The following is a 115343-nucleotide window of genomic DNA, read 5'->3' on the forward strand; positions in this document are numbered from 1 at the left end:
CGCTCAATCCCGCTATATGCTGCCACGCCCAGTGAGGTGTCGCAGGCGGCACGGCGGCCATGCGTAAACGCCGCGGGCAGCAGCGGGGCGATTGATGCATTCAGGTACACCTGACGTCCGCTGGCCTGCACTTCATCGCGCATAATCTTCATGCCGATACGGTAGTTCTGCATGCCGTTAATCGCGGGATCGTGATGGTGGCCTTCGTACAGCCCCATATCCAGAAAATCGAGTTTCAGGTAGTCATAACCCCAGGCGAGGTCGTTTTTGATATTGCGCCGCACAATGTATTGGGCCGCCGGGTGCGACATATCCAGGGCGTAGGTGCCCAGATAGGTTTTCACCAGTTGGCCGTTTTCATCATGTAAGCAGGCATCGCGATGTGTATATCCCGTATTGTCTACGGGCAAGTCGAGCCAGTTTTCATAGATGGTAAACGGCGTAAGGTAGCCGCCTGCTTTCAGCCCGCGCTGATGCACATAGTCCGCGAAATCCTTCATGCCTTGCGGATAACTCTCGGGCTGGAAGCCGCCGTCCATATTGACGTACTGATAGCCTAGCGGTTTGAGATGCGCGGCGATGTAATCGGTGATGTCTTCCATGTCCCGGGCTTTGCCATAGCTGTCATGCGAGTAGAACGCATTAAAGCCTACCGGCACGGCTCCGTTCCAGTTGAGTCGTGGTTCTCCCTGATTGTAGATTTTTCCGTAGGTTTCGAGCCCATCCCGATAATCGGTGAAATAGCCGAGGAAAAAGAGATCGGATCTGACCGTGGTACCGCGTTGTGAGCCGCCCCAGTTATACAGGGCGAAAGCGGTGAGCGGGCCGTTAGCCAGTCGGGCTTCACCCAACTTCTGGCTGCTTTTCCATTTCTGCACGGATGCCGCGCCCGCGATCAGCCCATGACGGCTCTGATTATCGAAAAGCGCGGTCACCCAATGACTGACGCCATTAAATTTTACCATCGGTTCGACGGGGTTGGCGAAACGGTCGGTGCCATTCTGGCTCAGACCGAAATCATTCACCGGCGCGACGCCAAAATCGAAATTGTTGGAATAGGGGGTGGTGTAGATTCGCTTATCGTTTGCAGGGCCGATATCGGCGAAACCGGAGACGATGGGCGCGAGCCTCGAGATCGCCATCTCACTGGCAGCCGTCACCGTCAGGTCGCTTAAAAACCAGCGTGTATCATTGAAAAACCAAAGATGTAAGGCCAGCGTAGCGCCGTCGGCAAAACGGCTAGTGAGGGTCAGCTTTTCCCCAGGCCCGCGCTGTGGATCGATGATTTTTTCCCAGTTTGCGTCTCGGGATGCCGCCTGCTCGCTGTTCAGCGCCGCCATCTCTCCTTTTCTCAGGGCTTCACTGTGGAACGCCTTCAGCACTGGCGTTTGGTGCCAGGTTAGCGTGCCGGTTCCCTTATCCAGAGCATACTGCATCGTCCAGTCACCATGATGAACCGTGACTTGCGCACCCCGCCGGGAAAATTCTGCGGCGTGGCCGAGGGTTGTTAGCATGATGAGCAGCAGACCGGAAAACACATTTATTTTCATGATGTTCTCATTCCTTCAGACCGCATTAGAAAATCGTGAACGGAGCAATGACGTTGAATTTAATGTCAATTTCGTCCTGGAACATATTGTTGTAGCCGCCGCTGTAGTTCGGGTTGCTACCATGATTGTCGTAATTGATATAGTGCAGGTTGAACAGGGTGCCTTTCATGCGCCCGGTCTGTACGGTGTGGGCGATATTGAAGGTCCAGGCGGATTCATCAATACGCTGGCTTTGGTCTGCCAGCACACCGTCCACGGTACAGGTGGTGCAGGGTTTCCCACCCCAGCCGTAAACGTATCCGGCACCGACGGCCCAGCCTGGCAAGTCGTAATTTTTCAGGTCATGTGTCACGCCTGCGAACACTGAGGTTTCGCCGTTAGCGTCAAAGTCGGATGCCGCGTCCCACCAGATGTCGAGGCGTCCGTTGGAGCTGGCATAGGCCGGAGTGATACGTTGCAGGAAAAAGCCCTGATTACCTTCGGCCTTGACGGTTTGCGCTTCGAGGCGGAAATCGAAGGTGTCGACGGTGTAGCCGAGCGTGATGCCCTGCAGCCAGGCCAGCCCATCATATTCATCATTAACCGAGCCGTAGGCGGCAATGCTGTTATCGCCGACTTTATCTTTGGCGCCGTAAAACTGGTAGCTCATGCGCAGATCGTTCCCGGCGACGGGAATGCTGTACGAAAGTTTGCCGAAATATTGATCCATAAAATCGGCGGCCTGAGCCATCGACGCTTCCAGCACCAGTTTGTTTTTGAAGTCGTAACGCAGGCCCAGGGCGTGAACATAGTCGATTTTGGTGGTGTTATCGGCGGCGCGGAATTCGTACATCTCCGTATACCACGGGGCTTTATATTGATCTGACCACAGGTAAGACGCCGAAAGCGCCCCATGTTCACCGAAGTCCCAACTTCCTCCGGCTTCTGCCCCCTGATACGCGCCCGGGACAAAGCCCCAGTGCACCGCCAGCAGCGTTTGCCCGGAAGGCTGGATGTAGCCCGCGCGCATCCAGTAATCGTCATACTTGAGCTTCAACGCCGCTTTATACAGGTTGAAGCCGCCTTTATCCCCGGACCAGTCCTCATCCCAGCGCTGGTTTGCCGAACTGAGGCTGATCTCGTTTGGGTGTGCGGCGTCGCCCGTCGCGAGGTTGGCAGAGGCAAAACCGGCCACGTCGAGACCGATAAAATCGCCGGCGAATCCGGAGGTGAAATCGAGGTTGGCATTAAATGTCGCGTGGTGTAAGTCTTCCGCGTAATGCCCGTAATCCGGGCTGCCCGGTGTCATATCGCGCTTATCACGATAGCGCTGGGAGTAATAAATACCGCCGGTCATATGGGAGTCGTCAATAAACCCTTCAGCGTGTACTGGTGAGGAAAAAAACAGGGCTGGCCCACATATCAGCGGAGCCGCAATCAGTGTGCAAGTGCGTAATTTGGACATAGAGGTATTCCTCTTCCATGTGAAGAAAAATCATAAAAACAACAAAATAAGAAGGGGGCGGCCGCCCCCAAATTTCAGGGAAGGCGTGTCAGATGCCAGGTTCGACTGATGTAGTCGCGACTCAGCGGGGGATCGATAAATATTCCGCGGAACATCAACTCGTCGCCGCCGATGGATTGCGGGCCGTCGTCAAGTTGATAACGCGCGGCAGGATCAAGCCCGGCGAGGCGAACTATTCGCAGTGGCGCGGACGCAATGCTGACCAGCGAAAAGGCCATCATCAGCGCATGCTGTTGATCCTCAGAAACAAACATCCATGCGGCGAAATCGGTGTTTTCCCACGGGCTAACCAGCCGCCAGAACGTGCCAAACTGAATGAGCTGGCGATGCTGTTTATAAAAGGCAATTTGCTGGCGTACCGCGTCATCACGTTCACTGTCGCTCCGCATAAGATCCAGCATTAATCCATAGTTGCCGCTCATCGCCACCGCGCCGCGCATGACCATGCTGGTGGAACGGCCCATCTGATGATTCGGCACTTCCGAGACGTGTGCGCACTGCGTCACGGGCGGGTACATCATGCTGGTGGAATACTGAATATGCACACGCGAGGCGGCATCGGTATTATCGCTGACCCACGCCTGCGGCATGTAAAAAAGCATCCCGGGGTCAAAACGCCCGCCGCCGCCCGCGCAGCATTCGAAAAGAATATGCGGGAAGCGTTTGGTTAACGCCTCAAGCAGGGCATACAAGCCGAGAATGTAGCGGTGCGCGGTCTCCTGCTGCTGCCCGGCCGGCGCAGTAGCAGAGCCCACTTCGGTCATGTTCCGGTTCATATCCCATTTGATGTAATCAATGGGATGCTCATCAAGGAAGTGACTCATTTGCTGCAAAATATTGTCGCGTACTTCCGGGCGACCGAGGTCGAGAATGTATTGATTCCGTCCTTCGGAAAGCGGTTGCTGCCCGGCATGGAGCACCCAGTCCGGGTGTCTGGCAAATAATTCGCTGCGCCGCGAAATCATTTCTGGCTCAAACCACAGCCCGAACTGCATCCCTTGCTGGTGGACTTTATCGATTAACGGGCGCAGGCCATTCGGGAATTTCTGCCGATTCACAAACCAGTCACCCAGCGATGAGGTGTCATCGTTGCGCTCGCCAAACCAGCCGTCGTCCAGCATCAGTAATTCTGCGCCCAGCACTTTTGCGTTGTCAGCAAAACGGAGCAGTTTCTCCTCGTTGAAATCGAAGTAGGTTGATTCCCAGTTATTGGCGAGGACGGGACGGACTTTATGCCGATGCTCCCCGCGAACCAGATTATCCCGATACAGCGTGTGCAGAGCGTGAGACAGCCCGTTCAGGCCGTTGTCAGACCAGGCGAGAACCGCTTCCGGCGTCTGGAAACTGGCGTCAGGTTGTAATGCCCAGCCAAACCCGTGTGGATTAATGCCCAGTAACACCCGCGTTTGCTGGAAAGCATCGACTTCCGTACGGGCGGTAAAATTGCCGCTGTAGACCAGATGCAAGCCCCAGGCTTCGCCTTGCATTTCGGTGGTTTCCGGGCGCACCAGGCCGATAAACGGTTGCTGATGCGTACTGCTAGCCCCGCGCTTGCTGTCGAGCACGGTGATGCCTGGATTCAGGATCTGACGGTGCAGCTGGCGCTCGCGGGCCCATGCGCCGGGGAACTGGATTTGCTCAAAGTCGCTGTCCGGGAAATCCACCGAGCAGCTCAACGCGCGCAGCAAACGCAGCGGCGTTTTTCCGCCGTTGGTGATGCGGGCGCTTCGCGTAATGACGGGGAGGTCGCGGAAAACGGTATAGCTCAGTTCTACCTGTAAATGTGTAAGGGGGTCTTCCAGTGTGACCCGCAGGGTTTCGGCGGCGTGTGGTGTCTCGACCCAGGTAGCGGGCAAACCGTCCAGTGGTGGTTTGCCGGCCACGATGTGATGCGAAATGTAATGCAGGTTGCTCACCTGGCTACCGTCTTCGTAACGGACTTCAAATGCCGGTTCGCGGTAATCCCCGGCACCGTGACCCGGATACTCCTGCAACACGGTGTCCAGAGAAAAGGTACGATCAGGCCAGCCTGCAGGCGTCGGGGAAAACGACGAGCGATCCAATTTTGGGTAATCATCCGCCTGGCTGAAGGTGGAAATGTGTTTTCCCCAATAGCTATGAATCAAATAGCGGCCATGTGCGAGGCTTAGCACATAACTCACCTGCTGATTGTGCAAATGGAAAAACTGTTTTTCTGCGTTCCAGGTAATCATGCTTTCACCTCGGCGGACTGGGTGGCTTTACGTTGATGAATATCGCTCAGGATTTCATAGAATCGTTTCTCGGTAATTTCATAGCGAGCCAGCGGGATCAGGCTTATCAGGGTTAACACGCCAGGGACCATCGTAAATAACAGGCCAATCCACATCGCGGTTTCGGTGGCCTGGACCTGATGCGGGATATAACCCGCCCATGACAACATAAAGCCGCCAATTGCGCCGCCCAGCGCCCCGGATAATTTGGTTTTGAAGATATTCAGGGAGAAAACCATGCCTTCAGAACGGTTACCACTGCGCCATTCCCCATATTCCACACAGTCTGCTACCATTGAATACAGTGATATTTGACCAATACCGCCGCAGAAGGGGGCTAAGGCGCCGACAATAAATATCATGGTGATATTGGACTGAAAGAAAAATAGCAGCATACAGGCGAAGGCCATCACCGCACTGCTATAAAGCGCAGTATTCTTTTTGCCTATTTTTGCCGAGATAAACGGCGATGCCACGGCACCCAGGACTTGTGCGATCATCGAAACCGTTAAGAAAACACCTAACATCATTTCGACATTTAAATTATAAATAAAGAAGTAAAGCTGAAATGTTCCGCGAATAACGCCGATCATTTCTAACAGGAACATGCCAACCAGCAGCAGTCTTAACGGACGATGCTGTTTTAATAAGGTCCAGAACCCTTTAAAGCTCTGGCGCTCTTTTCGTGGCACAGTATGTTTTTCTTTGACGCCGAAAAAGGTGATGAGCATACAAATAAGAAATACAACGCTATAAATTAACGCCACACCCCACCAGCTTCCGACATATTTCACCAGCCACAATGTCGATGCACTTACAGAAAGAAAACCGAAGGTCGCAATCGTGCGTGGAATAGTAATGACTTTGGTGCGCTCGGTCGGGTTTTGCGTTATAGCGGCGGACAGTGACCAATAGGGAATGTCGATAATTGCAAAGCAAACACTCCATAAAATATATGTCGAGTAGGCATAAACCAGCTTGCCCGCCTCAGAGAAATCGGGGCTCAAAAAACAGGCGACGGTAGTCAGTGACACCAAAATACTGCCGGTGAGGATCCATGGCCTGAATTTGCCCATTTTTGTGTGGGTATTATCGACCAGGATCCCTAGCGCCACATCTGTTGCGCCGTCGACAAGACGCGCGATTAAAAACAGTAATCCCACCGCTGCGGCTTTGATACCGAAGCTGTCGGTATAGTAAAGCATCAGGTAAATAGCAATAAAGGCGTACATCACATTGGCACCAAAACTCCCGATGCCATAGGAAATAGCCGTCGTCCAGGAGACTCTGTCTTGTGCATATTTTTCAATTTCTGATGGCGTTTCTTCACGTATTTGAGCTAGTTCCATTCTGGACACTCCGGAGGTAAGGAACGTTAAACTGCCCGTAAGGGTTAATTAAATTTGATTCAAACGATTGGGGAATTGAACGCTGGGGATTGTAGGGGGTAAAACACAAAGGGACCTTGCGCGAGATTTTATAATTCAGTAAACAGAGATTACTAATCGGCTCATTGAAATCTCATGGGCTCATAATAAATGAGCCCATCATTCTCCCACATAATAATTCGGGAATAGCGCCCTGAATCGCATCACCCTTCCTTTTCAAGTGCGGCTTCGGCATATAAATACCCGATACCCATCACCTGTTGGGCACGGGTCAATTGACCAAAATTAATTTGCGTGGCGTTACGCTTGAGGCCATCGCTATGATCAAAAGGATTAAAACCGCTGCGAACTTTGATGGCATCCAGCCAGCTTTCACCGAATCCGCAGCTACGGCCATAAAACCAAATCTGATTGATATTGAGGATATTGAGAAAGTTATACAGGCTCAGCCCGATGGCGTTGGCGGATTCCTCGACCCAATGGACAACTCGTTCATCGCCGCTGTGCCAGGCGCCGATCAGCTGCGCCGAACTCAGCGTGTCCGGGTCCTGCGGCTGGGCAGAGGGCGTTGATTTTAGCCAGATTCGCGCCTGTTTTTTAAGCGCTGAAAGCGAGGCTGCGGTTTCAAGACAGCCATAACGTCCGCAGTCGCAAAGCGGACCGTCAGGGTTGACGATAGTATGGCCAATTTGTCCGCTGCCGTATAAATTCCCGCGATAGATTTGCCGGTTTATCACGAACGATGAGCCGATGCCGTAATCGACGTTAATCACGCAAAAATCTTCCCGGTTAGCCAGGTTTTGCCATTTTTCCGCCAATGCCAGCATCACGCAGTCATTGTCCAGCCGGACCGTTATCCCGAGCTTTTCCTCCAGCAAATATTTGATTTCGAGGTTTTCACGCCACGGTGCCTGCGGCATGGTCTGCGAAACGCCGGTTACCGGGTCGACCTGCCCGTGAATGCCGAGCGCAAGATTGATAGTTTTGCCCGGGCAGTTCCTGCTTTGGCTTTGCCAGACGGCTTCGATAGCCGCCAGTAGCGCCTGCGGGGTCGGGACGCTGATTGCCCGTCGTTCAAATTCGCCGAGCGCCGAAAGCTGCGCGTTACAGAGTTGGCTTTCGATACTGGTTGGGGTGATGTTCATGCACAAAATGTACTCGCCGTCGGGCGGAATTTGATAGCTGCCGCCGTTGAGCCCACGGCAGCTCAGGTTTTCGCTGGAATGGTTCAACCTGCCGTCGGCGACCAGTTCGTCGAGGATTTTACTGACGGCCGGAATTGACAGCCCGGTATGCTGGGCAAACTGCGATTTACTCAGCCGCTTGTGTTGCCACACCAGTTTCAGCAGGGTCTGCCGGTTAAGCTGGCGGACGCGCTGATTATTCAGACCTGATTCCTGCATTTCACTAAACCTCGTTAACTGTATTGCGTGAGCATCAAGCGATTAAATCATAATCACCTACTTCAAACTGTTGCCATTCCCTCATTCACTATCATTTATTTACTGGAGAATGGTTATGTACGGAGTCGTCAACGTCTGGCAGGAAACGCTCAGCCTTCCCACCTGGACTCTCGGCGCGGAAGATCCCAATCCGATGTTTCTCGAAAACAGGGTTTATCAGGGGTCGTCTGGTGCGGTTTATCCCTATGGCGTCATCGACACGCTGACCGGGCGCAAGGAAATGCGTGACTATCAGGCCATCTGGATGGAAAACGACTTCATCCGCATCCTGCTGTTGCCTGAACTGGGGGGGCGTATTCATCGCGCGTACGATAAAGTCAAAGGACGCGATTTTGTCTACTATAACGAAGTGATCAAACCGGCGCTGGTGGGCTTGTTGGGGCCATGGATTTCGGGTGGGATCGAGTTCAACTGGCCGCAGCATCATCGTCCAACTACCTTCATGCCGGTTGACGTGTCTGTTCAGCAAGGCGAACACGGCGAGCAAACCGTGTGGCTCGGAGAAGTGGAGCCGATGCGCGGCCTGCAGGTGATGGCTGGTTTCAGGCTTTACCCGGACCGTGCGCTGGTGGAAATCACTGGCAAAGTCTTTAACGGTAACGCCACGCCGCGCCATTTTCTGTGGTGGGCGAACCCGGCGGTAAAAGGCGGCGACGAGCATCAGAGTATTTTCCCGCCGGATGTGACTGCGGTATTTGACCATGGCAAACGCGCCGTTTCTGCATTTCCTATCGCAACCGGCACCTACTACAAAGTGGACTACTCGGCGGGCGTGGATATTTCGCGCTATAAAAACGTCCCGGTGCCGACCTCGTATATGGCGGAAAAATCGGAATTTGATTTTGTCGGTGCTTATCACCATGGCGAGCAGGGCGGTCTGCTGCATGTCGCTGATCATCACATCTCACCGGGTAAAAAACAGTGGAGCTGGGGCTACGGCGATTTCGGTCAGGCCTGGGATCGTAATCTGACGGATCAAAACGGCCCATACATTGAGCTGATGACGGGCGTGTTCACCGACAACCAGCCAGATTTCACCTGGCTTGCCCCCTATGAAGAAAAAGTATTCGTGCAGCACTTCCTGCCTTATAGCGGGTTAGGTCGCGTGCATAACGCCAGTGCGACGCTCGCCATTAAACTGGAACGTGAAAATTCACAGCTACAGCTTGGCGTCTACGCGGTGGCTCCGCTGAACCAGGTGAACGTGGTGTTGAGCGCTGACGGGGCGCCGCTGTGGGAAACGCTAATTTGCCTTGAGCCGGGTCAAAACTGGCAGCAAATGCTGCCTGATTTTGGGCCGCAGCGTCTGACGCTAACGGTCAGCGATGCGGCAGGTCACACCTTGCTGGCTTACGACGAGCATATTGCCGGGGAAACGCCGCTGCCGGAGGCCGCCACGGCGCCGCTGATGCCGGAAAAATTGACCAGCCCGGACGCACTTTACTTTATCGGTCAGCATCTGGAACAGTACAACCACGCCAGCCGGCATGCGGCGGATTACTATCGCCGGGCGCTGGAGATTGACCCGCAGGATTATCGGAATAACGTCGCGCTGGGAACCTTGCTGCTCAACGCCGCAGACTGGCAGGGCGCACAATGCTGTGCGCAAGCCGCGCTGGCGCGAGCGCATCAGCTAAACAAAAACCCGCGTGACGGTGAAGCCAGCATGCTGCTTGCGAGCGCACTTGAGCGCCAGGGAGAGGACTCGCAGGCCTGGGATCACTACTACAAAGCCAGTTGGAGCGGCAACTGTCGCGATGGCGCGTTCTGGGGGCTGGCGCGTCTGGCGATGAAAAAGGGCGATAGCGCCGATGCGTTAGCCAAGGTCGAGCAGAGCCTGCTGTTTAACGGCTGCAATAATCTGGCGATGGGCCTGAAAGCGCTGGCGCTGGCTAAGTGTGGTCGCAACGACGAGGCGCTGTCGTGGATAGACACTCAGCTGGTTTCGCATCCATTGAGCTATCCGCTGCACTACGCGCGCTGGGCGATTCGTCAGGATGACGACTCCCGCGACAGGCTGCGTCAGGTTACCGGGCTGCGCGGCATCAATGCCAGTTACCTCGCGGGCTGGTTGCTGTCGCTGGGGCAAAAAGATGACGCCCGCAAACTGCTGGAGGTTCTCGACAGCCAGGAAACCCTGCCGATGCTGTGGCGCGCCGCGCTGAATGCAGACCGTCAGTCCTTCCTGCAACAGGCACGCGACTGCTTTGCCCGTCGGGTGCGTTTCCCGAATACTCTCGATGAAATTCAGCTGCTTCAACAGCTAACCGACGACGCCTTTGCCAGCTATCTACTGGGCTGCTTCTGGTACAGCAAACGTCGATATGACGAGGCCATCGCCTGCTGGCAGCAAACCGTGCGTCAGGAGCCCGAGTTTGCCCCAGCCCATCGTCTGCTCGGGATTTATCACTGGAACAAATGTCAGGATGCGGCAACGGCGCAGCGCTATCTGGGGCGCGCGGTAGAGCTGGAGCCGGATAACGCCCGTTTTCTGTTTGAACTCGATTGCCTGGCCAAACTCAATGCGGCGTCGGTGGAGGCAAGACTGGCACGGCTTGAATCTGGTCAGCATGTGGTGTTCAAACGAGACGATCTGACTGCCGAACTGCTGAGCGTGTGGCATGCAAGTGGACGCTGGTCAAAGGCGGCGGACGTTCTACGCGAGCGGGTGTTCCATCCCTGGGAGGGCGGCGAGGGCAAAATCACCGGCCAGTATCTGCTCAACCAGATGCACCGGGCTTTGGCGGCACTGCAAAACGCTGAACCTGCGAAAGCCGTGGCGTTGCTGCAACAGGCGCTCCGTTATCCGCACAACCTTGGGGAAGGGCGTCTGCCCAGTCAGACCGATAACGACATCTGGTATCTGCTGGGCGTGTGTGCCGCGATGCAGGACGACAGCGTGGAGGCACAGCGCTGCTTCAGCCAGTCTACGTTGGGTGAATCACAATTGGATGCCGGTCGATACTACAACGATCAGCCGGTGGATTATCTGTTCTGGCAAGGGATGGCGTGGCGTGCGCTTGGGAATGAATCGCGAGCGTTAGCACTTTTCCAGCGTTTCCACGATGGGCTCGCCGCGCAGCGTACCGTTATCCCTGAAGCCGATTTCTTCGCCGTTTCACTTCCTGATTTACTGGCCCTGGACGATAACCCGCAGAAGCGCCACCAACAGCACTGTCTGTTTATTGATGCCCTCGGCCATCTCGGCAAAGGCCAGACGGAGCAAGGCAATCAGGCACTGGATGCCTTGCTGAAGCTCAATCCGGCGCATGACAAAGCGCACCTGATTCGCCATGCCCTCACCGCAGGCATTCTGAAGTAACCCTTTTGCCCGGTGCGAAAACTGCCGGGCATCTCTCACCCTCTGTGCTCTGAACGAGGACATCAACATGCAAAACTCAGCAGTAAAAATGGGTTACGTCTGGACTATTTGTCTGGTGGCGGCCTGCGGTGGTCTGCTGTTTGGCTACGACTGGGTTGTGATTGGCGGCGCAAAGCCCTTCTATGAAGCGTATTTCAATATCACCGATCCGGCGCAGTCGGGCTGGGCGATGAGCTCTGCGCTGGTCGGCTGTATTGTCGGTGCGCTGGTGTCCGGCTGGTGTGCGGATAAATTCGGCCGCCGCCTACCGCTGATTGCCTCCGCCATTCTGTTCAGCGCCTCGGCCTGGGGCACGGCGATGGCGGGCAGTTTCGATATGTTTGTGGTGTATCGCATTGTCGGTGGGGTCGGGATTGGCCTGGCCTCAGCGTTGAGTCCTTTATATATCGCGGAAGTCAGCCCGGCGGAAAAACGTGGACGGTTTGTGGCCATCAACCAGCTGACTATCGTGATTGGCGTGCTGGCGGCACAGCTGATCAATCTGCTGATTGCTGAACCGGTGTTGGCGGGGGCGAGCCAGCAAGCACTGCTCGATAGCTGGAACGGGCAAACGGGCTGGCGCTGGATGTTCGGTGCAGAGCTGGTTCCGGCGCTGGCGTTCCTGCTGCTGCTGTTCGTGGTGCCGGAATCGCCGCGCTGGCTGATGAAGGCGGGAAAAGAGGCCCGCGCCCGTCTGACGCTGGAGCGTATCGGCTCCCCGGCGTACGCCACGCAAACCCTGAATGACATCGCGCATACGCTGGCGAAAGACACGCAGCGAGTGTCGTTTGCCATGCTGTTACAGCCCAACATCCGTCCGGTGGTGATCATGGGAATGGTGCTGGCGGTATTCCAGCAGTGGTGCGGGATCAATGTCATCTTTAACTATGCGCAGGAGATTTTTGCCTCAGCCGGGTTTGATATCAACGGAACCCTGAAATCAATTGTGGCGACAGGGATAATCAACCTGATTTTCACGCTTGCCGCGCTACCGCTGGTCGACAAAATCGGCCGTCGCAAGTTGATGCAATTGGGGGCCTGTGGACTGACGGTTATCTACATGCTGATCGCCGGAGCCTACGCGCTGGGCATCATGGGTTGGCCGGTGTTGCTGCTGGTGCTGGCGGCGATTGCCATTTATGCCCTGACGCTGGCCCCGGTGACCTGGGTACTGTTATCAGAGATTTTCCCCAACCGCGTGCGTGGGCTGGCGATGTCGCTCGGTACGCTGGCGCTGTGGATTGCCTGTTTCCTGCTGACCTACACTTTCCCGCTGCTCAATGCCAGCCTGGGAGCGTCCGGCAGTTTCTTGCTGTATGGCATTATCTGCGCCATAGGTTGGATCTACATTCAACGCACCGTGCCTGAAACCAAAGGGGTCACGCTTGAAGCGTTGGAAGAGCAGCTTACCGGGCGACCTGACCCGACGTCAGCGGCAAAAGTGGGGAGGGCAAACGGATGACGGAAAAGCTGTGGCTGGAAAACGCGCATTTGCGGATGAGTGTCTCTCCTCAGGGCGGGTGCGTGTTGAGCCTGGATTCGCTGGACCATCAGCAGCCAGTGCTGCGCGCCGGGAAGGGGACATCGCCTGGAGACTGTGGATTGTTTCCGATGCTGCCGCTGGCGAACAGGGTCGAGGGAAACCGCTTTACGCTCCATGGACATGGCATTCAACTGCCCGAAAGCCTGGCGGATGCGCAGTTTTTCCTCCATGGTGACGGCTGGCTGGCGCCCTGGCAGATAGCTGAACAGAGTCGTGAGCACTGTATTTTACACCTGCGTCAGCGTCATGCCTGCGGTTTTGATTATCAGGCCGAACTGGTTTATCGGTTGCAGGGCAACGCGTTAGAGATTGAACTCACGCTGACGCACTTGGGTGAACATCCCATGCTCTATGGTGGCGGCGTACATCCGTTTTTCCACTTCACGCCGCAGAGCCGGATCCAGTTTGCCGCCAGCGGCTACTGGCCTGAAGGGCCCTCGCATTTGCCTCTCTCATGGACCGACGACCTGCCCGCCGCTGCGGATTTCAGCGAAGCGCAATACGGAGCACCGGACTGGCTGAACGTCTGCTATTCCGGCTGGAATGGCAGGGCGACGATATTGCATGAGCAGATGACCGTCACGCTTCGTGCCCCGACAAACTGGCTGATGCTGTTCAGGATGCCTGATGAACCGTTTGTGTGTCTGGAGCCACAGTCGCATCCGGTCAATGCGCATCGAATGCCGGGGCAGCCCGGTGTCGTGCTGTTAATGCCCAAAGAAACATGGCGATTTTCTACGAGCATCCTCGTAAATGAGTCCGATGGATGTTAGGAAACTGTTAACCCTACTTGCCAGCCGTTGCGTTTGCCGCCAGACTAGCGCCACCATTTGGGAGGGAATCATGGTCTTGCATTCCACGCGCTGGCTGGCGCTCAGTTATTTTACCTACTTCTTTAGCTACGGCATTTTCTTACCATTCTGGAGCGTGTGGCTGGCTGGCACGGGCCTGACGCCGGAAACCATCGGCGTGCTGCTCGGTGCGGGTCTGGTGGCGCGTTTCCTCGGCAGCCTGCTGATTGCGCCTCGCGTCAGCGATCCGTCACGGTTAATCCGCGCGTTACGCATCCTGGCGTTGCTGTCGCTGCTGTTTGTGCTCGCCTTCTGGGCAGGCACCAAAGTGGCGTGGTTGCTGGCGATGATGGTGGGCTTCAATCTGTTCTTCTCGCCGCTGGTTCCGCTTACGGATGCGCTGGCAAACACCTGGCAAAAGCAGATAACCATGGACTACGGTCGCGTGCGTCTGTGGGGCTCAATTGCCTTCGTAATTGGTTCTGCACTGACCGGCAAACTGGTGAGCCTGTTCGACTATCACGCGATCCTGGCGCTGCTCAGTATCGGCATTGCTTCCATGCTGGTCGGGATGATGATTACCCCGTCTATTCAGCCGCAGGGTGTAGCCCACCAGCATGAGGAAAGCGCAGGCTGGCCCGCATGGCTCTCTCTGGTGACGCAAAGCTGGCGCTTTCTGGCCTGCGTGTGTCTGTTACAGGGCGCGCATGCGGCGTACTACGGCTTCAGCGCAATTTACTGGCAGGGCGCCGGGTATTCCGCATCGGCAGTGGGCTATTTGTGGTCATTGGGTGTCGTGGCGGAAGTGGTGCTTTTTGCGGTCAGTAAGAAGGTATTCCGCCGTTTCGGCGCTCGAGATTTGCTGCTGCTTTCGGCATTCTGCGGCCTGATCCGCTGGGGTATCATGGGCTGGACGACGGAATTGCCGTGGCTTATCGTCGCGCAAATCCTGCATTGCGGTACCTTCACCGTCTGTCATCTGGCGGCGATGCGCTACATTTCCGCCCGTCAGGGTAGTGATGTGATTCGTCTGCAGGCGGTCTATTCCGCCGTCGCGATGGGCGGCAGTATCGCTATCATGACCGTCTTCGCCGGATTCCTCTATCAGCACCTGCACGAGGGCGTGTTCTGGGTGATGGCGCTGCTGGCTATTCCCGCGATGTTTATCCGACCGAAAGTGACCGCTCAGCCTGGGGCTTCCAGCATCTGACAAATATGCTGTCGCTGCCGCTCGCTGAGTGGCTCCCCGGCGTGGATAAGCGGCGGGGAAAACAGCGGCAGTGCAAGCGTGTAGGGCGTGACGATCAGCGCCACGCCTTTCGGTGCGCCTTCTTTCTCGAAAGCGTGCAGCGTCTGGTATTTGATGTTCAGCGGCAGTAGCGTCAGTTCGCGCAGCTGCTGTTCGATTTCCTGCTCAAGCTGCGGATTGTCTCCGGTCAGCAACACCACCTGTTTCTCCTGCAGGTCACTTTCCTGCATCAGCCATGCGCCAAAAATCACCGCAATCAGGCCCATCTCTTCATCAGAAATACGCAGCGCATACTGGTCCTCAAATTCGGTCAGTGCCTGTTGGGTGGTGCGCATCAGGCGTGGATAGAGACGCTGCACTTCTTCCGGCAGGCTGTTATCTATCCCGACACCGTACAGGCAACGGTTAATCGCCTGCGCCAGATGCACATACAGCTGGTCGCGCAGCCCGCGACGGTCGCTGAATTGCCACCCGGAAAGCTGTTGGAAACGGTCAATCAGCTGGTTAATACTGCGATAGAGTCGCACTTCCTGGGTGTGATGGTCACGTTTCGGGTCCGGCACTTTCAACATCATAAACAGCATGGCGAGGAACAGATGTTCGTCAGGATGGGCGTTTTTCAGGGTTCGGCGCTGCCAGTGACGGGCAATTTCTGCTGCCACCTGATACTCAGCGCTGGCCTGCGCCCATTTGCGTTGCCCGTCGTTAAATACCGGTGATTGCTGCGGCTGCTGTTGCAGCAGGCAATATTGCAGGTACAGGCTGAGAAAGGCGGCATCGCGGCTGTCGAACTGGCGCTGAAGATTTTGCCCGCAGCGATTGACCAACGCGCGAAGGTTGGTATCGTCATACAGGATCCGCGAGATACCCGATTGTTTAAGCTGCGTTTTGAGCAATGGGGTAAACTGCCCGTGGATAAACCCCGGACACAGCCGCAGGGCACGGCGCAGCCAGTGGATCAGGCATAAGCGCTGGTCAAGTGTGGTGCCTTCAATCCGGTAGCTGCCGTCTGCAAGCGTCACGATGTTGAGTCGGTGATAGCGCTGGATGACGTGACGTATTTCGGCAATATCCTGGCGTGCGACAGCGTCATCAACGTTGTTCACCCGGCCTATCGCCTCTGGCGTCACGGACTGCCCTGGCAGATACAGCATCAGCAGGATCTGGCAGCGGCGCTGTGGACTGGAAAGCACAGATGGCAGTTCTTGCACGGTCATCATCTGTCAGGTTCCAGAAAGGTTTTTGATAAGAATAGCTAAAGGATGACGGCGTGAAAGCCAGACGGGACGCCTTTGCGCAAGGATTGCTGGGGTCGGTCACAGAATTTTTCACTGAGGATGCAATGACGAGAGTGAAACCGGGCATGGTTCTGGCTTTTGGCGCGCTTTTATCGTGGCAGGCGTCAGCGCACCCGCACAGTTTTATCAGTATGCAAAGCCAGCTGGTGGCAAGCGGCGGGCAGTTGACCGCCATTAATATGCGCTGGACGATGGATGAAATCACTTCCGCAGATTTGCTCTATGACGCGGGTAATGCCAAACCGGGGGATGAGGTCTGGAAACGTCTGGCGGCAGAAGTGATGGCCAACGTGCTTGGGCAGCACTATTTCACCGAGTTCTGGCACGGTAAGCAGAAGGTGAAATTTGAAAATCGTCCGACCTCCTACGGGCTTTCCCGCGAAGGGCATAAAGCGGTGCTGACGTTTACTCTGCCACTGGCCACGCCTCAACCTCTCGCCGGGCAGACGTACCAGTTTTCCACCTTTGATCCGACCTATTTTGTCGATATGCATTATGACAAAGAGACTTACGTCACGCTGCCCGCCGATGCGCCAACAGGCTGTAAGCTCAGCGTGCATACCCCGAAGCCCAATGAAGATTTGACGAATTACGCTCTGTCGCTCGACAAGGCCGATGCGCCGCCCGAGGATATGGATTTAGGTAAACAGTTTGCTCAACAGGTGACGCTGACATGTCCGTAATCTTTCCGGTAGCTAAGCGTCCACGCCGCTGGCTGCAACTTTGGCCGCTGCTGTTGTTTCTGATTGTGTCGCTGACGGGCGGGGCCTGGCTGTGGCACGCCTGGCCACAGGTGTTGCTGAAAAGCATTATCTGGCAGCGGGAGCTTAATCAGCAGATGAGCGGTCTGTTACAGGCGGTGGCGGAAAACCCGACGAAAGCGGGCGGTTCGCTGCTGGCGTTCAGTTTCATCTATGGCGTACTGCACGCGCTCGGGCCGGGCCATGGGAAAGTCGTCATCACCACCTGGCTTGCAACGCATCCGTCGAAACTAAAATCGAGCATTGGCCTGACGCTGATGGCGTCTTTATTACAAGGGCTGGTGGCGATTGGTCTGGTCGTTGTAGTGCTGACGCTATTGGCGTTACCTGCGCGCCAGCTGCATCTCAGCAGTTTCTGGCTGGAAAAGGGCAGCTATGCGCTGGTCGGCGTTCTGGGATTATTGTTGTGCTGGCGGGCACTGAAGAAGCTGCGCCAGATTTTACGCAAGCCGACTTTCGCCGCGTTTACTCCGCACCATGAACATCATGCCAACTGTGGCTGCGGGCATCAGCATATGCCTGACCCGAAACAAATGGAAAACGGCAACGACTGGCGTGCGCGGCTGGTGATTGTGCTGTCAATGGGGATGCGGCCCTGTTCCGGGGCAATAATGGTGTTGCTGTTCAGTAAGGTGATTGGGGTGTTTAGCTGGGGGGTAGCGTCTGCGCTGGCGATGGCGGCGGGCACATCGATAACCATTTCATCGTTGGCATTGCTGGTACACAGTTTCCGTCAGCTGGCGGTGCGTTTGAGCGGCAATCGTGCGCCGGTAATGTGGCGGCAAATTGGCTGGACGACGCTGGCATTTGCTGGGGGAGCGGGGCTGGTGGTTGTGGCGGTGGTGATGTGGCTCAGTGCGGTGCCGGAGGGCAGGGGATTGAGGCCATTTTGAGATTGCCGGATGGCGCTGCGCTGATCCGGCCTACTGGTCGCGTAGGCCCGGTAAGCGTGAGCGCCACCGGGCTTAACAAACAGAATTAACGCTTCAGCGCTTCGCTCAGTTCGTCACGCATGCTCGCCAGCATCGCTTTCACGACGCGTGGGTTACCTGCCACGATGTTACCGGTAGACATGAAGTTATGACCGCCAGTGAAATCACATACCAGCGCACCGGCTTCACGTGCAATCAGCTCGCCTGCTGCGAAATCCCATGGCTTCAGGCCCAGTTCGAAGTAACCGTCAACGCGGCCAGCAGCCACATAGGCCAGGTCCAGCGCAGCGGAACCGGAACGACGGAAGTCAGCGCACTCGGTGAACAGTTTACCCAGAATATTCATATAAGCCGGAGCGTGCTGTTTAGCTTTGAACGGGAAGCCGGTCGCCAGAATGGTGCCGTCCAGATCGCGGGCATTGGTGCCGCGCAGACGATAACCGTTCAGCTGTGCGCCCTGACCGCGGGTCGCAGTGAACAGTTCGTTACGCATTGGATCGTAAACCACAGCCACTTCAGTACGGCCTTTAATGCGTACGGCGATGGATACAGAGAAATGAGGAAGACGTTTTACGAAGTTGGTGGTGCCATCCAGTGGATCGATAACCCATTGAACATCCTGATCTTCGCCTGCTACTTCGCCAGACTCTTCGGCGATAATAGTGTGCTGCGGGTAAGATTTACGGATAGTTTCGATAATAATCGCTTCTGCGGCTTTATCGACATTCGTCACGAAGTCATTGCTGCCTTTCTGGCTGGTTTCTACGGAATCTGGGGTCTCGTAGTGCTTGGCAATAACATTACCCGCCTTGCGCGCTGCGCGCACGGCGATGGTCAACATAGGATGTTGCATCGGTCACTCTCACTGGATGTTAAAGAACGGGAAAAACGGCGCACATCATAGCAGCGAATTCGGTTTCTGTCTTCGCTTTATGATAATATGGATGAATAATCTTTAGCCGAAGAATGACAATGCTGCAAAATATTCGAATCGTACTGGTAGAAACGTCCCACACTGGCAACATGGGCTCCGTGGCCCGCGCCATGAAAACCATGGGGTTAACTAACCTTTGGCTGGTTAATCCGCTGGTGAAGCCTGACTCTCAGGCTATCGCGCTGGCGGCCGGTGCCAGCGATGTGATTGGCAACGCGCAAATCGTCGATACCCTCGATGACGCGCTGGCAGGCTGTAGCCTGGTTGTCGGCACCAGCGCGCGTTCTCGTACGCTGCCGTGGCCGATGCTCGACCCGCGTGAATGTGGGCTAAAAAGCGTAGGCGAAGCCGCTCAGGCGCCGGTCGCACTGGTATTTGGCCGCGAACGCGTGGGCCTGACCAACGACGAACTGCAAAAATGCCATTATCACGTGGCGATTGCCGCGAATCCGGAATACAGCTCGCTGAACCTGGCGATGGCGGTACAGGTGATTGCCTACGAAGTGCGTATGGCATGGCTGGCTTCTCAGGAAAAAGAAGAAAGCAGCGAAGCGGAAGCCGAAGAAGTGGCGTACCCGCTGGTGGACGATCTGGAGCGTTTCTACGGTCACCTCGAGCAAACGCTGCTGTCGACCGGCTTCATTCGCGCCACCCATCCGGGGCAGGTGATGAACAAACTGCGTCGTCTGTTTACCCGTGCGCGCCCGGAAAGCCAGGAGCTGAATATCCTGCGCGGGATGCTGGCGTCGATTGAACAGAAGAATAAAGAACAGTAATGCCGTTGCCCGGTGGCGCTGTGCTGACCGGGCCTACGGCTCGAATTCGTAGGCCTGCGCAAGCGAATCGCCGCCAGGCAAAATACGCCTGAAACCGAGAGCGCACGGAAGGTTAAATACTTGACTAAAACAGTCAGGTAAATAGTTGACTGTTTTAGTCGGGAATGTCAGACTTGCCCCCTGCTATGCAATACATACATTTTAATAACAACCCCGGGCAGGGGCGAGTTTGAGGTTAAGTAAGACATGAGACTGACATCTAAAGGGCGTTATGCCGTGACCGCGATGCTGGACGTTGCGCTCAACTCCGAATCGGGCCCGGTTCCGTTGGCCGATATTTCTGAACGTCAGGGAATTTCCCTTTCCTACCTGGAACAGCTGTTCTCCCGCCTGCGTAAAAATGGACTGGTGTCCAGCGTACGTGGCCCGGGCGGCGGTTATCTGCTGGGTAAAGAAGCCGGTAGTATCGCCGTTGGCGAAGTGATCAGCGCAGTCGATGAATCCGTAGACGCCACCCGTTGTCAGGGTAAAGGCGGCTGCCAGGGCGGCGATAAATGCCTGACCCATGCACTGTGGCGCGATCTGAGCGATCGTCTGACCGGTTTCCTGAATAACATCACCCTCGGTGAGCTGGTGAATAACCAGGAAGTGCTGGACGTCTCTGACCGTCAGCACACGCAAGAGTCCCATCGCAGTACCCGCGGACAAGACGCTATCGACGTCAAATTGCGCGCATAATTTACCCGTCATCTTTCGGGCTGCAACTGCGTTGGCCGCACTTGCTCGCCCCAGTCACTTACTTGATGTAAGCTCCTGGGGACTCTCAAGTTTGCCGCCTTGCTGCAACACGAACGATTTGGGTAAATATAATAATAGAATTTCAGAATCAGGCCGGGGTGCTCCCGCACCCCGTCAACACGGTCGTACATCCAGCCGGTTGCCTGGTTCATTGCATTGAGTGATGTACGGAGTTTAAGAGCAATGAAATTACCGATTTATCTCGACTACTCCGCAACCACGCCGGTGGACCCGCGTGTTGCCGAGAAAATGATGCAGTGCCTTACCCTGGACGGAAACTTTGGTAACCCGGCTTCCCGTTCACACCGTTTTGGCTGGCATGCTGAAGAGGCGGTAGATATCGCCCGTAATCAGATTGCTGAGCTGGTGGGTGCTGACCCACGCGAAATCGTCTTTACCTCTGGTGCGACCGAATCTGATAACCTGGCAATTAAAGGTGCGGCCAACTTCTACCAGAAAAAAGGCAAGCACGTCATCACCAGCAAAACCGAGCACAAAGCGGTTCTCGACACCTGTCGTCAGCTGGAGCGTGAAGGGTTTGAAGTGACTTACCTCGCCCCGCAGCGCAACGGTATTATTGACCTGAAAGAACTCGAAGCGGCGATGCGTGATGACACCGTCCTCGTTTCCATCATGCACGTGAATAACGAAATCGGCGTGGTGCAGGATATCGCGACTATCGGTGAACTGTGCCGTTCACGCGGTATTATCTACCACGTTGATGCAACCCAGAGCGTGGGCAAACTGCCTATCGATCTGAGCCAGTTGAAAGTTGACCTGATGTCTTTCTCTGGTCACAAAATCTACGGCCCGAAAGGTATCGGCGCGCTGTACGTGCGTCGTAAACCCCGTATCCGTATCGAAGCGCAGATCCACGGCGGCGGTCACGAGCGCGGTATGCGTTCCGGTACGCTGCCTGTGCACCAGATTGTGGGCATGGGTGAAGCGTATCGCATTGCCAAAGAAGAGATGGAAACCGAGATGGCGCGTCTGCGCACTCTGCGTAACCGTCTGTGGGAAGGCGTAAAAGACATGGAAGAGGTGTACCTGAACGGTGACCTCGAGCAGGGCGCGCCAAACATCCTCAACGTCAGCTTTAACTACGTTGAAGGCGAGTCACTGATCATGGCCCTGAAAGATCTGGCCGTGTCTTCCGGTTCCGCCTGTACGTCTGCGAGCCTTGAGCCGTCTTACGTACTGCGTGCGCTGGGCATGACTGACGAGCTGGCACACAGCTCCATCCGTTTCTCTTTAGGTCGTTTTACTACCGAAGAAGAGATCGACTACACCATCGCGCTGGTACAGAAATCCATCGGTCGTCTGCGTGAACTCTCTCCACTGTGGGACATGTTCAAGCAGGGCGTGGATATCAACAGCATCGAATGGTCGCATCATTAATCGGTAGACAGGAGAATTCAAAATGGCTTACAGCGAAAAAGTTATCGATCATTACGAGAATCCACGCAACGTCGGCTCGTTTGACAACAGCGACGACAGCGTCGGCAGCGGCATGGTCGGCGCACCGGCCTGCGGCGACGTGATGAAGTTGCAGATTAAAGTCAACAATGAAGGTATCATTGAGGACGCGCGCTTCAAGACCTACGGCTGCGGTTCTGCTATCGCGTCCAGCTCCCTCGTGACCGAGTGGGTGAAGGGTAAATCCCTGGACGAAGCACAGGCTATCAAGAACACCGATATTGCCGAAGAACTCGAACTGCCACCGGTGAAAATTCACTGTTCTATCCTAGCAGAAGACGCGATCAAAGCCGCCATTGCGGACTATAAAAGCAAACGTGAAGCTAAATAAGATCTGAGGTTTTTTATGTCGATAACCCTAAGCGACAGCGCTGCTGCACGAGTCAGTTCCTTCCTGTCCAACCGTGGCAAAGGCTTCGGTCTGCGTCTGGGCGTGCGGACTTCCGGTTGCTCTGGTATGGCCTACGTGCTGGAATTTGTCGATCAACCTGACGCCGAAGACACGGTGTTTGAAGACAAAGGCGTGAAGGTTGTGGTCGATGGCAAAAGCCTGCAGTTCCTCAACGGCACTGAACTGGACTTCGTAAAAGAAGGCCTCAACGAAGGGTTTAAATTTACCAACCCGAACGTTAAAGACGAGTGCGGTTGCGGCGAAAGCTTCCACGTTTAATCACGCGTAAGATAACCCCACGGTGGCCAGGCTGCTTGTGGGGTTTGCTTTTTCAGAGATAGCTATGGACTACTTCACTCTCTTTGGCCTGCCGGCCTCTTATCACCTCGATAGCCAGCAGCTCGCCACGCGCTTTCAGGATTTACAGCGCCAGTTCCATCCGGACAAATTCGCCAGCCACTCTTCCGCCGACCAGCTTGCATCGGTGCAGCAATCCGCGACCATTAATCAGGCGTGGCAAACCCTTCGCCACCCGTTGACGCGCGCGGAATACCTGCTGTCACTGCACGGCTTTGATTTGGCGAGCGAGCAGCACACGGTGCGCGACACGGCGTTTCTGATGGAACAACTGGAGCTGCGTGAAGAGCTCGATGAGATTGATCGCGCCAAAGACAGCGAGCGTCTGGACGCGTTTATGCGTCGCGTGAAAGGCATGTTTGACACGCGCCATCAGCAGATGGTCGCGGAACTCGATAATGAAGCGTGGGATAGCGCGGCGGATACCGTGCGTAAACTGCGTTTTCTCGATAAACTGCGCAGTTCAGCAGAACAACTCGAAGAAAAGCTCTTCTTACTCTAAATCATTCGGGTTGCAACAAGGCGGCAACGCAGCGACTCCGCAGGAGCTTACAAAAATAAGTGACTGGGAGGAGCGAGGAAGTCAACACAGTTGCGGCATGAATGATGACGAGTAATTGATTTTGGAAGCTTAATTACTATGGCCTTATTACAAATCAGTGAGCCTGGCCTGAGTGCCGCGCCGCACCAGCGTCGTCTGGCGGCGGGCATCGACTTAGGCACCACCAATTCACTGGTCGCTACCGTGCGTAGCGGTCAGGCTGAAACATTGGCCGATAGCCAGGGGCGCCATCTGCTGCCCTCGGTCGTGCATTACCAGGCGCAGGGACATGACGTGGGCTATGACGCTCGCGCCAATGCCGCGCTGGATCCGGTCAACACCATCAGCTCTGTAAAACGCCTGATGGGCCGCTCGCTTGCCGATGTGCAGGCGCGCTATCCGCATCTGCCTTATCAGCTCCAGGCAAGCGTTAATGGCCTGCCAATGCTGTCGACCAACGCCGGTTTGCTGAACCCGATTCGTATCTCTGCGGATATCCTCAAAGCCCTGTCTGCCCGAGCGACCGAAACGCTGGAAGGCGAGCTCGATGGCGTGGTGATAACCGTTCCGGCTTATTTCGACGATGCACAGCGTCAGGGCACCAAGGACGCCGCGCGTCTGGCGGGCCTGCACGTGCTGCGTTTGCTGAATGAGCCGACGGCGGCGGCCATCGCCTACGGTCTGGATTCCGGCCAGGAAGGCGTCATTGCCGTCTACGATCTCGGCGGCGGCACGTTTGATATTTCTATTCTGCGCCTCAGCCGTGGCGTGTTCGAAGTGCTGGCGACCGGCGGTGATTCAGCCCTCGGCGGCGACGACTTCGACCACCTGCTGGCGGATTTCATTCGTGAACAGGCGGGGATTGCCGACCGTTCCGATAACCGCGTGCAGCGCGAACTGTTAGACGCCGCCATCGCCGCCAAAATTGCTCTCAGCGATGCCGACAGCGTTCACGTTGACGTGGCTGGCTGGGAGGGCGACATCACCCGCGTGCAGTTCAACGAGCTGATTGCTGCGCTGGTGAAACGCACGCTGCTGGCCTGTCGTCGCGCGCTGAAAGATGCGGGCGTCGAAAACGAAGACGTTAAAGACGTGGTCATGGTGGGCGGTTCTACCCGCGTGCCGTTAGTGCGTGAACGCGTGGGCGAATTCTTTGGCCGCACGCCGCTGACGTCTATCGACCCGGATAAAGTGGTCGCCATTGGCGCGGCGATTCAGGCCGATATTCTGGTCGGCAATAAGCCGGACAGTGAAATGTTGCTGCTGGACGTCATCCCGCTGTCGTTGGGTCTTGAGACCATGGGCGGCCTGGTGGAGAAAGTCATCCCGCGTAACACCACCATTCCGGTGGCGCGTGCGCAGGAGTTCACCACCTTTAAAGACGGCCAGACCGCAATGTCTATCCACGTGATGCAGGGTGAGCGCGAGCTGGTGCAGGATTGCCGCTCTCTGGCGCGTTTCGCGCTGCGCGGTATTCCGGCGATGCCTGCGGGCGGGGCACATATTCGCGTCACCTTCCAGGTGGATGCCGACGGCCTGCTGAGCGTCACGGCGATGGAAAAATCCACCGGCGTGGAAGCCTCTATTCAGGTGAAACCGTCTTATGGTCTGAGCGACAATGAAATCGCTACCATGATCAAAGACTCAATGAGTTTCGCCGAACATGACGTCCAGGCGCGCATGCTTGCTGAGCAAAAAGTGGAAGCGGCTCGCGTACTGGAAAGTCTGAACAGCGCACTGGCAGCCGATGCCGGGCTGCTCAGCGTTGAAGAACGCCAGGCAATTGACGACGGTGTTTCTGTTCTGCAGAAAGCCGCCGTTGGCGATGATGCCGATGCCATAAAAGAAGCCATTAAAAATATCGACACACAAACCCAGGAATTTGCCGCACGCCGTATGGACCAGTCGGTCCGTAAAGCGCTGAAAGGCCAGTCCGTGGACGAGGTTTAATATGCCAAAGATTGTTTTTCTGCCACATCAGGATCTCTGTCCGGATGGCGCAGTTCTGGAAGCTCAATGCGGTGAAACCATTCTGGACGTTGCCCTGCGCAACGGGATCGAGATTGAACACGCCTGTGAAAAATCCTGTGCCTGCACGACCTGCCACTGCGTCGTTCGTGAAGGCTTCGATTCGCTGCCGGAAAGTACCGAAGACGAAGATGACATGCTCGACAAAGCCTGGGGTCTGGAGCCGGAAAGCCGCTTAAGCTGTCAGGCGCGCGTCACCGATGAAGATCTGGTGGTCGAGATGCCACGTTACACCATCAACCACGCACGCGAGCACTGATTATGGCGCTGAAATGGACCGACAGCCGTGAAATCGGCGAAGCATTGTACGATGCGTATCCGGATACCGATCCGAAAACCGTTCGCTTCACAGATATGCATCAGTGGATTTGCGCTCTGGAAGATTTTGAGGATGATCCCAACGCATCCAATGAAAAAATTCTCGAGGCGATTCTGTTAGTCTGGTTAGACGAAGCAGAATAGTTCATCTTACGGGCTGCCTCTGGCGGCCCGTTTGCTCAATAAGGATAAGACAATGACCGAAGCGATGAAGATTACGCTGTCGACTCAGCCTGCCGATGCGCGCTGGGGCGAAAAAGCCACCTACAGCATTAACAACGACGGCATCACCCTGCACCTGAACGGCAAAGACGATGCCGGTTTGATTCAGCGCGCGGCGCGTAAAATTGACGGCATGGGCATTAAGCATGTTGCGCTGGCGGGCGAAGGCTGGGATACCGAGCGCAGCTGGGCTTTCTGGGCCGGTTACAAAGGGCCGAAAGGCAGCCGTAACGTCGACTGGGCGGCACTGGATGACGCACAGAAAAGCGAGCTCGATAACCGTCTGGCGATCGTTGACTGGGTACGTGACACCATCAACGCGTCTGCCGAAGACCTCGGCCCTGAGCAGTTAGCCGCACGCGCGGTTGACCTGCTGTGCCGCTTTGGCTGCGACAACGTCCATTACCGCATCACCAAAGGTGAAGATCTGCGCGAGCAGGGCTACATGGGGATCCACACCGTGGGTCGCGGTTCTGACCGTCCACCGGTTCTGCTGGCGCTGGATTACAACCCAACCGGCGACGCGAATGCACCGGTTTACGCCTGCCTCGTGGGCAAAGGCATTACCTTTGATACCGGCGGTTACAGCCTTAAGCAAAGCGCGTTTATGGACTCCATGAAGTCCGACATGGGCGGCGCGGCGCTGGTGACCGGCGCACTGGCATTCGCCATTACCCGTGGCCTGAACAAACGCGTGAAGCTGTATCTGTGCTGTGCAGACAACATGGTCAGCGGCAACGCGTTCAAACTGGGTGACATCATTAGCTATCGCAACGGCAAAAAAGTCGAAGTGATGAACACCGACGCCGAAGGCCGTCTGGTACTGGCCGATGGCCTGATCGACGCCTGTGCGCAGAAGCCAGAGCTGATTATCGATGCGGCGACCCTGACCGGTGCAGCGAAAACGGCGTTGGGTAATGATTACCACGCGCTGTTCAGCTTCGATGACAAACTGGCTGCACGCCTGATGGCCAGCGCCGCGGCGGAAAACGAACCATTCTGGCGTCTGCCGCTGGCGGAATTCCACCGCAATCAGCTGCCGTCAAACTTTGCTGAGCTGAACAATACCTCCAGCGCGGCATTCCCGGCGGGTGCCAGCACCGCGGCAGGTTTCCTGTCTCATTTTGTGGAGAACTATCACGAAGGCTGGCTGCACATTGACTGCTCCGCGACCTACCGTAAATCTGCCGTTGAGCAGTGGGCGGCAGGCGCAACCGGTCTGGGTGTGCGCACCCTCGCGAATCTGTTGACCGCAGAGTAATCGTCATGCCCGGCGGCGCTGCGCTTGCACGGGCCTACGAATTTCGTTGTCCGGGTGGCGCTGCGCTTGTGCGGGCATACGGATTTTGTAGGCCGGGTAAGCGCAGCGCCACCCGGCGTTTTTTAAAGTAGTGAGCTTATGTCCGAACAAAAAAACGAATTAGAAACTTTACTGGAACAGGCGGCGACCGAGCCTGCGCACCGTCCGGCTTTCTTCCGCGCACTGCTTGAGGCCACTGTCTGGGTACCAGGCACGGCGGCGGAAGGCGAGCAGGTGGTGGAAGACAGCGCGCTGGACATCCAGCACTGGGAAAAAGACGACGGTACGTCGGTGGTCCCATTCTTCAGCTCGCTTGAAGCACTGCAGCAGGCGGTGACTGACGAACAGGCCTTTGTGGTTATGCCGGTACGCACGCTGTTCGAAATGACGCTCGGCGAGACGCTGTTCCTCAATGCCAAACTGTCAACCGGTAAAGAGTTCACCCCGCGTGAAATCAGTCATTTGATGGGCGAAGAAGGCAACCCTCTGAGCACTCAAACGGTACTGGAAGGCGGAGCATCACTGCTGCTGTCCGAAGTAACCGAGCCGCCTGCTCAAATGGTGGATTCTCTGACCACGCTCTTTAAGTCGCTCAAAACCGTGAAGCGTGCGTTTCTGTGTTCCATTAAAGAACACGCTGACGAGCAGCCAAACCTGCTGATTGGGATTGAAGTCGAAGGCGATGATATCGACGTGGTGATTCAGGCGACGGGCAGTGTAGCAACCGACACCTTGCCGGGCGACGAGCCTATTGATATTTGTCAGGTGGTCGAAGGCGAGAAGGGCATCAGTCACTTCATGCTGGCGCACATCACGCCATTCTACGAAAAGCGCTGGGGCAGCTTCCTGCGCGATTTTAAACAGAACCGGATTATCTGATGCACTCGGGGTGAGCCTTCACCCCGTTGCTTCCAGCAACAGCAAATCCATCAGTAACACCAGATTCGACTCAAACGACGTCACGCCTGCGGCTTCGGCAGCGTAATGCACCGCCTCGTCATACAGCGCGAAATGCAGGTCAGCCATGCCCGCCAGCGTATTGGCCGATGCGCGGGTAAAAGCGACCACCGTCATGCCAATCGTTTGGGCGATCCTCGCTTTATCCAGCACTTGTTCCGTTTCACCACTGCGGGAAACCGCGATAAACACCTGATAACGCGCGGCGTTACTCAGAAAAATATTCCGGCTATCGCCTGGCCCAGAAATAAACGCCGTCTTGCCCAACACCTGCAATTTTTTGGTCAGGTATTCGGCAAACAGATAAGAGAACCCGGCCCCGTACAGAAAAAAGCTCTCTTTTTGGCGCAATAAGGCTGAAAACTGCTGTCGTTTATCTTCCGTTACCCACTGAAAAGTCTGCTGATAGTTGGCGATAAATTGATTAAAGAGGGCCGGTAGCTGCGGCAAACTTTCGGCCTGAGGCGCAATGTGCGGTGTGTCTGAAAGCAGTTGCTTACAGTGCCAGATAAATTCGCTAAAACCGCTGAACCCCAGTTTTTGGCACAGGCGCATGATGGTTGCGGTGGAGACAAACGTCGCCTGCGCTAGCTCGCGCACCGTAATGTTTCCCACCAGCAACGGGTGCTCCGTGAGATGTGCCAACACGCGGTATTCCGCGCGGGTCATTGATGCCCCGCGCGTTAAGAGCGTCGCCAGACGGTTATCCATTATTGGGCAGGTTCAACCGGCAGATCGTCCCGGGCGCCCCATTCACTCCAGGCACCGTCATACAGGGTGACGTCAGTGATGCCCAGTGTGGCAAGGGCCAGTATCACCACGCACGCCGTCACGCCGGAACCACAGCTGGCGATAATCGGTTGGTGTAAATCCACGCCCTGACGTTCGAAAATAGCGCGCAGTTCGTCGGTGGTTTTCAGCTCACCTTCAAAAACCAGATCGCCCCACGGCACGTTGCGGGAACCAGGAATATGGCCGCGTTTCAGGCCGGGTCGCGGTTCGTCAGCCTGAGCGTTAAAGCGTGGCGCAGGTCGGGCATCGACAATTTGTGCGGTGTTTTCATGGCTGACTACCAGCACATCGGTCAGGCGTTTCACCGCGCTGGCATCAAACGTGGCCTCAAATTCACCTTCCGGCAGTGAGACATCGCCCTGTTGCAATGGCAACTCATCACGCTGCCAGCCCGCAAGACCCCCAGCCAGAATCGAGACCTGCTCGACGCCGAAATTCTTCAGCATCCACCAGGCGCGCGGGGCGGAGAAGAGGTTGCCCTCATCGTAGATAACCAGATGCTTATCACGGTTCACGCCAAGCTCACGCATCGCCACCGCAAACGCTTCTGGACGCGGCATCATGTGCGGCAGGGGAGAGGTATGATCGGAGAGGGCTTCAATATCGAAAAATACCGCTCCCGGCAGATGCCCGGCGCGGTATTCAGCGGCCATATCGCGTAAATGCTCCTGTCCTGCCGGCGCCATACGCGCATCAAGGATCAGAACGTTCGGATCGTCGCTATGTTCAATCAGCCAGTCGGTTGACACAAAATATGAGGTGGACATGTTTGCCTCCATCTTTACCCGTCATACTTCAAGTTGCATGAGCGTTGGCTACGCCTGCTCACCCCAGTCACTTACCTGAGTAAGCTCCTGGGGATTAATGAGAGACATCCTGTCTCTCACCAGAGGCTAGCCTTTGGCTGGTCAAATTCGTTCCCGACGAATTTGTCACAGACTTGCCGCCTTCCTGCAACTCGAATTATTTAGGGTATTTATCCAGAAAAGCGGATTGTCGGTGTTTTTTCTGACACCGACAAGCAAACCCCGTTCAACTCGCGAGCGACGCCCTATTTTTTTATCGCTTCGCCATCCTGCCAGGCTTTTTGCAATGCGGGCCAGTAATCACGGTTGGCTTCAATCATCTCATCAAGAATCGCTTTTGCGTGTTCCATGGTCGGCACGGTGCGATTGAGCGTAAAGGCCTGCAGGGCTTTTTCGTAGTTCCCTTCAATGGTGGCTTCAACCAGCAGTTGCTCGGAGGCGAGTTGCTGTTGCAGCAGCGTCTGATGGAACAGCGGCACCTGGCCGACCCGCACCGGTTCTGGCCCTTCCGAGGTGATATAGGCCGGAACTTCCACCACCGCGTCGTAAGGCAGGTTGACGATTGCCCCACGGTTTTCAACCATCACCAGATGGCGTTGTCGCAGGTTGAAGGCGAGTGAGCGGGCCACATCAACAATAAACTCGCCGTGTACGCCGACGTGGAATGCGTCGGACAAGATACCGGTGCGTTTATACTCTTCCGCTGCGGCGAACAGCTTTTTCTCGCGCCCGTTCATCACTTCATTGGCGCGGGTGTAGTCCGGGTTCTGATGCTCAACAATCTGGTTCGGCATCAGGTAATACTGCAGATACGGATTCGGCAGATACTCCGGGAAGTTATCCATGATCGGTTTGATGTTGCGCCAGGTTTTCACCCACGACGGATCGGAATGCTGCGGATCGGTTTTGGCCGCGTCTTCCGTCAGCAACCCGTATTTCGCAATATGGCGACGCAGTTCAGGCAGTTTGTCCTCGCCGTCGACCAGGACCCGGGTAAACCAGCCAAAATGATTCAACCCGAAATAGTCCACTTCCAGTTTGTGACGATCGACACCCAGGATTGCGCCCATATTGCGCATGGCGGCGACCGGCATATCGCAAATGTTCAGCACCCGAGCGTTCGGGCGCAGACGACGTACGCCTTCAGCGACAATCGCGGCCGGGTTGGAATAGTTGACGATCCACGCTTTTTCGTGGGCATAACGATCAACCAGATCGATTAGCTCCACCATGGGCAGGATCGTGCGCAGCCCATACGCCAGCCCGCCTGGACCACAGGTTTCTTGCCCGACCACGCCGTGGCGCAGAGGGATCTTCTCGTCCAGCTCGCGCATTTTGTACTGACCGACGCGCATTTGAGCGAAAACAAAATGCGCGCCGCTAAAGGCGACTTCCGGATCGCTCGTCACCGTGAATTTGATGTCCTGGCTGTGATCGCGAATCACTTTCTCGACCACCGGTGCGATGGTGTCCTGCCGCGCGGCATCAATGTCGTACAGACGAATTTCCGCGAGGGGAAAATCCTGCAAACGCACCATCAGGCTTTTGACAATGCCGGGTGTGTAGGTGCTGCCGCCACCGGCAATGGAGAGAATAAAAGGGGGTTTAAACATCATTAGCTCCTTCAGAGAAACGTCTCAACGGCTTCTCGCATTTTTTTGACATGCAGCCCGTAGACCACCTGAACGTTGTTACCTTGTTTGATAATCCCTTTTGCGCCCGTCGCGCTGAGTCGCGGTTCATCAATGATGTCGATATCCTTAACCGTGACGCGCAGGCGGGTATAGCAGTTATCCACCACCTCAATATTTTCACGTCCCCCGAGGCCCGCCACGATGGATTCACCAAGCCCGTCATTGTTGCCCTTCGCCTGATACTCCTGCTTGCTGTAGAGACGAGTCTCCTCTTCGGCCTCCTCGCGACCTGGCGTCTTCATATTGAAATGCAGGATCAGGAAGCGGAACACGACAAAGTAGAGCGCGAACATGATCAATCCGACCAGGATGTACATCGGCCAGTTGGATTTTTCCGTGCCCAGCGGCAGGTTGTAGAGAATGAAATCGATAATGCCGTTAGCGCCAATGGCGTGAACGCCAAGCAGGGAAAACAGCATCATGCCGATGCCGGTGAGTACCGCGTGGACCACAAACAGCAGCGGCGCGACGAACAGGAAAGAAAATTCGATGGGCTCGGTGACGCCGACCAGTAAGGAAGTGAGCGCTGCCGGGATCAGAATGGCTTTTGCTGCGGCCTTGCGCTCGGGTTTGGCGGTCACGTACATCGCCAGCGCCGCCGCTGGCAGACCAAACATTTTGCTGATACCCCGGGCATCCCATACCACGGTGCTGCTCAGCTGTTTAACCTCCGCACAGGCCATCTCAGCGAAATAGATATTCCGCGCGCCCTGATACAGCGTGCCGCAGACCTCCTGAGTGCCACCCAGCTCGGTATACAGAAATGGGGTGTAGACAAGATGATGCAGCCCGGTAGGCACCAGAATGCGCTCGAGGAAACCGTAAATCATGACGCCAAACGCACCGGAGCCTTTAATCGCCAGCGCCATGGCGCTAATACCGTGCTGCGCATAGGGCCAAAGCTCGCTCATTACCACCCCGAGGAGCATCGACACTGGCAACACGATGATGGCGACAAAACAGTGGCCGGAATAGATAGCCATCGCCCCGTTAAATTGTACGCCGGAGTATTTGTTGTACAGATAACCGGAGAGCGCTCCGGTCAGGATCCCGGCGAACACGCCCATTTCCAGCACCTGTACGCCTAACACCATGCTTTGTCCGGCGGCTTTCATCTGGTCCGCCGGAGCGAGTTCGCCCTGAAGCTGAAGGGTGACGTTCATGGCATTGATAAACACCACAAAGGTCAACAGACCAATCAGCGCCGCGTAGCCTTTATCGCGTGCTGCCAGCCCGACAGGGATCCCGACGGCGAACACCAGCGCCAGATTCACCAGTACCGAAACGGCAGATTTCGCGATCAGCTGACCGAGGTTTTGAATCAGCGGATGACCGAGAAAGGGCAGATATTCGGCAAGACTGCCGTTGCCCAGCACGTTTCCAAAAGCAATAAAAAGACCGACTATCGGTAAGATAAGCACCGGTCCGTATAATGATTTTCCGAAGTTTTGTAGGGCATTCACGGCTCGTTTCATGATGTTCTCTCTTATTGAACCGCGCACTCAGAGTGCGTTTCAGGCTTAAAGCTAGCAGGCATCCGGTCACTGAATCCATATATCTTATTGTTTTAAAAACAAATGACGCTGAAGGTAACATGTAACCTTTGGCGTTGTGATCGGGATATCAGCAGGGAATCGCGGGGGACGTGACGGCAGGTGGGCTATCGGAAATGCAGCCCCTTTCAGAATTTATAGGCTGTTGGTAAAACCCACGATTAAGCATAATACTGTGTTGACGAAAATTTGAGGCTTTCTGGGCCAGGGGTTAAAGGATGAAACCGTATCGTTTGGCAGCGCTATCGCTCGCGCTGGTTACCGCATTTTCGCTAAGTGGCTGTGATAACAACGACAAAACACAGACCGTGAAGCCCGCGGCTTCAGCCGCTGAGACGCCATCGAAACCGACGCCCGTTGCTCCGAGCGCGGCAACGCTGGATAAGCTGGCTGCGCAGAACAAAGGCAAAGCGCTGACCCTGATTGACGCGTCCGAAGTTCAGCTCGATGGCGCGGCGACGCTGGTCCTCACGTTTTCTATTCCGCTTAATCCTGCTCAGGATTTTTCCAGCCGCGTACACCTTGTTGATAAGAAAAGCGGCAAAGTGGATGGGGCCTGGGAACTGGCACCTAATCTGAAAGAATTGCGCATGCGCCATCTGGAGCCCAAGCGCAATCTGGTATTAACCGTCGATCCGGACGTGGAGGCGGTGAATAAAACCACCTTCGATAAAACCTACGAACAGAACATCGCCACCCGTGATATCGCGCCAAGCGTTGGCTTTGCCAGCCGCGGTTCGCTGCTGCCGGGTAAAGTCGTGGCCGGGCTGCCGGTGATGGCGCTGAACGTGAATAACGTCGACGTGAATTTCTTCCGCATAAAACCGGAATCGCTGGCGTCCTTTATCAGCCAGTGGGAATACCGCAGTTCGCTCAGCAACTGGGAATCTGATGAGTTGCTGAAAATGGCCGATCTGGTCTACACCGGGCGCTTTGATCTTAATCCTGAGCGTAATACCCGCGAAAAACTGCTGCTGCCGTTAAGTGATATCAAACCGCTCCAGCAGGCGGGCGTATACATCGCGGTGATGAATCAGGCCGGTCACTACAACTACAGCAATGCCGCGACGCTATTCACCCTGAGCGATATTGGGGTGTCTGCGCACCGTTATCATAATCGTCTGGATGTATTTACCCAGAGCCTGGAAAATGGCGCGGCGCAAAGTGGCATCGACGTTCAGTTGCTCAATGATAAAGGCCAGACTTTGGCCCAGGCCAACAGCGACTCGATAGGCCATGTTTCTTTGCAAACGGACAAAGAAGCAGCCCTGTTGCTGGCGCGTAAAGATGGCCAGACTACGCTGCTTGATCTCAAGCTTCCGGCGCTGGACCTGTCAGAATTCGATATTGCAGGTACACCGGGTTACAGCAAACAATTCTTTATGTTCGGCCCGCGCGACCTTTATCGTCCGGGTGAAACGGTGATTGTGAATGGCCTGCTGCGCGATAGCGACGGCAAGCCGCTGCCCGATCAGCCGGTAAAACTTGAAGTCGTTCAGCCTGATGGTCAGGTAGTACGCACTGTCATGAGCAAGGCCGTTAACGGTCTGTACCAGTTTAATTGGGCGCTGGACGCTGGGGCGGCCACCGGAATGTGGCACGTTCGCGCCAGCGCGGGTGACAACCAGAATCGCGAATGGGATTTCCACGTCGAAGACTTCATGCCAGAACGCATGGCCCTCAACCTGACGCCAGAAAAAGCCCCGCTCACGCCCGAAGAAGACGTCAGTTTTGCGGTGACCGGCTATTACCTGTACGGCGCGCCGGCTAACGGCAACGCGTTGCAGGGCAAGATGTTCCTGCGTCCATTGCGAGACGCCGTAGCCGCGCTGCCGGGCTTTGAGTTCGGTGATATCGCCGAAGAGAATCTCTCGCGCACGCTGGACGAAGTGCTGCTCAAACTCGACGCCCAAGGGCACGGTGTGGTGAAAGTCGATAGCCAGTGGCAGGAAACCCATTCTCCGCTGCAGGTGATCCTTCAGGCGAGTCTGCTCGAATCCGGCGGTCGTCCGGTTACGCGTCGCGCCGAACAGGCTATCTGGCCTGCGGAAATGCTGCCGGGGATCCGCCCAGAATTTGCCAGCAAAGCGGTCTACGACTATCGTACCGATACCACAGCCAATCAGCCGATGGTGGATGAAAACAGCACTGCCGGGTTCGATATCGTATATGCCAATGCGCAGGGCGAGAAAAAAGCGGTCTCGGGGCTGAAGGTCCGTCTGATCCGCGAGCGTCGGGACTACTACTGGAACTGGTCTGACAGCGATGGCTGGCAGTCACAGTTTGATCAAAAGGATCTGGTTGAAGGCGAACAAACGCTGGATCTTAACGCCAATGAAACCGGCAAAGTCAGCTTCCCGGTGGAGTGGGGGTCATACCGTCTGGACGTCAAAGCGCCGGATGACACCGTGAGCAGCGTGCGTTTCTGGGCCGGTTACAGCTGGCAGGATAACAGCGATGGAACCGGTGCCGCGCGCCCGGACCGCGTCACCATGAAACTTGACAAACCGGCCTATAAACCTGGCGACACCATCAAGCTGCACATCTCCGCTCCGGCGGCGGGTAAAGGCTACGCGATGGTGGAGTCCAGCGAAGGCCCGCTGTGGTGGCAGGAAATTGATGTGCCCGCGCAAGGGATGGACCTGTCGATTCCGGTTGATAAAGCCTGGAACCGCCACGATTTGTATCTCAGCACCCTGGTGATTCGCCCTGGCGATAAATCAAAATCAGCAACGCCAAAACGGGCTGTGGGCCTACTGCATTTACCGCTCGGGGATGAAAACCGCCGTCTGAACATTGCGCTGGATACCCCGCAGAAAATGCGTCCGAACCAGCCGCTGACGGTGAAAATCAAAGCCAGCACCAAAGAGGGGGCGCTACCGAAGCAGGTCAATGTTTTGGTCTCCGCCGTCGATAGCGGCGTGCTGAATATTACCGATTACACCACGCCGGATCCGTGGAATGCTTTCTTTGGGCAGAAACGCTACGGCGCGGATATCTACGACATCTATGGCCAGGTCATTGAAGGCCAGGGTCGTCTTGCCAGCCTGCGTTTTGGTGGTGACGGCGACGAACTCAAACGCGGCGGTAAGCCGCCGGTGAATCACGTCACTATTGTCGCCCAACAGGCACAACCGGTGACGCTGGACGATAAAGGCGAAGGCACCGTGACGCTGCCCATTGGCGATTTCAACGGTGAACTGCGCGTGATGGCGCAGGCCTGGACGGCAGATGATTTCGGCAGCAGCGATAGCAAAGTCGTGGTGGCCGCACCAATCATTGCCGAGCTGAATACGCCACGCTTCCTGGCGGGCGGCGACAGCAGTCGTCTTACGCTCGATCTCACCAACCTGACCGACCAACCGCAAACGCTGAATGTGCAACTTACTGCAACGGGTTTGCTGCAACTCGAAGGTACACAGCCAGAGCCCAGCAAACTTCCGCCGGGCGCGCGGGTAACGCTGTTCATTCCGGTGAGCGCGCAGGATGGTTTTGGTGAGGGATCTGTGCAAGCGACAGTCAGCGGCTTGACGCTGCCGGGTGAAACCTTCACTCCGCTGCAAAAAGAGTGGAAAATCGGCGTGCGTCCGGCCTTCCCGGCGCAAACCGTCAACGCGGGCGTGGCCCTGCAGCCTGGTGAAAGCTGGACGGTTCCGGCTTCACAGCTTGAGGGGTTTGTCCCGGAAACGCTGCAAAGCCAGCTGTTGTTCAGCGGCAAACCGCCGCTTAACCTGGCGCGTTACATTCGTGAGCTGAAAGCGTATCCCTACGGCTGTCTGGAACAAACCGCCAGCGGCCTGTTCCCGCAGCTCTACACCAATGCGGCACAGCTAAAATCATTGGGCATTCCAGGTGACACTGATGAGAAGCGCCGTGCGGCGGTGGATTTGGGGATCGCGCGTCTGCTGCAAATGCAGCGCGACGACGGTGGTTTCTCCTTGTGGGACAAAGAAGGCTCAGAAGAATACTGGCTGACGGCCTACGTGATGGACTTCCTGACTCGCGCCAGTGAGCAGGGCTACAGCGTGCCGGCGGATGCGATTACCCGCGGGAATAATCGCCTGCTGCGCTATTTGCAGGAGCCTGGGCTGATGACTATTCGCTACACCAATGACAGCCAGGCGAGCCGTTTTGCAGTGCAGTCATACGCCGCGCTGGTGTTGGCTCGCCAGCAGAAAGCCCCGCTGGGGGCACTGCGTGAAATCTGGGAGCGTCATGCACAGGCGAAATCGGGCTTGCCGTTGATGCAACTGGGTCTGGCGCTGAAAGCGATGGGCGATGCGCCGCGCGGTGACGAGGCAATTGCGCTGGCGCAGAACACACCGCGTCAGGAGAGTAACGGCTGGATGGCGGACTACGGCAGCCAGCTGCGCGACAATGCGCTGATGCTGAGCCTGCTGGAAGAGAATAAGCTGCTGCCGGATGTGCAAAACACATTGCTGAACACCCTTTCACAGCAGGCATTCGGTGAGCGCTGGTTGTCGACCCAGGAGATGAACGCCCTGTTCCTGGCCGCGAAAGGATTGCAGGATTTACCTGGCACCTGGCAGGCGCAGACCTCGCTTCAGGCGGAACCGTTGAGCGCGGATAAATCCCTGTCCCGAAATCTGACCACCGATCAGCTGGCTTCACTGAAGGTGAAAAACATCGGAACACAGCCCCTGTGGCTGCGTCTGGACAGTAGCGGTTACCCGGAATACGCCCCTAAGCCTGCCAGCAATGTGTTGCACATTGAGCGCCAGTTCCTGGGTGCAGATGGGCAGCTGAAATCGCTCTCTTCGCTGCGCAGCGGTGATTTAGTGCTGGTGCACTTAGAAGTCGAAGCGAGCCAGAATGTGCCGGATGCGCTGGTGGTGGACCTGCTCCCGGCTGGGCTTGAGCTGGAAAACCAGAACCTGGCCAACAGTAGCGCCAGCCTTCAGGACAACGGATCCGAGGTGCAAAATCTGCTTAATCAAATGCAGCAGGCGGATATTCAGCACATCGAATTCCGCGACGATCGCTTTGTTGCGGCGGTCGCGGTGAGTCAGGGTCAACCCGTTACGCTGGTATATCTGGCACGCGCCGTGACGCCGGGCACCTACGATGTTCCCGTGCCGCAGGTGGAATCGATGTACGTTCCACAATGGCGCGCCACCGGAGAGACCGACGGACCGCTGATCGTCACGCCATAAGATGACATTCTCTCGACTCAAAAAATCCCGCTGGCTTTGGCTGGCGGGTTTTTTCCTTTTTAGCGGACTGGCGGCCTGTGTGGCCGACCATCTCTGGCCACTCCCACTCAATGAGGTCACTCCCGCACGCGTCGTTGTGGCGGAGGATGGCACGCCGCTGTGGCGCTTTGCCGATGCCGAGGGGATCTGGCGCTATCCGGTCACCATTGAAGAGGTTTCTCCGCGCTATTTGCAGGCTCTGATCCAGTACGAAGATCGCTGGTTCTGGGATCACCCGGGGGTAAATCCGCTGTCGGTGCTGCGTGCGGCGTGGCAGGATCTGCGCGCCGGACGGGTGATTTCCGGCGGCAGCACGCTCACGATGCAGGTGGCTCGTCTGCTCGATCCGCATCCTCGTACCTTCGGGGGAAAAATTCGTCAGCTGTGGCGCGCTTTCCAGCTGGAGTGGCATCTCGATAAACGTCAGATCCTGACGCTGTATCTCAACCGCGCGCCGTTTGGCGGCACGTTGCAGGGGATTGGCGCGGCGAGCTGGGCTTATCTGGGTAAACCGCCACAACAGCTCAGCTACTCCGAAGCCGCACTGCTGGCGGTGCTGCCGCAGGCGCCCAGCCGTTTGCGGCCCGATCGCTGGCCGGAACGGGCTCAGGCTGCACGCGATAAGGTACTCGAACGCATGCTGACGCAGGGGGTATGGTCGCCACAGGTGGTCAAAGAAGCTCGACAAGAACCCGTCTGGTTGTTCCCACGGCAGATGCCTCAGCTGGCGCCGCTGTTTTCCCGCCGGATGCTGGCAAAAAGCCACAGTGAAAAAGTCGTCACTACGCTGGACGTTTCTCTCCAGCGTCAGTTGGAAGAGCTAGCGCTGAACTGGAAGTCGCGTCTGCCGCCGCGCAGTTCGCTGGCGATGATCGTGGTCGATCACACCAACATGAAAGTGCGCGGCTGGGTCGGATCGGTGGACATCAGCGATGACAGCCGTTTTGGTCATGTGGATATGGTCAGTGCGGTGCGATCGCCGGGATCGGTGCTGAAACCGTTCATCTATGGCCTGGCAATGGACAACGGGCTTATTCATCCAGCTTCTTTGTTACAGGACGTTCCACGGCGTTTCAGTGATTATCGACCGGGAAATTTTGACAGCGGTTTCCACGGCCCGGTTAGCATGAGCGATGCGCTGGTGCGTTCACTGAATCTCCCGGCGGTGCAGGTGCTGGAAGCCTACGGGCCGAAACAGTTCGCCGCACGTCTGCGCAATGCCGGATTACCGCTCATTTTGCCCGGCGGCGCAGAGCCGAATTTATCGATGATCCTCGGTGGGGCCGGGGCGCGGCTGGCGGACATCACTGCCGCTTACAGCGCGTTTGCTCGCCACGGGCAAGCCGGACGATTGCGCATGCTGCCCGGTGATCCACTGATCGAGCGCTCGCTGTTGTCTCCGGGTTCGGCGTGGATTATTCGTCGCATTCTGGCGGGTGAGGATCAGCCGTTGCCGAACGGCTCACTGCCTGCGGTGGTCCCGCTGGCGTGGAAAACGGGCACCAGCTACGGCTACCGCGATGCCTGGGCTATCGGGATTAACGCGAGGTATGTGATTGGCATCTGGACCGGGCGTCCGGACGGCACGCCGGTGGTCGGTCAGTTTGGTTTTATCAGCGCTATTCCGCTGTTGAATCAGGTCAGTAATATGCTTTTAGCCCGCACCTCGTCGGCCAAAAAGGGTCTGCCTGTTGACCCGCGCCCAGACTCCGTTAGCGCGGGCAACATCTGCTGGCCAGGCGGGCAGGCGCTGGTGGCGGGTGACAGCAACTGCCGCCGTCGGCTGTCGACCTGGCTGCTGGATAACAGCCAGCCGCCGACGCTGCTGCTCCCAGGCCAGGACGGCCTGCGCGGGATTCGCTTCCCGGTGTGGCTGAATGCCCAGGGGCAGCGCGTGGCACCAGATTGTCCTGACGCAAAACAGACGACGCTCGACGTCTGGCCGTTACCGCTGGAGCCATGGTTGCCGGCGAGCGAACGGCGAGCGGCACGTTTGCCCGCCGCATCGAAAAGCTGTCCGCCGCTGCATCAGCAGGATTTGATTCCGTTGACGTTATCGGGCGTGCGCGACGGGGCTATCATCAAACGTCTGCCGGGTGAAACGCAGGCGGCAGTCGCGTTGCAGACCAACGGCGGGGAAGGGCGGCGCTGGTGGTTTATCAACGGAGAGCCCACGGATAACACGGGATCGAATATTACGCTGTCTCTGGATAAAACCGGTGAATACCAGCTGGTGGTCATGGATGAGGCTGGACAGGTTGCGGCCGCAACCTTTACCCTGCAATAAATGCACTTTCAGTGGGTTACGGGTGCGTGTTGCTAACATTCGTCTTATTTTAACAAAATGTTACCTTCAGCCATATGCAGGGGCATTTTTGCTCACTATAATGCGCGCCAGGTATTCGCCCGAATGCACAACAACAGAACAGAAAACAGAGGTTATCATGGCTATTGAACGTACTTTTTCCATCATCAAGCCTAACGCGGTGGCAAAAAACGTTATTGGCAACATCTTTGCGCGCTTTGAAGCAGCAGGGTTCAAAATTGTCGGTACCAAAATGCTGCACCTGACCGTTGAGCAGGCTCGTGGCTTCTACGCAGAACACGATGGCAAACCTTTCTTTGACGGCCTGGTTGAGTTCATGACCTCCGGTCCAATCGTGGTTTCCGTACTGGAAAGCGAAAACGCCGTACAGCGTCACCGTGACCTGATGGGCGCAACCAACCCGGCAAACGCACTGGCCGGCACCCTGCGCGCAGACTACGCTGACAGCTTCACCGAAAACGGCACCCACGGTTCTGACTCCGTTGAGTCCGCACAGCGTGAAATCGCGTACTTCTTCGCAGAAGGCGAAGTCTGTTCCCGTACGCGTTAATAATTTCGTAAATGCCGCGTGCAAACGTGGCATCCGTGCGCCAAAATTTGTACAATGCAACGCCCCCGGAAGAGCAGATTGCTCGCCGGGGCGTTTCTTTTTCAACCCTCCAGGGGCCATAACGTGTAATAACGAGGCCGGAATACACTATGTCTGAACAAATTGTCACACCTGAAAACGTCTCACTGACGGTTCCCAATCAAGATGCCAAAATCAACCTGCTGGATTTAAACCGTCAGCAGATGCGTGAGTTTTTCAATAATTTAGGTGAAAAACCTTTCCGCGCCGATCAGGTGATGAAGTGGTTGTATCACTATTGCTGCGATGACTTTGATGAGATGACCGACATCAATAAAGTCCTGCGTAATAAGCTGAAAGACGTCGCTGAAATTCGCGCCCCGGAAGTGGTGGAAGAGCAGCGTTCCTCAGACGGTACGATCAAATGGGCTATCGCCGTGGGCGATCAGCGCGTTGAAACGGTGTATATCCCGGAAGATGACCGCGCCACGCTGTGCGTTTCTTCTCAGGTTGGGTGTGCGCTGGAATGTAAATTCTGTTCTACCGCGCAGCAGGGCTTTAACCGTAACCTGCGCGTGTCCGAAATTATTGGTCAGGTCTGGCGTGCTGCGAAAATTATCGGCGCGCAGAAAAAGACCGGCGTGCGTCCAATTACCAACGTGGTGATGATGGGCATGGGTGAGCCACTGCTCAATCTGAATAACGTCGTTCCGGCGATGGAAATCATGCTCGATGACTTCGGTTTCGGCCTGTCCAAACGCCGCGTTACGCTCTCCACGTCTGGCGTGGTGCCTGCGCTTGAGAAGCTTGGCGACATGATTGACGTTGCGTTGGCTATCTCCCTGCACGCACCAAACGATGAAATTCGTGACGAAATTGTACCGATTAACAAAAAGTACAATATCGAAACGTTCCTTGGTGCCGTGCGCCGCTATCTGGAAAAATCCAACGCGAACCAGGGCCGTGTGACCATTGAGTATGTGATGCTCGACCACGTCAACGACGAAACGGATCACGCGCATCAGCTGGCGGAACTGCTGAAAGATACCCCATGTAAGATTAACCTGATTCCATGGAACCCGTTCCCGGGGGCGCCGTATGGCCGCAGCTCTAATAGCCGAATTGATCGTTTCTCAAAAGTTCTGATGGGCTACGGTTTCACGACCATCGTGCGTAAAACTCGCGGAGATGACATTGATGCCGCCTGCGGACAGCTGGCCGGTGATGTTATCGACCGTACCAAACGTACCATGCGCAAACGCATGCAGGGTGAACCGATTGCGGTGAAAGCAGTCTGATAGACTGTACTCCGCGCACATTTTTCTGCGCGGAGTCTAAAATGTTTAAGGAATAAACGAAACGCACTGATCCGGTTAATAATTACGGTGCGTTTCTGCCTGGTTTGAGGCAGTATGTAGCGGGGCAACAACAGGTTAGCCTTACGTTTAAAAGGTTAGCCTAACGTGTTAATACTGTCTGTCGGATGACGGGCATGAGATGTTTCGCGGTGCGGTGTTTTCCGCCACCAGAACCTTAAATTTACGTAGCAGCAGCTGTAGCGAATGAATACTGAAGCCACTCAAGACCCACAAGCAGCACAAAGCACGGGGACGCGCCTGCGTAACGCCCGTGAACAACTCGGACTCAGCCAGCAAGCCGTCGCTGAACGCTTATGCCTGAAGGTTTCCACGGTTCGCGATATTGAAGACGACAAGGCGCCAGCCTCACTCGCTTCAACATTCCTGCGTGGCTACATCCGTTCCTATGCCCGTCTTGTTCACATTCCTGAAGAAGAGCTTTTGCCCATTCTGGCAAAAGAGGTGCCTGTTCGCGTCGCGAAAATGGCCCCAATGCAGAACATGTCTTTAGGCAAACGTCGTAAGAAACGCGACGGTTGGCTGATGAGCTTCACCTGGCTGGTTCTGTTTGTTGTTATCGGCCTGACCGGTGCCTGGTGGTGGCAAAACCACAAAGCGCAGCAGGAAGAGATTTCGACGATGGCGGATCAGTCCAGCGCTGAACTGAACGCTAACGACAGCAGCAACAGTCAGAATGTCCCGCTGGATACCAGCGGTGCACAGAGTCAGGCCCCTGACGCAACGGCAAACAATTCGCAACCCGCTCCTGCCGCTGATGCCAATGCGCCAGCCGCAACGGCACAGACCACGCCAGCGCAAACAGCGCCTGACGCACAGAACAACGCCGTGGTTTCGCCATCTCAGGCAAACGTGGATAACACCGCGACGGCCGCCAACCCTGCAACGCCGGCTGCACCACTGCCAACCGATCAGGCTGCGGTTACGCCAACGGCGAGCCCGAATGCGCTGGTGATGAACTTCAACGCCGACTGCTGGCTGGAAGTGACCGACTCTACCGGTAAAAAACTGTTCAGCGGATTACAGCGCAAAGACGGTACGCTCAATTTAGAAGGCCAGGCACCGTATAAGCTTAAAATCGGCGCTCCGGCGGCAGTACAAATTCAGTTCCAGGGTAAACCTGTCGATCTGAGCCGCTTTATCAGAACAAACCAGGTTGCACGTCTGACCCTGAATGCCGAACAATCACCGGCTCAGGCTCAGTAACAGACGCGCCACGCGGGAGATTTTTCATGCATAACCAGGCTCCAATTCAACGTAGAAAATCAACACGTATTTACGTTGGGAACGTGCCTGTTGGCGATGGTGCTCCCATCGCCGTACAGTCCATGACCAACACGCGCACCACCGATGTGGAAGCCACGGTCAACCAGATTAAAGCCCTTGAGCGCGTCGGCGCGGACATCGTCCGCGTGTCGGTGCCGACCATGGATGCGGCCGAAGCATTCAAGCTTATCAAGCAGCAGGTCAATGTGCCGCTGGTGGCCGATATTCACTTTGATTACCGAATCGCGCTAAAAGTAGCCGAATACGGTGTCGACTGTCTGCGTATCAATCCCGGCAATATCGGCAGCGAAGAGCGTATTCGCATGGTTGTTGACTGCGCACGCGATAAAAACATTCCTATCCGCATCGGCGTCAACGCCGGATCGCTGGAAAAAGATCTGCAGGAAAAATACGGCGAGCCGACGCCGCAGGCGCTGCTTGAATCCGCCATGCGTCACGTCGATCACCTCGATCGTCTGAACTTCGATCAGTTCAAAGTCAGCGTAAAAGCCTCCGATGTGTTCCTCGCCGTAGAGTCTTATCGTCTGCTGGCGAAGCAAATCGATCAGCCTCTGCACCTCGGGATCACCGAAGCAGGCGGCGCACGTGCCGGTGCGGTTAAATCGGCCGTTGGCCTTGGGTTGCTGCTCTCTGAAGGGATCGGCGACACGCTGCGTATTTCGTTGGCGGCGGATCCGCTTGAAGAGATCAAAGTCGGTTTCGATATTCTTAAATCGCTGCGCATCCGCGCTCGCGGGATCAACTTCATTGCCTGCCCGACCTGTTCGCGTCAGGAATTTGATGTGATCGGCACCGTGAATGCGCTGGAACAGCGCCTGGAAGACATCATTACCCCGATGGACGTTTCGATCATCGGCTGCGTGGTGAACGGTCCGGGTGAAGCGCTGGTGTCTACCCTCGGTGTCACCGGCGGGAATAAGAAAAGCGGCCTGTACGAAGACGGCGTGCGTAAAGACCGTCTCGACAACGACGATATGATTAGCCAGCTCGAAGCGCGTATTCGCGCCAAGGCCAGCATTCTCGACGAAGCGCGTCGTATCGACGTGCAGCAAGTCGAAGCAAAATAACGTATTGGGAAGCAGCACGCTTCCCGTGTATGATTGAACCCGCAGGCGCTCCGGGCGTCAGGGTTCATTTTTGTATCTATAAAGAGAAAAAACGTGGCAAAAAACATTCAAGCCATTCGCGGCATGAACGATTACCTGCCGGGCGAAACCGCTCTCTGGCAGCGCATTGAAGGCACTCTGAAACAGGTGCTCGGCAGCTACGGTTACAGCGAAATCCGTTTGCCGATTGTAGAGCAGACCCCGTTATTCAAACGCGCGATCGGCGAAGTGACCGACGTCGTTGAAAAAGAAATGTATACCTTTGAGGACCGCAACGGCGATAGCCTGACGCTGCGTCCGGAAGGGACTGCGGGCTGCGTACGCGCCGGCATCGAGCATGGTCTTCTGTACAATCAGGAACAGCGTCTGTGGTACATCGGCCCGATGTTCCGCCATGAGCGTCCGCAGAAAGGGCGCTATCGTCAGTTCCATCAGCTGGGTTGCGAAGTCTTTGGCCTGCAGGGCCCGGACATTGACGCCGAGCTGATTCTCCTTACCGCGCGCTGGTGGCGTGCGCTGGGCATTTCTGAACACGTTCGTCTTGAGCTGAACTCTATCGGCTCGTTGGAAGCGCGCGCGAATTACCGCGAAGCGCTGGTCGCCTATCTGGAGCAATTCAAAGATAAGCTCGACGAAGACTGCAAACGTCGCATGTACACTAACCCACTGCGCGTGCTGGATTCCAAGAATCCTGACGTTCAGGCGCTGCTCGATAACGCGCCTGCACTGGGTGATTATCTCGACGAAGAATCTCGCGAACACTTTGCCGGTCTTTGTGCGCTTCTGGACGATGCGGGCATTGCCTACACCGTAAACCAGCGCCTGGTTCGCGGTCTCGACTACTACAACCGCACCGTTTTCGAATGGGTTACCAGCAGCCTGGGCTCTCAGGGCACCGTCTGCGCGGGTGGTCGTTACGACGGTTTAGTCGAGCAGCTCGGTGGTCGCGCTACGCCGTCCGTTGGCTTCGCGATGGGTCTCGAGCGTTTAGTTTTACTGGTTCAGGCAGTCAATCCGGAATTTAAAGCCGATCCCGTTGTCGATATATACCTGGTAGCCTCTGGCGCCGGTACTCAGACCGCCGCATTGCGTCTGGCTGAAGCGCTGCGTGATGAACTGCCGGCCATTAAACTGATGACCAACCACGGTGGCGGTAACTTCAAGAAGCAGTTTGCTCGTGCCGATAAGTGGGGCGCTCGCGTCGCACTGGTATTGGGGGAATCTGAAGTCACTGAACGCAATGTGGTGGTAAAAGATTTGCGCTCAGGTGAGCAGACGACTGTAACGCAGGACAGCGTTGCCGCGCATTTGCGCACACTGCTGGGCTAATTGCCCAGGACTATTATTCAGGAGAAGAACTGCGTGGAAGTCTACAGTAACGATAACGAACAGGTCGACGCACTTAAAACTTTCTTTGCTGAGAACGGCAAAGCGCTGGCAGTGGGTGTTGTACTGGGGATTGGAGCGCTGGTTGGCTGGCGTTATTGGTCTTCGCATCAGGAAAACAATTCCCGCGAGACCTCACAGGCCTATGCAAGCGCCGTGAGCACCCTGAAAGCGGGCAAACCTGACACCTACGCCGCGGTGGAAAATATCGCAGCGAATCAAAAAAATGCTTACGGTGCGTTTGCCGCACTGGAACTGGCGCAGCAATTTGTTGATGCGAACCAGCTGGATAAAGCAGAAAAACAACTGCAACTGGGACTGGCAGCCGCGCCTGACGATAACCTGAAATCGGTTATCAATATGCGTCTGGCACGCGTCCAGCTGCAAATGAAACAGCCTGATGCAGCACTGAAAGCCCTTGAAGGTATTAAAGGGGAAGGCTGGACAGCAATCGTCGCGGATTTACGCGGTGAAATCCTGTTAAGCAAAGGCGATAAGCAGGGGGCTCGTGCCGCCTGGGAAGCTGGCGTAAAAAGTGATGCTTCACCGGCGCTCAGCGAAATGATGCGCATGAAAATGAATAATTTGTCCATCTGAGAGGGACCCGATGCAATTGCGTAAATTACTTTTGCCAGGACTGCTGTCTGTTACGTTATTGAGCGGTTGTTCACTGTTTAACAGCGAAGAAGACGTTGTGAAAATGTCCCCGCTGCCAACGGTTGAAAATCAGTTTACCCCGACGACCTCCTGGAGCGAGTCCGTAGGTAGCGGTATTGGCGATTTCTACTCTAACCTGCACCCGGCGTATGCCGACAGCGTAGTGTACGCGGCAGACCGTAAAGGCACCGTGAAAGCACTGCACGCGGAAAGCGGGAAAGAAGTATGGTCTGTGAACCTGGCGGAGAAAGACGGCTGGTTCTCTCACTTACCGGCGCTGCTGTCTGGCGGCCTGACGGTAAATGGCGGCCACGTGTATGTCGGCTCCGAGAAAGCACAGGTTTATGCTCTGAATACCAGCGATGGTACCGTGGCATGGCAAACCGGCGTTGCCGGTGAAGCGCTGTCCCGTCCGGTTGTGAGTGACGGCGTTGTGCTTATCCACACCAGCAACGGTCAGTTGCAGGCATTGAACGAGACCGACGGCGCAATCAAATGGACCGTTAACCTCGACATGCCAGCGCTTTCTCTGCGTGGCGAATCCGCTCCGGCGACTGCGTTTGGGGCAGCGATTGTGGGTGGCGATAACGGCCGCGTCAACGCCGTGTTGATGCAGCAGGGCCAGTTGATTTGGCAGCAGCGTATTTCTCAGGCCACTGGCCCGACCGAAATCGATCGTCTGAGTGACGTGGATACGACGCCAGTCATCGTGGATGGTGTTGTTTACGCGCTCGCGTACAATGGCAACCTGACCGCGCTGGATCTGCGCAGTGGCCAGATCATGTGGAAACGTGAACTGGGCTCGGTGAATGATTTTGTTGTCGACGGCAACCGTATTTATCTGGTCGATCAGGACGACCGTCTGCTGGCGCTCAGCACCGATGGTGGTGTGACGCTGTGGACGCAGAGCGATCTATTACACCGTCTGCTGACGTCTCCAGTGCTGTATAATGGCAGCCTGGTCGTCGCAGACAGTGAAGGTTACATGCACTGGATTAACCCGCAGGATGGCCGCTTCGTTGCTCAGCAAGAAGTGGACAGCTCAGGATTCCTGACCGATCCTGTGGTAGCCGATGGGCAACTGCTGATCCAGGCGAAAGACGGAACGCTGTACTCCATTACACGTTAAGTCTGTTCGTAGTCAGCATTGCAAACGGCCCCTGTTTTAGCAGGGGCCGTTTTACTGTTTTTAGAATTTAAGAGGCATTTATCATGGTACCTGTGGTCGCGCTTGTCGGGCGCCCTAACGTTGGAAAATCCACGCTGTTTAACCGTCTGACGCGCACGCGAGATGCGCTGGTCGCGGATTTCCCGGGTCTGACTCGTGACCGTAAGTACGGTCGTGCTGAAGTGGAAGGCCGCGAGTTTATCTGTATCGATACCGGTGGTATCGATGGCACGGAAGAAGGCGTGGAAACGCGCATGGCGGAACAGTCGCTGCTGGCAATTGAAGAGGCTGATGTCGTGTTGTTTATGGTTGATGCACGTGCCGGGCTGATGCCTGCGGACGAAGGTATCGCCAAACACCTGCGTTCACGCGAAAAGGCGACGTTCCTCGTTGCTAACAAAACTGACGGTATCGACCCGGATCAGGCGGTCGCGGATTTCTGGTCTCTCGGCCTCGGTGAAATTCACGCGATTGCTGCGTCCCACGGCCGTGGCGTTACCAGTCTGATTGAACACGCGCTGCTGCCATTTATGGACGAAGTCGCGCCGGTTGAAGAAGTCGACGAAGACGCCCTGTACTGGGCTCAGTTCGAAGCAGAACAGAATGGCGAACCGATTGAAGAGCCGGAAGATGACTTCGACCCGCGCAGCCTGCCAATCAAACTTGCTATCGTTGGTCGTCCGAACGTCGGTAAGTCAACGCTAACTAACCGTATTCTCGGTGAAGACCGCGTTGTGGTTTACGACATGCCTGGCACCACGCGTGACAGCATTTACATCCCGATGGAACGTGATGAGCGTGAATATATCCTCATCGACACCGCCGGGGTGCGTAAGCGCGGAAAAATTACGGATACCGTAGAAAAATTCTCGGTTATCAAAACCCTACAGGCGATTGAAGACGCCAACGTGGTTATGCTGGTTATTGATGCCCGTGAAGGCATTTCTGACCAGGACCTCTCGCTGCTCGGCTTCATCCTCAATAGTGGGCGCTCACTGGTTATCGTGGTCAACAAATGGGATGGCCTGAGTAACGAAGTGAGAGAGCAGGTCAAAGAGACCCTCGACTTCCGCCTGGGCTTCATCGATTTCGCCCGCGTGCACTTCATTTCAGCTCTGCACGGTAGCGGCGTAGGCAACCTGTTCGAATCCGTGCGCGAAGCTTACGACAGCTCAACGCATCGTCAGAGCACCGCAATGCTGACCCGCATCATGAACATGGCTGCGGAAGATCACCAGCCGCCTCTGGTTCGCGGTCGCCGCGTGAAGCTGAAATATGCGCACGCTGGGGGTTATAACCCGCCGATTGTGGTTATCCACGGTAATCAGGTGAAAGACCTGCCGGATTCCTACAAGCGCTACCTGATGAACTACTTCCGTAAATCACTGGAAGTAATGGGTACGCCAATCCGTATTCAGTTCAAGGAAGGGGAAAACCCGTTCGCGAACAAGCGTAATACCCTGACGCCGAATCAGATGCGTAAGCGTAAGCGTCTGATTAAACACATTAAAAAAGGTAAGTAAGCGCCAACGTTTTTCTGGCGCGGTACCGATACTAACCCGCCTGATGGCGGGTTTTTTTGTTTCTGAGGTTTATGATGAAAATGGGTTTCATTGGTCTTGGCGCGGTTATCGACACTGCGTATCTACCCGCGCTTAAGCGCCTCAACGTACCGCTGACGGACTGTTACGGTTTTGATATTGATGAGTCCAGAGCGCCTGCGGGCATCACCCGCTGCGATTCACTCGATGCGCTGCTGGCGACACAACCCGAGATGGTGTTCATCACCACCGGGTCGCTGTGGCATTTGCCGGTGCTGGAACAGGTACTGAAATCTGCGGTGCCGCGCATCGTGGTGGAGAAGCCGGTTGCCGCCACGCTGGAACATCTCGCCCGGCTTCAGACACTGTTAGCGATGCCGGAAAACGTGAGCCGCGTACTCGCACTGGACCATTGGATGGCACGTGACGGCGTGACGCAGTTGCTTTGCGGTAAGCCGGAAAGCGACTGGATGCCGGAAGCGGATTATCCGACGGTGCCGGCCCCCATTTCAGCCCTTGCGGATATCGTTAAAATCGAAGGGTATCTGCTCGAGCCGAGCGGGTTTAATGATAAAGGTGAGCCGGTTGCGCTGAATTTCGCCACTGGCGAACCTGACACTCGCACGCTTCGTCATCCTGATGGCGTGATTGTGGATATCGGCACGCACGTGCTGGCGATGATGCACGAAACGCTGGCAGCTATTGGTACCAACGACCGCCTGAGTCTGACGCTGTGCGAAGCCAAAGATCGTTTGGGCAACGCCATTGCGATGGGCGATACCACCACCGCAGAAGGTAGCGCGCATTTGCAGGGTGAGCTGTGTGGCATTCCGCTGGAGATGTGGCTGAACAAATATGCGGGGCCAGCCGGTGGGCAAAAAGGCGTTCGCCTGCATTTGAGAAACGGAACCATTCTGAGCCAGGACCGACGCGGTTCCGGTGAAGTGCTGGAAGTGTGGCAGGGCGAAAATGTGCAGCGCTGGAAAATGGAAGGCCCGGTGTACGATCGCTGCCTGGCGCGACATATCCTCGGGGCTAAAAGCGTATTCGCGCGCGCACCTGAACAGGTCAGCCAACTGACCCAACGCCGCATTGCAGAAGTGACGGCGCTGCTGCAGTTACAGCAGCAACTGCGCGGTTCGCATTGAGGCCTGTGGTAAAATGGCCTGAAGATTTCCGTATGACGAAGGAGCCAACGATGGAACTGAAGTGTCCGGTTTGTGAAGAGCCGCTGGAGCAGCAGGGCGGCAGCGCGCATTGTTCGCAGTGTGAGCAAGATTTCGCCTTACAGGCGCTGTGCCCGGAATGCCATAAGCCGCTGGACGTGCTGAAAGCCTGCGGTGCGGTGGATTATTTTTGCCAGAACGGCCATGGTTTGATTTCGAAAAAGCGCGTGGAGTTTGTGGTCATCGCGCCATAAGAAACCGTGAAATGCCCGGTGGCGCTTCGCTTATCGGGCTTACTCAGTCGGTTTCGCTTTGCGCGTCCGCGTTTTCTTCACTGGCGTGATTTTAGTGACTTCACTTTCTACCACTCCATCTTCCAGACGCGTTGTCAGTGTGTCTCCGGCATTCAGCTGTTTGGTCTTTTTGACCAGCTTGCCGTTGGCTGCGGTCGTCACGCTATAACCGCGTGCTAACGTCGACAACGGGCTAACGGCCTCAAGATGCGTCACCGCATTGCCAAAGCGTTCACGCGTTGTGCTGAGTTGCGCACGAAGCGTCTGCGCCAGACGATATTCCAGTTGCTGAATACGCGTTTGCGCGCGATAAATTCGCGGTTGTGGATTTTGCTGATTCAGCCGCTGAATCACTCGCTGCTGACGCTGAGTGGTTTTTTTCAGCTGATTATCTAATGCAAAGCTCATGCGCTGGCGCAGTCTGTCGAGCACCGTTTGCTGACGCGCGAGGCGCAGCTGCGGATGCTGCTGTTGCAGACGATGCTGAAGCTGGCTGAAGCGGCGGTTGCGGTTAGCGATGAAATAATCCATCGCCATTTCCAGCCGCTGTTGGGCCGACTGTACCTGGCGCAGCAGTTCTTGCTGATTGCGGCTGACCATTTCGGCGGCAGCAGACGGCGTCGGTGCGCGTAAATCCGCCACGAAATCGGCGATAGTGACATCGGTTTCATGCCCGACGGCGCTGACCACCGGAATGCGGCTGGCAAAAATCGCCCGCGCCACGCGTTCGTCGTTGAAACTCCACAAATCTTCCAGCGAACCGCCGCCGCGCCCGACAATCAGCACGTCACACTCTTCACGCTGGTTCGCCAGTTCAATGGCGCGGACAATCTGACCCGGCGCATCGTCACCCTGAACCGATGTGGGATAAATCACCACCGGCAGCGACGGATCGCGACGTTTGAGGACGTGAAGGATGTCGTGCAATGCGGCACCGCTTTTCGAGGTAATCACCCCGACGCAGTGTGCAGGCGTTGGCAAAGGCTGCTTGAATTGCTGATCGAACAGGCCTTCCGCGGACAGCAGTGCTTTAAGCTGCTCGTATTTTTGCTGCAAAAGCCCTTCGCCCGCAGGCTGCATGCTTTCGACGATAATCTGGTAGTCACCGCGTGGTTCGTACAGTGTGATGTTCGCGCGAACTAAAACCTGCTGGCCGTGCTGCGGACGAAACGTGACCCGGCGATTGCTGTTGCGGAACATCGCACAGCGCACCTGGGCGTTGTCGTCTTTGAGGGTAAAATACCAGTGCCCGGAAGAGGGCTGAGAAAAGTTGGAGATTTCACCGCTGATCCACACTTGGCCCATTTCTCGTTCCAGCAGCAGACGAACCGACTGATTCAGGCGGCTAACGGTAAAAATTGCGGGGGATTGAGAAGGCAACATGTGAGCGAGATCAAATTCTAAATCAGCAGGTTATTCAGTCGATAGTAACTTGCTCAGGTGCGATCGCAAGCATTTTTTGCAAAAAAGTGTAGATGCAACCGATTACGCTCTGTATAATGCCACGGCAATATTTATTAACCTTCAGGTAGAGATATTGCCCATGCTACGTATCGCCAAAGAAGCACTGACGTTTGACGACGTCCTCCTCGTTCCCGCTCATTCCACCGTTCTGCCGAATACTGCTGATCTCAGCACGCATTTAACGAAATCCATTCGCCTGAACATTCCTATGCTCTCCGCAGCAATGGACACCGTGACGGAAGCGCGCCTGGCAATTGCCCTGGCTCAGGAAGGTGGCATCGGGTTTATTCACAAAAACATGTCTATCGAGCGTCAGGCGGAAGAAGTTCGCCTCGTGAAGAAATACGAGTCCGGCGTGGTTTCTGACCCACAATCCGTTTTGCCAACCACCACGCTGGCCGAAGTAAAAGAGCTGACCGCGCGTAACGGTTTTGCCGGTTACCCGGTCGTGACTGAAACCAACGAACTGGTCGGTATCATCACTGGCCGTGACGTGCGTTTCGTGACCGACCTCAGCCAGCCGGTCAGTGTGTACATGACGCCGAAAGAGCGTCTGGTCACCGTACGTGAAGGCGAAGCTCGTGACGTCGTGTTCGGTAAAATGCATGAAAAACGTGTGGAAAAAGCGCTGGTTGTTGATGCGAATTTCCACCTGATTGGCATGATCACCGTAAAAGATTTCCAGAAAGCCGAACGTAAACCGAATGCGTGTAAAGACGAGCATGGTCGTCTGCGTGTGGGTGCGGCCGTTGGCGCTGGTGCCGGTAACGAAGAGCGCGTTGATGCACTGGTTGCCGCGGGCGTTGACGTTCTGCTGATTGACTCCTCTCACGGCCATTCCGAAGGCGTTCTGCAACGCATTCGTGAAACTCGCGCGAAATACCCAGACCTGCAAATCATCGGCGGTAACGTGGCTACGGGTGCAGGCGCCCGAGCCCTGGCTGACGCGGGCGTGAGCGCGGTGAAAGTGGGTATCGGTCCTGGCTCTATCTGTACTACCCGTATCGTGACCGGCGTAGGTGTCCCGCAAATCACTGCCGTTTCTGACGCGGTTGAAGCGCTGGAAGGCCTGGGCATTCCGGTTATCGCCGATGGCGGCATCCGTTTCTCCGGTGACATCGCCAAAGCCATCGCTGCGGGTGCAAGCGCAGTCATGGTCGGTTCTATGCTGGCGGGTACCGAAGAATCTCCGGGTGAAATCGAACTTTACCAGGGCCGTTCTTACAAATCTTACCGTGGTATGGGCTCTCTGGGCGCGATGTCAAAAGGCTCCTCAGACCGTTACTTCCAGAGCGATAACGCTGCCGACAAACTGGTGCCGGAAGGTATCGAAGGTCGCGTGGCGTACAAAGGTCGCCTGAAAGAGATCATTCACCAGCAGATGGGCGGCCTGCGCTCCTGTATGGGCCTGACCGGCTGTGGTACCATCGACGCGCTGCGTACCAAGGCTGAATTCGTACGCATCAGCGGGGCGGGCATTCAGGAAAGTCACGTACATGACGTGACCATCACCAAGGAATCCCCGAACTACCGCATGGGTTCTTGATTATTTCCCGCGCCCGGCTTATGCCGGGCGCTTTGATTTTGTTTCACTTGCCCTGGAATTACCGTCAATGACCGACAATATTCATAAACATCGCATTCTTATCCTCGATTTCGGTTCTCAGTACACTCAACTGGTTGCACGCCGCGTGCGCGAGCTGGGCGTATATTGTGAACTGTGGGCCTGGGACGTTACCGAAGCACAAATTCGTGAGTTCAATCCGAGCGGTATCATCCTGTCCGGCGGCCCGGAAAGCACCACTGAAGACAACAGCCCGCGCGCGCCAGAGTACGTCTTCGAAGCAGGCGTCCCGGTTCTCGGCGTGTGCTACGGCATGCAGACCATGGCGATGCAGCTCGGCGGCCACGTTGAAGGCTCTAACGAACGTGAGTTTGGCTACGCGCAGGTAGAAGTCAGAACTGATAGCGCGCTGGTTCGTGGCATCGAAGACGCCCTGACCGCAGAAGGCAAGCCACTCCTCGATGTATGGATGAGCCACGGCGACAAAGTGACCGCCATCCCGTCTGATTTCGTGACCGTTGCCAGCACCGAAACCTGCCCGTTTGCCATTATGGCTAACGAAGAAAAACGCTTCTACGGCGTGCAGTTCCACCCGGAAGTGACGCACACCCGTCAGGGCCTGCGTATGCTGGAGCGTTTCGTGCTCGATATTTGCCAGTGTGAAGCTCTGTGGACATCAGCAAAAATCATCGAAGATGCGGTTGAGCGTATTCGACAGCAGGTTGGCGACGACAAAGTGATCCTCGGCCTGTCCGGCGGCGTCGATTCTTCCGTAACCGCGATGCTACTGCACCGCGCTATCGGTAAAAATCTGACCTGTGTGTTCGTCGACAACGGTTTGCTACGCCTGAATGAATCTCAGCAGGTGCTGGATATGTTCGGCGATCATTTCGGTCTGAACATCGTGCACGTGGAAGGCGAAGAGCGCTTCCTGAGCGCGCTGGCGGGCGAAAACGATCCGGAAGCGAAACGTAAAATTATCGGCCGCGTGTTTGTCGAAGTATTCGATGAAGAAGCGTTGAAGCTCGAAGACGTGAAATGGCTGGCGCAGGGGACTATCTACCCTGACGTGATTGAATCCGCCGCCTCCGCGACCGGTAAAGCACACGTCATCAAATCTCACCACAACGTGGGCGGCCTGCCGAAAGAGATGAAGATGGGCCTGGTTGAACCGCTGCGTGAACTGTTCAAAGATGAAGTGCGCAAAATCGGTCTGGAACTGGGTCTGCCGTACGACATGCTGTACCGCCACCCGTTCCCGGGGCCAGGCCTCGGCGTGCGCGTGCTGGGCGAAGTGAAGAAAGAGTACTGCGACCTGCTGCGTCGTGCGGACGCTATCTTCATCGAAGAGCTGCACAAAGCTGACCTGTACAACAAAGTCAGCCAGGCATTCACCGTGTTCCTGCCGGTCCGTTCCGTCGGCGTGATGGGCGATGGCCGTAAATACGACTGGGTAGTCTCCCTGCGTGCGGTCGAAACCATCGACTTTATGACTGCGCACTGGGCGCACCTGCCGTACGATTTCCTCGGTCGCGTCTCCAATCGCATCATCAACGAAGTGAACGGTATTTCCCGCGTGGTGTATGACATCAGCGGTAAGCCGCCAGCAACGATTGAGTGGGAATGATGTATAGCTAGTTCATAGCACATCATATCTATTCAGTTTCATCATTAACCCTCTGTATTCGCAGAGGGTTTTTGTTTATATCTACTCATGTCTATTCACTCTATCTCATATTTTTCGTCGGTATGCGTGACGGTATTACCCTAAAGGTATACTCTCATACCGTCAAAAACATGGATGCCGAACGGGTGAATTTTGCTTACCGATACCAAACTCAAAAACCTGAAGCCTCAGGACAAACTCTACAAAGTATCTGACCGTGACGGCCTGTACGTCGCCGTGCTCACGTCAGGCTCTGTCTCGTTCCGGTACGACTATCGCATCAATGGCCGCCGGGAAACGCTGGTGATTGGTCAGTACGGGCGTGACGGTATCACCCTGGCGGAAGCGCGCGACGAACTGATATCCGCCAAAAAGCTGCTCAAGGCAGGCCAGTCGCCAGCTGCGGCAAAGCGTGACGGTATTAAAAAGATCCGCGGGGCTGAGACATTCGCGGTACATACCGACAGTTACATGAAGTACATCATCCTGGCTGACAGTACGCGAGCCATGAAGCAGGCCGTTCTCGACCGAGACATACTTCCAGTATTGGCGAATAAGTTGATGGCTGAGATAAACACTGCCACGGTTCGCGACCTGTGCGATCGAATCGTTGAGCGTGGCGGGAGGGCGACGGCTGTACAGGCCCGGGAGATAATCAGCAGCGTATACCGTCATGCAAATGACCGTGGACACGGACTGTTCAACCCGGCTGCTGACATCAAGCCATCATCGATCGCTTTGTTCAAGCCGCGTGAGCGCGCCCTGCAACCTGAAGAGATCGGTGTATTCTTCAGAGCGATGGATAAAGTCGGGGCGATGGCCACGATGAAACTGGCGTTGAAGTTGGTGCTGCTGACAATGGTTCGCAAAAACGAATTTATCAATGCCGTGTGGTCTGAGGTCGATTTTAAAAAATGGGCATGGACGATACCGGCAGACCGGATGAAAGGCAGCAGGCCCCACGTGATTTATCTACCACGACAGGCGCAGGATTTAATGATCGGGTTGCAGATGTGTGCTGGTGGAAGTGAATTCCTGCTGCCGGGCCGGTATTCAGTAAGCAAGCCGTTATCAAATGGCGCACTGAACAGGCTGATCAACGCTACTGTTGACGCTGCGCAGGAGTCCGGGCAAAACCTTGAACCGTTTTCCGTGCATGACCTGCGCCGCACAGCCAGCACGTTGCTTCATGAGGCCGGGTATCCGTCTGACTGGATTGAAAAGGCGCTGGCGCATGAGCAGAAGGGGGTTCGCTCGGTGTACAACAAAGCAGAATATTCGCGACAGCGCGCATACATGTTGCAGCAGTGGGCCGATATGGTTGATTCCTGGATTAACGGGGATCACACCGATCTGGTGCCGTTCTCCCCGTCAAAGTTTGAGAAGTGGATGGAAGGAAAGGATTAAGCGGCCTCCCTGCGCGCCAGCAGTTTGTTTCCGAACGCCATCAATTCATCTCGATCAACTGTCGAAAATGCACAGTGCGTACGCGGATATGGACGCCAGATCAGAAGCATAGACCCTTTATTATTTCCGCTGACCGGTTTCCCAGTTAGCGGATTGATAAATGCCAGCCGACCAGCGGTGATAAGGCGAACTTCGCTGGCAGTCTCGATAGCTTCACGGAACCAACCGACGGAGGTGTCTGCCGGGATTAACATTACAGTGCCGATCTGATTCAGGCTCTCTGCTGCTGCCTTTTTCACGAATGGAGTTATATCGCTATATGGTGGATTTAGCCATACGTAACCTGGCACGGTCATGTGCTCATACCATGGCGTGATCAACGTGTTTTGCTCGGCGGTGATGAACCGCCTGCACAACGCGTTATGTTTGGCAGCAGCCGCATCAAGTTGAAAACAAAACTCGGCGTTGAGAGCGGAAAACAATGCCGGTGGCGTTCGCCATAAATCGCGCTGTTCAGCAGGTGTGTTGCTTCCAGTGTAATCACTCATAAACCACCCCGCCGCAGCCGGTTGCTATACCGGAATATTCACCACGACGCAGGCCATTACCCCGCGCTATACACTGATTGCGCCGTACCGCGATACGTGCGCGCTCAACTTCACCTTTTGCGGCATCCATACATTCCAGCCACAGACGGGCGGCAATGCGGTATTGCCCGCGACCTTCACGCTCCACGGCACGGGTTTCAATCTCCAGCGCTGCCGCAGTCTCCGCCACGACCTTCTCGGATCTGCGTAGCGGAACATAGTTCTGGCGGTACCGTTCCGCTCTTGAAAGACCTTTCATCGTATCCAGCCCTCTGTTGCAATGAGCGCCAGCAGGAACAGCCAGGCGCCGATAGCGGCCAGGCAACTGTACCAGCCTGACCATTTACCGATATGCCGCGTCAGCGACATCACGCGGCGTTACTCACCGGGCGGTAAGACCGCATTTCGACCGGCGGCTTTTTTCCGGTGTACGCCGTTGTGCTTTTTGCCTGGCGCTGATCAAGCCAGCGCTCAACCTCTTCGGAGTTCCACGCGCAACGGCGGTCCGTAATCCAGAAACGCTGAGGGAATTCTCCGCTACGCTCCATGCGGTCAATCGTGCTCCAGGACAGTGGCACCACCGCCAGGAGTTCCTTTTTGCCAAATGCACCTTTCATATTTACCTCTCAAGTTGCAGTTGCGGCGCGCCCGGCGCCGCGGTGGTTTTAAACTGGGATTTCGTTCAATTCATCTCGACGGATGTTATAAACGTCGGTGGCTCTTTCCAGTCGGTCATCATCATTGGCGAGTTTTTTGGCAACGTATTTGTATGCGTTATCCAGAGCGTCAACGGTGTTGTAGCCCATCGCCGCGTCAGTGAATGCAGACAGGATTTCTTCTGGCTCGCGCTCATCTGATTTTTTGCCGCGCTCTTCCTGCTGCTGTTCAGGCTTCGAGTTAATCATCTTGTTCATTCCGGCACCGGTACTTGCTGGTGGCGTAATGTCACGCTCAACGCGCGGCGATGTCTCTTGCAATTCATCAGGGGTGTATACGCCAAGCAGTACATCCGGTGCGTGCAGTCTGGCCCAGCGTTTAACGCACAGGTAAGCCAGCTGCTGGCGCGGATCCTGCTCCCAAAGCGGAGAGTTGCGCACCCCAGCCTGTTGCATGCTGATGGTCAGCGTGCGAGGTTCTGCCTCGCCTTTCAGCGTTGCCCAAACCGTGACGGTAAGAACCGGTGACTTATCCGTCTTTCCGCTAACTTTCGACCAGTCGCCATCCCAGCGATAATTCAGGCGGGTCGCCAGAAGATTGGATGAGGACACCACTGCGTTAACCAGTTGCGCCTCGTAGCCCAGCGTGCCATTTACCACGTGAGTTTTTTGGGCAACGGCGAACGGGTTCATGCCCCACTGTGCCGCCTGCATGGTGACGGCCAGACAGTCGGAAGGTTTTCCGGCCAGGTGCGCCGGGACTGTGGCTTTGCTCTGCGCCATCAGTTCCGCGAAGCGCACCAGTTGATTCATGCCTTCAGGGCTGAAGATTGCTGCCGCGGTGCCGACGGTTGCGCCTGGCTGCTGGGTTACTGCGATATCGTTGCTCATACGTACATGTCCTGTTTGCGTGCCCACTCAGGGCGCTTAATCATTTCCACTCCGCCCCAGTCATCACTGACCCGGCACTGGTGATAGGTATTCAGATCCCGGCGGAACAGTGCGTGCCCCGCGTCTACATCGGCGGCATCCAGTTCGAACACGCGAACCGGGTATCGACCGCAGTCGATGGTTTCGCTCACTGCGATGAAAAAGAATCCGTGTGGATGCCCGGTAACGCGCAGCGCACCTTCGCGGTACATAGCGTCCTGGACGTGATAGCGGAATTCTTCGATGTGACGCGAGAAGCGATCCATGTCGGCAACCTTCTTCACGTCAACAAGGGCGTTGTGATCGCGCAGCCATTTGTCTGGGCGGAAACGGCATAACTCGCCAGTTTCCTCATCTTCCCAGTAAGCCGACGCTTCACACTGCCCTGGCGCTTCCAGCATCCAGCGTGCCGCCGGGTGCGCCATGGCGCTGTCGCGCATCAGTTGAAGCTTCCGGCCTTGCTCGGCATCCATCACAGTCATTCCCATGTCTTCAACGTCGCGAAGGAACGAAGCTTCATCCTCTTTACCGGCGGTAGTGCGACGGTTGAATTGCGGTGCCACGATGAAACGTTTATCGAATTCTTCTGGCTCCAGCAGCAAGCAGTGCAGGGCGGTGCCCATATCCAATGCCTTCAACTTTTCGGTATCAACCGGGGCCGACTTCTGCCACTTCAGAAGAGCAGGGCTCTTGGCCACCATGTCCAGTTGGGACTTACTCACGCCGTCCCCGGCGTGGTATTCCTCATTGGTGATGTCGTAGTAGATGCCAGGTTTCATGCCGCATTCCTTTTGCTGTCGATTTGGTCGGCCAGGTCAAGGCGGGCAATAATTCCAGTCAGCTCGCGCTTAAATGTCGCCATAACTTCGTCGAATTCGCAGCTTTCACGCGCTGCTTCAAGAATTTCAGGACGAACGCCGGCACGCAGCAGGGAGCGCTCAAACGAGACGTCCATGATGGGTACGGATTCGGGGAGCCTTTCAAAACATGGGGACCGATCCATGCATTCGTCAGAGAGATGGTGAAAGTCGCGCTAAGCAGGCCGTCCTACACGGTCGAGATGTTATGTGACCTTGTGTCAAGGCTAAATGCAATTGCGTCAGAGGACCAAGTGCGCGTATGGGAGATAATCGACGAGTGGCGCAACGCGGGTGCTCTTGACGAGGAGGTTGCGAAGATACGCGAGAAAATTCGTGTGACTGTCCTCTCTCGTCGGGGGCGTAAAAAGGTCAATGAGGAAGGGCAAGCGAGCCTGACGGAAAAAGCCAAGGCGGTCTATGCCGAGTTGCAGCCCAAGGACACTGTGAACAAGTATGAGTGGCTGTTTCGTCAGGGATGGGTTGAAGAGTCAGGGGACGAACTCGCAGGTGACGAGATGGACTTCCGAGCTCGTGAGCAACGTATAGATAAGCTCCGCGTTCAAGCCCTGACAGATATTGTGCAAGAACGAGGTATTACAGGCATTCTCGCGCTCTCTGAAAAAGGAAGTTCCCAACGCCAAATCGGCGCTCACCTAGTGTCAGGCATACTTACCGACGAGCAGATTGAAGATTTGCTCTTGCAATGCCTACGTCCGCCAGAAAAAGATTCGATTCGTGACGGCATCGTCGCCGGGGTGCTCTGGACGTTGGACGAGGGTAGAGGAAAGGCGATATATGCGAGCCTGCGGGGCAAAGTTGCCGAAGAGGAAGCGCTCCGTCTCTTGCTCCTTTCTCCTTACCGGGCATCTACCTGGGAGCTTGTCGATCAACTTTCGGCTGAAGCTCGCAATCGGTACTGGGGTGAAGTGGTTCCGCAATATGTGTTTGACTCGCCAGAGGAAAACAACGAGAGCGTTCGCCGCCTTCTTAAAGTCGAACGTCCTAGGGCAGCCTTTGCATCGATCCATTTCAAGCTTGAAGAAATACACCCGCCTCTCCTTGTGCAGATGCTATCTGCCATGGCGAAAAATAGTAAGGATAACGCTGGAGAGTACCAGCTGCACGACTACGATGTGCAGCGTGCCTTCCAGCTTCTCAATCGCAACTCGGACCTCACTCTAGAGGAAAAGGCTGGGCTGGAGTTCGCATATTTAGAGGTTCTGGCTCGCTCTTTCCGAGGGGAAGACCAGCAGCAGATTCCAAACCTTGAGCGCTACATTGAGGAACATCCTGAACTGTTCGTGCAGGCTGCAGTGTGGGCCTATAAGCGCAAGGACCGTGGCGAAGACCCCCCCGAGTTTCGCGTTACCGAAGGTCGCGAGCATTTGGCACAGCGGGGGTATCGCCTCCTTGATGCCATTGAGCGTATCCCTGGTCAAGACAAGGTAACTAAAGAGGAACAGCATGAGAAGCTCGCAGAATGGGTTGCAACGATAAGGAGGTCTTGTGCTGAACTCGACCGCGCGGAGATTGCGGATGTGTGCCTTGGAAAGCTATTTTCTAATGCACCGGCTGGCGAGGATGGCGTGTGGCCAAACGAGGCCGTTCGCGATGTGATGGAGGACTTGCGGTCTGAGGATATCAGCAGGGGGGCACATACGGGGTTGTACAATGCGCGCGGCACCCATTGGCGTGGGGAAGGTGGTGGTCAAGAGCGAGAGCTTGCAGACAAGTATCGCGCTTGGGCCGACGCCTTACAATTCACACATCCCTTTGTGTCGTCATCGTTGATGATGTCGATGGTCAAAACGTATGAGCAGGAAGCTGAACAACAGGATACTGAAGCCGGTATCCGACGTCGGCTAAGGCATTAAAGGAGATAATATCGCCAAGATTTGCACTTCATGGCATTGTTCATGGTATCAATGTGTTGTTTTTACTCAACTGATTGATATGTATTAGAAATATGGTTATGGTGATAATCGAGTGGGAATAAATCCCCGGTCAGCTCTCGCTTCTCAGCCCGCGTAACTGCGGGCTTTTTTGTTTTTGTGTCGGGTATTTTAGCCGCTAAAATTTGAGGCGCATTTACGGTTTACTCAACTGAGGGCAGGTCGGGTTTGTGAAATAATGGGTTCTATCGTCTGTTCAGTGCTGTGAGTTCAACGGGTCAGGTCAACCCTGTAGCAGTTGGCTTAGAAAGCATGCAAAAAATGGTCGTCCGTTTTTCGGTTGTGAGAGTTTCGTCGGATGTTCTAGATTTATCTTCATTCTAAAAGGAGATAATCATGAATTTCATTGAGCTTCATAATCAAAACAAACCGTTACTCATCGCGAATGTCTGGGATGCTGGAAGTGCTATTGCGGCGCAGCAGGCGGGCTATCAGGCCCTTGGTACTTCAAGTGCAGCGATTGCCGCTACACTTTTTGTTTCTGCACCTTTCAGAAGGGCAGGAATTGGCAGAAAGCTGATGGGTTTTATAGCAAGCCGTGCTCAAGAGCGGGGGTGCTTTTAACTCGATTGGTTATCGGTGGCAGCAGATCCATTGGCACAGAAGTTTTATGAGTCTCTCGGTGCTCAGGTTATCAAAAGCGTTAATTACCATCGGGTTTTTGGTCAAACATTAGATGAGCTTTCCCGTGGTGACGACTGAAGTATTCAAGCAAAGCAGACCGTCAGACTCTCCCCTAAACGCCGGATAAAGACTTATTTGCCTCAACCTCTCGCAGTATTGTCGCCCGGCATCTGCAAAATCAGGTGGCTGGATTAGCCTCCTTGTAAGCATCCCGCTTAACCGGCCCATTCCCCCGACTGTGATTTTCTGACCGTTCCCTTTAGTGCCGCTAGTGCCGCGCCAGATTTTACCGATCTATAAAAGTATTCGTCGCGATAGACGATGATGACATCATCCATTCTTAATGGTGAGACTCAGTAGCTTACTTACAGCATCGCTATCTTCGCTAATTATGTGTGACCATTTCCCTGTTGGTAGGCCAGTGCGACAACGAGAGACTGCAACAGACACAGCGTGGCGGACTGAGAACGGAAGGCATCGACCTGTGCTTCTTTCACTACAAAGCATAAATCGCTGAAGGTCGCCAGTGGGCTGAGCTGGCTGTCGGTGATGACAATTTGTTTTGCCCCAGCTTTGGCCGCGGTTTCGCTGACCATGACCGTTTCTTCGGCGTACGGGGAGAAGCTAATTGAGATAACGATATCACGGCCTTTAATGCGGCTGATTTGCTCACGCAACATGCCGCCCATCCCGTCCAGCAGGATTGGCCGACAGTCGAGGTGGCTGAGCGCATAGGTCAGGTAGGTGGCGACGCTGAAGGAGCGACGCAGGCCCGCGATATAAATGGTGTCGGCTTCCGCCAGTAAGTGTACCGCACGTTGTAGCATGTCGGGATCGGTACGCGACGCCAGCTGCTGCAAGGCCTGGGCATTTGAACGGGCAAATTCTCGCAGGATCTCTATCGGGGCTTCCGGTACCGATTCGCTTTCCATCTCCCGGAACAACCTTGCACGGTCACTGTAGCTGGCGGTCTCTTCCACCAGGTTCATACGAAATAGTTGTTTCATTTCGTTGAAACCGGTGAAGTCGAACGCGTTGGCAAAGCGGATGAGCGTGGACGGCGGTACATCGGCCTGTTCAGCAATGACGGCGACAGTGTCGAACGCCACGCTGTTAGTATTATCCAGCACATAGCGGGACACCTGCTGCAGTCGTTTACTCAGACTATCGTAACGCTCGCGAATTTGCTGCTGCAGCTCGCTCAGGCTGGATGCTGTCGTCATGTTATCCCCTATACTTAGTTTTCTGATTCTAAACGCAAAATCGTTATTTTTAAATCATAACGACACATCCGCACTGCCAATGTCGACTGTTAACATAAAAATCCATTCCTGATCACAATAATCAATATTTATTTTATTTCAACTTAAAATGGAATGTTTGTTTCATATACAGTGTTCGGGTAATAGTCACGATTTAACAGCGAGAGGTTCAGGATGGAGACGGTAGCGAATTTTATTCACGGCGAGTGTGTCACAGGTTCAGGCCAGCGCGTTCAGGCGATCTTCAACCCCGCCACGGGCGAGCAAATTCGTCAGGTGGTGATGAGCACGGCGCAGGAAACAGAGCGTGCCATCGCCGCCGCGCAGCTGGCTTTTAACGGATGGTCACGGCAGGCCCCGCTGAAACGCGCCCGCGTATTGTTCCGCTTTAAAGCGCTGCTTGAGCAAAACATGGACTCGCTTGCGCGGATTATCAGCGAAGAGCACGGCAAAGTGTACTCTGATGCGGTGGGGGAGCTGACACGCGGTCTGGAAGTGGTGGAATTTGCCTGCGGCATTCCGCATCTGCAAAAAGGTGAGCACTCGGCAAATGTGGGCACTGGCGTCGATAGCCATTCGCTGATGCAGCCGCTGGGCGTGTGCGTCGGCATTACCCCGTTCAACTTCCCTGCGATGGTGCCGATGTGGATGTTCCCAATCTCGCTGGCGACGGGCAATACGTTTGTGCTCAAACCGTCGGAAAAAGATCCTTCTCTGCCGCTCGCGCTGGCAAAACTGCTGAAAGAAGCGGGTCTGCCGGACGGCGTCTTCAACGTGGTGCAGGGTGATAAAGAAGCGGTCGATGTGCTGCTGACCGACCCGCGCGTTCAGGCGGTCAGTTTTGTTGGCTCGACGCCGATTGCGGAATACATTTATCAGACCGCGTCAGCGCACGGCAAACGTTGTCAGGCTCTGGGCGGGGCGAAAAATCACTGCATCCTGATGCCGGACGCCGATATGGCGATGGCGACGAATGCCATCATGGGCGCGGCGTATGGTGCGGCGGGTGAGCGTTGCATGGCGCTGTCGGTGGTCGTGGCGGTGGGTGATGACACAGCGGAAGCGTTGTGTGCGCAACTGGAAAAACAGATAGCGGTATTACGCGTGGGGCCGGGGCTTGAGCAAACGCCGGAAAATGAGATGGGGCCACTGATCTCCGCGGCGCACCGCAGCAAAGTGCTGGGCTATATCGACAGCGGCGAAGCTCAGGGCGCCACGCTGCGCGTGGATGGCCGGGGTTTCAGCGTGAAGCATCATGAGCAGGGCTTTTTTGTCGGGCCGACATTATTCGATAATGTCACGCCTGAGATGACCATCTACAAAGAAGAAATTTTTGGCCCGGTACTTAGCGTGGTGCGGGTGAAGGATTACGCCAGCGCGGTGGCGCTGATTAACCACCATGAATACGGTAACGGGACCGCTATTTTTACCCGTGACGGCGGTTGCGCGCGACGCTTCTGCGAAGAGGTACAGGCCGGGATGGTCGGCGTTAACGTACCGATTCCCGTGCCAATGGCGTTCCATAGCTTCGGCGGCTGGAAACGGTCTATCTTTGGTCCGCTGAACGTACATGGTAATGACGGCGTGCGTTTTTATACCCGCATGAAAACCGTGACTGCTCGCTGGCCGGAAATGCAGCAGGATAACGGTGCCGCGTTCTCCATGCCAACCCTGGGCTGACGGAGGGATTGATGAAAACTGAACGTATGACCATGGCCCAGGCGCTGGTCAAATTTCTCAACCAACAGTATGTCGACGTTGACGGGCAGGAAACGCCGTTCATCGAAGGCGTGGCGACTATCTTCGGTCACGGTAATGTGCTCGGTATCGGTCAGGCGCTGGAGCAGGACCCCGGGCACTTGCGGGTGCATCAAGGCTGCAACGAACAGGGCATCGCGCACATGGCGACAGGTTTTGCCAAACAGCACCTCCGTCGGCGCATTTATGCGGTGACCTCGTCGGTTGGCCCTGGGGCTGCCAACATGGTGACCGCGGCGGCGACAGCCACGGCTAACCGTATTCCGCTGCTGCTGCTGCCGGGGGATATCTACGCCAGCCGTCAGCCGGATCCGGTATTACAGCAGATAGAGCAATATCACGGCCTGAGTATCAGCACCAACGACTGTTTTCGTCCGGTCTCGCGTTACTGGGACCGTATCAACCGTCCGGAACAGCTGATGAGCGCCATGCTGAATGCGATGCGAACCCTGACCGATCCGGCAGATACGGGCGCAGTGACGATTTGTTTGCCGCAGGATGTTCAGGGCGAAGCCTGGGATTACCCACAGAGTTTCTTTGCCCGGCGTGTTCATCATATTGAACGACGCCCACCAGATCCGCATCGGCTGGAACAGGCGCGAGCGCTGATTGCCCGTAAACGTCGTCCGCTGGTGGTTTGTGGCGGTGGCGTGCGTTACGCCGGGGCGCACGACGCGTTTCGTCAGTTTGTCGAAACCTTGCAGTTGCCATTTGCCGAAACGCAGGCCGGAAAAGGGGCGCTGGTAAGTGACCACCCACTCAATCTGGGCGGTATTGGCGTCACCGGTGGACTGGCCGCGAACCGGCTTGCGCCACAGGCGGATCTGGTGATTGGTGTCGGCACGCGTTTGACCGATTTTACCACCGGTTCAAAAGCACTGTTTGCCCACCCGGACGTCGAGTTCCTGCTGTTGAATGTGGCGGAGTTCGATGCCCTGAAGCTGGATGCCACGGCACTGGTGGCCGATGCCCACGCCGGTCTGTCAGCACTGACGGAAGGGCTTGTGGAGTATCGCAGCGACTGGGGAAGCGAGGTGGCGCAGGCGAAATTGGCCTGGCACGAGGAGTGCCGTCGGTTGTGGTCTCGCCAGTGGCAGCCCGATGACGCACCAGAAGTTGCTGGCCACCTCGATACTCAATTGCAGGAATACAGCGAAGCGCTGAAAACGCGGCTGACGCAAACACGCGTGCTGGGGCTGATTAATCAGCACATTGAGGATGATGCGATTGTGGTTGGGGCCGCAGGTTCGCTCCCCGGCGATTTACAGCGGCTATGGCAGGTGAAGACCCCCGACAGCTATCACCTGGAGTATGGCTACTCCTGCATGGGCTATGAAATCGCGGCGGCGATTGGGGCGAAGCTCGCGAAACCACAGCAGCCTGTGTATGCGATGGTTGGCGACGGCTCGTACATGATGCTGCATTCTGAGCTGCAAACGGCCGTTCAGGAAGGGATAAAAATGGCCGTGCTGCTGTTTGATAACGCCGGGTTCGGTTGTATTAACAACCTGCAAATGGGGCACGGGATGGGCAGTTTTGGCACTGAAAACCGCGCCCGCAATCCGCAGAGTGGACGCCTTGATGGCCCGTTGGTACAGGTCGATTTTGCTCAAAATGCCGAAAGTTATGGTTGTCGGGCGTGGCGGGTGAATGACGAACAGAGTCTGTTGGCGGCCCTGGAGGCGGCGCGTGCCCATCCTGGGCCGACGTTGCTGGACATTAAAGTGTTGCCCAAAACCATGACCCACGATTACGCAGCCTGGTGGCGCACGGGGGATGCCCAGGTTTCTGCGTCAGACAGCGTGCAACAAGCAGCGGAACAGACCCGGCTGCAACTGCAAAACGCCCGTCAGTATTAACCTTTCAGCGCGTCTCCGGCACGGTGTCGGCGGCGCGTTTATCTCTTCTTATTTCACCGTAACGAAATTTTCATTTCATCTTTCCCTCGCGAAAGTCAGAGTGCACGCTGTGACACTGATAACAAAATGTATCGCAACTATTGCCATAATGTTAACTGGCGCGCAAAAATAGAATTTTCACTATTTATAAAAATGAAATAAATGTTTTATTTATGGTGTCGTTAGTTCATCGCATTCATCCATACCAGGAGCCGTTATGTTTAACATTGCTTTACTGGGCGCTGGCCGAATTGGCCAGGTACATGCCGCTAACATCGCAACCCACAAGGAAACAACGCTCTGGTCCGTTGTTGATCCGAATGAGGCCTTTGCCTCCCGCCTGGCCACGCAGTATCAGGCGCGCCAGCAAAGTCTTGATGAGGCGATGACCGATCCCAATGTTCATGCGGTGCTGATTGCCTCAGCCACCGATACCCATGCCGATTTAATCGAACTGGCTGCCCGTCACGGCAAAGCCATTTTCTGTGAAAAACCTGTCCATCTTGATCTGGCCCGTGTGCGCGACTGTCTGAAAGTGGTCAAAGAGTACAACGTGCCACTGTTTATCGGTTTCAACCGCCGCTTTGATCCGCAGTTCCGCCGCGTCAAAACCGAAACCCTGAGTGGGCGCATTGGTAAGCCGGAATCATTACTGATTATCTCCCGTGACCCGTCACCGCCGCCTGCGGAATATGTGCGCGTCTCGGGCGGGATGTTCCGCGATATGACCATTCATGATTTTGATATGGCCCGCTTCATCATGGGCGAAGAGCCGGTTTCGGTGTATGCGCAGGGGAGCAACCTGGTCGATCCAGCCATTGGTGAAGCCGGGGACATCGACACCGCCTTCATCGTACTGAAGTACGCCTCCGGCGCGCTGGCGACCATCGTTAACAGCCGCCGTTCATCATATGGCTATGACCAGCGTCTGGAACTGCACGGCTCCGAAGGCCTGTTGACCGCGGGCAATATCCTCGAAAACCAGGTGCAGCATTTTGGCCAAAATGGCTGCACCAGCGCGCTGCCTGAGCATTTCTTCCTGCAGCGTTATAAATCTGCCTATGCCGCCGAATGGGAACACTTTGTTGCCATTTTACGCGGAGAGGCGGTGCCGGAGTGCAGCGGTGATGACGGTGAACGCGCGCTGTATCTGGCTGATAAAGCGCTGGAATCTTTACAAACCCGGCGTGAAGTTCTCCTCTGATATTCCATAACTACACACCCTACACAGAGAGACATAACAATGAAAAAGCTGATCTTAGCCGCCCTCATCGCCATGACTGCTGGGGCGGCCATGGCCGAGAACGAACAAATTGTCTTCAGTACGCCAAACCTGGCGATGCCGTTTGAAGTTCACATGCAACGTACGGCGGTGAAAGCCGCCAAAGAGATGGGCGTTAACCTGCAGGTCCTCGACGGGCAGGGCAGTTCGCCGAAACAGGTTGCCGACCTGGAAAACGCCATTACTCGCGGCGCGCAAGGTTTTATCGTCTCCCCGAATGATGTCACCGCGGTGTCGAGTGCGGTAGAAGAAATTCAGGATGCGAAGCTGCCAATTGTCACTCTTGACCGCTCTGTTGATAGCCAGAAGAAAGTGCCGCACTTTGGGGCGAACAACTACAAAGGCGGCCAGACCATTGGCGACTTTGTCAAAAACAAGTTTCCTGACGGCGCGGACATTATCCTGCTGACCGGCCAGCCGGGTTCGTCTTCCAATATCGAACGCACCAAAGGGATCCGCGACAGCCTGAAAGCGGGTGGCGAGAAATACCACATTGTGGCCGATCAGACTGGCAACTGGATGCGTTCGGAAGGGATGCGCATTGTCGAAAGCGTACTGCCATCGCTGAAAAAACGTCCGCAAGTGATCCTTTCCGCTAACGACGATATGGCGCTCGGTGCGATTGAAGCGTTGCAGGGGCAGGGTGTGAAGCCGGGTGAAATTCTGGTGACAGGATTCGACGCGGTACCGGAAGCGCTGGCGCGGGTGCGCGACGGCTGGATGGCGGCGACGGCGGATCAGCGTCCGGGATTTGCGGTACAGACGGCGATGAGTCAGCTGGTCGCCAACGTACGTGAGAAAAAAGCGATCACCGGTGCGGATTACCCGCCGACGCTTATCACCAAAGAGAACCTGCAACAGGCCGAGCGTATCGGCGAAGCCGGTAACTGATTTATCCGCAGCCGCCACCGTTGTGGCGGCTCGCATGACAGGAGGCGCTGAGCGATGGTGCAACCCTTACTGAAAGTTACCGATCTGGCAAAGAGCTTTTCCGGCATCTGGGCGTTAAGCAACGTTCAGTTGACCGTCGGGAAAGGCGAAATTCATGCACTGCTCGGTGAGAACGGCGCGGGGAAATCGACGCTGCTCAAGGCGCTGGCAGGCGCACAGCCGCAGACGCGCGGCGATATCTGGTTCAATGGCGAAACGCTGCCGCTGGAGGATTCACCGGTCGAGCGACAGAACAACGGCATCATCACGATTTATCAGGAATTCAATCTGCTCCCGAATATGACTGTCGCGGAAAATATGTTTCTCGGGCGTGAGCCGCGGAAGCGTAATTTGATCGTCAATGCGAAAGCCGTCAATCAGGAGGCGCAGGTCATTCTGGACTATCTGCACCTCAACGTGGCCCCGACGACGCCGGTCGCCCGCCTGAGTGTGGCGCAGCAGCAAATGGTGGAAATTGCCCGGGCGCTGACCCTGAACGCAAAACTCATCATTATGGATGAACCTTCCGCCGCGCTGAGCGACAGCGAAGTCGAAAGCCTGCACCGCGTGGTGCGGGAACTGAAAAGCCGTGGGGTAAGCATTATTTATGTCACCCATCGCCTGCATGAAGTTTTCCAGCTCTGCGACCGTTTTACCGTGTTTCAGGATGGCCGTTTTACCGGCACTGGCGCGGTTGCGGAAACCAATGTGGAGCAGCTGATTCGTCTGATGGTGGGACGCGACGTGGCCTTTAATCGTCGTCCGGCCAGCGAAACCCATCATCAGGATAAACCGGTTCGCCTTGCGGTGAAGGGGTTGTGTCGCGAAAAACCACCGCTGGATCCACACGGTATCGCCCTGCATGACATCAGCTTCCAGGTGCATGTTGGTGAAGTGCTGGGAATAGCAGGCCTGGTGGGGGCCGGACGAACGGAAGTGGCGCGCTGTCTGTTCGGTGCGGATGGTTTTACTTCCGGTGAGTTTGTGCTCGACGGCGCGGCATATCATCCGCGTGATCCCATGTACGCGCTGGATCAGGGCGTGGCGCTGGTGCCGGAAGATCGCAAAAAAGAGGGGGCAGTGCTTGGGCTTTCTATTCGCGACAACCTGTCGCTCTCCAGCCTCTCGTCGCTGCTGCGCTGGCGCTTCTTCATCAATACCCGCAAAGAGGACGACCTGATCGAGTCCTACCGTCAGGCGCTGCAAATCAAGATGGTCAACAGCGAGCAGGAGGTGCGCAAGCTCTCCGGCGGCAATCAGCAAAAAGTGATCCTCGCGCGCTGTATGGCGCTTAATCCACGGGTGTTGATCGTCGATGAACCGACGCGCGGCATTGATGTGGGCACTAAATCGGAAGTCCATCAGGTGCTGTTTGATATGGCGAAACAGGGCGTGGCGGTGATTGTTATCTCGTCCGATTTGCCCGAAGTGATGGCGGTGTCTGACCGGATAATCACCTTAAGCGAAGGCCGGGTAACCGGTGAAATCCACGGCGATGAGGCCAGCGAAGAGCGGCTCATGATGATGATGGCCATCAACCACAACGCACTGAACGCGGCATAACGGAGTTTCACATGACGCAGATAATCACCAAAACCCCCGCGCCTGCTAAACGTAGCGGACGTATCGACCCAATCGCTTTTTTTGAGCGCTTCGGGGTGCTGATTTTCATGATCCTGCTGCTGATTTTTTTCCAGACGCAGAACAGTAACTTCCTGTCAGAACGCAATGTTTTCAACATTCTTACCGAGGTTTCGATCTACGGGATCATGGCCGTGGGGATGACGTTTGTCATTCTGACCGCCGGCATTGATCTCTCTGTCGGCTCTATCCTCGCGGTCTGTGCCATGACCGCAGCGTATGTCATTAAAGGCGATAACTTCACCACGGTGGATCCAAACGCCTGGGGCGGCATGAGCTGGCTGGTGGGGCTGGGCATCTGCCTGGCGATGGGGACCGCAATCGGCTTCCTGCATGGCCTGGGTGTGACCCGGCTGCGTCTGCCGCCGTTTATCGTCACGCTTGGCGGGATGACCATCTGGCGCGGCCTGACGCTGGTAATTAATGATGGTGCGCCGATTGCCGGTTTTGACCCAGGATACCGCTGGTGGGGACGCGGCGAAATGCTCGGTATCTCAATACCTATCTGGATTTTTGCCCTGGTGGCGCTGCTGGGATATCTGGCGCTGCACAAAACGCGATGGGGCCGCTTTGTCTATGCCATTGGCGGTAACCCGGAAGCCGCACGCCTGGCCGGGGTGAATGTGAAGCGGGTGCTGGTCAGTGTGTATGTGCTGATTGGCTGTCTTGCCGGGCTGGCAGGCTTTGTATTGAGCGCCCGTCTGGGCAGTGCGGAGGCCGTTGCCGGGATTTCATTTGAGCTGCGCGTGATCGCCTCGGTGGTTATCGGTGGCACCTCGCTGATGGGCGGCTACGGTCGTATTGGCGGCACGGTTATCGGCTCGATAATTATGGGGGTTTTGATAAACGGACTGGTGCTGATGAACGTCTCCGCGTACTACCAACAGATTATTACCGGGTTGATTATCGTGCTGGCGGTGGCGTTTGATACCTATGCGAAGAGCCGTCGTGGCGCGCTGTGAGGGATAAACAATGAAACAAGTGCGAATCGGACTAATCGGCACCGGGTACATCGGCAAGGCACACGCCATTGCCTACGCCCAGGCGCCGACGGTGTTCAGCCTGCAAGGCGAACTGGTGCGAGAAATGGTGGCGGAAGTCACGCCAGAGCTGGCAGCAGAACGGGCGCAGGCCTTTGGTTTTCGTCGTTCGACCGGCGACTGGCGTGAGCTGGTGGCGGATCCGAATATTGATGTCGTGGATATCTGTTCACCCAATCATTTGCACAAAGAGATGGCGCTAGCCGCCATTCATCACGGTAAGCACGTCTATTCGGAAAAGCCGCTGGCGCTGAACGCCCATGACGCCCGCGAAATGGTCGAAGCCGCGCAGCAGGCCGGGGTGAAAACGCTGGTGGGCTTCAATTACATGAAGAACCCAACGGCGGCGCTGGCGAAAGAGATTATTGCGCGTGGTGAAATCGGCGACGTTATCCATTTCTACGGCACCCACAATGAAGATTATATGGCCGATCCTCAGTCACCGATTCACTGGCACTGCTTCAAAGAGACCGCCGGATTAGGGGCGCTGGGAGATTTGGCGGCGCATATCGTCAATATGGCCCACTACCTGGTCGGTGAAATTGATGAAGTCTGCGGCGACCTGAAAATTGTGGTGCCACAGCGTCCGGCAAGCGTTGGCTCGACGCAGATGATAACCGTCGAAAATGAAGACCAGGCGCATGCGATGGTGCGATTTGCTAACGGCGCGCAGGGTGTTATCGAAACCTCCCGCGTGGCCTGCGGACGCAAGATGGGGCTGTCATACGTCATTACCGGCACCAAAGGCGCCATCAGTTTTACCCAGGAGCGGATGGCGGAACTGAAACTCTATCTGCATGACGACCCGGTCAACCGCCAGGGATTCCGCACGTTGCTGGTGGGGCCTGCACACCCGGACTATGCCGCATTCTGTATGGGCGCAGGGCACGGCATCGGTTTTAACGATCAAAAAACGGTAGAAATTCGCGACCTGGTCAACGGCGTCGCGGCGGATACTCCGATGTGGCCAGATTTTACAGAGGGCTGGAAAGTTTCGCGCGTGCTGGACGCGATTGCGCTCTCGCATCAGCAAGGCCGCTGGTTGAATGTGAACGATTTTGTCTGACGAGGTATCAACGTGGAAAAGCAGTTTGATGTGATATGCATGGGCCGCGTGGCGGTTGATCTCTACAGCCAGCAGATTGGTGCGCGGCTGGAGGATGTGTCGAGTTTTGCCAAATATCTCGGCGGCTCGTCAGGGAACGTGGCTTACGGCACCGCGCGCCAGGGATTACGTTCGTCAATGCTGGCGCGGGTTGGCGATGAGCATATGGGGCGCTTTGTGCGCGAAGAGCTTAACCACGTGGGCTGTGATACCCGCCATCTGATAACCGATAAAGATCGCCTGACAGCGCTGGTGCTGCTCGGCATTAAAGACCGGGATACCTTTCCGCTGATTTTTTATCGTGATAACTGTGCGGATATGGCGATTACCGCCAGCGATGTGGATGAACATTATATTGCGTCATCCCGTTGTCTGGCGATCACCGGAACCCACCTTTCTCATCCTCACACACGAGAGGCGGTGCTGACGGCGCTGAACTACGCACGCCGTCACGGCGTCCGCACGGTGCTGGATATCGACTACCGGCCGGTGTTGTGGGGGCTCACGTCACTGGGCGACGGCGAAACGCGTTTTATTGCCGCAGAGCAGGTGACCCGCCAGTTACAAGCAGTATTGCATCTGTTTGATGTCATCGTGGGCACCGAAGAAGAATTTCATATCGCAGGCGGCACCACCGATACCTTGCAGGCGCTGGCGCAGGTGCGTGAAGTCAGTGCGGCGACGCTGGTGTGCAAGCGAGGCGCGCTGGGCTGTTCAGTCTATCCAGAAAACATACCGGCAACGCTGGACGACGGGCTGACGGTATCTGGTGTGCGGGTTGAGGTGCTCAATGTCCTGGGGGCGGGCGATGCGTTTATGTCGGGCCTGTTGCGCGGGTATCTCAATGATGAGGGGTGGGAGCAGGCCTGTCGTTACGCCAACGCCTGTGGCGCATTGGTGGTCTCGCGCCATGGTTGCGCGCCCGCCATGCCGAGTAAAGTCGAGCTTGATGATTACCTTGCTCGTGAACATCTGGTGCCGCGTCCGGATCTCGACCCACGGCTTAATCATTTGCACCGTGTTACCACCCGTCGGCGTGAATGGCCGGAACTGTGTGTGATGGCTTTTGATCACCGTAGCCAGCTTGAAGAGATGGCGCTCCAGTGCGGGGCGAGCCTTAAGCGCATTCCGACCCTGAAAACGCTTATTCTGCAAGCCAGTCGAGATGCGGCGCAGCAGGCCGGGCTTGAGGGGAAAGCGGGTCTGCTGTGTGATGGCACCTTTGGTCAGGATGCGTTGTGTGCCATTACCGGCGAAGGGTGGTGGATTGGCCGGCCGATAGAACTGCCAGGCTCACGCCCTCTGGCGATGGAGCACGGCAATATAGGTACTCAGCTTATCAGTTGGCCGCAGGAGCATATCGTCAAGTGCCTGGTCTTTTTCCATCCGGAAGATGCGCATGATTTACGACTGGAGCAGGAGCAGAAAATTGCCGAGGTGTATCACGCCTGCTGTCAGTCGGGGCATGAGCTGCTGCTGGAGGTGATTTTACCTGCCGATATGCCGCGCAGCGATGAACTTTATCTGCGGGCCATTTCCCGCTTCTACAACCTCGGAATTTATCCCGACTGGTGGAAGCTGCCGCCGCTGTCATCTGATGGCTGGACGGCGCTGAGCTCGATTATTGAACACCGTGATCCACATTGCCGTGGTGTCGTTATCCTCGGCCTCGATGCTCCAGCCGAACAGCTGCGCGCAGACTTTAAAGCCGCTGCCGGTCATGAGCTGGTGAAAGGCTTTGCGGTGGGGCGCACGCTGTTTGGCGAGGCGTCGCGCGCGTGGCTCAAACATGATATCGACGATACGCAACTGGTGACGCGCATTCGGGACAACTATCTGCAGCTGATCGCCTGGTGGCGTGAGCGCGAGCAGGCATAACTCTGGAGACTATTATGGCTGTGCAATTAGGCATTAATCCGCTGACATGGACCAACGATGACTTACCTTCACTCGGGGCGGAAACGCCGCTGGAAACCTGCCTGAGCGAAGGCAAAGAGGCCGGTTTCGCCGGTTTTGAACTGGGTAATAAATTTCCGCGCGAGGCCCACGTACTGGGGCCGATACTTCAGCGTCACGACCTGCAACTGGTATCTGGCTGGTACTCGGGGCGCCTGCTGGAACGTAGCGTAGAAGAGGAAATTGTGGCGGCACAAGCGCACCTGACCTTGCTGCGTGAACTCGGGGCCAACGTGATGGTTTTTGCCGAAGTGAGCGGTTGCATACACGGCGAGCAGCAGACGCCGGTTCATCTGCGTCCGCGCTTCCCGCAGGCGCGCTGGGCAGAGTATGGCGAGAAACTCACGGAGTTTGCCCGCTACACCCAGCAACAGGGCGTGCAGATTGCCTATCATCACCACATGGGGACGATTATTGAGTCCGCCGAGGATGTGGACAATCTGATGAAACATACTGGCGATGAAGTGGGCTTGTTACTCGATACCGGGCATTTAACCTTTGCAGGCGAAAACCCGCTGGCGGTGGCGCAACGCTGGATCCAGCGTATCAATCATGTGCACTGTAAAGATGTGCGTGCCGGGGTGCTGGCTGATGTGAAAAACCGTAAAACCAGCTTCCTGGATGCGGTACTGAGCGGTGTCTTTACGGTGCCAGGCGACGGTTGTGTCGATTATGCGCCGATAATGCAATTGCTGAAAAAACACGATTATCAGGGCTGGCTGGTGGTTGAAGCGGAACAGGACCCGACTATCGCTCATCCGCTGACTTATGCCCGCCTGGGGTATGACAATCTGAGCCGTCTGGCACGAGATGCCGGGCTTATCTGAGGAGGCGCTATGTCACGTTTACTGTCACGCTGGCAACAGCCTGATGCGCAGGGGCGCACCCAATCAGTGACCCCGGAGCGTGCGGGCTGGGGTCATGTCGGTTTTGACGCCTACGAGCTTGAAGAGGGGCAGACACTGACTCTTCCGGCGGTCGTTGAAGAGCGTTGTCTGGTGCTGGTGGCCGGGCGGGCCTCGGTGACCACCCCGACTGAGCAGTTTTCAGATATTGGCGAACGCATGAGCCCTTTTGAGCGCATAAAACCGTGGGCGGTCTACGTCACGCCGGGGGAAACGGTACAGATTCAGGCCGTGACGACGCTGGAACTGGCTGTCTGTAGCGCGCCGGGTAAGGGAAACTGGCCAACGCGTCTGATTGCGCCGCAGGATATCAACGGTGAGGCGAGAGGCAAGGGGCATAATCAGCGCTATGTGCACAATATTCTGCCGGAAGACCAACCTGCAGATAGTCTGCTGGTGGTAGAGGTGTGGACCAACGAAGGGTGCACCAGTTCGTATCCGAGCCACAAGCACGATACCGATAATCCGCCGCAGGAGACCTATCTTGAGGAGACCTATTACCATCGTCTGAACCCGGAGCAAGGCTTTTGCATGCAGCGGGTCTACACCGATGACCGGTCGCTCGATGAGTGCATGGCTGTCTACAATCGTGATGTGGTGATGGTGCCGAAAGGCTACCACCCGGTGGCGACCATGGCCGGGTACGACAGTTACTATCTGAATGTCATGGCCGGCCCGGTACGGAAATGGATGTTTACGTGGGAGGATGATCACGCGTGGATTAACAGCACTTATGCGGCGGATGAAAAACCGGCTCGCTGAGTGTGCCCGGCGGGCGGATAAGCGTCAGCGCCATCGGGCAAAAAAATCATGAATTTCAGGGCGACGCAGGTCGCCCTGATTGCGTTATGGTCTGGTATTTGTTTCTTCCACCGTGTCAGTATCCTCAGGCGTGGCCTCTTCTGCCGGTGTATCGACCATCGCCTCCTGAATGACGTCTTCATCCATTGACGGGTTCAGCGCCACCGCCAGCGGCGAAGACATCAGGCTGTCGGGCATCACCACGTGTGGCAATGGCGCATCGACAATGATCTCCGGCTGACGTTTTCTGATCCAGCTGATGGCCCCGATAGTCGCGCCGCACAGCGTGAAGCAGAAATAAAGCACGTTACCACCGAAAGGTTGCATGATTGCACCGGTTATCAGCGGCCCGATACAGGCCCCGATGCCGAAAGCCATCAGCAGACAGGCCGTCAGCGATACGCGGCGTTCTGGCTCCACGCGATCGTTGGCAATCGCCACGCCGAGCGGGTAAAGCGAGAACATCGCCATGCTGGAAATAAAAGCCATACCCAACAGCCAGTAAAAGCCAAGGTGAGGCAGAACGGACAGCGGCAGAGAGGCCAGTGCAAACAGCACCGCGGTATAAAACAGAAGATGCTGACGGTCATAGCGGTCGGAGAGCCAGCTCAGCGGGAACTGCGACACCATCCCGGCGAAAATGGTCACGCCCATGAACAGGCCAGTTTGCCGGGTGGTTAAGCCTTGCGAGATGGCATACACCGGTGCCAGACCGTAAAACGCCCCGGCGGCCATGCCCATCACCAGCGTTGCCGCCAGCAGTTTGGGGATAGCTTTAAAGAAGTAGCCGGGCTCCATCGGCGCGGGCGACATTGGTTGCGCAGTGGTGCGGGTGGTGAGCGCGATCGGCACCAGGCACAGGGCGAAGCAGAGAGCGACAATAAGCAGCATCGACGGCCCGGTTCCGGCTGCCGCCATCAGGATAATCTGCCCACCACACAGGCCGAGATAGGTCGCGACCATATACAGCCCAAAGATGGCGCCGCGCTGCGAGGATTCCGCCCGGTCATTAAGCCAGCTTTCCAGCACCATGTACTGGCACATCATGCACAGGCCGATAACCATGCGCAGGAAAATCCACAGGGGGATAAAGTCGCTGAGTCCGTGGCCGACGACCGAGGCGGTGATGATCCCCGCACAGGAGACGTACGCGCGAATATGCCCGACGCGGGCAATCAGGTTGTGGCCCACTTTGCCGCCAATCACCAGACCGAGATAGTTCGCTGCGGTTATTGCACCAATAACCGTACCGCTGACTTCTTCGTGCGCAAGGCGCAATGAAATATAGGTCGTCAACAGCCCGGAACCGAGTAGCATCAGCAGGGTGGTGGTGTACAGCGGCAGAAAGGTATTCAGGATGTTTTTCATACGTTCCCTGTATTGGCTGTTCGTTACGGGTTCACCAGCATCGTGCTTGGTTTTACCGTAGGATGCAAATGCAGGGACTTTTGCCGGGAATTGTCCTGGCCTGAGAGGAACTAATTTTGCTCGGTGCGCACCTGAGGTTCAGTGACCTGACTGGACTGCTGCGCGGCTTTCTTGTCCTGATGATGCTGCCAGGCGCCGATTGAGGAATAGACGAAGCGGCCAAAGAAGAAGAGGAAGCTGATAAGTAAAATGATCCGGGTCATGCGACTGTTAAACTGGTGTCGTTTTCGCATAGGGGTTGCCTGGCTCACTGAGGGGTCCTTTAATAATACCCATGATGGGCGATGGGGCCTATTAAGGCACAGCAACGCAGCAGGGTCAATTAACGATTGCATAAAAATTGCGCAAAAAAGAGCGGGAGAACAAAACCAGCAATCGCATGAACGGAATTACGCATTAATCATAACCGCGCTGTTATTTGTTGATTTAAGTCAAATCGCTCAGTCTGGTGCTACTTATAATCTCTTGCCCCATTCCGCTCTGACAAAGTGCCAGTTTGCGGACGTCGATAATCAGGTTGGATGCCTGTCTGAAACTGCCCATCAGGAATTGGGTCTCTTTTGAGTCACTATGCATCTTACTGAGTTCTATAAAAACAATCGTGATAAATGGTGGGGATTACCGCTCATCCTGCCATTGCTGCTTTTACCTGTTGCCCGCACTGCCAATACCTTTACCCACATAGATGGCGGTATCGTCTCGCTCTATTATTTGCCGTTGGCATTGCTGCTGTCCCTGATGCTCTTTTTTGGCTGGAAAGCGTTGCCCGGCATAGTGTCAGGGATTTGGCTAGTGGTGGCGCAAGGCATGACTGTCCCTGAAACTATTGGCATCATCTTCCATTTTTTAATCCCTATTATCCTCAGTTGGGGCGGGTATCGGGTATTCGTACCGAGGCGGCATTTCATTTCCTATGGCAGCACACGTTTGATGCCGCAACGTCTGTTCTGGCAGATGTTTTTCCCTGCGACTCTTTTTCAACTGTTGCTGCTGGCCTGCGTCTTTTTTAACATCCTTCCCGCGCGTATTTCGCTGGCCGGAACCGGGCCACTGACGCTGCACAGCCTGATTAACTATCAGTCGGTGTTAGTGGGCTGTTTAACCGGGGTTCCGCTCAGTTATCTGGTTATTCGGATCATCCGAAATCCGATGTATTTGCGCGCGTTCATCTCCCAGATGCGTCAACAAATTGACGCCAAAGTGAGTACGGGCGAGATGATCGCCTGGTCACTTATCTTATTGATTATCATGGGCCTGCTTTTTATTCCTGCCGCAAATGCAGCCTCTATTTTCACCACCAATTATACCCTCTCACTGCTGCTGCCGGTGATGCTGTGGGGCTCGATGCGTTTCGGCTATCGGCTGATGTCTATCGTCTGGACGGTGGTGCTGATAGTTAGTATTCACTTCTACTACCGTTACATGCCGTCTTATCCGAGCTACAGCAACCAGCTGGCGATTACCTCATCCAGCTATCTTGTGTTCTCGTTTATCGTGGTGTACATGGCGATGCTGTCGACCCAACAGCGCTACATCCACGCCCGCGTGAAACGGATGGCGTTTATCGACCCCGTGGTTCAGATGCCGAATTTGTGGGCGCTGAGCCGCAAGCTCTCGAGCACACCGTGGTCAGTGCTGTGCTTCTTACGCATTCCTGAACTCGAAGTGCTGGGGCGTCATTACGGAATGATGGTGCGTATCCAGTACAAGCAAGCGCTGGGGAAATGGCTTGAGCCGGAACTGCAAGATGGCGAGTGTACTTACCAGCTTTCCGGCCACGACCTGGTTATTCGACTGAATACGGAAGCTTATGAAGAGCGGATTGCCGCCATTGATGTGCGGATTAAAAAATTCCGTTTTATTTGGGATGGTATGCCGCTGCAGCCGAACGTAGGGGTGAGTTACTGCCATGTGCGTTCTCCGGTGATGCAGCTGCCGATGCTGTTAGGTGAGCTGAGTACGATCGCTAACACCTCGCTGGTGACCGGTTCACCTGAAAACCTTCAGCATCGCAACGCCTCACATTTACAGCAGGGCCTGAAAGATAAAATCACCATGATGAACCGGCTACAGCTGGCGCTGGAGCACGGTAATTTCAGCCTGATGGCGCAGCCGATTGTCGGCATGCGCGGCGACAGCTATCACGAAGTATTGCTGCGTCTGAATGGCGATAACGCCCAGCTGATTTCCCCGGAAGTGTTTCTGCCGGTGGCCCACGAGTTTGGGCTTTCATCGCGGATCGACCTGTGGGTGCTGGAAAATACGCTGAAATTTATGGATAGCCGTCGTGAAACGCTGCCTGGTCTGCGATTGTCGGTGAATATCTCGCCCTCATCGGCCTGCGGATCACAGTTTCCGAAGACGGTATCCGACCTGCTAAAGCGCTATAACATTCAGGGCTGGCAGCTCATTTTTGAAATTACTGAAAATCACTCGCTGAGTCACCCGGACCAGGCCATGCTCAACATGGCGCAGCTTCAAGCTCTGGGATGCCGCATTGCCATTGATGATTTCGGCACGGGCTATGCCAGCTACGCGCGACTGAAAAACGTCAGTGCCGATATCCTGAAAATCGACGGCAGCTTTATCCAGAATCTGCTGTCGAGCACTCTGGATTACCAAATTGTTTCGTCAATTTGCCAGCTGGCACGAATGAAGAACATGCAGGTGGTGGCTGAGTACGTTGAAACGGATGAAATCCGTGAGGCGGCGCTGAGCCTGGGAATTGATTATCTGCAGGGCTTTTATCTCGGCAAGCCAGAACCTTTAGAAGGTCTGGCTGCCGGGAATATCGAGCCTGTTACATCAGGCGGCGATATCTGGTGATTCTTCTTCGGTAATTTTCAGCATCCAGCCGGTCACGCCTTGCCAGTACTGCTGCTCTTTTTCCAGATCGAGCAGTACCAGCGCGTTTTGACTAAACCAGTTGTGAGGGAAGCACAGTGTCCAGTGATTCGCTTCGGTGGTCAGTGTTAACGTCGGTGGCGTAGTCGTGGCCTGACGCTGGTTATTCAGCAATACGCCGAGGCGTAGCAGCTGGATCATCGGCAGGAATTGCTTCTTCTTAAACAGCGTAAAGCGCGGTAAATCGTCCAGCTTCACCCCTTTGCGGTGGTAACGCACCAGGGTTGCCATCAGCATCTGCTGCTCCTGGTTGAAGCCTGGTAAATCACTGTTTTGCAAAATGTACGCCGAATGGCGATGCATCCCGCTGTGATTGATATTCAGTCCCACCTCATGCAGCATCGCGGCCCATTTCAGCAGGGCAGCCAGCTGTGGGTGCGCCTGTTTCGCGTTCTGTTGCACCCACTGCTCATACATCTGATGGGTGGTTTCCAGCACGCGACGCGCCTGTTCGCGGTCGATATGATACTGACTGGCCAGACTTTCCGCGGTTCGGCTGCGGATATCGTCATGGCGGAAGCGGCCTTCCATCTCATACAGCACGCCTTCGCGCAGCGCGCCGTCAGACAGGCGCAGCTCTTTGATAGCGAGTGAATCAAACACGCCGCACAGAATCGCCAGGCCCGGCATAAAGACTGCCTGACGGTCTTCTGAAAGCCCAGGCAGACTGAGGGCGCTGAAGTTTTTGAACTTCAGCGTTTCTTCAACCAGCATCTCCAGGCGTTCCGGCGTGATGATGCCATCTTTCTCGCCCATTTCGACCAGCACTTCATGCACTGCTTTAATGGTGCCGGACGCGCCCATGGCCACGTTCCAGCCCTGAATACGGTATTGCCAGGAGAGCGTTTCCAGTTTCTGCACCGCCGCAAGGCGCGCACGCTGGAAGTTCTCTTTGCTGATAAGACCACCAGGGAAGAACATTTGGGCAAAGCTCACGCAGCCCATACGACGGCTTTCAACCAGCTGCGGTGTAAAGTCTTCGCCGATGACCAGCTCCGTCGAACCGCCGCCGATGTCGATAACCAGCTTGCGGCCTTTTTCCGGCTGCGTATGCTCCACGCCCATAAAAATCAGACGCGCTTCTTCATTTCCGGAAATGATTTCAATCGGGTAAGGGATCACTTTTTCCGCACGCTTCAAAAACTCCGGCGCGTTCAGCGCCTGGCGAAGCGTATGCGTGCCGACAATGCAGACGCTGGACGGAGGAAACCCTTGCAGGCGTTCCGCAAACAGTGACAGACAGGTCAGGCCGCGCTCCATCGCTTCTTCACTGAGCATATTGTCTTCATTCAGGCCATCGGCCAGATGGACGCGCTGTTTCAGGCGGCCAATGATTTGCAGCGCACCGTCAACGACGCGCGCGATAACCATATGAAAACTGTTCGATCCCAGGTCAACCGCAGCAATCTCCTGCGGTCGTGACGTTTTGGTTTTTATGGGCATAAATTAATCGGGCTGCTCAAGTGATTTAATGTAGTCGTAGATCGCCAGCTGTGACCGGACTTTGCGGCGGTTGCCGCGGGGCACGTAACGATTACTCAGTTCTTTGTCGATAAAACGGGCTTTCACAGTATCGCTAAATTGCAGATCGACGATATCCAGCACCTGTTGTTTCAGGCGTGGATCGAGGATCGGCGTAGCGACTTCAATTCGGTAATCGATATTGCGTGTCATCCAGTCAGCGGAAGAGAGCCACACTTTTTTCGTGCCGCCATCTTCAAAAATATACAGCCTGTCGTGCTCAAGATAACGGTCAACGATACTGATGACGTTAATATTTTCGCTAATGCCTTCGAGTTGAGGAATAAGCGAACACATGCCGCGCACCAGCAGATTCACCGGCACGCCGGAACTTGATGCCGCATACAGACGATCGACCAGGCCTTTGTCGACCAGGTTGTTCAGCTTCAGGGTGATCCCCGATGGGCGACCGTTCTGAGCGTGGGCAATTTCGTTGTCGATCATGTCATACAACAGGCGACGTGAGTTTTGCGGCGAGACCATCAGATAATCGAAATTCACCGGACGGTACGGGTTCTCAATGAAGTTAAATACCCGGCGGACTTCGTTGGTGATCCGCGCATCGGCGGTCAGCAGTGAATAGTCGGTATAAATTCGGGCGGTTTTTTCGTTGAAGTTACCGGTGCCGATATGCGCATAGCGCACCACATCGTCACCTTCCTTACGAGAGATAAGGAACAGTTTGGCGTGAATTTTCAGGCCTGGCGCAGAGAAGATAACGTGTACACCGGCTTCCGTCAGGCGCTTCGCCCAATGGATGTTGGCTTCTTCGTCAAAGCGCGCTTGCAGCTCAACGACGACCGTCACTTTTTTACCGTTGTGCGCTGCGTGGATCATCGAATCAATAATGCGCGAATCTTTTGCCACGCGGTAAATATTGATTTTGATGGCCAGCACGCTCGGGTCAAACGAGGCCTGACGCAGCAGTTCCAGCACGTGCTCAAAGGTGTGATACGGGTAATAAAGCAGCACATCGCGCTGACGAATGGCGTCGAAACCGTTGCGGAATTTATCGAACCAGATATGGCGCAGGCGCGGCAGCGGTTTGTTAACCAGGTTGGCTTTACCGACGTTCGGGAAGCTAATGAAATCTTTAAAGTTATGGTAGCGACCGCCCGGCACGATGGAGTCATAACGGGTGATGGCGAATTTCTTACGCAGCATCTCGACCATCGCATCAGGCATATCGCGCTGATACACAAAGCGTACCGGCTCAGCCGTCAGGCGCTGTTTCAGGCTCGAGGACATCAACTCCATCAGGCTCGATTCCATCTCGTGCACCAGGTCGTACTCGGCATCACGGGTCATTTTCATCGAGTAGGCATTCAGGGCGTCGTAATCGAAGAAGCCCTGGAAGATATCGTCCAGGCAGTAGCGCAGAATGTTGTCGAGCAGGATCATCGGTTTGCGGCGGCGCGGGGTTTCCGGCGGCAAATTGACGAAACGCGGCACTTTATCCGACGGGATTTCCAGCAGGGCGTAGCTAATTTCTTCGCCGCGAATAATTTCTACTGCCAGATAGGTGTAATCATCTTTCAAGAACTGGACTAAATCCGTTTCGCGATTAATCAGAATCGGCGTGATGTGCTGGCGCAGGTAATGTTTGAAGTAGTGGCGTAACCAGCTTTGCTGATTGACCGATAACTGACGCTCGTTAATCAGGAAAATTTGATTGCGCGCCATTTCGAGCAACAGCTCGTTATAAAGACTGTCAAATTCCTGGTCGGCTTTCAGCACGCGGGCCTGAATTTTTCCCAGAAGATGGCGGGAATGGGCGGTGAGGCCTTGTTCTTCACTGATGATAATGCGGCGTTTGAGTTCGGCAAAACGCACTTTATAGAACTCATCAAGGTTATTGGAGTAGATCCCCAAAAAACGCATGCGTTCTATCAACGGGTTGCTTTTATCCGCTGCTTCCTGGAGAACGCGCTCGTTAAAGGATAACCAGCTCAGTTCTTTTTCGATATAAAGCTTATCCTGACCCATTACTACTCACACTCCGGTTGATTGACGCGGACAGCCCTCACATTATGGCGAGCTTTGACCAGTGATGTCCAACTGTGCCAGGTAAGTATGACAATAATCTGTTTGTCGTGAACCTGCGATAACGTTTTTTTATTATTCAGCGGTATGGGAGAGGGGAAAAGCGCCTGTCGCGATGGACAGGCGGCCTGCAACTACGCCTCGGAGGCGTAGCCTTGCGCGGGGAGCTGAACACCGTCCAGCCATGCGCTGTTGTCTTTCATTGCCAGACGTCCGTCGACAAACCAGCTCACCACCAGCGGGTAAATGGCGTGCTCCTGGTGCTGAACGCGAGCGGTAATGTCATCTTCCGTGTCACCGGCGAACACCGGCACGTTGGCCTGTAAAATAACCGGGCCGCCGTCGAGTTCGTCCGTCACGAAGTGCACGGAGGTGCCGTGCTCTTCGTCGCCGTTTTCCAGCACCTGACGATGGGTATTCAGGCCGGGGTATTTCGGCAGCAGGGAAGGGTGGATATTCAGCAGACGCCCATGATAATGCGCCACGAACGCCGGACTCAGAATGCGCATGTAGCCTGCCAGCACCACAACATCAGGGGCGTAGGCGTCAATTTCCTGAATCAGCTCGCGGTCAAATGCTTCGCGGTTGGGAAACTGACTGGCGCTCAGCGCATGCGCCGGGATCGTTGCTTCACGGGCGCGCTCAAGGCCGAACGCGTCGGCCTTATTGCTGAAAACAGCCCGCAGGGTGCCATTGATTTTCTTCTGCTTGCAGGCGTCGATAATCGCCTGCAAATTGCTTCCGTTACCAGAAATCAGCACCACAATATTTTTCATTACTCGATGACCACACGCTGTTCAGAATCGGATGCTTTGATATAGCCGATTTTCCACGCGTTTTCACCTTTCTCATTCATCAGCGCGATAGCGTTATCGGCTTCTGCGGCTGGCAGCGCAATCAACATGCCCACGCCACAGTTGAAGGTGCGATACATCTCATGTTGGCTAACGTTACCGGCGGTTTGCAGCCAGTTAAATACGGACGGCCATTGCCACGAGGATTCGTCGATCACGGCCTGAGTGTTGTCCGGCAGCACGCGCGGAATGTTCTCCCAGAAGCCGCCGCCGGTGAGGTGCGCGATGGCGTGCACGTCGACGCTGGCAATCAGTTCCAGAATATTTTTCACGTAGATACGGGTGGGTGCCAGCAGGTGATCGGCCAGGGGTTTGCCGTCGAGTTCCGTGGTTTCTGGATTGGTGTCGCTGACTTCAAGGATTTTACGCACCAGCGAATAGCCGTTGGAGTGCGGACCGCTGGAGCCGAGAGCCACCAGCACGTCGCCATCGGCCACTTTGCTGCCGTCGATGATTTCGGATTTCTCAACCACGCCCACGCAGAAACCGGCCACGTCGTAATCTTCGCCATGATACATACCCGGCATTTCAGCAGTTTCCCCGCCCACCAGCGCACAGCCGGACTGCAGGCAGCCTTCGGCGATGCCGGTGATAACGCTGGATGCAACGTCCACGTCCAGCTTGCCGGTCGCGTAGTAATCAAGGAAGAACAGCGGCTCAGCGCCCTGTACCACCAGGTCGTTCACGCACATTGCCACCAGATCGATGCCGATGGTGTCGTGACGCTTAAGATCCATTGCCAGGCGCAGCTTAGTGCCAACGCCATCCGTACCGGAAACCAGCACCGGCTCACGATATTTTTGCGGCAGTGCGCACAGTGCGCCAAATCCACCCAGGCCACCCATTACTTCCGGGCGGCGGGTTTTCTTCACCACACCTTTGATTCGGTCAACCAGAGCATTACCCGCGTCAATATCAACACCGGCATCTTTATAGCTGAGAGAGGTTTTGTCGGTCACTGCAAGTCTCCACGAATGGCGTTAGCAAATAAAATCGGCGCCATTCTAACAGCCTAAGCAAACGTTTGCGAGCCTGGGCGCGGGATATCTTTTGTTGACGTTTTTTTACACACTTTCAGCATTCGTTCAGTCAAATTTGAACCCGTTCACGAAAATGAAACCGGGTACATTTTAATGCTTGCAGGTTATTGCTACAGCACACAATATTCCACTGAAACCGGTTTCTGAAATTGCCGTCAGGAGGAGTAAAGCACATGCACATTGCCGCGTTTGATATTGGTGGCACGGCGCTCAAAATGGGCGTAGTGACCGTCGAAGGGGCGATCGTCGCGAAAGGGAAAGTGACCATCAAAGACAGCGACGGTGAGGCTATTCTGCAAGGCATTCTCAGCTGGCTGGAGGCGCATCCGGAATGTGAAGGCATCGCCATCAGCGCGCCTGGCTACGTCAATCCTCACACCGGTTTCATTGAAATGGGCGGGGCTATTCGCAAATTCGACCAGTTCGGCATTAAAGCGTGGCTCGAAGAACGCACCCGTCTGCCGGTCGCCATTGAAAACGACGCCAACTGCGTGCTGCTCGCCGAACGCTGGCAGGGCAAAGCGGCAGAGATGAGTGACTTTCTGGTGCTGACGATTGGCACCGGCATCGGCGGCGCGATTTTCTGCAATAACCAGCTGGTACGCGGCGCGCGTTTTCGCGGCGGTGAATTTGGCTACATGTTTACCGACCGCCCCGGCAGTCGGCAGCCGACGCACTACACCATGAATGCCACCTGCACGCTGCGTGTTCTGCGCAACCGCTATGCGAACCATATCGGAAAACCGCTCGATGAGGTCAGTGGCGAAGAGATATTCGACGCCTGCGATGCGGGAGACGCGGTTTGCCAGCGGCTGGTGAACGATTTTTTCAACGGCATCGCCAGCGGCCTGTACAACCTGGTCAATCTGTTCGACCCGCAAACTATTCTGCTCGGCGGCGGTATCACCGAACGCCCGGGCTTCCTGCAACAACTGAAACAGCATCTCGCCTGGTTCGGTATTGATGAATACGTTGATACCGTCAGCCACGGCAACGACGCCGGTTTACTCGGCGCGGTTTACCATTTTAATCAGCAGTCTGAATGTTAAAGAGGGAGTTGTTATGTCCGGATTTAAAAGCGATTTTCTGTGGGGCGGTGCTGTTGCGGCGCATCAGCTGGAAGGCGGCTGGAAAGAGGGCGGAAAAGGCCCGAGCGTTGCCGATGTGATGACCGCCGGGGCCCACGGCGTAGCGCGTGAAATTACCGACGGCGTGCTGCCTGGAAAAAACTACCCGAACCATGACGCGATCGATTTCTATCACCGCTATAAAGACGACATCAAACTGTTTGCCGAAATGGGCTTCAAATGTTTCCGCACCTCGATTGCCTGGACGCGTCTGTTCCCGAAAGGTGACGAGCTGGAGCCGAACGAAGCGGGCCTGAAATTCTACGACGACCTGTTCGACGAATGCCTGAAATACGGCATCGAGCCGGTGATTACGCTGTCGCACTTCGAAATGCCGTATCACCTGGTGAAAGAGTACGGCGGCTGGCGTAACCGTAAAGTCATCGACTTCTTTGTGCGCTTTGCGAAAGTGGCGTTCGAGCGCTATCAGCACAAAGTGAAGTACTGGATGACCTTCAACGAAATCAACAACCAGGCAAATTTCCACGAAGATTTCGCGCCGTTTACCAACTCCGGCATCAAGTACGAAGAGGGTGAGGATCGCGAGCCGATTATGTATCAGGCGGCGCACTATGAGCTGGTCGCCAGTGCGCTGGCGGTGAAAGTGGCGCGTGAGATTAACCCATCGCTGCAAGTCGGTTGCATGATTGCGATGTGCCCGATTTACCCACTGACCTGCGCGCCGGACGACATGATGATGGCAATGAACGCGATGCATCGTCGTTACTGGTTCACCGATGTGCATGTGCGCGGCAAATATCCGCAGCATCTGCTGAACTACTTCGAGCGTCGTGGTTTTGAGCTTGATATCACCGCAGAAGACAACGCCGCGCTGAAACAGGGCTGTGTCGATTACATCGGCTTCAGCTACTACATGTCTTTCGCCACCAAGGCGACGGCTGACAACCCGCAGCTCGACTACGATGAAACCACCAGCCTGGTTTCCAACCCGTACGTGAAAAAATCGGACTGGGGCTGGCAGATTGATCCGGTTGGCCTGCGTTATTCACTGAACTGGTTCTGGGATCACTATCAGCTTCCGCTGTTCATTGTGGAAAACGGCTTCGGCGCCATCGACGTGCGTGAAAACGACGGCAGCGTAAACGATCAGTACCGCATTGATTATCTCTCCGCCCACATCGCCGAAATGAAAAAAGCAGTGGTGGAAGACGGCGTGGACCTGATGGGTTATACCCCATGGGGCTGTATCGACCTCGTCTCTGCCGGAACCGGTGAGATGAAAAAACGTTACGGATTTATCTATGTCGATAAAGATAATGAAGGCAACGGCACCCTGGAACGTAGCCGCAAAAAATCTTTTGCGTGGTATCAAAAGGTTATCAGCAGCAACGGCGAATCGCTCTAATTTTGCGCGATTGATTCACTGAAAGATAAAACCTCGCTTCGGCGGGGTTTATTTTTATCCTTACTTTATAATGAGTAACAATGTGTTAATCACTTTGCTTGATCCCCGTCAATGAGAACGGGTATGGCGCTGCCTGCAAAAAGCGGTATAATCCGGCGATTTTTTTGTGGTTGCCCCTCAGAGGAGAAAGAGAATGAAGATTGTGGAAGTGAAACACCCGCTCGTAAAACACAAGCTGGGCCTGATGCGTGAGCATGACATCAGCACCAAACGCTTCCGTGAACTCGCCTCAGAAGTGGGCAGCTTGCTGACTTATGAAGCAACGTCTGACCTGGAAACTGAAACTGTCACCATTGAAGGCTGGAACGGCCCGGTGCAGGTCGAGCAGATCAAAGGCAAGAAAATTACCGTTGTGCCAATCCTGCGTGCAGGCCTGGGCATGATGGAAGGCGTACTGGAGCACGTTCCGAGTGCGCGTATCAGTGTGGTCGGCATCTACCGTAATGAAGAAACCCTCGAGCCGGTACCGTACTTCCAGAAGCTGGTGTCAAACATCGACGAACGTATGGCGCTGGTGGTTGACCCGATGCTGGCAACCGGCGGCTCTATGATCGCCACTATCGACCTGCTGAAAAACGCAGGTTGCACCAGCATTAAGGTGCTGGTTCTGGTTGCGGCTCCGGAAGGTATTGCAGCGCTGGAGAAAGCGCACCCGGATGTAGAACTCTACACCGCGTCCATTGACCAGGGCCTTAACGAGCACGGATACATTATTCCTGGCCTCGGCGATGCCGGTGACAAGATTTTTGGTACCAAATAAAAGATTCATTAAAAATAGCCGACTTTGAGAGTCGGCTTTTTTTTGACTAAAACACACCAATACAAACAACAACACTCAGACAGAGGATAAACCTATGACGCGCCGCGCTATCGGGGTAAGTGAAAGACCGCCACTTTTGCAGACCATCCCGCTTAGTTTGCAGCATCTGTTCGCCATGTTTGGCGCGACGGTGCTGGTACCTTTCCTGTTTCACATCAACCCGGCAACGGTTCTGCTGTTCAACGGTATCGGCACGCTGATGTATCTGTTCATCTGCAAGGGCAAAATCCCGGCCTATCTCGGTTCAAGCTTTGCGTTTATTTCCCCGGTGCTACTGCTGTTACCTTTGGGCTATGAAGTGGCGCTCGGCGGCTTCATTATGTGCGGCGTGCTGTTCTGCCTGGTGTCGTTCATCGTCAAAAAAGCGGGCACCGGATGGCTGGACGTGATGTTCCCTCCGGCCGCGATGGGGGCGATTGTCGCAGTTATCGGCCTGGAACTGGCGCATGTGGCGGCTGACATGGCTGGCCTGCTTCCAGCGGCGGGTACGGCGCCAAATACCACCAGCATCATGATTTCACTGATAACGTTGGGCGTAACGGTGTTCAGCTCCGTGCTGTTCCGCGGTTTCCTGGCGATCATCCCAATTCTGATTGGCGTGCTGACCGGTTACGCGCTGTCGTTTGCGGTCGGTATCGTAGACACTTCCGCAATTGCACAGGCTCCGTGGTTTGCGTTGCCAACCTTCTACACTCCGCGCTTTGAGTGGTTTGCTATCTTCACTATTCTGCCTGCTGCCCTGGTGGTTATCGCTGAGCACGTCGGCCACCTGGTGGTGACCGCAAACATCGTCAAAAAAGATCTGATCCGCGACCCGGGCCTGCATCGTTCGATGTTTGCCAACGGCCTGTCGACCATCATTTCTGGTTTCTTTGGTTCCACGCCAAATACCACTTACGGTGAAAACATTGGCGTTATGGCCATCACCCGTGTGTACAGCACCTGGGTTATTGGTGGCGCGGCGATTATCGCCATCCTGCTGTCCTGCGTCGGTAAACTGGCTGCGGCGATTCAAATCATTCCGGTCCCGGTTATCGGCGGTGTGTCACTGCTGCTGTACGGGGTGATTGGCGCATCGGGTATTCGCGTTCTGATTGAATCAAAAGTCGATTACAACAAGACGCAAAACCTGATCCTGACCGCCGTTATTCTGATCATCGGCGTCAGCGGGGCGACTGTGCACATCGGTGCAGCAGAGCTGAAAGGCATGGCGCTGGCGACTATCGTGGGTGTGGCCCTGAGCCTTATCTTCAAACTGATAAGCGTTCTGCGCCCGGAAGAAGTGGTGCTTGATCCGGCGGATAGCGATAAAACAGCGTAACGATCGATCAACCGGGTGGGACTTCCCGCCCGGTTCTCTCATTCGCGGATCTTGTGTTACACTCACCGCGTTTTTAGCAGTTCCATGTTGAGGTCACTCTGAACGCTCCGGCTCAGCTCTCTTTGCCACTCTATCTTCCCGACGACGAAACCTTTGCGAGTTTCTGGGCGGGTGATAACTCTTCTTTACTTGCCGCAGTGCAAACCATGCTGCGTCAGGATCACAGCGGATACATTTACGTCTGGTCGCGCGAAGGTGCTGGCCGCAGTCATTTGCTGCACGCAGCGTGCGCCGAGCTTTCACAGCGTGGCGACGCCGTCGGCTATGTTCCGCTGGATAAACGTACCTGGTTCGTCCCGGAGGTGCTGGAAGGCATGGAGCATCTGGCGCTGGTGTGCATCGATAATATCGAATGTGTGGCAGGGGATGAACCGTGGGAAATGGCGATTTTTAATCTGTACAACCGCATTCTCGAATCGGGCAAAACGCGTCTGCTGATCACCGGCGATCGTCCACCACGCCAGCTGAATGTTGCTCTGCCGGATCTCGCGTCTCGTCTCGACTGGGGGCAAATCTACAAGCTGCAACCGCTGTCCGATGAAGACAAACTTCAGGCGTTACAGTTGCGCGCCAAAATGCGTGGGTTTGAGATGCCGGAAGACGTCTGCCGCTTCCTGATGAAGCGCCTCGATCGCGAAACCCGCACCCTGTTTATGACGCTCGATCAGCTCGATCGCGCGTCGATTACCGCTCAACGCAAACTGACCATCCCGTTTGTAAAAGAGATCCTGAAACTGTAGGCCCGGCAAGCAACGCGCCGCCGGGCACGACATCACTTCAAATCATCCAATAGATGCTGCATCAACAGCGGAATTGGTCGGCCTGATGCAACGCTTTTACCACTCTCACGCCACAATGCCGTACCGCTGACATCCAGATGCGCCCACGGAATTTCCGGTGGGCAGAAATGATGTAGCATCCACGCGGCCGACGCGCTGATCGCCGCATTATTCGTCGGCGTATTACACAAATCGGCAATCGCGCTTTCGGTCTGTTTTTTCATTCGTCCGTCGAGCGGCAGCGACCATACCTCGTCGCCGCTTTTTTTCCCGGCCTGAACCAGTTGCTCGCGCAACATCTCGTTTTGCGTCATTAACCCACTCAGCTCATAGCCCAGCGCTTTAACCACTGCACCGGTCAACGTCGCCATATCGATAATGAAACGGGTCTGCGGATGACGCTGGCTGGCCCAGGCAATCGCATCGGCTAGAACCAGACGCCCCTCAGCATCGGTGTTATTGATTTCCACCGTCATCCCATTACAGGCCCGCGCGACGCTGCCGGGCTGCATCGCGTCCGGCCCGATGGCGTTTTCGGCTAGCGCCAATACACCCATCACCCGCACCGGCAGGGCCAGTTCCGCGATACTCAGCATCAGGCCGAGTACGTTTGCCGCGCCGCACATGTCATATTTCATGGTGTACATGCCGGCGCCTTCTTTCAGCCACAGGCCGCCGGTATCAAACGTAATGCCTTTCCCAACGTAGCTGCGCACCGGGCCGTCTTTCGCCCCGTCATAATGAATCGCCAGCAGGCGGGGAGGGCGAGTTGAGCCTTTCCCAACGGCGTGCAGCAGCCCCAGGCCTTGCGCCTGAATGGCGTGTTCATCCAGCACTTCGCAGTACAGTGCAGGAAAACGAGCGCACAGGCGCTGAGCTTCCTCCACCACAAACTGCGGGATACAGGTTTCCGCAGGGATATCCGCCAGGCGACGCGCCGCCAGCATCCCGTTGGCGACCGCATGCTGCTGACGAAATGCCTCATGCAGCGCTTCATTCTGCGATGGCAGGCAGAACCCGGTCAGGCACTTAACCCGCTCGCGCGCCGTTTTGCCGCTTTTCAGGCCAAGATCGTCCAGGCTGTGATCGAGATTGAAAACCCAACGCAGAACAGGATCACGCACGCAGCTTTCAGTGAGCAAGGTACAATCCAGTGCCACGTTTTCGCTGACGGGCTTTTTGAATAACGGGCGCAGAGAGGTAAGCAGTTCTTCGGTCTGCATATCCTGCCACGCGGCGTCAGGAATCATTGTAATGCGGGCAAACGGCAGACAGCCAAATTGACAGTCTGCCAGCTGACCCTTGCGGGCCTGGGCGACCATTTCGGCCAGCAGCGGAATGTCGAACGCTTCCAGCAGCGGGCTGCCAGGTGAGGTAATCAAATGACTGCCGCGCGGTACGGCTGAAGGTTCGGTGACTAAACGAAATTCCATGATTTACTCCTCAATCGGGGCGCGAATACGCGCGGCGTAAGCCTGCATCCATTCGTCATCCACCGGCTGGTAATGGGTTTTCTCCTGACGGCGCTCGGCGCGATACACGGTCAGCGGCTGATTTTCCGTGGCGACCACAAACGAAAACGTTTTGATATTGGTGGCGGCGCCAAACTCCCCGCGGCGATTCATACACACCACCGACAGGTCACCCGCGCGGCCAAAGCGCGACATCAGCTTGTCTTCCAGCTCAAACACCACCGAATCCGCGGCGTCCTGCGGTGACATGCCGCCCGCCATCCGACGCACGATTTCATAGCTGGTGCAGCCTTTCATCAGATCTTCGCCAACGCCGGTAGCCGTTGCCGCGCCTGTTTCACTGTCGCAGTAAAAGCCGGAGCCCATGATCGGCGAATCGCCAATACGCCCGCGTTTTTTCATAAACAGGCCGCTGGTGGAGGTGGCGACGCTCATTGAACCTTGCTGATCGAGCCCGATAATGCCGACCGTGTCGTGCCCATCATACGGGCTGAGGCCTTTATCGAGCGTTTCGCGACAGCGCTTGCGGTAGTGCTGCATTGCGCGATCGGTCAGCATGGTTTTCTCGGCAAAGCCCTGTTCCAGCGCCCATTCGCGGGCGCCCTGGCCGACCAGCAGCGAGTTATAGCGCTGGCGGCTGAGCGCCTGCGCCACGCGAACCGGATTGGCGATATCAATCAGATTGCCGACGGCACCAAACGCCAGGGTGTCACCGTCCATAAAGGCAGCGTCCAGTTCAACCTCGCCGTTTTCGGTCGGAAGCCCGCCGTAGCCGACGGATTTGTAGAGCGGAAAGTCTTCGACGGCTACAACGGCATCCACCACCGCGGAGGAGGCGGCTCTCCCTGCGGCCAGCGCCGACGCTGATTCAGTCACACCTTCCAGCGCCATTCGCCAGGTTGCAATAATTCCCCACATCGTTACGACTCCTGTTTTGCCATCTGGCGAGTTTCATTTTCAGTCAAGATTTCTGCGGCCCGATACTGCTTATCGAGAATGCGCATGAAAGGCAGGTAAAGCATCGCGCCAATCAGTAAATTCAATATTTGCATCACGCTGCCGGAAAGGTGCCCGGTGACGATAAATCCGCTCAGCACCGGCGGCAGCGTCCACGGAATGAACACCCCGGTGGTGACCGCCACTGCGCCAATTTTCATCGCTACGTACTGGATGGTGACCAGTACCAGCGGCACGAGGTTGAACGGGATGAGCATGATCGGGTTCATGATGACCGGCAGACCGAACAGCACCGGTTCATTGATGTTGAATATCGACGCACCAGCGCCGAGGCGGGCCACTTCGCGCATGTTTTTACTGCGTGCGAAAATCAGCATCGCAATAACCAGCGACAGCGTAGCACCCGCCCCACCCATCCAGATCATGTCGAAGAACTGCTCGGTAATGATGTGCGGAGGCGTCACGCCCGCCTGAATGGCGGCGATGTTGTCCGTCTGATTTTCCATCCACAGCGGACGAATAATGCCGTTGATCATCGAGCCGGAGTTAATGCCCACAGACCACAAAATGGTGATGCTAAACACGGTCATCAGCGCACCGAAATACGAGGTGCCGTAGTGGCGAACCGGGGTGGCGACCACTTCATAAATGAACTGGTGAATGGTGTTGTAGTGGGTGTTTTCAAAGCCGATGCGAATGATCAGCACCAGGATCATCACCAGCAGCGCCGGGATCAGCGCCGCGAACGATTCCTGCACCGCAGGTGGCACGCCGTCGGGCATTTTGATAACCAGCTTTTTACGCTTCAGCCAGCAAAACAGCTCGGTCCACAGCAGTGAACCGATCATTGCCACAAACAGGCCTTTGCTGCCGATCCACTCCACCGGCATGACGGTGATACCGCCGTTTTCCGCGACTTTAATAAACGGGGTCAGGATAAGGAAGCTCACCAGCGCCAGAATGCCGCACGACACGCGGTCTTCTTTGTAATGCTCCGCCAGGCGATAGGCCACCAGGAAACTGATAAACAGCGACATGGTGGAGAACACCGCATTAAACGGGATCTCGACAATGCTGCTCCAGCTCTCACCAAAGGTGTGAGACATAAACTGCTGATAGCCCTGATTGGGGAACGACGAAATCACCAGCAGGATCGATCCGACAATGATAAACGGCATGAATGAAACATAGGCACCGCGTATGGCGCACAGATGGCGTTGCTGCGCGGCTTTCGCCGCCAACGGCATCAGTTTGGCTTCTAAAAATCCCAGAACATTGTTCATTGTGAGCTCCGCACGAGACTGACTGTTTGTTTGTGTGTTATGTATGCGGATTATCAGTGAAAGGCAGGCGGTGAAAGGTGAATCCGGTCACAATGCCAGCGCGTGACTGATATAAATCTCATATGATTAGTTTTGAATGTTCATCAGGAATTGACGATGGAAATTAAGCTGCATGCGAATGCCACTACCACGCCGCGCGTGCGTCGTTACCTTCAGCAGTCTGATAAAAGCGACCGTGAACTGGCGAAAGAGCTCGGCATTTCAGTTACTACCGTCCGGCGCTGGCGCAATCGCGAGCAAACGGGTGACAGGCACACCACGCCACATGTGGTACACAAAGTAATGAGACTTGAACAGGTGGCGCTGGTAAATGCGCTGCGTGACACCCTGTATGCGCCGCTTGATGAACTGCTGTTTATGGTTAATGAAGGCTTGGGTATTCCGATTTCTCGCGCCACGTTGAACCGCTATTTGCGGCCTGCGCATCAGCGGAAAAAGGCCGCACCGCAGGGGAAAAAAGCACTGAAGGCGGGCGCAGTGCCGAATACGCTAACGCTACATTATCGGCGGCTGTCGATGACCATGGACGACGGTGGTGACCACCATTTGCTGTGGGCGCGTGAACCGCTGAGCGGCTGGTGTCACGCCCGGGTCTATTCCGGTATTTCGTTACCGCTGGTTGAGAACTGGCTGCAGGAAACGCTGTCGCGCTGTCCGGCTGATATTCAATGTCTTGAGACTGAGCAGGTAAGGTGGCTTGATATTGACGCGCCGGGCGTGAAAGTTTCCCATCTGCCGCAGCCCACAGCGAGCACGATTACCTTTACGGAAGCCCTGCGTACGCTGGTTCCTGTCGCGAAGGAGCCGGATGCGCTGGTGCAGCAGTTGAGTGTCTTATGGAATACCGGGAAAACGCAGAAGAAATTGGGAGAGAATACGCCGCAGGGCTTTTTAGAAGCTTACGCTGCGGCATCAAAACCTAGATAATTTCCAGCACTTGTTCCGGCGGGCGCCCAATTCGCGCCTGACCGTTTTTCACCACGATTGGGCGTTCAATCAGCTTCGGATGGGCAATCATCGCTTCAATCAGTGCGTTTTCACTGAGCGCGCTGTCTGCCAGATTCAGTTCTTTATATAAGTCTTCTTTCTGACGCATCAGCTCACGGGCGCTGGTCATGCCGAGCATTTTCAGCAGGTTTTTCAGCGTCGCCGCATCGGGCGGCGTGTCGAGATACAGCACCACGTCCGGCTCCACGCCGTTGTCTTTCAGCAGCGCTAAGGTTTCACGGCTCTTGGAACAGCGTGGGTTGTGGTAAATCTGGACCGCTTGAGTCATTGGGTGTCCTTACATTTTTGAATAGGGTTTAAACGTTTCCTGCAGCTGACGGAACTGGTCAATGCGTGCGTCATAACGTGCCTGCTGCAGACTGCCGAGTTTGACCTGGGCGCTGGCACTGCTGAGCAGGGAAATAGACTGATCGAGTCGACCGACCAGCGCCATACCTTCTGCCCGCGCCGCCAGCTCCTGATCGCGATTGCCGAGCTTGCCTTCTGCCTGCGCCAGTAAATCCCAACCGTTAACATCGTCTTTATAGGCAAAGGTGTAGCGATTAAGCAGCGTGCCCGCTTCCGCCGGATTTCCGGACTGGAGCAGGGCGTTAGCCAGGTTCAACTGAAGCACCGGACTGTTGCGTAACTCTTTCGCCGCTTTCAGACGGTTAACGGCTTCAGCGTTTTTGTTCTGGCCCAGCGAAATGTCCGTTGCGAGATCGAGATACCAGACATTTTGTGGATTGGCGGTTAACAGTGGCTGCAATTGCTTGCTGGCCTCAACATAGTTATTGGCCTCCATCGCCTGAAGGGCGCGGCCATACTGCGCGGCGTGCTGCTCGCGAATATTGCCTTTGGACCAGCTGTCGAGCAGGTCGCTGCTGAGCTGGTTCTGACCGTTGTTATACATGCCAAGCGTACGCGCCTTCGCCATGTAGAAATCTTCGGAAGACTGCACCACTACTGGACGCATCTGGTTGGCGCGGTTACGTGCATCCGACAGACGGCTTTCTGGCAGGGGGTGCGTCAGCAGCATTTCGGGTGGTCTGGAAGAGTAGCGCGACTGATCCATCAGCTTGTCCATAAACTGCGGCATACCCTGCGGGTCGAAACCGGAACGCTGCAACACCTGAATGCCGATGCGGTCAGCTTCTTCTTCGTTCTGGCGGGTAAAGCTAATTAGCCCCTGCTGCGTGCCCGCCAGCGTACCGGTTAACGCCGCCATACCGGCCTGCGGGCTGGCCATTGCCAGCAGAATCGACCCCAGCGCACCGACCCAGGTCAGCGGCGCGTTACGCTTTTGGTCTTCCATTGCGCGCGCCAGATGGCGTTGAGTAACGTGCGAAATTTCGTGCGCCATCACGGAAGCCAGCTGGCTTTCGGTGTCGGCATAGCGGAACAGCGCCGAGTGCAGGACCACGTTTCCGCCGAAGAAGGCGAAGGCGTTCAGCTCGTCGTTGTTAATTAAGAAGAAATGGAACGGCGTACGCACCGAGTTGGCATGAGATACCAGGCGCATCCCGAGGCCGTTAATGTACTGAACCAGCAGTGGATCGTTAATCAGCGGCGCACTGCCGCGCAGTTGGCGCACGTAAAAGTCGCCCATCTGCATCTCTTGTCCGATGGAGAGCGTGCTTCCTGCGGTGGTGCCCATATCCGGCAGTGAATCTGCGGAGTCCGCAAAGGCAGGCAAGGCCTGGCTTAGGGTCAACGACGCGATGAGAGTCGCAACCAGCGTTTTTTTTAACTGCCTGAACATAACTCGGTCCTGTATGTAGGGTGTGCCAGTTTGACCGACAACGCGGCGTAACGTTCCACTGTCGGCTGCACTGGCAGTTTAGCTGGCTGTGAGACGCCTGAATATACCCTTGCGAGACTTTTGCTACTGGGTGCGGTGCCGCGCAAAAAGCACAGGCAATTTTGTGACATTTCGATACAATTCACGCGGGCCTTTTGCCCGCCATTCAGGGAACGGTGTAGTTATGCTCGAAATGTTAATGCAGTGGTATCGTCGTCGTTTCAGCGACCCGGAAGCGATAGCGCTGCTGGTCATTCTGCTTGCCGGGTTCGGCATTCTCTTTTTCTTCAGCGGGCTGTTGGCGCCGCTTCTGGTCGCGATTGTCCTCGCGTATCTGCTCGAATGGCCTACCGTTCGCCTGGAGCGTATTGGTTGCTCGCGGCGCTGGGCAACGTCGATTGTACTGATTCTGTTCGTCGGTATTTTGCTGCTGATGGCCTTTGTGGTGATGCCGGTCGCCTGGCAGCAGGGAATCAACCTGATCCGCGATATGCCAGGCATGCTCAATAAACTGTCGGATTATGCCGCCACCTTGCCACGCCGCTATCCGGCGCTGGTGGATGCCGGGATCATTGATGCGATGGCGGAAAACCTGCGCACCCGGATGTCAGGGATGGGCGACTCAGTGGTGAAATATTCGCTGGCCTCGCTGGTGGGGCTGCTGACGCTGGCGGTGTATCTGGTGCTGGTGCCGCTGATGGTCTTTTTCCTCGTTAAGGATAAAGAGCAAATGCTCAACGCCGTTCGCCGCGTGCTGCCACGCAATCGCGGGCTGGCAGGCCAGGTGTGGATGGAGATGAATCAGCAAATCACCAATTACATTCGCGGCAAAGTGCTGGAGATGATTGTTGTCGGCGTCGCTACCTGGATTGGCTTCCTGCTGTTCGGGCTCAACTATTCACTGCTGTTGGCGGTGCTGGTTGGCGTGTCGGTGCTGATTCCGTATATCGGCGCATTTGTGGTGACCATTCCGGTAGTGTGTGTGGCGTTGTTCCAGTTTGGGTTGGGGACGGAGTTCTGGAGTCTGTTCGCTGTGTACCTGATTATTCAGGGGCTGGATGGCAATTTACTGGTGCCGGTGCTGTTCTCCGAAGCGGTGAATCTGCATCCGCTGGTGATCATTCTGTCGGTGGTGATTTTCGGCGGCCTGTGGGGATTCTGGGGCGTGTTCTTCGCGATTCCGCTGGCGACGCTGATCAAAGCGGTGGTCCATGCCTGGCCGGACAGTCCGGCAATAGTTGACGAAGCGGAGTGAATATCAAGAGGCAGCATTCGCAACCATCAGGGAGCGGGCTATCACAATGTTGAGAAACCATTATTTAAAGGATTACACCGCGCAGCAGATAGTCCAGCGTGCGATGAAAATCATCCCTTACTCGGTCAATGTGATGGACGAGCAGGGGGTGATTATCGCATCCGGAGAGCCTGCGCGTATTCATCAGCGCCATGAAGGGGCGATCCTGGCGCTGAAAGAGAATCGGGTGGTGGAGATTGATTCTGCCACCGCCAACCAGCTCAAGGGCGTACGGCCAGGCATTAATCTCCCTATTTCGTTCAACGGGCAGCTGATTGGCGTGCTCGGTATCACCGGCGAGCCGAATAAGGTCCGGGCCTACGCCGAACTGGTGAAAATGGCCTCTGAGCTTATCATTGAGCACATGGCGCTGATTGAGCAGAAACAGTGGGATAAGCGCTATCGTGAAGAGTTGATCAACAAACTGATCCAGGCGGAAAATTCGCCGGAATCTCTGCATTCGATGGCCTCCTATCTGGGGATCGACCTGGCCCAGCCACGGGTGGTGATGGTTATCGAACTGCGCCAACCAGACCGCGAGGCGCTGCGCAATCTGATGGACTATTTCGAAAACAGCGCCCGCGACCATCTGGTGACCTTCACCAGTTTCAATGAACTTATCATCATCAAGCCGATTGTGCTGAAGGGCGGTGAATGGGATGTGCGCCAGGAGATGAGTGCGCTGCAACGTTTTAAATCCTGGGCCACATCGTCTGGTTTTAGCCGCATTATCATCGGTGGTTATTTCCCTGGAGAAACCGGACTGCATCGCTCGCTGCAGTCGGCCCGGGCGACTCAGGCGCTGGTGAAGCGACAGAAGATAAAAAGCCAGTATGTTTTCTATCACGATTACGCGCTGCCTGCGCTGCTGGGCGGCGTGTCGGAAAGCTGGCAGGTGCAGGAGTTGTCACGCCTGTGGCTGCATCTGGTTGAAAACGATGCCAAAGGCGTTTTGCAGCACACCCTTCGCACATGGTTTGAACAGAACTGTGACCTTACTCAAACCGCCAATACTCTGCACATTCACGTCAATACGCTGCGCTATCGCCTTCAGCGCTGTGAGGATATTACGCATATAAAAATCAATGAGTTGAAAAATATGCTCTGGCTGTATATCGGCATGGAGCTGCAGCGTGAATCTGTTGGATCCCACAATTTAACCCCCGCGACAGGGGCGAAAGTTTGTTAGAACCTCCAGTCCAAATGGCGACGTAATTTTCCATACTGCGTCGTCACTTAATGGAGCGCAACGTATGACGTCGATATCCGCATTAGGAGCCATAGCCGCACTGGTTGTGGCCATCATTTTGATTCTTAAAAAAGTTTCCCCCGCCTACGGAATGATGGTCGGGGCGTTGATCGGTGGCCTGGTGGGCGGTGCAGATTTGCTGCAAACGGTGACCCTGATGGTCACCGGCGCGCAGGGCATTACCAACGCCGTGCTGCGTATTCTGGCCGCCGGGGTGCTGGCGGGCGTGCTGATTGAATCCGGCGCGGCGAACACCATCGCAGAAACGGTGGTGAAAAAGGTCGGCGAAACCCGGGCGCTGCTGGCGCTGGCGATTGCCACGATGTGCCTGACGGCGGTCGGCGTATTCGTTGACGTGGCGGTGATCACCGTGGCACCGATTGCCTTGTCGATTGCCCGTCGCGCAAAGCTTTCGAAAACCGCGATTTTGCTGGCGATGATCGGCGGCGGTAAGGCCGGTAACGTAATGTCGCCGAACCCGAACGCCATTGCCGCTGCTGATAACTTCCACGTTCCACTGACGTCGGTGATGCTCGCTGGCGTGATCCCCGGTCTGTTTGGCCTGGCGCTGGCGTATTTCCTGGCAAAACGTTTGAGCAAAAAGGGCAGTCCGGTCACGGAAGAGGAAGTGATTTCCCATGGCGATACTACCGGGCAGCCAGGATTCATGGTGTCAATCAGCGCCCCGCTGGTGGCGATTGTGCTGCTGTCGCTGAGACCGATTGCCGGGATTGCTATCGACCCACTGATTGCCTTACCTCTCGGTGGGCTGGTGGGCGCGCTGTTGATGGGCCGCATTAAAGAGAGCAATCACTTTATGACAGCCGGGCTGACGCGGATGGCGCCCGTCGCCATCATGCTGCTGGGCACCGGGACGCTAGCGGGAATAATCGCCAATTCTGAACTGAAAGATGTGCTGATTCATGGCCTGACGGCGTCGGGTCTGCCGGCCTATCTACTGGCACCGATTTCCGGGTCCATAATGTCAATGGCGACCGCCTCGACGACGGCCGGCACCGCGGTGGCCTCAGGCGTGTTTGCGCCGACGCTGCTGGAGCTGGGCGTTTCCGCTCTGGCCGGTGCGGCGATGATTCACGCCGGTGCCACGGTACTCGATCACCTTCCGCATGGCAGTTTCTTCCATGCCACTGGCGGCAGTGTCAGCATGATCATTCGCGAACGTTTAAAGCTGATGCCGTATGAAACGCTGGTCGGTCTGGCCATCACTGTTGTCTCGACCCTGATGTTTGGCGTATTTGGACTCGCAGGATAATCCGTATGAAAATCGTAATTGCACCTGATTCATTCAAGGAAAGTTTGTCAGCGATGGCGGTAGCGACCGCTATTGAACAGGGATTTCGCCAGATTTACCCAGATGCACAATACGTCAAAGTGCCGATGGCCGATGGCGGAGAAGGCACGGTGGAATCGATGGTGGAAGCGAGCGGCGGCAGCTACCAGACTCAGCAGGTTATCGGGCCATTGGGCCAGCCGGTGCTGGCGCGCTGGGGCCTGATGGGTGATGGCGAAACGGCGATCGTTGAAATGGCGTCAGCGTCGGGCCTGCATCATGTGCCTGCGGCGCAGCGTAATCCGTTACAGACCACCAGCTATGGCACCGGGGAGCTGATTCTTGCGGCGCTGGAGTGCGGCGTAGCGCGCATTATTCTGGGGATTGGCGGCAGTGCCACCAACGATGGCGGCGCAGGGATGATGCAGGCGTTAGGTGCCCGCTTGCGTGATGCTCAAGGCCATGATCTGGCGCACCGCGGCGGCGCGCTAAGCGAGCTTGCCAGCATCGACCTGAGCGGCTGTCATCCAAAACTAAAAGAGGTGACCATCACCGTTGCCTGCGATGTGAATAATCCACTCTGTGGTCCGCAGGGCGCGTCGGCGATTTTTGGCCCGCAAAAAGGGGCGACGCCGGAAATAATTGAAACGCTGGACGCTGCGCTGGCTCACTGGGGCGCACTTATCCAACAGCTGACCGGGCGCGAGGTGCTCAATGCGGCAGGCGCCGGTGCGGCAGGTGGCATGGGTAGTGCGCTGCTGGGGCTGCTAAATGCCCAATTGCGCGCGGGTGTGGACATCGTGGTAGAGGCGCTCAAACTCGAGCAGACGGTGAAAGACGCGGATCTGGTGATTACCGGGGAAGGGCGACTCGACAGCCAGAGTATCTTTGGTAAAACACCGATTGGTGTGGCGCGGGTGGCAAAGCTGCACCATAAACCGGTTATCGCGCTGGCGGGGGGGCTGAAAAGCTGTCACGAGGTGGTGTACGAACACGGAATTGATGCGGCGTTTTCGATTCTGACTCAGGTGGTGACGCTGCCGGAAGCACTGGATGCGGCGGAAGAAAACTTGCGGGTAACGGCGCGCAACGTGGCGTCGGTGTGGAAAATGGCGCAGAAGGGAAGCTAAGAAAAGAGTGCCCGGTAACGTGAGTCAGCCGGGCACTTTATAACGCAATGTCTTACGCGTTCTTTTTCAGATCTGTAGGCCCGATAAGCGTCAGTGCATCGGACACATTGTTATCAGGCGTTCTCTTTCAGCCAGTTCAGCACCACGTCGTGGTGATTGCTGGTTTTGAAGTCGTCGAACACGTGCTGGACTTTGCCGTCGCCGTCGATCAGGAAGCTGATGCGGTGAATGCCGTCGTAGGTTTTGCCCATGAAGGTTTTCTCGCCCCAGATACCAAACTGTTCGCAGACCTGATGGTCTTCGTCAGAGAGCAGGGTAAAATTCAGCAGTTCTTTTTCAGCGAAACGGGAGAGCTTTTCCGGTTTATCCGTACTGATACCCAGCACGTCGACACCCGCTTTTTTTAACTCGTCCATATTGTCGCGTAAGCCGCAGGCCTGCACGGTGCAGCCAGGCGTCATGGCTTTCGGATAGAAATAAACCAGAACACGCTGTCCCTGGAAGTCGGTTAAATTTACTTGCTCACCGTCTTGATCGGGCAAGCTAAATTTCGGTGCGATGTCACCGGCTTTCAGTGGGGTCATTACGAAACTCCATCTTGTTCATCATGCTGTGAATAATTGACGATGTTTATACTGCCTTGCGCTTTCAGTTCTGTACACAGGTCTTTAAACGCTTGTTCGATCTTTGCCACATTTTGCGATGCCGGACTGTGAGCCGTCACCTGAATAAACAGCAGCGGAGAAGCCGCATTGTCACCGGGCTGAGTACGGGAAACCAGCTCGGCGATATTCATGCCGTGCGAGTCTAATAGCCCGGTAAACCGCTCAATGATATGTGGTGAATCAGACACTTCAACCTGTACCACCACGGTCAAAGGCTGCGCCCGACGCGGCTGCGCCGAGGTGCGCTTCATCACAATCAGTAAGTCCAGTTCCGCCCCTTTTAATGGCAACGTCGATTCAATCAGGGTAATGGCATTCCAGGTGCCGGAGAGCAGCATAATAAATGTAAATTCATCGCCGAGCATCGCCAGACGGCTGTCCTCAATATTACAGCCACAGCTACTGACGTGACGCGTGATGGTGTTTACGATGCCAGGGCGATCGGCACCCAGAGCAGTAATCACCAAATAGTGATGTAGGGAGGCTGTCAAACCTGTTCTTCCTGTGAAAAGGGGAGGTTGTGACTAGGAAAGCATAAAAAAAACCGGCATACAACATCCTGAGTGCCTCCGGTCTCTTGCTTTTATAACAGGACCAAACGTACCATTGAGGCTCTTGTCCGCACATCAGCACTGAGGATGGCCCATGTTCACGGGAAGTATTGTAGCGCTTGTCACGCCGATGGATGAAAACGGTCAGGTCGACCGCTCCAGCCTGAAAAAACTGATTGATTACCATGTCGCCAGCGGAACCTCGGCGATTGTTTCGGTAGGAACTACCGGTGAGTCTGCCACCCTGAGCCACGATGAGCACGGCGATGTGGTGATGATGACTGTCGAACTCGCCGATGGCCGTATCCCGGTGATTGCAGGCACGGGGGCAAATGCCACCGCAGAGGCCATCAGCCTGACCCAGCGCTTCAATAACAGCGGTATCGTCGGTTGCCTGACGGTCACGCCGTACTACAACCGTCCGACTCAGGAAGGTCTGTTCCAGCATTTCAAAGCGATTGCCGAACATACTGATTTGCCACAAATTCTGTATAATGTGCCGTCCCGTACCGGTTGCGATATGCTGCCGGAAACCGTGGGACGCCTGGCAGAAATCAAAAATATTATCGCTATTAAGGAAGCCACAGGGAACTTAAGTCGCGTTCACCAGATCAAAGAGCTGGTTTCTGATGACTTTATTCTGCTGAGTGGTGATGACGCCACTGCGCTCGACTTCATGCAGCTCGGTGGTCACGGTGTGATTTCCGTGACGACTAACGTAGCCGCGCGCGAAATGGCAGAAATGTGTAAACTGGCCGCCGACGGGTGCTTTGCACAAGCCCGTGCGATTAACCAGCGTCTGATGCCGTTGCACTATAAATTATTTGTCGAACCCAATCCTATCCCGGTTAAATGGGCTTGTAAGGAATTGGGTCTTGTGGCGACCGATACGCTGCGCTTGCCAATGACCCCGATCACTGCCCATGGCCGTGACGAGGTGGCATCCGCGCTGAAGCATGCCGGTTTGCTGTAAAGTTTAGGGAGATTTGATGGCTTACTCAGTACAGAAGTCGCAGCTGGCGAAAGTTGCGGGTGTTTCGCTTGTTCTGCTCCTCGCAGCCTGTAGCTCAGATTCGCGCTACAAGCGCCAGGTGAGCGGTGATGAAGCCTATCTGGAAGCGCCGCCGCTTTCTGAACTTCATGCACCGGCCGGTATGATCCTGCCGGTCGAAAATGGCGAATATAACATCCCTGTGGCCCGCGGTGACGGCGCTACGGGTAAAGCACTGGACATTCGTCCGCCTGCACAGCCGTTAGCTCTGGTTTCAGGTGCGCGCACCCAGTTTACGGGTGACACCGCCACGCTGATGGTCGAAAGTGGCCGTAGCGGAAATCTGTGGCCGCAGGTTGTGAGCATCGTTCAGGATAAAAACTATACCATCGACAAGCGCGATGATGCGACGCAGACGCTGACCACAGATTGGGTCCAATGGAACCGTCTGGACGAAGATCAGCAGTACCGTGGCCGCTATCAGGTCTCTGTTAAACCGCAGGGCTATCAACAAGCCGTGGTGGTGAAACTGCTGAACCTGGAACAGGCTGGCAAACCGGTTGCTGATGCTGCATCCATGCAGCGTTACAGCGCTGAAATGCTGAATGTGATTTCTGCAGGTCTGGATAAGAACGCGATCAGTGCACAAAACGCCGCGCAGAGCCGCGACGGTGCAACCTTCGACGTACAGAGCGCGGCAGATGATACTGGCCTGCCAATGCTGGTCGTACGTGGTCCGTTCAACCAGGTGTGGCAGAAACTCCCGGCCGCGCTGGAAAAAGCAGGCATGAAAGTGACTGACAGCACCCGTTCGCAGGGCAGCATCAATGTCACCTACAAACCGCTTTCTGACAGCAGCTGGCGTGATCTTGGCGCAAGTGACCCGGGCTTGAGTTCTGGTGACTACAAGCTCCAGGTTGGCGACCTCGATAACCGCAGCAGCATGCAGTTCATCGATCCGAAAGGACATACGCTGACCCAGTCGCAGAACGACGCGCTGGTAGCCGTATTCCAGGCAGCATTTAAGTAAGAAATAAAAGGGCTGGAGCAATCCAGCCCTTTTTTCTGTTATTATACGCAAACGTGTGCGTCGGCAGAAAAGCCCGATTTTAATGTCTAATTTCCTACCCGGAGTATTGAAAGATGCAAAAGCAAGCTGAGTTGTATCGCGGCAAAGCGAAAACCGTTTACAGCACGGAAAACCCGGACCTGTTGGTGCTCGAATTCCGCAACGATACGTCAGCAGGTGATGGAGCGCGTATCGAACAGTTCGATCGTAAGGGAATGGTGAACAACAAGTTTAACCATTTCATTATGAGTAAACTTGAAGAAGCGGGCATTCCGACCCAGATGGAGCAGCTGCTGTCCGATACCGAGTGTCTGGTCAAAAAACTCGATATGGTGCCGGTAGAATGCGTTATTCGTAACCGCGCAGCGGGTTCGCTGGTGAAGCGTTTGGGCATTGAAGAAGGCATCGAACTGAATCCGCCGTTGTTCGATCTGTTCCTGAAAAACGACGAAATGCACGACCCGATGATTAACGAATCCTACTGCGAAACCTTCGGGTGGGTGAACCGCGAAAATCTGGCCACCATGCGTGAGCTGACCTACAAAGCGAACGACGTACTGACAAAGTTGTTTGATGACGCGGGTCTTATCCTGGTCGATTTCAAACTTGAGTTCGGTTTGTTCAATGGCAAAGTGGTGCTGGGCGATGAATTCTCGCCAGACGGTAGCCGTCTGTGGGATAAAAACACCATGGATAAAATGGATAAAGACCGTTTCCGCCAAAGCCTCGGCGGCCTGATTGAAGCCTACGAAGAAGTGGCGCGTCGTTTAGGGGTTCAGCTCGACTAACCCGAGATGCGAATAGATTGCCCGGTGTCGCTTATGCTTTCCGGGCCTGAAACTAAGAGGATGCTTGTCATCCTCTTTTGATATCTGCTTTGTTAACTATGGTAATCCTGCCTTTAACCGCCTACGATCACTGTATCAGGAACATGAAATACAGAGGTTGTTATGCGTTGGCAAGGTCGTCGCGAGAGCGATAATGTGGAAGACAGGCGAAACGATTCCGGCGGAATGTCCCCAATCGGCGGTCGTGGTGGTTTTCGTCTCCCGAGAGGCAAAGGCGGCATCATTCTGCTGATTGTCGTGGTGGTCGCGGGCTATTACGGCGTTGACCTTACCGGGATGCTCACCGGCCAGCCGATGGTTCAACAGCAATCAGCACAGCGTTCTATCAGCCCAAATGACGACGAAGCGGCCAAATTTACCTCCGTTATTCTCGCCACTACCGAAGACACCTGGGGACAGATTTTCCAGAAAATGGGCAATCAATATCAGCAGCCTAAACTGGTGATGTACCGTGGTGCGACGCGTACCGGTTGCGGTACCGGTCAGTCAGTGATGGGGCCGTTTTACTGCCCGGCGGACAGCACTGTTTATATCGATCTCTCTTTCTACGATGACATGAAAAACAAGCTCGGCGCTGATGGCGATTTTGCCCAGGGCTACGTGATAGCGCATGAAGTCGGGCACCACGTACAGAAACTGCTCGGCATCGAGCCGCAAGTGCGCCAGATGCAGCAGAATGCGTCCAAAGCTGAGGTAAACCGTTTGTCGGTGAAAATGGAATTGCAGGCAGACTGCTTCGCGGGTGTCTGGGGTCACAGCATGCAGCAGCAGGGCGTACTGGAAGCAGGAGATGTTCAGGAAGCGCTGAACGCTGCCGAAGCGATTGGCGATGATCGTCTGCAACAGCAAAGCCAGGGCCGGGTGGTACCGGACAGCTTCACTCACGGGACATCGCAGCAGCGCTATAGCTGGTTCAAACGCGGCTTTGACAGCGGCGATCCGGCCCAGTGCAACACCTTCGGTAAAACCGCGCTCAACTAACGCATGTCTGACATGGACGCCATTCTTGCGCAGTGCGCAAACATGAAAGCGCAAGGCATTCGCCGCCTGCTGGTCCTGAGCGGCGAGGCCGACTGGATCTACCAGCAGGCTTTGCGTCTGCGTGAACGGTTGGGCGGTGACGGGGTGTTTATCTCACCTCAGCTTCAACCGGAACCTTACTGCGCGCCCTCGGCGCTGAAAACTCTGCTCGGGCGTGAGTTCGAACACGCCTTTTTTGATGCCCGCCGTGGTTTTGACGTCGCCGCTTTCGCGGCGCTGGCAGGCACGCTAAAAGCCGGAAGCTGGCTGGTGCTTCTTGTCCCAACACTCCAGCACTGGCCGACACTGACGGACGACGACTCCGTGCGCTGGAGCGACAGCTCCGAGCCCATCTCTACGCCGCATTTCGTCGGCCATTTTTGCCGCGTGTTGCAACGCGACGCAGAAGCACTGCTCTGGCAACAACATCTCCCGTTTACACTGCCCGATTATCGCCCGCGCCCGCAATGGCATGCCGCGAATGGCGAACCGCAGGCTGAGCAGGCGGAGATCCTCACCGCGCTGAAAACCTTGCCGCCGGGCGTAGCGGCAGTGACCGCCGAACGCGGTCGTGGGAAATCAGCCTTGGCTGGAATGCTGCTGAAAACGCTGCCCGCGCGCGCCGCCATCGTAACGGCTCCTGCCAAATCGGCCACCGACGTGCTGGCGTATTTCGCCGGAGAACATTTCCGGTTTATGGCGCCTGATGCGCTGCTGGCCTTAGATGAACAGGCACAATGGCTGATTGTCGATGAGGCTGCCGCCATTCCTGGCCCGCTGTTAGAGCGGCTGGTGAGCCATTATCCACATACATTGTTGACTACAACCGTGCAGGGCTACGAAGGCACCGGGCGTGGTTTTATGCTTAAGTTTTGCGCTCGTTTCCCGCATCTGGCCGCATTCACACTGAATCAGCCGGTGCGTTGGGCAAGTGGCTGTCCGCTGGAAGCCTTCATCATCGACGCACTGCTTTTTGATGATTCGCTTCCCGCGCTGCTCGCGCCAGACACCGTCCAGCTTCAACGCGTTGAACAAACGGCGTGGGAAAGTGAGTCGGAACAGCTTTCCGCCATGTACCGGCTGCTTTCTGCCGCGCATTATCGGACATCTCCCCTCGATTTACGCCGCATGATGGATGCCCCCGGGCAGCATTTTATTGCCGCACGTGAAGGCGAAACGCTGACCGGTGCGCTGTGGCTGGTGGAGGAGGGCGGATTGAGCCCGGAACTGAGTCAGGCGGTGTGGGCCGGTTTTCGTCGCCCGCGCGGTAATTTGGTGGCGCAATCACTGGCGGCACACGGCGGTAGCCCGCAGGCCGCAACGCTCAGGAGTCAGCGTATCAGTCGCATCGCCATTCATCCGCAACGGCAACGGCAGGGTATGGGCCAGCGGATGATTGCGGGCGTCATCGCGCAGATCAACAACTACGATTATCTCTCTGTAAGCTTCGGTTTTACCGATGAACTTTGGCGCTTCTGGCAGCGCTGCGGTTTTCTGCTGGTGCGATTGGGTACGCATCGGGAAGCCAGCAGCGGTTGTTACACCGCGATGGCCATTTACCCGCTGAGTGCGGCAGGCCATCAGCTTGTAGAGCGTGAGCAGAGCCGCTTCGCACGCGATGCATACTGGCTGGCGCAATGGCGTGATGATGGTGGTCAGGCCGCAAATCAGCCGTCAGAGGCTATTCTTACAGATGATGACTGGCAGGAACTGGCCGGTTTTGCCTGGGCGCATCGTCCTTTAATGGCAGCGGTCGGTAGTCTTCAGCGCCTGCTCGCGGTGGCCACGCAACCCTTGCCTGCATTACGAAGCTCGTTGGCACAACAAAGCGACGCCACACCGGTTCAGAGTGGGCGCAAAGCGCTATTGGCGAAGCAGCGTCATGAGGCGGCAGATGCGCTGAAATGTCTCGACGTGCATCGCAGTGAGATGCTGGCGGAACAGGTGAAAAACCTGCAGTTTTTTTAACAAACTCATTCAGTTAAATGTCATGGTCATTCACGCCCAACGGCGTAGACTCCCCAGCAACAGACCAAGGAGAAAGCCATGAAACATGACCATTTTGTTGTGCAAAGTCCATCAGCCCCAGCCAAACAGCTGCTGCTGTTGTTTCATGGCGTGGGCGATAATCCGGTATCGATGGGGCAGATTGGCCGCTGGTTTGCGCCGCTGTTTCCAGACGCACTGATTGTCAGCGTCGGTGGCGTTGAGCCTTGTGGCCCAAACGGTCGCCAGTGGTTTTCCGTACAGGGCGTGACGGAAGAAAACCGTCAGCAGCGCATTGATGCCATTATGCCGACCTTCATCGACATTGTGCGCCACTGGCAGAAAGAGAGCGGCGTTGGCCCGCTGGCCACGGCGCTGATCGGTTTCTCCCAGGGCACGATAATGTCGCTCGAAAGCACCAAAGCTGCACCGGGTCTGGCATCACGCGTCATCGCTTTCAACGGACGATTTGCCACGCTGCCGACCAGCGCCAGCACCGCGACCACAGTGCATTTGATTCACGGCGGTGAAGACAGGGTAATTGATTTGGCCCATGCGGTGGCGGCTCAGGAAGCCTTGATTGAAGCGGGTGGGGACGTCACACTGGATATTGTGGACGACCTGGGGCACGCCATTGACGATCGCAGCATCCAGTTTGCGCTTGATCATCTGCGCTACACTGTGCCGAAACACTATTTTGACGAAGCGCTCAGCGGCGGTAAACCGCAGGACGACGACATCATCGAATTGCTGTAATCTCCGCGCTTAAGCCCTTGATGCTCCAGTGTATAACTGGAGCGCATCCCTCTGTTTTGAACCTGAAATGAGCAGCCATACAGCCATCTGGCTATTTAAGCGGTTAAAATAAAAAGACATAAAAGTTGCTATATTAATTTCCCTGTGTCTTAATGGCGTCCTTGGTTTGGAACACAGACCTTATGAAAGCAGTTTTAGTAAAGCAGTCCTCAGTTCAGGTGTTATCAATAGATATTGCCCTTCATGAGCCGCCTCCTAAGTGCTAAGTAAGTAGCTCTCTCATTACAGGCCATCATCGCCGCATTTAGTGGCTCAATAATTAAGGAAATATCTATGTCTAATAAAATGACTGGTTTAGTAAAATGGTTCAACGCTGATAAAGGTTTCGGCTTCATCACTCCTGACGACGGCAGCAAAGATGTATTCGTACATTTCTCTGCAATCCAGAGCGATAACTTCAAAACTCTTGATGAAGGCCAGAAAGTATCCTTCACCATCGAGAACGGCGCTAAAGGCCCAGCAGCTGGTAACGTTTCCCCGCTGTAAGTCTTGCTGATTATCAGTAGCCATTACAACAGCGATGAAGACAATTGTCTGAGCAGTTAATTAAGAGCTACTGATAAAGAATAAACCCGCCGAGTGCGGGTTTTTTATTGCCTGAATTTCGGGTAGTAATTTGCATGTCTGGCGGGTCTGCAGGGATTGTAGGCCTGCTAAGCGCAGCGCCAGCAGGCACAATATCCAGCTCAATAAAAAAGCGCCCATCGGGCGCTTTTCTTGTTTAAGGTTTTTTCTTCGGCCACTCATCATCGTCGTCCCACTTATCGTTGAAATCACGATGCGGGGGAAGGTCCGGCTTGTTCGCCATATACTTCTTCGGGTCGACGCGCTTGAGATCTTTGATGACGTTAAGAATCACGCCCAACAAAAACACCAGCACCAGGATCCACCAATATTTAGCCAGCCAGTCCATGCCTGATACCTCTTTGAGTAATGCCGCTACGCGACAAGTTGTTCCATGATCCGCTGATACATTCGGGCGAGAAGCTGCAGGTCGGCGGCGTTAACGCATTCATTGATTTTATGAATGGTGGCATTTACCGGCCCCAGCTCCACGACCTGAGCGCCCATCCGGGCGATAAAGCGTCCGTCTGAGGTACCGCCTGTGGTCAGCAGCTGTGGTTTAATTTCATTATAGTGCTCAATGGCGTTCACTACCGCATCGACCAACTTTCCGCGACCGGTGAGGAACGGCTGCCCGGAGAGCCACCAGTCCACGCTGTAGCGCAGTTGGTGTTTTTCCAGCAGAGCGATAACGCGCTCTTTGATCATCGTGTCGGTCAGTTCGGTGCTGAAGCGAAAATTGAACTGCACCACCAGATCGCCAGGGATCACGTTATTGCTGCCGGTTCCGGCATTAATATTCGCAATCTGCATGCTGGTCTGTGGGAAGTATTCGTTGCCCTGATCCCACTCGATCTGCACCAGCTCATTGAGCATCGGTGCTGCGCGATGGACCGGGTTATCGGCCAGATGCGGATACGCCACGTGACCCTGTACGCCATGAATGGTCAGGTTGCAGGTGAGCGAGCCGCGACGGCCATTTTTTACCACGTCGCCCACGACTTCGGTACTGGATGGTTCGCCGACCAGACAGTAATCGAGACGTTCGTTACGCGCCATCAGCGCTTCAACCACTTTGACGGTACCGTGCGTTGCGCTGGCTTCCTCATCGGACGTTATCAGGAACGCCAGACGACCTTTGTGGTTCGGATGCTGGGCGACAAAACGCTCGGCAGCGACAACCATCGCCGCGAGCGAGCCTTTCATATCAGCCGCACCGCGACCGAACAGCATTCCGTCACGGATAGTCGGCTCGAACGGTGGATTAATCCAGCGATCGGCATCGCCCGCAGGCACCACGTCGGTGTGACCAGCAAAGGCGAGGGTTTCACCTTTCCCGCGCCACGCCCAGAAGTTCTGCGTGTCGCCGAAGTCCATCGCTTCAACGGTAAAACCAATCGCGCGCAGGCGCTCAATCATCAGCGCCTGGCAACCCGCATCATCGGGGCTAAGGGAAGGGCGGCGAATAAGCTGCTGAGCCAGCTCAATGACCGGGCATGACATACACTACACCTCGTTATACGTCTGGTAACTGGAATCACTAAAACCCAGCAGCATAGGCTGACCGGGCGCGCAGAGCAATGGGCGTTTGATGATTGCTGGCATTTCCAGCATCAACGCGGCGGCAGAATCCGCATTTGTGATACTGGCGCGAACAGATTCATCCAGCTTGCGCCAGGTGGTGCCACGGGTATTCAGCAGCGCTTCCCAGCCCAGTTCGGCGATAAATTTGTCGAGTAACGCGCGGTCAAGACCGTCCGCCCGGTAGTCGTGAAAACGGTATTCGAGCTGGTGGTCATCCAGCCAACGGCGTGCCTTCTTGATAGTGTCGCAGTTTTTTATCCCGTACATCGTTATCATGTTTAATCCTTTTGCGTTGAAACAGGTAAATCGCTCAGATTTTTCGAATAATGAAAATCGGTTGTGGATCATACGTGAAATATTTATACGACCCTACTTATCCCTAAGCTAAATATCAACCCGGAATAATTGAATAGATTTTCACCGGAAGCGCATAATATTGTGAAATCATGCGGAAGTCGTGTTGTTTCAAAATATTGCAGTAAGTCACATTAAATAAATGGGTATCAGTCATAGTATTGTTAAGCCCCGTAATACGGAGGCTTAGGGCAGTTATCGCAGCGATGGGGTATCCCATCTTCACAACTCCAGGCTATTTTCGTACACTAACGATAATAATAAGAGAGGTTGTTATGATCGAACATGAACTGGGAAACTGGAAAGATTTTATCGAAGATATGCTTCGTAAATAATTCCGTTGTGGGTAATGCGCTAACTGTTTGTCCGTTGTGCCACACCGCAGAAATGATAAAAAAGGCGACCCGATACGGTCGCCTTTTTTGTGGGTTGTTCAGTTTATTGCGGCTTCTCTTTCAGCGGGAAGCGGCGACGCACCAGCACGAAGAACAGCGGTACAAAGAAGATGGCCAGTATGGTTGCGGAGATCATCCCGCCCATCACGCCAGTACCGACCGCGTGCTGGCTACCAGAGCCTGCGCCAGTGCTGGTTGCCATCGGCAGTACGCCAAAGATGAAGGCCAGCGAGGTCATCAGAA

99 protein-coding genes (2 of these 99 cut by a window edge) are annotated in these 115343 nt (G+C 55.5%); 63 read left to right on the plus strand and 36 right to left on the minus strand.

Features of this window, described 5'->3' with window-relative positions; all coding sequences use genetic code 11:
* From MUU51_RS14780 to MUU51_RS14800, 5 genes are all read right to left on the minus strand, one after another.
* Positions 1–1550 carry the 5' portion of an alpha-amylase family protein gene (locus tag MUU51_RS14780; RefSeq protein WP_258968022.1) on the minus strand. It extends 1384 nt beyond the left edge of the window, so only the first 1550 of its 2934 coding nucleotides appear in the window; it begins with the start codon at positions 1548–1550; the stop codon falls past the left edge of the window.
* A gap of 25 nt (positions 1551–1575) precedes the next feature.
* Positions 1576–2994, minus strand: coding sequence for an OprD family outer membrane porin (locus MUU51_RS14785; protein ID WP_258968023.1), 1419 nt, complete (start codon positions 2992–2994; stop codon positions 1576–1578).
* Between the two features lie 74 nt (positions 2995–3068).
* Positions 3069–5267 (minus strand): alpha-galactosidase, encoded by a 2199-nt coding sequence (locus MUU51_RS14790; protein WP_258968024.1) that lies wholly within the window; start codon positions 5265–5267, stop codon positions 3069–3071.
* Positions 5264–6655, minus strand: coding sequence for an MFS transporter (locus tag MUU51_RS14795; RefSeq protein WP_258968025.1), 1392 nt, complete (start codon positions 6653–6655; stop codon positions 5264–5266). Before MUU51_RS14795 ends, MUU51_RS14790 begins: the two co-directional genes overlap by 4 nt.
* A 242-nt stretch (positions 6656–6897) precedes the next feature.
* Positions 6898–8097: an ROK family protein gene (locus MUU51_RS14800; RefSeq protein ID WP_258968026.1), complete on the minus strand. Its 1200-nt coding sequence runs from the start codon at positions 8095–8097 to the stop codon at positions 6898–6900.
* Between the two features lie 115 nt (positions 8098–8212).
* On the opposite strand from MUU51_RS14800, the gene MUU51_RS14805 reads away from it, so the two are divergent.
* From MUU51_RS14805 to MUU51_RS14820, 4 genes are all read left to right on the plus strand, one after another.
* Complete coding sequence (locus tag MUU51_RS14805; RefSeq protein WP_258968027.1) at positions 8213–11479, plus strand: DUF5107 domain-containing protein; 3267 nt, start codon at positions 8213–8215, stop codon at positions 11477–11479.
* Between the two features lie 67 nt (positions 11480–11546).
* Positions 11547–12980 carry a sugar porter family MFS transporter gene (locus MUU51_RS14810; protein WP_258968028.1) on the plus strand — a complete coding sequence of 478 codons (1434 nt, stop codon included), beginning with the start codon at positions 11547–11549 and terminating at the stop codon, positions 12978–12980.
* On the plus strand, positions 12977–13834 hold the full coding sequence (locus tag MUU51_RS14815) for an aldose 1-epimerase (protein WP_258968029.1): 858 nt from the start codon (positions 12977–12979) through the stop codon (positions 13832–13834). Before MUU51_RS14810 ends, MUU51_RS14815 begins: the two co-directional genes overlap by 4 nt.
* 70 nt (positions 13835–13904) lie before the next feature.
* A complete protein-coding gene (locus MUU51_RS14820; protein ID WP_258968030.1) occupies positions 13905–15062 on the plus strand; it encodes a 3-phenylpropionate MFS transporter in 1158 nt (385 codons plus the stop codon).
* Here the strand turns inward: MUU51_RS14820 and csiE are convergent.
* On the minus strand, positions 15038–16321 hold the full coding sequence (csiE, locus tag MUU51_RS14825; protein WP_159776258.1) for a stationary phase inducible protein CsiE: 1284 nt from the start codon (positions 16319–16321) through the stop codon (positions 15038–15040). The genes MUU51_RS14820 and csiE overlap by 25 nt on opposite strands.
* Positions 16322–16443: 122 nt before the next feature.
* Here csiE and MUU51_RS14830 point away from each other — a divergent pair, with 122 nt between their 5' ends.
* Both MUU51_RS14830 and MUU51_RS14835 read left to right on the plus strand, forming a co-directional pair.
* Positions 16444–17082: a DUF1007 family protein gene (locus MUU51_RS14830; protein ID WP_159776256.1), complete on the plus strand. Its 639-nt coding sequence runs from the start codon at positions 16444–16446 to the stop codon at positions 17080–17082.
* The gene (locus tag MUU51_RS14835; RefSeq protein WP_258968031.1) at positions 17073–18053 is read left to right on the plus strand and encodes a nickel/cobalt transporter; all 981 of its coding nucleotides are present in this window, start codon (positions 17073–17075) and stop codon (positions 18051–18053) included. Before MUU51_RS14830 ends, MUU51_RS14835 begins: the two co-directional genes overlap by 10 nt.
* Before the next feature lie 85 nt (positions 18054–18138).
* Here MUU51_RS14835 and suhB read toward each other — a convergent pair whose 3' ends face one another.
* On the minus strand, positions 18139–18945 hold the full coding sequence (gene suhB / locus MUU51_RS14840) for an inositol-1-monophosphatase (protein WP_110508899.1): 807 nt from the start codon (positions 18943–18945) through the stop codon (positions 18139–18141).
* 119 nt (positions 18946–19064) lie between these two features.
* Between suhB and trmJ the strand changes: the two genes are divergently transcribed.
* From trmJ to sseB, 11 genes are all read left to right on the plus strand, one after another.
* Entirely contained in the window at positions 19065–19802 is a 738-nt protein-coding gene (gene trmJ, locus MUU51_RS14845) for a tRNA (cytosine(32)/uridine(32)-2'-O)-methyltransferase TrmJ (RefSeq protein ID WP_258968032.1), read from the plus strand.
* Between the two features lie 246 nt (positions 19803–20048).
* On the plus strand, positions 20049–20540 hold the full coding sequence (gene iscR / locus MUU51_RS14850) for a Fe-S cluster assembly transcriptional regulator IscR (RefSeq protein ID WP_110508903.1): 492 nt from the start codon (positions 20049–20051) through the stop codon (positions 20538–20540).
* Positions 20541–20783: 243 nt separating this feature from the next.
* Positions 20784–21998, plus strand: a complete 1215-nt coding sequence (locus MUU51_RS14855; RefSeq protein ID WP_159776249.1) for an IscS subfamily cysteine desulfurase — start codon at positions 20784–20786, stop codon at positions 21996–21998.
* A gap of 22 nt (positions 21999–22020) precedes the next feature.
* A complete protein-coding gene (gene iscU / locus MUU51_RS14860) occupies positions 22021–22407 on the plus strand; it encodes a Fe-S cluster assembly scaffold IscU (RefSeq protein ID WP_015703172.1) in 387 nt (128 codons plus the stop codon).
* A gap of 15 nt (positions 22408–22422) precedes the next feature.
* The gene (gene iscA / locus MUU51_RS14865; RefSeq protein WP_110508907.1) at positions 22423–22746 is read left to right on the plus strand and encodes an iron-sulfur cluster assembly protein IscA; all 324 of its coding nucleotides are present in this window, start codon (positions 22423–22425) and stop codon (positions 22744–22746) included.
* A gap of 64 nt (positions 22747–22810) precedes the next feature.
* On the plus strand, positions 22811–23326 hold the full coding sequence (hscB, locus tag MUU51_RS14870; protein ID WP_258968033.1) for a co-chaperone HscB: 516 nt from the start codon (positions 22811–22813) through the stop codon (positions 23324–23326).
* 138 nt (positions 23327–23464) lie between these two features.
* Positions 23465–25315 (plus strand): Fe-S protein assembly chaperone HscA, encoded by a 1851-nt coding sequence (gene hscA / locus MUU51_RS14875; RefSeq protein WP_258968034.1) that lies wholly within the window; start codon positions 23465–23467, stop codon positions 25313–25315.
* Between the two features lies 1 nt (position 25316).
* On the plus strand, positions 25317–25652 hold the full coding sequence (gene fdx, locus MUU51_RS14880) for an ISC system 2Fe-2S type ferredoxin (protein ID WP_159776243.1): 336 nt from the start codon (positions 25317–25319) through the stop codon (positions 25650–25652).
* Between the two features lie 2 nt (positions 25653–25654).
* Complete coding sequence (iscX, locus tag MUU51_RS14885) at positions 25655–25855, plus strand: Fe-S cluster assembly protein IscX (RefSeq protein ID WP_110508915.1); 201 nt, start codon at positions 25655–25657, stop codon at positions 25853–25855.
* A gap of 52 nt (positions 25856–25907) precedes the next feature.
* On the plus strand, positions 25908–27194 hold the full coding sequence (gene pepB / locus MUU51_RS14890; protein WP_258968035.1) for an aminopeptidase PepB: 1287 nt from the start codon (positions 25908–25910) through the stop codon (positions 27192–27194).
* Positions 27195–27332: 138 nt separating this feature from the next.
* Positions 27333–28112 (plus strand): enhanced serine sensitivity protein SseB, encoded by a 780-nt coding sequence (gene sseB, locus MUU51_RS14895; RefSeq protein WP_258968036.1) that lies wholly within the window; start codon positions 27333–27335, stop codon positions 28110–28112.
* Between the two features lie 18 nt (positions 28113–28130).
* On the opposite strand, the gene MUU51_RS14900 is transcribed toward sseB, so the two are convergent.
* From MUU51_RS14900 to MUU51_RS14915, 4 genes are all read right to left on the minus strand, one after another.
* Complete coding sequence (locus tag MUU51_RS14900; RefSeq protein ID WP_159776233.1) at positions 28131–28901, minus strand: MurR/RpiR family transcriptional regulator; 771 nt, start codon at positions 28899–28901, stop codon at positions 28131–28133.
* The gene (gene sseA, locus MUU51_RS14905; RefSeq protein WP_258968037.1) at positions 28901–29749 is read right to left on the minus strand and encodes a 3-mercaptopyruvate sulfurtransferase; all 849 of its coding nucleotides are present in this window, start codon (positions 29747–29749) and stop codon (positions 28901–28903) included. Before sseA ends, MUU51_RS14900 begins: the two co-directional genes overlap by 1 nt.
* A 284-nt stretch (positions 29750–30033) precedes the next feature.
* On the minus strand, positions 30034–31401 hold the full coding sequence (locus MUU51_RS14910) for a 6-phospho-alpha-glucosidase (RefSeq protein WP_258968038.1): 1368 nt from the start codon (positions 31399–31401) through the stop codon (positions 30034–30036).
* A gap of 11 nt (positions 31402–31412) precedes the next feature.
* Positions 31413–32957, minus strand: coding sequence for a PTS transporter subunit EIIC (locus MUU51_RS14915; protein ID WP_258968039.1), 1545 nt, complete (start codon positions 32955–32957; stop codon positions 31413–31415).
* A gap of 296 nt (positions 32958–33253) precedes the next feature.
* Here MUU51_RS14915 and MUU51_RS14920 point away from each other — a divergent pair, with 296 nt between their 5' ends.
* The 12 genes from MUU51_RS14920 (at position 33254) to MUU51_RS14975 (ending at position 51083) form a co-directional block, all read left to right on the plus strand.
* A complete protein-coding gene (locus MUU51_RS14920; protein WP_258968040.1) occupies positions 33254–38209 on the plus strand; it encodes an alpha-2-macroglobulin family protein in 4956 nt (1651 codons plus the stop codon).
* A gap of 1 nt (position 38210) precedes the next feature.
* Entirely contained in the window at positions 38211–40535 is a 2325-nt protein-coding gene (pbpC, locus tag MUU51_RS14925) for a peptidoglycan glycosyltransferase PbpC (protein ID WP_258968041.1), read from the plus strand.
* A 157-nt stretch (positions 40536–40692) separates the two neighbouring features.
* A complete protein-coding gene (ndk, locus tag MUU51_RS14930) occupies positions 40693–41124 on the plus strand; it encodes a nucleoside-diphosphate kinase (protein ID WP_159776223.1) in 432 nt (143 codons plus the stop codon).
* A gap of 149 nt (positions 41125–41273) precedes the next feature.
* A complete protein-coding gene (rlmN, locus tag MUU51_RS14935; protein WP_159776220.1) occupies positions 41274–42440 on the plus strand; it encodes a dual-specificity RNA methyltransferase RlmN in 1167 nt (388 codons plus the stop codon).
* A gap of 264 nt (positions 42441–42704) precedes the next feature.
* On the plus strand, positions 42705–43724 hold the full coding sequence (gene rodZ, locus MUU51_RS14940; protein WP_159776218.1) for a cytoskeleton protein RodZ: 1020 nt from the start codon (positions 42705–42707) through the stop codon (positions 43722–43724).
* 26 nt (positions 43725–43750) lie between these two features.
* The gene (gene ispG, locus MUU51_RS14945) at positions 43751–44872 is read left to right on the plus strand and encodes a flavodoxin-dependent (E)-4-hydroxy-3-methylbut-2-enyl-diphosphate synthase (protein ID WP_110508939.1); all 1122 of its coding nucleotides are present in this window, start codon (positions 43751–43753) and stop codon (positions 44870–44872) included.
* Positions 44873–44965: 93 nt separating this feature from the next.
* Positions 44966–46240 carry a histidine--tRNA ligase gene (hisS, locus tag MUU51_RS14950; RefSeq protein WP_159776216.1) on the plus strand — a complete coding sequence of 425 codons (1275 nt, stop codon included), beginning with the start codon at positions 44966–44968 and terminating at the stop codon, positions 46238–46240.
* Between the two features lie 33 nt (positions 46241–46273).
* Positions 46274–46894: a YfgM family protein gene (locus MUU51_RS14955; protein WP_159776214.1), complete on the plus strand. Its 621-nt coding sequence runs from the start codon at positions 46274–46276 to the stop codon at positions 46892–46894.
* 10 nt (positions 46895–46904) lie between these two features.
* The gene (gene bamB / locus MUU51_RS14960; RefSeq protein WP_159776211.1) at positions 46905–48083 is read left to right on the plus strand and encodes an outer membrane protein assembly factor BamB; all 1179 of its coding nucleotides are present in this window, start codon (positions 46905–46907) and stop codon (positions 48081–48083) included.
* Positions 48084–48166: 83 nt separating this feature from the next.
* Positions 48167–49645, plus strand: coding sequence for a ribosome biogenesis GTPase Der (gene der / locus MUU51_RS14965; protein ID WP_159776208.1), 1479 nt, complete (start codon positions 48167–48169; stop codon positions 49643–49645).
* 74 nt (positions 49646–49719) lie between these two features.
* Positions 49720–50811, plus strand: coding sequence for a Gfo/Idh/MocA family oxidoreductase (locus tag MUU51_RS14970; protein ID WP_258968246.1), 1092 nt, complete (start codon positions 49720–49722; stop codon positions 50809–50811).
* Between the two features lie 50 nt (positions 50812–50861).
* A complete protein-coding gene (locus tag MUU51_RS14975) occupies positions 50862–51083 on the plus strand; it encodes a zinc ribbon domain-containing protein (RefSeq protein ID WP_159776205.1) in 222 nt (73 codons plus the stop codon).
* Positions 51084–51122: 39 nt separating this feature from the next.
* Here the strand turns inward: MUU51_RS14975 and xseA are convergent, their stop codons facing one another.
* Complete coding sequence (gene xseA / locus MUU51_RS14980) at positions 51123–52505, minus strand: exodeoxyribonuclease VII large subunit (RefSeq protein ID WP_258968042.1); 1383 nt, start codon at positions 52503–52505, stop codon at positions 51123–51125.
* 160 nt (positions 52506–52665) lie between these two features.
* Between xseA and guaB the strand changes: the two genes are divergently transcribed.
* The 3 genes from guaB to MUU51_RS14995 all read left to right on the plus strand — a co-directional run bounded on the left by guaB (position 52666) and on the right by MUU51_RS14995 (position 57223).
* Positions 52666–54132 carry an IMP dehydrogenase gene (gene guaB, locus MUU51_RS14985; protein ID WP_159464390.1) on the plus strand — a complete coding sequence of 489 codons (1467 nt, stop codon included), beginning with the start codon at positions 52666–52668 and terminating at the stop codon, positions 54130–54132.
* Positions 54133–54199: 67 nt separating this feature from the next.
* A complete protein-coding gene (gene guaA / locus MUU51_RS14990) occupies positions 54200–55777 on the plus strand; it encodes a glutamine-hydrolyzing GMP synthase (protein ID WP_110508957.1) in 1578 nt (525 codons plus the stop codon).
* A gap of 192 nt (positions 55778–55969) precedes the next feature.
* Positions 55970–57223 (plus strand): tyrosine-type recombinase/integrase, encoded by a 1254-nt coding sequence (locus MUU51_RS14995; protein WP_258968043.1) that lies wholly within the window; start codon positions 55970–55972, stop codon positions 57221–57223.
* Here the strand turns inward: MUU51_RS14995 and MUU51_RS15000 are convergent.
* The 6 genes from MUU51_RS15000 to MUU51_RS15025 form a co-directional block, all read right to left on the minus strand.
* Positions 57220–57771 carry a phage N-6-adenine-methyltransferase gene (locus tag MUU51_RS15000; RefSeq protein ID WP_258968044.1) on the minus strand — a complete coding sequence of 184 codons (552 nt, stop codon included), beginning with the start codon at positions 57769–57771 and terminating at the stop codon, positions 57220–57222. The genes MUU51_RS14995 and MUU51_RS15000 overlap by 4 nt on opposite strands.
* Positions 57764–58069, minus strand: coding sequence for a PerC family transcriptional regulator (locus MUU51_RS15005; protein ID WP_133460556.1), 306 nt, complete (start codon positions 58067–58069; stop codon positions 57764–57766). Before MUU51_RS15005 ends, MUU51_RS15000 begins: the two co-directional genes overlap by 8 nt.
* A gap of 109 nt (positions 58070–58178) precedes the next feature.
* Complete coding sequence (locus MUU51_RS15010; protein ID WP_133460555.1) at positions 58179–58427, minus strand: helix-turn-helix transcriptional regulator; 249 nt, start codon at positions 58425–58427, stop codon at positions 58179–58181.
* A 48-nt stretch (positions 58428–58475) separates the two neighbouring features.
* Positions 58476–59357 (minus strand): RecT family recombinase, encoded by an 882-nt coding sequence (locus MUU51_RS15015; protein ID WP_258968045.1) that lies wholly within the window; start codon positions 59355–59357, stop codon positions 58476–58478.
* Positions 59354–60175, minus strand: a complete 822-nt coding sequence (locus MUU51_RS15020) for a PD-(D/E)XK nuclease-like domain-containing protein (RefSeq protein ID WP_258968046.1) — start codon at positions 60173–60175, stop codon at positions 59354–59356. The genes MUU51_RS15015 and MUU51_RS15020 overlap by 4 nt, the downstream gene beginning before the upstream one ends.
* Positions 60172–60351 carry a hypothetical protein gene (locus MUU51_RS15025; protein WP_258968047.1) on the minus strand — a complete coding sequence of 60 codons (180 nt, stop codon included), beginning with the start codon at positions 60349–60351 and terminating at the stop codon, positions 60172–60174. The genes MUU51_RS15020 and MUU51_RS15025 overlap by 4 nt, the downstream gene beginning before the upstream one ends.
* A 156-nt stretch (positions 60352–60507) precedes the next feature.
* On the opposite strand from MUU51_RS15025, the gene MUU51_RS15030 reads away from it, so the two are divergent.
* Together MUU51_RS15030 and MUU51_RS22215 are read left to right on the plus strand one after the other, a co-directional pair.
* On the plus strand, positions 60508–62130 hold the full coding sequence (locus MUU51_RS15030) for a hypothetical protein (RefSeq protein ID WP_258968048.1): 1623 nt from the start codon (positions 60508–60510) through the stop codon (positions 62128–62130).
* Between the two features lie 414 nt (positions 62131–62544).
* Entirely contained in the window at positions 62545–62772 is a 228-nt protein-coding gene (locus MUU51_RS22215; protein WP_374684792.1) for a GNAT family N-acetyltransferase, read from the plus strand.
* A gap of 449 nt (positions 62773–63221) precedes the next feature.
* Here MUU51_RS22215 and MUU51_RS15040 read toward each other — a convergent pair whose 3' ends face one another.
* Positions 63222–64055: a MurR/RpiR family transcriptional regulator gene (locus tag MUU51_RS15040; RefSeq protein ID WP_159769832.1), complete on the minus strand. Its 834-nt coding sequence runs from the start codon at positions 64053–64055 to the stop codon at positions 63222–63224.
* A 213-nt stretch (positions 64056–64268) separates the two neighbouring features.
* Here MUU51_RS15040 and MUU51_RS15045 point away from each other — a divergent pair, with 213 nt between their 5' ends.
* The 10 genes from MUU51_RS15045 (at position 64269) to iolB (ending at position 77371) form a co-directional block, all read left to right on the plus strand.
* Positions 64269–65774, plus strand: coding sequence for a CoA-acylating methylmalonate-semialdehyde dehydrogenase (locus MUU51_RS15045; protein ID WP_159769835.1), 1506 nt, complete (start codon positions 64269–64271; stop codon positions 65772–65774).
* A gap of 11 nt (positions 65775–65785) precedes the next feature.
* Complete coding sequence (gene iolD / locus MUU51_RS15050; protein WP_258968049.1) at positions 65786–67711, plus strand: 3D-(3,5/4)-trihydroxycyclohexane-1,2-dione acylhydrolase (decyclizing); 1926 nt, start codon at positions 65786–65788, stop codon at positions 67709–67711.
* Between the two features lie 256 nt (positions 67712–67967).
* Positions 67968–68954, plus strand: coding sequence for an inositol 2-dehydrogenase (gene iolG, locus MUU51_RS15055; protein ID WP_258968050.1), 987 nt, complete (start codon positions 67968–67970; stop codon positions 68952–68954).
* 39 nt (positions 68955–68993) lie between these two features.
* Positions 68994–69923: a substrate-binding domain-containing protein gene (locus tag MUU51_RS15060; RefSeq protein ID WP_159769844.1), complete on the plus strand. Its 930-nt coding sequence runs from the start codon at positions 68994–68996 to the stop codon at positions 69921–69923.
* A 54-nt stretch (positions 69924–69977) separates the two neighbouring features.
* The gene (locus MUU51_RS15065; protein WP_258968051.1) at positions 69978–71525 is read left to right on the plus strand and encodes a sugar ABC transporter ATP-binding protein; all 1548 of its coding nucleotides are present in this window, start codon (positions 69978–69980) and stop codon (positions 71523–71525) included.
* 11 nt (positions 71526–71536) lie between these two features.
* Positions 71537–72565 (plus strand): ABC transporter permease, encoded by a 1029-nt coding sequence (locus tag MUU51_RS15070; RefSeq protein WP_159769850.1) that lies wholly within the window; start codon positions 71537–71539, stop codon positions 72563–72565.
* Positions 72566–72575: 10 nt separating this feature from the next.
* Positions 72576–73709: a Gfo/Idh/MocA family protein gene (locus MUU51_RS15075; RefSeq protein ID WP_258968052.1), complete on the plus strand. Its 1134-nt coding sequence runs from the start codon at positions 72576–72578 to the stop codon at positions 73707–73709.
* A gap of 12 nt (positions 73710–73721) precedes the next feature.
* Positions 73722–75626: a bifunctional 5-dehydro-2-deoxygluconokinase/5-dehydro-2-deoxyphosphogluconate aldolase gene (locus tag MUU51_RS15080; RefSeq protein WP_159769856.1), complete on the plus strand. Its 1905-nt coding sequence runs from the start codon at positions 73722–73724 to the stop codon at positions 75624–75626.
* Between the two features lie 14 nt (positions 75627–75640).
* Entirely contained in the window at positions 75641–76531 is an 891-nt protein-coding gene (gene iolE, locus MUU51_RS15085; RefSeq protein WP_159769859.1) for a myo-inosose-2 dehydratase, read from the plus strand.
* Between the two features lie 9 nt (positions 76532–76540).
* Positions 76541–77371, plus strand: a complete 831-nt coding sequence (gene iolB, locus MUU51_RS15090; protein ID WP_258968053.1) for a 5-deoxy-glucuronate isomerase — start codon at positions 76541–76543, stop codon at positions 77369–77371.
* A gap of 84 nt (positions 77372–77455) precedes the next feature.
* Here the strand turns inward: iolB and MUU51_RS15095 are convergent, their stop codons facing one another.
* Positions 77456–78778 (minus strand): MFS transporter, encoded by a 1323-nt coding sequence (locus MUU51_RS15095; RefSeq protein WP_258968054.1) that lies wholly within the window; start codon positions 78776–78778, stop codon positions 77456–77458.
* 110 nt (positions 78779–78888) lie between these two features.
* Positions 78889–79089: a YfgG family protein gene (locus MUU51_RS15100; protein WP_159760677.1), complete on the minus strand. Its 201-nt coding sequence runs from the start codon at positions 79087–79089 to the stop codon at positions 78889–78891.
* Between the two features lie 319 nt (positions 79090–79408).
* Between MUU51_RS15100 and MUU51_RS15105 the strand changes: the two genes are divergently transcribed.
* Complete coding sequence (locus tag MUU51_RS15105; protein ID WP_258968055.1) at positions 79409–81664, plus strand: bifunctional diguanylate cyclase/phosphodiesterase; 2256 nt, start codon at positions 79409–79411, stop codon at positions 81662–81664.
* Here the strand turns inward: MUU51_RS15105 and ppx are convergent.
* The 4 genes from ppx to purM all read right to left on the minus strand — a co-directional run bounded on the left by ppx (position 81644) and on the right by purM (position 87119).
* Positions 81644–83185: an exopolyphosphatase gene (gene ppx / locus MUU51_RS15110; protein WP_258968056.1), complete on the minus strand. Its 1542-nt coding sequence runs from the start codon at positions 83183–83185 to the stop codon at positions 81644–81646. The two genes, MUU51_RS15105 and ppx, sit on opposite strands and share 21 nt — an antisense overlap.
* Before the next feature lie 3 nt (positions 83186–83188).
* Entirely contained in the window at positions 83189–85249 is a 2061-nt protein-coding gene (gene ppk1 / locus MUU51_RS15115) for a polyphosphate kinase 1 (RefSeq protein WP_258968057.1), read from the minus strand.
* Positions 85250–85440: 191 nt separating this feature from the next.
* Positions 85441–86082 carry a phosphoribosylglycinamide formyltransferase gene (gene purN / locus MUU51_RS15120; protein ID WP_159769877.1) on the minus strand — a complete coding sequence of 214 codons (642 nt, stop codon included), beginning with the start codon at positions 86080–86082 and terminating at the stop codon, positions 85441–85443.
* Positions 86082–87119 (minus strand): phosphoribosylformylglycinamidine cyclo-ligase, encoded by a 1038-nt coding sequence (gene purM, locus MUU51_RS15125; protein WP_159769880.1) that lies wholly within the window; start codon positions 87117–87119, stop codon positions 86082–86084. Before purM ends, purN begins: the two co-directional genes overlap by 1 nt.
* Before the next feature lie 254 nt (positions 87120–87373).
* On the opposite strand from purM, the gene bglK reads away from it, so the two are divergent.
* From bglK to MUU51_RS15150, 5 genes are all read left to right on the plus strand, one after another.
* On the plus strand, positions 87374–88249 hold the full coding sequence (gene bglK / locus MUU51_RS15130) for a beta-glucoside kinase BglK (protein WP_159769883.1): 876 nt from the start codon (positions 87374–87376) through the stop codon (positions 88247–88249).
* Between the two features lie 13 nt (positions 88250–88262).
* A complete protein-coding gene (locus MUU51_RS15135) occupies positions 88263–89693 on the plus strand; it encodes a 6-phospho-beta-glucosidase (protein WP_133460503.1) in 1431 nt (476 codons plus the stop codon).
* A 193-nt stretch (positions 89694–89886) separates the two neighbouring features.
* On the plus strand, positions 89887–90513 hold the full coding sequence (upp, locus tag MUU51_RS15140) for a uracil phosphoribosyltransferase (protein ID WP_159760663.1): 627 nt from the start codon (positions 89887–89889) through the stop codon (positions 90511–90513).
* 94 nt (positions 90514–90607) lie between these two features.
* The gene (gene uraA / locus MUU51_RS15145; RefSeq protein ID WP_258968058.1) at positions 90608–91894 is read left to right on the plus strand and encodes a uracil permease; all 1287 of its coding nucleotides are present in this window, start codon (positions 90608–90610) and stop codon (positions 91892–91894) included.
* A 98-nt stretch (positions 91895–91992) separates the two neighbouring features.
* Positions 91993–92694: a DnaA inactivator Hda gene (locus tag MUU51_RS15150; protein ID WP_159770774.1), complete on the plus strand. Its 702-nt coding sequence runs from the start codon at positions 91993–91995 to the stop codon at positions 92692–92694.
* A gap of 32 nt (positions 92695–92726) precedes the next feature.
* Here MUU51_RS15150 and MUU51_RS15155 read toward each other — a convergent pair whose 3' ends face one another.
* Genes MUU51_RS15155 through celB form a run of 3 tightly spaced genes read right to left on the minus strand, consistent with a single transcriptional unit; the run spans position 92727 to position 96445 of the window.
* Positions 92727–94169, minus strand: coding sequence for a leucyl aminopeptidase family protein (locus MUU51_RS15155; RefSeq protein WP_258968247.1), 1443 nt, complete (start codon positions 94167–94169; stop codon positions 92727–92729).
* Positions 94170–95123: a glycosylasparaginase gene (locus MUU51_RS15160; protein WP_159769892.1), complete on the minus strand. Its 954-nt coding sequence runs from the start codon at positions 95121–95123 to the stop codon at positions 94170–94172.
* Between the two features lie 2 nt (positions 95124–95125).
* Positions 95126–96445 (minus strand): PTS cellobiose transporter subunit IIC, encoded by a 1320-nt coding sequence (gene celB, locus MUU51_RS15165; RefSeq protein ID WP_159769895.1) that lies wholly within the window; start codon positions 96443–96445, stop codon positions 95126–95128.
* A gap of 156 nt (positions 96446–96601) precedes the next feature.
* Between celB and MUU51_RS15170 the strand changes: the two genes are divergently transcribed.
* On the plus strand, positions 96602–97432 hold the full coding sequence (locus tag MUU51_RS15170) for a helix-turn-helix domain-containing protein (protein WP_258968059.1): 831 nt from the start codon (positions 96602–96604) through the stop codon (positions 97430–97432).
* On the opposite strand, the gene arsC is transcribed toward MUU51_RS15170, so the two are convergent.
* Both arsC and bepA read right to left on the minus strand, forming a co-directional pair.
* Entirely contained in the window at positions 97425–97781 is a 357-nt protein-coding gene (arsC, locus tag MUU51_RS15175; RefSeq protein WP_159769901.1) for an arsenate reductase (glutaredoxin), read from the minus strand. The genes MUU51_RS15170 and arsC overlap by 8 nt on opposite strands.
* Positions 97782–97790: 9 nt before the next feature.
* On the minus strand, positions 97791–99254 hold the full coding sequence (gene bepA, locus MUU51_RS15180) for a beta-barrel assembly-enhancing protease (protein ID WP_159769904.1): 1464 nt from the start codon (positions 99252–99254) through the stop codon (positions 97791–97793).
* Between the two features lie 223 nt (positions 99255–99477).
* On the opposite strand from bepA, the gene MUU51_RS15185 reads away from it, so the two are divergent.
* The 4 genes from MUU51_RS15185 (at position 99478) to MUU51_RS15200 (ending at position 104257) form a co-directional block, all read left to right on the plus strand.
* Positions 99478–100548, plus strand: coding sequence for an AI-2E family transporter (locus MUU51_RS15185; RefSeq protein WP_159769907.1), 1071 nt, complete (start codon positions 99478–99480; stop codon positions 100546–100548).
* A gap of 46 nt (positions 100549–100594) precedes the next feature.
* On the plus strand, positions 100595–101776 hold the full coding sequence (locus MUU51_RS15190) for a sugar diacid recognition domain-containing protein (RefSeq protein WP_258968060.1): 1182 nt from the start codon (positions 100595–100597) through the stop codon (positions 101774–101776).
* Between the two features lie 64 nt (positions 101777–101840).
* Complete coding sequence (locus MUU51_RS15195) at positions 101841–103109, plus strand: GntP family permease (protein WP_159769913.1); 1269 nt, start codon at positions 101841–101843, stop codon at positions 103107–103109.
* A gap of 5 nt (positions 103110–103114) precedes the next feature.
* A complete protein-coding gene (locus MUU51_RS15200; protein ID WP_159769916.1) occupies positions 103115–104257 on the plus strand; it encodes a glycerate kinase in 1143 nt (380 codons plus the stop codon).
* Between the two features lie 113 nt (positions 104258–104370).
* On the opposite strand, the gene bcp is transcribed toward MUU51_RS15200, so the two are convergent.
* Both bcp and MUU51_RS15210 read right to left on the minus strand, forming a co-directional pair.
* Entirely contained in the window at positions 104371–104841 is a 471-nt protein-coding gene (gene bcp, locus MUU51_RS15205; protein ID WP_159769919.1) for a thioredoxin-dependent thiol peroxidase, read from the minus strand.
* On the minus strand, positions 104841–105413 hold the full coding sequence (locus MUU51_RS15210; RefSeq protein WP_159769922.1) for a glycine cleavage system transcriptional repressor: 573 nt from the start codon (positions 105411–105413) through the stop codon (positions 104841–104843). The genes bcp and MUU51_RS15210 overlap by 1 nt, the downstream gene beginning before the upstream one ends.
* A 154-nt stretch (positions 105414–105567) precedes the next feature.
* Here MUU51_RS15210 and dapA point away from each other — a divergent pair, with 154 nt between their 5' ends.
* From dapA to cspE, 7 genes are all read left to right on the plus strand, one after another.
* Entirely contained in the window at positions 105568–106446 is an 879-nt protein-coding gene (gene dapA / locus MUU51_RS15215) for a 4-hydroxy-tetrahydrodipicolinate synthase (RefSeq protein WP_159769925.1), read from the plus strand.
* 16 nt (positions 106447–106462) lie between these two features.
* Entirely contained in the window at positions 106463–107494 is a 1032-nt protein-coding gene (gene bamC, locus MUU51_RS15220; RefSeq protein ID WP_159769928.1) for an outer membrane protein assembly factor BamC, read from the plus strand.
* A gap of 113 nt (positions 107495–107607) precedes the next feature.
* Positions 107608–108321, plus strand: coding sequence for a phosphoribosylaminoimidazolesuccinocarboxamide synthase (gene purC, locus MUU51_RS15225; RefSeq protein ID WP_110509023.1), 714 nt, complete (start codon positions 107608–107610; stop codon positions 108319–108321).
* Between the two features lie 162 nt (positions 108322–108483).
* On the plus strand, positions 108484–109362 hold the full coding sequence (ypfJ, locus tag MUU51_RS15230) for a KPN_02809 family neutral zinc metallopeptidase (RefSeq protein WP_258968061.1): 879 nt from the start codon (positions 108484–108486) through the stop codon (positions 109360–109362).
* A 3-nt stretch (positions 109363–109365) separates the two neighbouring features.
* The gene (locus MUU51_RS15235) at positions 109366–111369 is read left to right on the plus strand and encodes a tRNA(Met) cytidine acetyltransferase TmcA (protein WP_258968062.1); all 2004 of its coding nucleotides are present in this window, start codon (positions 109366–109368) and stop codon (positions 111367–111369) included.
* Between the two features lie 78 nt (positions 111370–111447).
* A complete protein-coding gene (gene ypfH, locus MUU51_RS15240; protein ID WP_258968063.1) occupies positions 111448–112143 on the plus strand; it encodes an esterase in 696 nt (231 codons plus the stop codon).
* Positions 112144–112476: 333 nt separating this feature from the next.
* Entirely contained in the window at positions 112477–112689 is a 213-nt protein-coding gene (gene cspE / locus MUU51_RS15245) for a transcription antiterminator/RNA stability regulator CspE (RefSeq protein WP_022647355.1), read from the plus strand.
* 235 nt (positions 112690–112924) lie between these two features.
* On the opposite strand, the gene MUU51_RS15250 is transcribed toward cspE, so the two are convergent.
* The 3 genes from MUU51_RS15250 to MUU51_RS15260 are packed head-to-tail and all read right to left on the minus strand — an operon-like array spanning position 112925 to position 114627.
* Complete coding sequence (locus MUU51_RS15250; protein WP_110509031.1) at positions 112925–113116, minus strand: YpfN family protein; 192 nt, start codon at positions 113114–113116, stop codon at positions 112925–112927.
* Between the two features lie 26 nt (positions 113117–113142).
* Positions 113143–114270, minus strand: a complete 1128-nt coding sequence (gene dapE, locus MUU51_RS15255) for a succinyl-diaminopimelate desuccinylase (protein WP_110509033.1) — start codon at positions 114268–114270, stop codon at positions 113143–113145.
* Positions 114271–114273: 3 nt separating this feature from the next.
* The gene (locus MUU51_RS15260) at positions 114274–114627 is read right to left on the minus strand and encodes an ArsC family reductase (RefSeq protein ID WP_159769940.1); all 354 of its coding nucleotides are present in this window, start codon (positions 114625–114627) and stop codon (positions 114274–114276) included.
* 353 nt (positions 114628–114980) lie between these two features.
* On the opposite strand from MUU51_RS15260, the gene ypfM reads away from it, so the two are divergent.
* Positions 114981–115040 carry a protein YpfM gene (gene ypfM / locus MUU51_RS15265; protein ID WP_087867655.1) on the plus strand — a complete coding sequence of 20 codons (60 nt, stop codon included), beginning with the start codon at positions 114981–114983 and terminating at the stop codon, positions 115038–115040.
* Positions 115041–115143: 103 nt separating this feature from the next.
* Here the strand turns inward: ypfM and acrD are convergent, their stop codons facing one another.
* Positions 115144–115343: the final stretch of a multidrug efflux RND transporter permease AcrD gene (gene acrD / locus MUU51_RS15270; protein ID WP_258968064.1), read on the minus strand. The gene runs 2914 nt beyond the window's last position; only the last 200 of its 3114 coding nucleotides appear in the window; its start codon lies off the right edge, out of view; its stop codon occupies positions 115144–115146.

The organism is Scandinavium manionii (assembly GCF_024764775.1).
GTDB classification, from domain to species: Bacteria; Pseudomonadota; Gammaproteobacteria; order Enterobacterales; family Enterobacteriaceae; genus Scandinavium; species Scandinavium manionii.

What these genes read in the sequence shown, in the direction of transcription:
- celB (WP_159769895.1), bottom strand. Translation starts at nt 96,445, where the DNA reads ATGAACAATGTTCTGGGATTTTTAGAAGCCAAACTGATGCCGTTGGCG.
- fdx (WP_159776243.1), top strand. Translation starts at nt 25,317, where the DNA reads ATGCCAAAGATTGTTTTTCTGCCACATCAGGATCTCTGTCCGGATGGC.
- rodZ (WP_159776218.1), top strand. Translation starts at nt 42,705, where the DNA reads ATGAATACTGAAGCCACTCAAGACCCACAAGCAGCACAAAGCACGGGG.
- xseA (WP_258968042.1), bottom strand. Translation starts at nt 52,505, where the DNA reads ATGTTGCCTTCTCAATCCCCCGCAATTTTTACCGTTAGCCGCCTGAAT.
- MUU51_RS15170 (WP_258968059.1), top strand. Translation starts at nt 96,602, where the DNA reads ATGGAAATTAAGCTGCATGCGAATGCCACTACCACGCCGCGCGTGCGT.
- dapA (WP_159769925.1), top strand. Translation starts at nt 105,568, where the DNA reads ATGTTCACGGGAAGTATTGTAGCGCTTGTCACGCCGATGGATGAAAAC.
- iscU (WP_015703172.1), top strand. Translation starts at nt 22,021, where the DNA reads ATGGCTTACAGCGAAAAAGTTATCGATCATTACGAGAATCCACGCAAC.
- MUU51_RS15020 (WP_258968046.1), bottom strand. Translation starts at nt 60,175, where the DNA reads ATGAAACCTGGCATCTACTACGACATCACCAATGAGGAATACCACGCC.
- MUU51_RS14835 (WP_258968031.1), top strand. Translation starts at nt 17,073, where the DNA reads ATGTCCGTAATCTTTCCGGTAGCTAAGCGTCCACGCCGCTGGCTGCAA.
- MUU51_RS14800 (WP_258968026.1), bottom strand. Translation starts at nt 8,097, where the DNA reads ATGCAGGAATCAGGTCTGAATAATCAGCGCGTCCGCCAGCTTAACCGG.
- pepB (WP_258968035.1), top strand. Translation starts at nt 25,908, where the DNA reads ATGACCGAAGCGATGAAGATTACGCTGTCGACTCAGCCTGCCGATGCG.
- MUU51_RS14805 (WP_258968027.1), top strand. Translation starts at nt 8,213, where the DNA reads ATGTACGGAGTCGTCAACGTCTGGCAGGAAACGCTCAGCCTTCCCACC.
- bepA (WP_159769904.1), bottom strand. Translation starts at nt 99,254, where the DNA reads ATGTTCAGGCAGTTAAAAAAAACGCTGGTTGCGACTCTCATCGCGTCG.
- MUU51_RS15160 (WP_159769892.1), bottom strand. Translation starts at nt 95,123, where the DNA reads ATGTGGGGAATTATTGCAACCTGGCGAATGGCGCTGGAAGGTGTGACT.
- iolB (WP_258968053.1), top strand. Translation starts at nt 76,541, where the DNA reads ATGTCACGTTTACTGTCACGCTGGCAACAGCCTGATGCGCAGGGGCGC.
- dapE (WP_110509033.1), bottom strand. Translation starts at nt 114,270, where the DNA reads ATGTCATGCCCGGTCATTGAGCTGGCTCAGCAGCTTATTCGCCGCCCT.
- guaA (WP_110508957.1), top strand. Translation starts at nt 54,200, where the DNA reads ATGACCGACAATATTCATAAACATCGCATTCTTATCCTCGATTTCGGT.
- guaB (WP_159464390.1), top strand. Translation starts at nt 52,666, where the DNA reads ATGCTACGTATCGCCAAAGAAGCACTGACGTTTGACGACGTCCTCCTC.
- MUU51_RS15040 (WP_159769832.1), bottom strand. Translation starts at nt 64,055, where the DNA reads ATGACGACAGCATCCAGCCTGAGCGAGCTGCAGCAGCAAATTCGCGAG.
- upp (WP_159760663.1), top strand. Translation starts at nt 89,887, where the DNA reads ATGAAGATTGTGGAAGTGAAACACCCGCTCGTAAAACACAAGCTGGGC.
- purC (WP_110509023.1), top strand. Translation starts at nt 107,608, where the DNA reads ATGCAAAAGCAAGCTGAGTTGTATCGCGGCAAAGCGAAAACCGTTTAC.
- MUU51_RS15060 (WP_159769844.1), top strand. Translation starts at nt 68,994, where the DNA reads ATGAAAAAGCTGATCTTAGCCGCCCTCATCGCCATGACTGCTGGGGCG.
- iscX (WP_110508915.1), top strand. Translation starts at nt 25,655, where the DNA reads ATGGCGCTGAAATGGACCGACAGCCGTGAAATCGGCGAAGCATTGTAC.
- MUU51_RS22215 (WP_374684792.1), top strand. Translation starts at nt 62,545, where the DNA reads ATGAATTTCATTGAGCTTCATAATCAAAACAAACCGTTACTCATCGCG.
- suhB (WP_110508899.1), bottom strand. Translation starts at nt 18,945, where the DNA reads ATGCAACATCCTATGTTGACCATCGCCGTGCGCGCAGCGCGCAAGGCG.
- bamC (WP_159769928.1), top strand. Translation starts at nt 106,463, where the DNA reads ATGGCTTACTCAGTACAGAAGTCGCAGCTGGCGAAAGTTGCGGGTGTT.
- rlmN (WP_159776220.1), top strand. Translation starts at nt 41,274, where the DNA reads ATGTCTGAACAAATTGTCACACCTGAAAACGTCTCACTGACGGTTCCC.
- MUU51_RS14830 (WP_159776256.1), top strand. Translation starts at nt 16,444, where the DNA reads ATGACGAGAGTGAAACCGGGCATGGTTCTGGCTTTTGGCGCGCTTTTA.
- MUU51_RS14970 (WP_258968246.1), top strand. Translation starts at nt 49,720, where the DNA reads ATGAAAATGGGTTTCATTGGTCTTGGCGCGGTTATCGACACTGCGTAT.
- MUU51_RS15005 (WP_133460556.1), bottom strand. Translation starts at nt 58,069, where the DNA reads ATGAAAGGTCTTTCAAGAGCGGAACGGTACCGCCAGAACTATGTTCCG.
- MUU51_RS14975 (WP_159776205.1), top strand. Translation starts at nt 50,862, where the DNA reads ATGGAACTGAAGTGTCCGGTTTGTGAAGAGCCGCTGGAGCAGCAGGGC.
- MUU51_RS15015 (WP_258968045.1), bottom strand. Translation starts at nt 59,357, where the DNA reads ATGAGCAACGATATCGCAGTAACCCAGCAGCCAGGCGCAACCGTCGGC.
- MUU51_RS15250 (WP_110509031.1), bottom strand. Translation starts at nt 113,116, where the DNA reads ATGGACTGGCTGGCTAAATATTGGTGGATCCTGGTGCTGGTGTTTTTG.
- MUU51_RS15260 (WP_159769940.1), bottom strand. Translation starts at nt 114,627, where the DNA reads ATGATAACGATGTACGGGATAAAAAACTGCGACACTATCAAGAAGGCA.
- MUU51_RS15200 (WP_159769916.1), top strand. Translation starts at nt 103,115, where the DNA reads ATGAAAATCGTAATTGCACCTGATTCATTCAAGGAAAGTTTGTCAGCG.
- iolD (WP_258968049.1), top strand. Translation starts at nt 65,786, where the DNA reads ATGAAAACTGAACGTATGACCATGGCCCAGGCGCTGGTCAAATTTCTC.
- MUU51_RS15235 (WP_258968062.1), top strand. Translation starts at nt 109,366, where the DNA reads ATGTCTGACATGGACGCCATTCTTGCGCAGTGCGCAAACATGAAAGCG.
- MUU51_RS15025 (WP_258968047.1), bottom strand. Translation starts at nt 60,351, where the DNA reads ATGGACGTCTCGTTTGAGCGCTCCCTGCTGCGTGCCGGCGTTCGTCCT.
- purN (WP_159769877.1), bottom strand. Translation starts at nt 86,082, where the DNA reads ATGAAAAATATTGTGGTGCTGATTTCTGGTAACGGAAGCAATTTGCAG.
- MUU51_RS14795 (WP_258968025.1), bottom strand. Translation starts at nt 6,655, where the DNA reads ATGGAACTAGCTCAAATACGTGAAGAAACGCCATCAGAAATTGAAAAA.
- sseB (WP_258968036.1), top strand. Translation starts at nt 27,333, where the DNA reads ATGTCCGAACAAAAAAACGAATTAGAAACTTTACTGGAACAGGCGGCG.
- MUU51_RS14900 (WP_159776233.1), bottom strand. Translation starts at nt 28,901, where the DNA reads ATGGATAACCGTCTGGCGACGCTCTTAACGCGCGGGGCATCAATGACC.
- iolG (WP_258968050.1), top strand. Translation starts at nt 67,968, where the DNA reads ATGTTTAACATTGCTTTACTGGGCGCTGGCCGAATTGGCCAGGTACAT.
- MUU51_RS14915 (WP_258968039.1), bottom strand. Translation starts at nt 32,957, where the DNA reads ATGAAACGAGCCGTGAATGCCCTACAAAACTTCGGAAAATCATTATAC.
- MUU51_RS15045 (WP_159769835.1), top strand. Translation starts at nt 64,269, where the DNA reads ATGGAGACGGTAGCGAATTTTATTCACGGCGAGTGTGTCACAGGTTCA.
- MUU51_RS15070 (WP_159769850.1), top strand. Translation starts at nt 71,537, where the DNA reads ATGACGCAGATAATCACCAAAACCCCCGCGCCTGCTAAACGTAGCGGA.
- trmJ (WP_258968032.1), top strand. Translation starts at nt 19,065, where the DNA reads ATGCTGCAAAATATTCGAATCGTACTGGTAGAAACGTCCCACACTGGC.
- iolE (WP_159769859.1), top strand. Translation starts at nt 75,641, where the DNA reads ATGGCTGTGCAATTAGGCATTAATCCGCTGACATGGACCAACGATGAC.
- uraA (WP_258968058.1), top strand. Translation starts at nt 90,608, where the DNA reads ATGACGCGCCGCGCTATCGGGGTAAGTGAAAGACCGCCACTTTTGCAG.
- bamB (WP_159776211.1), top strand. Translation starts at nt 46,905, where the DNA reads ATGCAATTGCGTAAATTACTTTTGCCAGGACTGCTGTCTGTTACGTTA.
- MUU51_RS14920 (WP_258968040.1), top strand. Translation starts at nt 33,254, where the DNA reads ATGAAACCGTATCGTTTGGCAGCGCTATCGCTCGCGCTGGTTACCGCA.
- MUU51_RS14785 (WP_258968023.1), bottom strand. Translation starts at nt 2,994, where the DNA reads ATGTCCAAATTACGCACTTGCACACTGATTGCGGCTCCGCTGATATGT.
- bcp (WP_159769919.1), bottom strand. Translation starts at nt 104,841, where the DNA reads ATGACCCCACTGAAAGCCGGTGACATCGCACCGAAATTTAGCTTGCCC.
- MUU51_RS15000 (WP_258968044.1), bottom strand. Translation starts at nt 57,771, where the DNA reads ATGAGTGATTACACTGGAAGCAACACACCTGCTGAACAGCGCGATTTA.
- MUU51_RS15135 (WP_133460503.1), top strand. Translation starts at nt 88,263, where the DNA reads ATGTCCGGATTTAAAAGCGATTTTCTGTGGGGCGGTGCTGTTGCGGCG.
- MUU51_RS14855 (WP_159776249.1), top strand. Translation starts at nt 20,784, where the DNA reads ATGAAATTACCGATTTATCTCGACTACTCCGCAACCACGCCGGTGGAC.
- hscA (WP_258968034.1), top strand. Translation starts at nt 23,465, where the DNA reads ATGGCCTTATTACAAATCAGTGAGCCTGGCCTGAGTGCCGCGCCGCAC.
- MUU51_RS15195 (WP_159769913.1), top strand. Translation starts at nt 101,841, where the DNA reads ATGACGTCGATATCCGCATTAGGAGCCATAGCCGCACTGGTTGTGGCC.
- cspE (WP_022647355.1), top strand. Translation starts at nt 112,477, where the DNA reads ATGTCTAATAAAATGACTGGTTTAGTAAAATGGTTCAACGCTGATAAA.
- MUU51_RS14790 (WP_258968024.1), bottom strand. Translation starts at nt 5,267, where the DNA reads ATGATTACCTGGAACGCAGAAAAACAGTTTTTCCATTTGCACAATCAG.
- MUU51_RS14815 (WP_258968029.1), top strand. Translation starts at nt 12,977, where the DNA reads ATGACGGAAAAGCTGTGGCTGGAAAACGCGCATTTGCGGATGAGTGTC.
- MUU51_RS15065 (WP_258968051.1), top strand. Translation starts at nt 69,978, where the DNA reads ATGGTGCAACCCTTACTGAAAGTTACCGATCTGGCAAAGAGCTTTTCC.
- ppk1 (WP_258968057.1), bottom strand. Translation starts at nt 85,249, where the DNA reads ATGGGTCAGGATAAGCTTTATATCGAAAAAGAACTGAGCTGGTTATCC.
- MUU51_RS15185 (WP_159769907.1), top strand. Translation starts at nt 99,478, where the DNA reads ATGCTCGAAATGTTAATGCAGTGGTATCGTCGTCGTTTCAGCGACCCG.
- MUU51_RS15105 (WP_258968055.1), top strand. Translation starts at nt 79,409, where the DNA reads ATGCATCTTACTGAGTTCTATAAAAACAATCGTGATAAATGGTGGGGA.
- ypfJ (WP_258968061.1), top strand. Translation starts at nt 108,484, where the DNA reads ATGCGTTGGCAAGGTCGTCGCGAGAGCGATAATGTGGAAGACAGGCGA.
- arsC (WP_159769901.1), bottom strand. Translation starts at nt 97,781, where the DNA reads ATGACTCAAGCGGTCCAGATTTACCACAACCCACGCTGTTCCAAGAGC.
- ppx (WP_258968056.1), bottom strand. Translation starts at nt 83,185, where the DNA reads ATGCCCATAAAAACCAAAACGTCACGACCGCAGGAGATTGCTGCGGTT.
- ypfH (WP_258968063.1), top strand. Translation starts at nt 111,448, where the DNA reads ATGAAACATGACCATTTTGTTGTGCAAAGTCCATCAGCCCCAGCCAAA.
- MUU51_RS15190 (WP_258968060.1), top strand. Translation starts at nt 100,595, where the DNA reads ATGTTGAGAAACCATTATTTAAAGGATTACACCGCGCAGCAGATAGTC.
- sseA (WP_258968037.1), bottom strand. Translation starts at nt 29,749, where the DNA reads ATGTCCACCTCATATTTTGTGTCAACCGACTGGCTGATTGAACATAGC.
- MUU51_RS15095 (WP_258968054.1), bottom strand. Translation starts at nt 78,778, where the DNA reads ATGAAAAACATCCTGAATACCTTTCTGCCGCTGTACACCACCACCCTG.
- hscB (WP_258968033.1), top strand. Translation starts at nt 22,811, where the DNA reads ATGGACTACTTCACTCTCTTTGGCCTGCCGGCCTCTTATCACCTCGAT.
- MUU51_RS14910 (WP_258968038.1), bottom strand. Translation starts at nt 31,401, where the DNA reads ATGTTTAAACCCCCTTTTATTCTCTCCATTGCCGGTGGCGGCAGCACC.
- iscR (WP_110508903.1), top strand. Translation starts at nt 20,049, where the DNA reads ATGAGACTGACATCTAAAGGGCGTTATGCCGTGACCGCGATGCTGGAC.
- MUU51_RS14810 (WP_258968028.1), top strand. Translation starts at nt 11,547, where the DNA reads ATGCAAAACTCAGCAGTAAAAATGGGTTACGTCTGGACTATTTGTCTG.
- pbpC (WP_258968041.1), top strand. Translation starts at nt 38,211, where the DNA reads ATGACATTCTCTCGACTCAAAAAATCCCGCTGGCTTTGGCTGGCGGGT.
- MUU51_RS15010 (WP_133460555.1), bottom strand. Translation starts at nt 58,427, where the DNA reads ATGAAAGGTGCATTTGGCAAAAAGGAACTCCTGGCGGTGGTGCCACTG.
- ndk (WP_159776223.1), top strand. Translation starts at nt 40,693, where the DNA reads ATGGCTATTGAACGTACTTTTTCCATCATCAAGCCTAACGCGGTGGCA.
- iscA (WP_110508907.1), top strand. Translation starts at nt 22,423, where the DNA reads ATGTCGATAACCCTAAGCGACAGCGCTGCTGCACGAGTCAGTTCCTTC.
- der (WP_159776208.1), top strand. Translation starts at nt 48,167, where the DNA reads ATGGTACCTGTGGTCGCGCTTGTCGGGCGCCCTAACGTTGGAAAATCC.
- csiE (WP_159776258.1), bottom strand. Translation starts at nt 16,321, where the DNA reads ATGATGACCGTGCAAGAACTGCCATCTGTGCTTTCCAGTCCACAGCGC.
- MUU51_RS15075 (WP_258968052.1), top strand. Translation starts at nt 72,576, where the DNA reads ATGAAACAAGTGCGAATCGGACTAATCGGCACCGGGTACATCGGCAAG.
- MUU51_RS14820 (WP_258968030.1), top strand. Translation starts at nt 13,905, where the DNA reads ATGGTCTTGCATTCCACGCGCTGGCTGGCGCTCAGTTATTTTACCTAC.
- ispG (WP_110508939.1), top strand. Translation starts at nt 43,751, where the DNA reads ATGCATAACCAGGCTCCAATTCAACGTAGAAAATCAACACGTATTTAC.
- bglK (WP_159769883.1), top strand. Translation starts at nt 87,374, where the DNA reads ATGCACATTGCCGCGTTTGATATTGGTGGCACGGCGCTCAAAATGGGC.